We start from the raw sequence: 115,343 nt of genomic DNA, 5'->3' as shown, positions 1-115,343 counted from the left end.
GGCGCGATTTTTTTCATAACCCGCTTCCATAAGATCTTTTTCATAATAACTAAGAGTCCCCTTATCTTTCTTTGCCATCTCAGGATAGGATAAAATCTGATCTCCTGCTTTAAATGTTATCTCGACCTCTGTTCCAAAACGATCTTTGAGCTTTAGCCTTGGAAAAGCTTCCTCATCCCCTTCTTTCTCATTAAAATTCAAACGTACTTTTGGAGCAAATCCCTCATCTTCATTAACTTCATCGATAAGATTTTTGAGCTCCTCTTTATTTTCTAAATAAAGCTCCCCTTTTTTAACTTTCTTCACCCATTTTGATTCCAAATCCGTGTGGAATGTTTTTAAAAGCATGCCTTTAATAAACCAATTCGGGTTGCCGGGAAAAATAAAATCACATTCAAGAAGGGGTTGCAGCCCCTCTTCCTTTCCATAAAAAGGGATAATAAAGTATTTTCCTTCTTTTTCTTGTATTTGGAAAAATAAGTTTACCTCTGAGAAAAAGTCCGGCACTAATTTAATTTTGTTAAAGTAAAGACGGCCAAGGGCAGCTATGGTTTTAAGGCACGCAAAAGTTTTAGAAGCCGAAATAAGAATATAATCAGGCTTTTCCTTGCTATTTTGGGTAATAGAAGCTTTAGATAACTCTTGTATGGCTTGCTTTTCTTTGGATCCGGCTATTCTTAAAGCTTCAGCTTCAGTTAGCCTTTTTTGAAAAACTTCATTTTCAAAAAAAGCCAGGGCCAAAGCTCCTTTTTCTTCAGACTCTTTAGGAAGGATAGCGAAATGAATAGGCATAAACTTTAGTGAATTTAATTAATAATCACACTATTGTACTTTTTTTATCTTTTTTATTCTCCACCTATCCGTTTTCTTTTTAAAAAGGATTTTATGACAAAGAAGAGAGAAACTCCCTACATCATTTACGACGCCATCCATCAAGTCATGGAATTTCCAAGCCACTTTAAGGCACTCCTTGTAGATCTTGTAAATCTTCCCGCTATGCAGAGGCTAAGGCGAATTAAACAGCTTGCCTTATCCGATCTCATCTTTCCAACCGCCTCTCATACAAGATTTTGCCATGCGCTTGGAACGAGTTTTTTAGCCTTTAGAATTGTAAGGGAAATTAAAAGGCAAGGTTTCTTAGAAGAATTTGACGAACTCTCGGAGAAAATCCTTCTTTCGGCAGCTCTTCTGCATGATATAGGCCACGGTCCTTTTTCCCATACTTTTGAATCTTTTTTTAAAACGCTTGGAATCTCTGTCCATCATGAAGACTGGACTTCAAAAATTTTAAATTCCGAGGACTTTGTAGAAGTTTTTAGAAAACATGGTCTTGATAATCACATTTCTTTGATCACAGACCTCATCACTAAAAAAGGAAAAAAAAGACAAGATGCCTTAAAAGCATGGAAGCCCCATTGGCTTTTAACATCAGATATCATCGCCTCGCAACTCGATGCGGATCGTCTCGACTATCTACTAAGAGATAGCCACTTTGCCGGTGTCACCTATGGCACTTTTGATCTTAATTGGTTAATTTCTTGTTTTACAGCGGTTGAGACAAATAGTTCCCACAGGCTTGGCCTTACCTCTCAAGGCCTTGGCTCCATAGAACATTTTCTTATAGCAAGACGTCTTATGTATCAGAATATTTATTGTTATCCAAAAATAGTCGCTTTCGAAGCTATGCTCATAGAATTTTTAAAAGAACTCACAAGTTTAACTGTAAAATACGAGTCTTTATTCCTTCCATTAATCGGGCCTTCCCTTAACCGATTTTTAAAGGAAATCTCCCATCGAAAAGATAACGGCTCCATAATAGATGCAGCCTACTCTTCTTACATATTATTATCAGACGATGATATTTGGATCTCTCTTCGAAACCTCTCCTTGAATCTGCCAAAGGAGCCTCCTTTTGAAAAGCTCCTGCATCTCTCGGAAAAATTAAACCGCCACGAAACGCCTAAAATCTTTAAAGTTCAAGATAAGAATTTTACCCTGATCAAGTTGCCCGCCCTTAGAAAAAAGCTTGGTTTAATTAAGGAGGAGAACTTTTGGAAATGCAATTTAATGGAAGTTTCTTTTAATCTTTACTCTACTTTTGAAGATCCTATCTTGGTTTCAGATAAAGAAGGAAAAGCGACTTTGCTTAACTCATGCTCTAAGCTGATTGAAACCCTCGGCGATAAGATTGAACCCTCCTATTATTTAACATTAGACCCAAGTCTTTTTCATCAGTTCCCTAATGAAATTAATCAAATTATCTCTGAAATCACTAATTCGGATCAAAAATAGATGCGATTATTTCAAAAATTTGTTAAAATATTTAAAAAAATTTTTGAGTTATATTATTATGATTCTATCTTTAGCCTATTACGGTTCCAAATGGCTCCGAACAAGAGCCGACCCTGTCACAGTTTTTGATGATAAGCTTAAAGAGCTTATCGATGATATGATAGAAACGATGCATGTCCATAGAGGCATTGGTCTTGCGGCTACGCAAGTCAAGTTGAATAAAAGAATTTTTATAACTTTTGTTCCAAGAGAGACTGAAGAAGAAGATGAAGAATTAGTGCCGCAAGAGCCGAAAGTTTACATTAACCCTAAAATTCTATCTTTTAGTGATGAATTTATTGAGTGGGAAGAAGCTTGTCTGTCTCTTCCGGGTCTTTCCGCTTTCGTCCCAAGACCGCAAAGCATAGATATTGAAGCGTATGATCAAAATGGGGCGCTCTTCAAAGAAACCTTAACCGATTTTTACGCCTGTAACTTTCTTCATGAAAATGACCACTTAAACGGAGTTCTCTATATTGATAGATTGGCTAATAAAGATAAAGAGCGTCTAAAAAAGCCTCTTCACGATTTAAAAGAAAAGTACAAAAAAAGACACTAAAAGCCCCTACCCCCCAAGGGCTCTTATGAGCCTGACGGTGGCTATAAATCGATCACCTTGAGCTCTTTTAAGCTGTCTTGCGACATCTAAAAGAGTTCTCTCGGCATCGACCACTTCCAAATAATTGACAATCCCTTTCAAATACCTTTCTTGAGCTAGATTTCGACTTGTGGTGGCAGAAGCCACCGCTTTTTCAAGGTAAAATTGTCTTTCGCGTAAAAATTTAAGCGTGGCTAGTGCATCTTCCACTTCCTGAAAAGCTACTAAGACTTGATTCCTATAAGCTGAAAAGACAGCCCCATAGCGGGCTTTGGCAGCTTGAATGTTCGATTGTCTTCTTCCGGCATCAAAGACGCTTTGAAAGATAGCCGCGCCATAAGACCAAAGCCTCGACTCCCAATCAAATAAATTACCTCTATCCGCGCTTGCAAAACCTAGTTGTCCATTGACTGTAAGGGAAGGAAAAAGTTCTGCGTAAGCCACCCCGATTTCATCATGGAAAGCACGAATATTACGCTCCGCTTCTTGCAGATCCGGCCTTCTTAAAAGAACTTGGCATGGCAAAACAGTCGATGCAAGAGGAGGATGTCTCTCAAGCACTTCTCGATTAAAACAAAAAGTTGAAGGAAGCTCGCCGACTAAAACCGCTATGGCATTTTCTCTTGCGGCCTTATCTCTTTTTACCGTTTCAACATCAGCTTTAGCAATCATAAGCTCAGTTTCAGCCTTAGCTTGATCATCAAAACTTACGATGCCGGCTTTAAACCTTGCCGTTACAATATCTAATTGTTTTTGCCTGACTTCAATCGCCTCTAAAAGGACTTTCTCTTCGGCATCAAGGGTTAATAAATCAAAATAAGTTTCCGCAATTTCCTCAGTCAGCATCAAAATAGCCACTTTATAAGCCTCTGAAGCAGCTTGCAGCCTTGCGACAGCCGCAAAATATCCGGATCTATACTTACCCCAAAGGTCTATTTCATAAATAAGGTTAAAGGGAACCTGATACTGAGAAATAAGGAGACGCTCAGGAATATCTTGCGCTGCCGGCTGCTGGGGGTTTGGGATGTTTAAGTTAAAACCAAAATCGGTATTGGATCTAGAGCCTTGTCTAAAAAAATTAGGCTCAAAGGAAATTTGAGGGTAATAATTGGCGTATTGAATCCCCGCAAGAGCCCTTGCTTCTCCTATTCTAAATAACGCCTCGTCTAAAGTCGGATTTTGAATGAGGGCAAGGTCAATTAAATAGTTAAGGTCTTCATCATGAAAAATAAGCCACCAATTTTCGTCCGGAAGATCATTGTCTTGAGGCTCTTCCCATTTCCAATAATTGGGAACCTCAACTACCGGAGGATGGTAATGTTTATTAACACTGCATGAAAAAAGGAAAAGGAATAGAAGAAAAGTTATTTTGGAATTTTGAGAAGAAAGTTTACGCCTCATGATTTTTCTCCTCGCTCTCTTCTTGTATATTTAACCTATTAGCTTTGATAAAAACATCCACCTGCTGGCCCGGGTAGACTTGAAAGTCCTTCGGGATATCAAAGGAATAAATCACTTGAAGAACACGAGTGTCTACTCTTTCATCACTTCTCCCTGTCAAAGACCTCTTCGGGATGATGTAGGGTTCAACTCTTTCAAATGTAAGAGGTATTTTTAATTGGCTATTATTTTTTGGAAACGCGTAAGCCGGCTCATCGGGGCTAAAATATGACGCATTTTGCTCATCGATATCCGCTCTTACCTGAAGCCTTTCGACATCGCCAAGAAGGATGGGAGGGTCTCCTTCTGCAACCGAGACATATTCCCCTTCCCGGATATTGCTTTGCAAGATAACACCATCTTTTGGGGCTCGTATGTATTTTCGATCGATAAGCCGCTTTGTTTCTAAAAGAGAAGCTTGAGCTGCTTTTAGCTCAGCTTCAGCAACCATCACTTCACTTCTTTTGGTTTTAGTTTCCTCAACGCTAACAGCCCTTATATCTTCAACAGACTCAAGCCTTTCAAGCTGATCCTTTAATTTGGCTATGTTTGCTTTTGCAACTAATATGTTTGCTTTTTGAACACCTAATTTAGCGAGAAGGTCGCGATCATCTAACTTAAAAAGAAGATCTCCTTTTTTAACGACATCAGAAACCTTTACATAAAGGGCAATAACAAGGCCTGGGTCCGGGCTTCTTAATGAGATATTGCGATCGGTCGCCTCGATAATGCCGCTTGCCGCAATCGAATCGGGATAGGGGTTTGGAGCCGGTTTTTTGGTGAGAATTAAAGGATCTGGTGTAAATGAGGTGACGTAAATAAAGATAAACGAGATTAAAATGCCTATTGCGCTCAAATAAAATGAGGGTTTCTTTAAGATTGTCATGATTCTATTAAATCTTCGTGGTTAGTCACACAATTAATAATGCGTCCATCGTCCATTTGGTAAATACGATCGGCAAATTTAAATATACGGCTATCATGAGTGACAACAATCACCGTTCGCCCGGGCATCTTAGAAATTTTTTTTAAAATTTCTAAAACAGCGATTCCTGTGGCCGCATCAAGGGCTGAGGTTGGTTCATCGCATATGACAAGTTTTGGCTTATGAACGATCGCTCTTGCTATCGCAAGACGCTGCTGCTGACCGCCTGACAGCTGGCTTGGCAAACTCGATTCTCTACCGCCTAAGCCCACCTTTTCCAAGACATCTAATACATCAAATTCTCCATTACTCCAACTGATTTGATTCAAAAGTAAAGGAATTATTACATTTTCTAAAGCGGTCAGCGTTTTGATCAAATGGTATTGCTGAAAAATAAAGCCTATATTTTCACGGCGAAAACAAGTGAGTTCATCATCTGTTAACCCGTTAAGTGATTGATTAAGAACTACAACTTCACCCTCTTCAAATCGAAGCGTGCCGGCTATGACACTTAATAAGGTAGTTTTTCCACAGCCTGAAGGACCAACTATCATTAGAAGCTCATTTTCAAAGGCCGTCATATAAATATCTTTTAGAGCTTGAATTTGTGAAGCGCCAGCCCCATAAGTTTTGGAGACATGCCTTGCGATAATGGATGGTTTCATTTCCTCGTTAGGCACGGAAAACCTCTGCTGCATCCATTTTACTAATTTTTCTAATGGCTATGAAAGCTGAGAAAAAACAGATTAGCAAAACAACAATAAAGGAAAAAAGAGGCACCTGGTAAGGCATATAATAGGGCGGCTGTCCGGTTTTCAAAGTTGAAAAACCAAAAAGAGAAGCAAGCCCAAGCCCTATTCCATAGCCTATAAAACCGGCTACTAGAGCTTGTAAAATGAGCATACGATAGAGAAGACTATTACTCGCCCCTATAGCTTTCAAAGCGCCTAAATTACTTAAATTTTCCAAAATAAAGGTATAAAAAGTTTGTCCTGAAACGGCAAAACCTACAATAAATCCAAGGAAAATGGTAGTTCCGAAGGATATAGGGATCCCTGTATTATTCACATACCACCAGATAGTGCTCCAAAAAAATTGATTATTGGTTAAAGCTTTAAGTCTTGTGGTTTCGGTAATTTTTCTTGCTAGTGCCTCTTGATCCACCCCTTCCCTTGGCTGAACTAAAATAAATGAAAGATTGCTTCTTGTCGGAGGCACTATTTCAAGCGCTCTCTCATAAGTTGTATATACGTAAGGGTTTCCGGAAAAAGATCTTGCTGCAACACAAATACCTACAACTGTGGCCTGATGATCATTAATTTCAAAAGAATCTCCGACGGCTAGCGGTTTTCTTCCCCCGCTTAATTTATAAACCCCGACTTCATCAATGATGACAGCGTCGGCTTGTCTTAAATCATCGAGATTGCCGGCCACCATGTCTCTTGGAACGCCAATTAAAGTTGTGCTATCCACCCCAAAGAGTTGAATCGATTTAAAACGCCCATCATAGAGCCTTGCTTGCTGAATTGAAAAATAAAAGGGAACTGCCCAAGAAACACCCGGTACAGATCTAACTCTTGATAAATCTGTGTCAACAAGCGGCCTTACTTCATTGACTTGCTCAACATTTGTATCCATCACCCATATAGGGACATTGGTATTTTGCAAGGTCGCGGTTGTCCATAGCATTAAACCTGAAAAAACTGAACTTTGCTGCGCCATTAAGAGAGAAGAAAAAGCGATGGCGCTGACAAGCATTAAATATTTCAGCCGATCACCAAAAAGCATTTTCAAAGCGATAGTGTACATTCAAGCCTTCTCAATTCAAGGGGGCCAATTGGAAAAATAGTCAAAAAGTTATCTTATGGATTCTTGAATTTCAGACATAATTAAAAAAAAGAATTATTTCATGAGCCATAGCGGACTCTTCATCTGCATAGATGACAGTGGCTTTGCATGGGGAATTTTTTTTATGGATAGAACGATTTTGACTTTGCTGATTTAATTTTTTATCGATTTGTAAATCTAGATAGGCAAGATTCATCCCAATTTTTTCCCTTAAAAGAGGTACGTTTTCACCAATACCTCCTGTAAAGCAAATGAGATCTATCCCATTCAATAAACTTGCCAATGCCCCTATCTCTTTAAGGGCGCTTAGGGTAAAACAATCAAATGCGAAGGCAGCCCTAGGATGATCTTTTTTCATATCCTGAAGTAATTTTTCCATATCGTTATGCCCATAAAGAGCAAGAAGACCGGAATTTTTATTTAGGCCTTCGTCCAATTCTTTTAATGAAACGCTTTTAGATTGAAGAAGATAAAGAAGAATTCCTGGATCGATAGAGCCGCATCTTGTGCCCATCATAGCGCCTTCAAGGGGGGTAAATCCCATAGTATTAAAAATGGATTTGCCATCTTTAATGGCTGTAAAAGAAACGCCGGACCCTATGTGGCACGTGATCGCTTTAATAGATTTTGGATTTAATTTGAGAAGCTCCATAGCTTTTTCAAAACACCACTTATGGCTAATTCCATGAAATCCAAAACGTTCAATCCCCTTTTTTCTCCAAGCTAAGGGAATGGGATAGGTCTTTAAGGATTTCGGAATGGTTTGATGAAAAGAGGTATCAAAGCAAGCAAACTGATCGATTTTTTTAAAAACGCGTTTTGAAATTTCATATTCTTCCAAGAAGGGGGTGTTATGAAGCGGGGCAATCTTTTTAAGGGCTTCAACTTCTCTGATTACAGCGTTTGAAATTTTTATAGTCTTTGTAAACTTAAGCCCGCCATGAACCACTCTTTGGCCAATTCCTATCAAAGAAATATCCAAATGACAGACTTCTTCTTTTAGCTTTAAAAGAAACTGCTTTATTTGCTCTTTCTTATTATCCGATTTAAAAAAAAAGCTTCTGCCATTCACAATGGCAGAAGCTTTTTTTGTATTAAATTGAAGCTTCGCTCTAAAAATTGGAGAGAGTTTATGTCCCTCTACACTAAAAAGAGCCGCTTTCAGCGTGCTTGAGCCGGCATTTAATATTAAAAGACCGTTCATTAACGATTGTAGTTGGGGTTATAAGCCTTTGGCAAAGCATTTTCGTAAGTATCTTGAACACCTTCAGTCTTATAAAGCTGATTAAAATCAGGTTTTAAACTTTTAGCATATTCATCAAAAGCCTGATTTATAATTTGGGCGGTCTCCCCAACAGTTTTCGGATTTTGTTTTTTTAGCTTTTGAAGAACCCAAACAAGCAAGCCTTGGCTTTCGCCCAATACTTCCCCAAGTTTCGTTCCTTGAACACCGGATTGAATAGAAAAATGCTGTTTATCAATAATGAATAGGACTTTTACTTTTTGAACGTTTGGAAACTCTTGCGGCTCTTCTTCATAAACCACCACACCTTTTTGCAGTTTTCCATCCTGGCCGATGGCCCACTCTTGAACATCCACCCTTACGTTTTTGGGCTGAACGCTTCTTGAATCATGGGCATCAAAAAATTCTTTTATTTCTTCTTTTGAGGGCGGGTTGTCTATAATTAAATTTCCCGGAAAAGGTAAAGTGCCTTGTCTTGCAGTTTGACTGACATGAAGGACCAAAGGATACCCCTCGAATTCAGAATTAGCTTTGAAATTTTCAGTCGGATTATTGGTGTTATTAAAGAAAAGCGATCCATTTAGAAAATGATTGGCATCTTCAATTTGCGCTTGAAGATCGACCTTGTTTAATTGATCTTTCGCTGTATCGAGAGCATTAAACTGAAAGTTTATTCTTCTATTATCTTTAAAAATGGCGTCAGGAGAAAAATAATCGCTCTCTTGATTGACATTCGGTTCTTGGATCAAGGTTTCATCTGCAAATGAGTGATATGAAAGTATTGAGAAAAAGAAAATGACCCCTATTTTAAGGACATTTTTTTTCATACATTCCTCCAAATTAAAATTTTTACGCTTTAAGCTCATTCTACATAAAATGACTATTTCTCCTAATAAATCTATTCTTTTAAAAATATAATTTATGTGTTAACATATTTTTCTAACAAATAATTAACTAAATAAAAAGGAAAGTTACTATGAATTCACAAATAAACGATTTTCCTGATGAATTATTAATAAATATTTTTTCTCACTTAAATCCTAATGAACTTGCTAACGCCGGCTTAGCTTCAAAAAAATGGCACAATTTATCTTGCGATGATTTTCTTTGGAAAGAACTCTTTAGAGACATTCCTGTAGATTATGACGATAACGGGTTTAGAAACGCTCTTTTTCAAATGAAAAAGATAACTGATTATCAACAGGTTATAGAAGATTTTGAAGCCTTTTCTGACGCTGTCGAAGAAAATCAGAAAGCTGATTATGAGTGCTTATTTTTAAAAAATCCCGGTTGTTTTTTAAATATCAAGTTCGGCGTCGTTAGAAACCCTAACGATAAGACAAGCATCAAAAGGCAAGTCCTATTTATTAAAGAGTTACCGTTTAACGGCTCGATGATTTATGGAATGGGCAGGGAAAAAAGGATTCAAGCAAGGCTACCCTCTTCTCTCTCTGAAAAAATGATTAATAAATCAGGGGATCAAGAGATTATTCGTGTTATGAGTGCTTTATATGGACAAGTCGCTAGAACAGACTATGCCCTGGATATCGGGAGAAGGACACTATCTCAAATCCAAACTATTCAAACAGCGATCTCAACTGGAGTTGTCGTGGCTTTTATTTTTGGTTTGGCATACTACAATATTGCTTTCTAATAAGATAAGGAGCCTATAGCCTGAGCCCCTATATGAAGCGGGTAATGGGTATAGGTATCCCAAACTTCATCAATTTCCTTATCCTTTTTAAAGGCTTTTTTCCTAAGTTTGGAAACTGCAGCTTTTGTCCAAGTTTCTCCCATTACAAGGCGGCAACCCGTTTCCACCTGATCGAAAATCGAAATTTGAATCCCTGACTGCGACCAAATCCACCCCTGAATTTTTTAAATTGTACCTCAGGAGAAAATCACTTTCTCTTTAACCATTTAAATCCTTGAACACCGGCAGCTCTATCGGAAGAGATGCAAAAATAAGCTGAAAAAAAGGAGAAGATTGGGGTGTTTTATAGTCCTTTTGCAAGTAGTTAGCTGAAAGCCATACAATCCCTGGAGAAACACCTCCTATTTCTCGGCGATCAGAGAAAACCTCAATTGGTTTTCATTAATAACATCTTTCTTCTTCTAGGAAAGGGTATTACGCCCTCTCTTTATCATCCTTAATTTTGCCCATGTCGGCCTTAATCTAAAATTCGTGACATAATTGTAGTGATTTGTATCGGGACTAGGGGGTGCTATTGCGACAATAAATCTGTTTTTTTTTTATAAAATTCATTATCTTGTTAAACCACATATTTGATAATAAATTAATTAATTAAAAAGGACTGATATTATTATGAATGTAAGTATAAATACTTTTCCGGAAGAGTTGCTAATAAATATTTTTTCATACCTAGAGCCGAAAGAACTTGCAAATACCGCTTTAGTTTCAAAAAAATGGAATACCCTATCTTGCGACAATAGCCTTTGGAAAATAGTTAGCGAAAGAATTCCGCTTGAACTTGAATATGGTGAAAAAGGAATTAAGCACGCTCTTAGTAAAATAAGACAAATAACCAATTATCATGAGCTGATGGAAGATTTTAAAACTTTTTCAGAGAGTATTGAAGAAAATCAGACCGCTTTCTATGAGTGCTTGTTTGTCAAAAACTCACCTTGTTACTTCAATATCGAATTTGGAGTGATAAAAGACCCGACAAAAGCAACAGAGGTCGTACGTCAAGTTCTATTTGTTAAAAAGCAAGAGTACAACGGATCAATAGTCTATGGAGAAAGGTCCGAGTATTTTAGGGGAAGGATTCCCTCTGCACTCACTTACAAAGAACTCAAGAATTCAATAGATAATGAAATTTATGAACTGATGTCATTCTTGAATAAGCAAATTGAAAGCAAACAAGAGAGTCTTTACATCGGAAAAGACAAAATGTCTAAAATCAAAACTATAGAGAGATTGATCTCAATTGGGTCTGTCGCAGCTATTATTTTGGGTATAGCTATCTATAACTTCGACTTCTATTAGGATAAGCAGCCTATAAATAATTACTCTCGGCATTGGGCGGGCTTGTCAAAACTTGATTAAATCTATACATATCTTACCTGTTGCAGCTAAGATATGTATCTATTTTAGCCACCGATAACAGTATTTGGCAATTGCTTGTTCGTTCATAGATAACTCCTGCTGATTAGGATGGATATAACAAGCACTCACCCCTGAGCTTTAAAACTTGGAGGTGGATTTGATCGCAGTCAGAGGTCTAATCTTTCTCTCTTGACTAAATTTGCTCTTCAGTTAAGGCTTCACTTTTAGCGAGCGTACAATAGCCCTATGTTAAGGACATTTATTCACCCATTCTTGAAGTTTTAACTTTAAAACCTAGTATCATCATCAAGTCTTCATAATTGATTCTAATAATTAATCTGTTATTTTTTTTATTAGGTTCATTATTGTAATAAACATACATTTTTTTATTCTAAAAAATTAAATAACCAAAAATGATTGATATTATGAGCATAAAGTATAAATAATTTTCCGGATGAATTATTAATAAATATTTTTTCACACTTAGAGCCAAAAGAACTTGTCGGCGCCGCCCTAGTTTCAAAAAAATGGAATGCTCTATCTTGCGACAATAGCCTTTGGGAAAGCATTATCAAAAGAATTCCTCTTGAACTTGAATATGATGAAAACGGTATTAAACATAATCTTAGTCGAATAAAAAAAATAACTACTTACCCAGAGCTGATAGAAGATTTTAAAACTTTTTCAGAAAGTATAGATCCAGATCAGAACGCCTACTATAGATGCTTGTTTTTAAGAAACCCATCCTGCTACTTGAATATTAAATTCGGAGTGATACACCATCCGACAAAAGCAACAAAAGTCGTTCGACAAGTTCTTTTTACTAAACAACTAGTTGAAAATGGAGCATTGATCTACGGAACCGGTAAAGAAAAAAATATTGAAGCAAGGCTTCCCTCTAAATATACCTTAAAAGAGATTAATGATCATGGGGATGATACAATTATTAGCGTCATGCGATACTTATATGATCAAATTAGAAAGACAGAGTTTGGCTTACTTGTTTATGAAAGCAGTTTAGAGACTCAGAACAATGCCAGCTACTTTGCAACAGCTTTTACGATAGCCTCGGTCGCAATTTTTATTTTTGGTCTAGCCGCCTACAGAAACCTTTACATCTAGATAGGTAACCTGCCTATAGCTTGAGCCCCGCTCCTAAGATCGAGAGGGTAATGGGTATAGGCATCCCAAACTTCATCAATTTCCTTATCCTTTTTAAAGGCTTTTTTCCTAAGTTTGGAAACTGCAGCTTTTGTCCAAGTTTCTCCCATTACAAGGCGGCAACCCGTTTCCACCTGATCGAAACTTGAGTAGTGGCTGCCAAGATATTCAAGCATTTGTTTTGAAAAAAGCTTTCTGTCTTTTCTCCAAGCTTTCTCCGCTTCATTCGCGATAAAGGATTCTAATTCCTTTGAGAAAAAATAGCCTTTGCCTGCCATCTTCCAAAATCTAAAAATTTTATTATATTTTTCTTCTCCGGAAAAGAGCCAATCATACCATCGGTTAGTTTTGATTCTTAAAATACGCTTTTTCAAGTCAGCAAGGCCAATCTTGGATTCCGGCAAAAAACAAGACTTATTACAGTTATAGTAAATTGTATTTATGGTAAATTCCTCGGATTCATCTTTTCTATCAACAGAGAATGCCTTAGGCAAACCTTCCATAAAAATTCCGTTTCTGTCTCCTATGGTTATTGTCTTACTGCCGGGAAAAAAAGTATACAACCAGCCATTCTTATCGGCAATTTTTTGTATTTCTTCAGGATTTCCACTAAAGGAAAAATCAAGGTCATGAGGTTTGTCAGGATGACTGCCTAAAAGATCGCGTAAGATTCCGCCAGAGATCCAAACATTTTGACCTTCGTCAATTAATATATCTATGACTTGCCTATAAGTGGCGTCCATTCCGGGAACGGAATTTTGGAGAAAGCTTTCGATAGTTATAATTAGATCGCTGTCGCTAATTTCGTATTGGTCGCTAATAACAGATTCTCTTATATAGTCGTGACCACTAAGAGGCTGTATCTGACTAGAAGAAATAAATAGGGCACTGATTGCGGCGATAATAGCAAATGATTTGATCGAAAAATGCTTTTTCATAAAAACCAAACGGGTCTCACTTAGAAATAAAAATAAAAAATATTATATAAAAATTGATTTTTACTCAATAAAAACAATAAATTTTTCTTATTTCCAGAGGGTTTAATTGAAAAATATACATGTAATTTATTAAGAATTCTTGCTAATTAACCAGAGTTTTTTTAAAATATGTTAAATTATATGTAAAGATCTATTAAAAAGTATGCTTACCTCAACATCCTACAACAGCACATATACTGTATCTGAAGTTACAGAACCCATTCTTAATTCCAGGGAAAAGACAGGTATTGGCTTTGGATCTTTGCTTGTCGCCCCTTATTGTCTTGGCTTCGAGCTCATAAAAGAAGGGTTTGCTCCTATAGAAATCTCAGCTCCCCTTTCGAGACGTATTTTCAACGTGGTAAAAGGGATACTCCTACTTATTCCTGTTATCAACTATCTTTTTTTTATGATCTTCGCCAATCAAGTTAAGGAAGAGTGGAAAAAGTCTTTAGAGAAGTATTCAGAAATCAAAGAAGATTTAAAAGAAGCCTTGAATCAAGTAAACACATCTAAACCATACGCAGGTGTTCCGGATTTATTTGTTAAAGAATTAAAAGATAGGGATCTTTCTAGTAGTATGATTTACTCAAGAAAAGTTTCCGAAGATTTTCCACCGATGTCTCAAAGCGTGATTATTTATAGAACCTTGCCTCTTAAAATGAAAGTTTTGACTTATTGTCTTTCTGAAAAAGATCCCGACGAAAAAAACCTTGAAGGCATTGCTAATATGCTTTCGAAAAAAGCGTTGGATATTTTAATTCTGCAAACTCGCAATAGAAAAACTTTGGAAAGCCTTACGTCCCATTTAAGCAATTATTACTATGAGTCTGAACTTGCCTCGTCCGATAGCATCCCAGGACTTGTGACCCTCTTTAGTCGGGCAACTTTTGATAACTCCATTACAACCAGATGCTTACAAAACGAAAAATCCTGTATCGTTATAGCCAAAGCTAAACACAAAACATCGAGAGTTAGCTTTAATGTGCATAACGTATTTATAAACAAAAACTTAAACAACAAATTGCCTTATTTTCTACAAGACCCCGGTTTGATCGATCATTCTTTTGAAGATCCATCTGACATTAGTATAGGAGGGGGAGTTTTCCAATGCGGTGTCGATGACATAAATCCATTGAATTATCATTTTGATAAAGGCACCGGAATTTCAAATCCTAAAGCAAAAATAAGAGATGTTCATTTGTTTGGCTCAAAACATGTCAAATTTTTAAATCCGCATGTGAGCTATTTTGTAAATAATCCATCCGATCAAAATCCTGTTCTTTCCGCAGTAGAAATTGCCATTAATTAAACTTTCGAAATGCCATTTTTATAGCTTTTTTAACAAAGTTGTCATTTTTTTGTTGTCATAAAAATCTCATAACCTTTACCACAAAAATATATAGGCAAGACTTTTTATAGACTCGATCTTTTAGCCATCCTCATTTCAAGCTTTTAAACAGCGTCATTCTCAAAATCGATTTATTAACCAATTAGAGTCTATTGCCATTAATTTTCCGCCAAGGTTATTAAAAAAGGAGAAATTATGACCATCAGAAAGCCAATGAGCCGACAAGAAGCCGGCCGCAAAGGAGCTGAAGCTCGCTGGGGCAAAAAAAGAGCATCTTCTGCTTCAAAGAAGACTTCCTCTAAGAAGAAAACGGCTTCTAGCTCAAAAAGAGCAACAGGCGCAAAAAAAACAACTGCTAAAAAAGCTGTTAAAAAAACAACTGCAAAAAGAGCAGCTGTTAGAAAGACCGCTTCTCACACTAAAGCAAAAAGCGCACATCGTGCCGGAAGCAAAACAGTAAAACGCACAGCAGTTAAGAGAACTACTGCCGTAAAAAGAGCGCCAAAAAGAACTGTTGCAAAAAGAAAGACAGCAGCTCACAGCGTAAGAGCTACTACTGCAAAAAGAAAAGCTTCTTCTGTAAAAAGATCAAGCCCTTTAGCTAAGCATTTAGCTCATGCAAAAAAAAGAGTGACCACAGCAAAAAAAAAACTCTTAAGTAGCCATATACAACCTACTTTTGCAAGTAAAGGGATCAAATCCCATAAAAATGCTGCAAGTAAAAAGCATTCACCCGAATTTAACCGCTATAACACACGTTCTAGCTGGATTTTTGATGAAACTGAAGGTCATTCTAAAAAGAATGCCTCTCACAAAAAACAAAATTCCGGGTCAAAAAGAAGTAAAGTTGGAAACGGATCCAAATTTGGTTTTGAAGAAGACTTAGACTTTGAAGGAAGTTATTCTCGTCCAGCGAGAAGACATCATAGCTCTTCAAGCAGAAAAGCTCAAAGACGCTATTAATTTAAAGTCTTTTGCTGATTTTTAAGCCGCCTTGGTTTAAGTACCAAGGCGGCTTTTTTCTTGGAAAAAATCTCTAGTATATTAAAAAGCCTTTAGGTTAACTAGCTTACTAAAAATGAGCCTATAAAAAACGTATGGAAAATATCGATTTTAATCCACGATTGCATTTTGAAGGGCCTTCGAACGAAGAAACCGGTTTTGAAAGCCCTCTTGCTATACCTGAGATTGCGCTTTATATCTTTTCTTTTCTTGATCCAAAATCTCTTGCAAAAGTTCAGCTTACTTGCCGTTACTGGAAAATGCTTGGCTCTGATGATATCTTGTGGAGGCCTTTATTTTTTGATATATTTCCAAAAAGTTTTAGGGAGTATCCCAATTCCCCTTCTTACTATAAAAGCTTTAAAAATATGCTTTTCATCTGCCAAGGACTTGAAAATAAAGAGTTTGAGCCTCGTGTTAAAACTATTGAATGCGGAAGTACCATTAAAGTGATTCAAAAAAGCAGGGATGTATTTTATACAGGCTCTGAAGAAGGAACTTTAAAAATTTGGGATCCTGAAGGGTCCTTGTTAAACACAATTTCAGCTCACGGACGTACTATTACCTCGCTTTGTCCACTTCCAAATGGCATAGCTTCAGGCTCAAACGATTTTACGGTTCGTCTTTGGAAGAAAGATGAAGATGAATCTCAAAATGCCTTTTCTCTAAAATGTCATAAAGTAATCCAGCATAAAAATTTGGTGACTTCTATAAAATCTCAAGGCGAAACGGTTTTTAGTATAGGTTGGGGTGGTGCTGTTGTTGAAACGGACAATAGCGAATCAAAAGAATATCCTTGTGAAGAAAAAGACAGTTTAAGAACCCTTGTTTACCATGAAAATAAAATCATAACGGGAAGCTGGTCAGGTACTCTTCAAGTGATTGATCGTAGAACTGAAGAAATCCAAACAGTTAAAGCCCACCAATCCCTTATCTCAGGGATTCAAGTTTATGACAATTTCATCATCACCTGTTCTTGGGACCGCACTCTCTTGGTTTGGGATTTAGAAACTCTCGAGAGAAGGTATATTTTCTGGGATTTAGAAAAGTCTGATATCCGATCCAAGCTATCTTTTAAATCTAAAGCAAAAGTTTTATTACTTAGAGGCCATCAAATTATTTGCGGTTTGGAAAGCGGAGACATTTTTCTATATGATTTTAACGAGAAAAAAAAGTATGTTTTAAAAGGGCACAAGCAAACCATTACAGCTCTTCAATCCTACGAGAATGGCTTAATCAGCAGCTCTTTCGATGGCACCTTTCGCATATGGAATCTTGATACGAAACTAGAAATTAATAAAATTGAACTTGACTCTCCCATACTTTATTTTGAAATTGGTTATGGAAACATTATTGCCAGCTGCAAAGATAAAGGACTTAAGATCATCGAGTTCAATAAGAGAAAAAGAAAAGATGCCGATGAGCTGAAACCTAAAAGACCCCATAAAAAACCCCGCTTAAAAGCAAATGATGTAAATGAAACTTTTAAACGAGATTAGACTTCTTTTGGAGCCGCTTTGATTAAAAAAATTCAGCTTGTTTAAGCAAATTTAGCACAAAAGATACCTACAATAGCTATTTTAATAATTTAAAGGAGTTTTGAAAGAAGCTATTACTTTTATTATGATAGGGTACAGCACTTCTTTTTAGGGCTTTTTTCTTCATCAGGCGTCTCATAGGGCTCGCTTCCTTCAATGTCAACGAAAGTGACGCAGTCGTCGTAGTCATGTCTTTTAAATTCATCATAGGTAATCTTTGTAAAGCCATCATCCCCCCAATCAGAACCCCAAGAATTTTCAATCAAGATTTCTGCTCGTTCATCATCATATCCAACAGCTGTTACGGCATGAAGGCCAAGGAATTCGTCATGAGAACTCGGTCTCCAAAAATATTTAGAGTAATTATAAACTTTAAAAGCAAGCAAAGCACCGGCTTTTCTATGGTATATGGAGGCTTTTAAACCGTCGAGACTTGTGATTCTAGCCATGTCGCCCATTTTATGTTTTAAGCCATTATTTAGAATTTTTTTAGGAATCGAGTTTAAACTTTCAATCCTATTACCGTAGGGATAGGCCGCTTCCAAAACAAGTCCGTATTTTTGAATTTGTTCTAAAGCTTCTGTAATATACATTCCCTCATCTGGATAATTATTTCTTAAATTATAAACAAATTGAGGAGAGAGATATTGTGTTAGCTTTGCCGTGTCATAATACTCATAATTTTGTGCAATTTTTGTTATGGTAAATGCAACACAAGCGGATTGATCTTTTTGATCTCTTACAGCAAAGAAGTCGAGTGTAGAATCAAAGCTTTTCGGTAAAGCGCTTGCAGAACTAGATTTTAGATTATAAACCTTCTCAGCTTGCAAGCTGAGCGTGGAAAAATCTTCTTTAAGCAAACCAAGGGAATAAGTTGAAACACTTGAGGACCCCATGCGATCTCCTAAAATTGTCTAATTTAATTTCATATTCCAAAAAAAACAATTATTAATCAAGGTAAGGTTTAAATAACTAAAAATTAAGAATCTATTCTTTTTGGGAAAAGCGTCTTCCATTTTGGATTAACTAAGATTTGATTTTTGATCTCAGCTTTGGTGGCTCCCGACCAATGAAGGATGACCGCTTCCGGATTTTTTCCCCAGTGAAGCACTCTCCAATTGTATTCTCGCGGTAGCTCAATCACTTCGACATTAAGATCATTTATTACCCGGTTTAATATATCTTGATCTCCAAGAAAAGCCCCCTCATATTGACAAGAAGCAAGAGCCCACTTTCTTATGATATCGTTTTTAAAGTGAAAGGGGATAACCCCCGAGTTATAAGCTCTTGAATTGGGATTTAACATTTTATCCCTCTCGATTTTTTGTTTAATTTTATAATCAGGAGAGGAGGAAAGGCTTAGGCTTTGATTTTTTTCTAAATAATCGAAAAAATAACTAATATCTTTTTTAACCTCGCAATCAATATCCAGCCAAACAGAATGATTAAAGGGAGTGGCTAAAAGTGCAAAAGGTTTACTAAACCAAACGATTCTCTTTTTTTGAAAAATAATAAGTTCGGTAAAAGAGAGTTTCTCTGCTTGATAATAATCCGGGACAGAAACTCTATTTTTTAGAATCTCAATAGGCGGCAGAGTTTGTATCACAAGGCCCTTATCTTCACACCAAGCCCTTCCCTTTTCGGAAAGTCCAAAATCGCAAAAGCAAATCGGCAGAGAACTCTGTTTTCTGACATGATCGTACCACCAAGGAAGCATCCATTCTAGGGTTTGGTTGCAACCGGTGACGATCCCTTTGTCAAATAGGGGCTCTTTACACCGATAGCGGCAATGCTCTTCAATTAGGTCCATAGAAAAACTTTAAAATTTTCCGTACTCTACGGCTTTTTAAATAGATTTACAACCGGTTTAATGAAGCCCCGACTTATTTCTTAATAAAAGATAAAAAAATTATCACTAAAATTATTAAAATTTTTTTGTTTAATTTTTTAAAAAAAATAATTTAAATCCTGGATTCTATTTAAATTTTAAAAAAATATATTATATTTCTATACTTTTTCAAAAAATACATTATTAATCTTATCTTTAAATACAATTAACATTTCCGTTTTATAATTACTGTAAATAAAAATTATAAAAGAATTATTAAAGGGTAAACATAAAATGCAAATGGATAGAACCGGGGCATTCACCCCATCACAAGTTACTGTTCTGCCGCGAGAATCTGTTGCTGAAAGAGAAGTTCTTCACTTGCGTCTACAGAGCAGAGCTCAAACCGAAAGCGAAGGCGAGAAAGAACTGTTTCAGAGCGCGACTTTTAGTATCGAAGAACTGCAAGAAGCTGAAATTAATGCAACTGAAGAAAAACTCGAAGCAGAATACAGCAAATTAATAAGAATGGCTGAAATTGTCGCCCCTATTGCCGAGCGCCTTGCAGAAAATCCTGTGGATACAACTTTAAGTGTGGCTTCGCTTGCAACCGCAATTTTTGCTCTTTCAGCGGGAACGGCTCTTCCCCTTGCCGGCGCTCTTGTGGCAGGATCTGCCGCCCTCTATAAACTAAAAGAGATTTTATCAAAGCCCAAAGCAACTCCTGTTTTGGAGAGAATTGAAAGCGCTATTGCAAGCGCTGAAGTTCTTAAGCAAATCCAGGATCAAGCGCTTTTTGGAATGAGTGAGGTTGATCAGCAGTTAAAGCACTTAGAAGAGCAGGCAATAAAAGTTGAAGAGCAGCAAAGAGAGCTTGAGGAGTTAATCAGTTCAGGAAAAGTTGAGCTAAACGAGGAAACAAGAGCTCTCCTTGAAAAAAATAAGGCGACGCTTCTTAAGTTTAGAAAAGTACAAAAGCAAATGGCCTACTCCAATAGGATTTTAGGCGAAGGCATGATGCAAATTCAAAGATTGATCGAGAATCAAGATAGACTTGCTAAATTTTTTAACGAAGAATTAAATCCTAAGCAATCTCCTGAAGAAATCGCAGCGGCTTTAAAGAAATTCAGAGCTTCCATCCTGGAAGGTCAGGAGGAATCAAGAGCGGCTTTAAGATCGATTAGAGAAGGTAGAAAACTCTTATCTCAAGCGCAATCTGATTCAAATGAGGTCTTTAATGAAATCCTTGACTTATCAAAAGCCATGGGGGAAGTCTTTGGAAGAGCGATGGCAAAATGGGAAATGGCCGAAAAATTTGCAGCCGAACAAGCTTTAGCACAAGCTGTAATGAGACAAGGCATTCAAAACGCAAGAGTTAATAATGAGGAAAACATAGAACGTCTTAGGAATGCACAAGCTGTAAACCAGGAAATCATTCGTGAGCTTCAAGAAGCAAAAAATAATGCAAGCATGCAGTTTGGATTAAAAACAATGGTGTTTGGGCTGGCTGCGGCCGCCGCAGCAACACCCTTTACAGGGCCTTTGGGAGGCTTTGCAGCAGGTCTTGGCGCAGCAGGTCTTGTTCATAATAGGGATGAAGTGGGTCAACTTGCAAGGCAAGGTGTAAACTTAATTCGTGGAGCGCAAGAGCCTGTTAATCAAGAAGCAGATATCCATGCTCGAGGTTTTTCTTTAACTTGGGGGAATAACACAGGTTATTTTAATAGTTATTACCACAAAAGGGAAAAATCCAGAACTGTTGGAACTCTTGATTTTAGAGTCGGAAATGTTTCTTTCAGCTGTCCTTTTGATCTTAATAAAGAAGAGGCCATCACAAAAGTTGATCAGAAAGCGCTTCTTGACCTCTTAACAAAAGAACTCGAAGAAAACCCAAGCGTTGCAAGTGAAATCCTTAGCTTGATCGATGATCTCAATAACATCACGATTGACCGTAGATATCCGGATGAAATTACAAGAGGCCTTATTATTCCAAGACACCAAAATAAGACCGGCCTTATAGGAACCGGAGTTCTTTTCAAAAATTTACAACTGGACGCCGAGAAAAAGGCAGGTCAGTAAGATTTAAGTCTTGAAAGGGGTGAGAAAATCACCCCTTTTTTATCTTTTCAAAATCCCAAGACTATTTTGAACGATTTTAACGACACTTTTGGGCGGGACAATTTCTTTTCCTAAAGGGAATTTTTTACAGATTTTTTCAATAGTTTTAGCTTCACGTCCGTCAGATCCAATACTTGCCAAATTTAATCTTGTTCTTGTCTTATAAAACCAATCGTAACCTTCAGGCTTAGAAAAAAAGCTGTGTAATATAAAAAGCTGAGAAAGGGAAAAGCTTCTACTGTTTTCTTGTGACGCCGTAAAAAAATCGGCCACCTGTGGCATTTGTGCTTGGGCTTGTTTTTTTAAAACTTCTTCTATATTTTCTTCTGAGGTGGAAACTGCTATTCCAGCCGGTATCAAATCGACCCTTAATATTTTTTCTGCAATCCGAAAGGCCATAAATCGACGGTTTGGCTCACTATCCTGAATATCTTTGGCCATAGATTTAAATTGAGCTTTAACCATTTGTTGGCAAGCCTTTGAGACGAGATTTAGGCTAGAAATTGTTTCAAGATCTGTAAATTTAGCAACGTGAGCCTGTAATTCAACAGGTAAACCCAAAAAATTAAATGAGTGAGCAGCGTCCATTTCTTCTCCAAAAAAGATAAAGGGTTATAATACTATCGACTTAATTTATTATCTATTAATTTCACAGACTTTATTAATAATAAGTAAAGAAAACTAGATTAAAAATATATTCAAATTTCTTTATTTCTAAAAAATATTTATATTTAAAGCTAGAGTGTGGAAAGGAAAAAAGAAAGAGAGGTATACCTCTCTTTCTTAAAATAAATGTTAACGGTCAAGAACGTAGTTGAAAACAAGGGGGGCAACAATCGAAGCATCCGATTCGATAATGTAGCTTGGGGTTTCAATAGAAATTTTTCCCCATGTAATTTTTTCGTTAGGAACCGCTCCGCTATAAGATCCAAAGGAAGTCGTGCTGTCGCTAATTTGGCAAAAATAGCTCCAAAGAGGGTAATCTTCTTGCAAATCCTGACGAATCAGCGGCACAACGCAAATTGGAAAATCCCCTGCGATACCCCCTCCAATTTGGAAGAACCCGATAGGATGGCCTGGAGCCGTTTTTTTATACCAATCGATCATAAGACCCATCTGTTCGGTGCCGGATTTGACAATAGAATAGCGGCTTAAATCTTTAGAAATCACATGCGAGACAAAAATATTTGCTAAAGTAGAATCTTCCCATCCAGGCGTTATGATAGGGAGGTTTTTTTCCATTGCCGCAAGAAGCCATGAGTCTTTAGGGTCGATTTGATACTTGCCTTCCAACTTCCCTGATTTTAAGAGTTTATACATAAACTCATAGGGAAAATAGCTTTTGCCCTCTCTATCCGCTTCCTGCCATAGCTCTAGCATTTCATGCTCCATGGCCCGAATCGCATGATCTTCCGGGATACAAGTATCAGTAACTCTGTTCATTCCCTTTTTTAAGAGAGCCATCTCGTCTTCTTTAGTCAAGCTTCTATAATGTGGAACCCTTTCATAGTGATTGTGAGCGACTAAATTAAAGATATCTTCTTCAAGATTAGCTCCTGTGCAGCTAATCGCATGAACTTTATCATTTCGAATCATTTCAGCAAGAGAAATGCCAAGTTCTGCCGTGCTCATAGCGCCGGCTAGCGTGACCATCATCTTGCCTCCTTCTTCCAAAAGCTTAATCCAGCCTTCTGAAGCATCCACACATACGGCTGCATTAAAATGTTTATAGTTTCGTTGCATAAATTCGCGAATTTTCATGATCCCTCATCTCATCCTTTAAACGACTAAGTAAGTATAGCTATCAAGAGCTTGTTTGAATTTCTTTTGTAATTTGGCAGATTCTTCATTAGTTAATCTTCCGGCTTTCAAGGATTTTTCTATAGCTAAACGAAGCCTTTCATTCAATTCATCCGAGTCATATTCCACATAATCGAGAACTTCCGAGATAGTGTCTCCTTCGACAATATGAGTGACTTCCCATGTGCCATCCTCATCAAGATCTGCGTGGATAATGTTGGTGTCTCCGAAAAGATTGTGCATGCCCCCTAAGATTTCCTGGTAAGCCCCTACTAAAAAGATGCCAAGAAAGTAGCTTTGGGAGTTTGGCTCGTGGAGCCTTAGGAAATAACGCTGACCGATTCGGCTTGAAAAACAGTCTATTTTTCCGTCGCTATCGCAGCTTAAATCGGCTATGATGGCGCGTCTTTTAGGTTCTTCTTTGAGTCTATGGATTGGAATGACAGGAAACACTTGTCCAATGGCCCATGAGTCCGGCAAAGATTGAAAAACTGAGAAGTTGCAAAAATAGACATCCAAAAGGGATCGATCGATCGTATCTAACTCTTCAGGCACATAATCTAAATTTTTCGAGACCTGGCTAATCTTAGCAATAAGAAGCTTATAAACTTGCTCTGCATAGGCTCTTTCTGTTAAAGACATCCCTTCATAAATAAAGGAATTCAAGATAGAGTCTTTCAGATCAAGTGCGTCATGAAGCACTTCTTCGCAGTTCGTGACGTTAACGTCGTTGTAGAGGTTGTAAAGAGTGTCCAAGATCTCGTGATCGGTTGGAGGCTTGTCAAGTTTATCAACGACATCGAGAGTTGGCGCTACATCAATCACTTCTGTAATTAAAACAGAATGGTGAGCTACAAGCGCTCTTCCGGACTCTGAGATAATGACAGGCTGGGGAAGCTCAGATCGATCGCAAGCTTCGCCGATGGCATAGACGACATCTCTTGCGTATTCTTCAATGGAATAGTTCATGGAAGAGTCGTTGCTTGATTTTGACCCGTCATAATCAACTCCAAGGCCGCCCCCGACATCGAAGAAGGTAAGCGAAGGGCACTCTTTCGCAATCTCAACGTACATGCGAGCCGCTTCACTTAAAACTTTTTTTATCGTTGCGATCGTCGGGACCTGGCTTCCCATATGATAATGCAAAAGCTTAAGCCAGTGAGCTTTATTAGCAGCTTTTAATTGATTGATCCCCGAGACGATTTCATGGATACTAAGGCCAAATTTCGCAAGATCGCCCCCGGAGGAGCCCCATCTTCCGCTGCCTTTGTTGTAGGGCTTCATGCGGAAACCGATTTCGGCTTCTACATTAAGCTTTAAAGCTGCGTCCATCACGAGTTTTAATTCATAGAGCTGCTCGATAATAATAATAGACCTACGGCCTAATTTTCTTGCGAGAAGAGCAAGTTCAATATATTCAGCGTCTTTGTAGCCATTGCAAAGAAGAAGACTATCAGGGTGATTATAAGCTAAAACGGAAATAAGTTCGGGCTTACTGCCAACTTCAAGTCCAATTTGATTTTTTCGGCCGGCTTCATAGACAAGATCGACGACATGTTTTTGAGGGTTTACTTTGATAGGATAAGCGATCTGATAGCTGTTTTTGTATCCGTATTCTTCAATTGCGCTATCAAAGGCAGAATAGAGAACTTTCACTCTATCACGAATAATTCCATCAAATCGAATGAGGATCGGGGCTTCTATTTCTCTTTGCCTTAAAGCCTGAACGAGGTCGTAAAGGTCTCCAGAATGTTCGCTTCTTGAAGGCTTGACAATTACATGGCCTTTTTCGTTTATGTCAAAATACCCTTGTCCCCAATTATGGATCCAGAACTGCGTGTGATGTTTGAGTGTTTGTGGTTTCTCCATCTTATAGTTAACTCTCCTGTTCAAAATAAATTTTTTTAGGGGCCAAATTTAATTGTTTTAAACCCAATTTGCTTTAAGTTTTAAGGAAAAATTATCCGTTACCTTTTATTCTTATGCAATCAAATTTTCTATAAAATTTTTCTTTTATTTTTAATTTTTTCTTTGTTTCGTCCCCTCGCATTAATTTAGACAGCTTTTAAAAAAAAATGCTTAACCAACTTTTTTAAAGTGCTTGAGAAAAATAAGAATCCCTAAAACTTTTTTAAAGAATCATGAAATTTTTTTGAAATTATTGCGGGAGAAAGGAGTTTTAACTCAAAAATAAAAAAAGGTTGTAATGCCCTCCGCAAATTTTTGCGAAGGACATAAAATAAGCGCTCTTATTTTTCTTCTTTTAGTTTTAACAATAATTTTTTTAGCCGTTTCTCTTCTTTAAGAAGCTTTTCCTTTCGTGAAGTATCTTTGTAAGAGCATTTTTCAATCGCTCTTCCTATTCTTTCAAGCTTCCGCTTTATTATCTGAAAAGGATTTTTGATGCGAAGCAAGAGATCTTTTTCTAAAAGAATAGGAGCTTCCTCGAGTCTTGTTTGCACATCTCCCTCTTGTTTAGGCATCGGTTGAATTGGGGGAAGAGAGAGAGGCGAATGATTCATCAAAATTTGAAAAGTTATAAAAGGATTGCTCCCTTCGGTCTCTTTAGGATCTTTTACCGGATCCGCTTTTTCAACTGGACTACTGTTATTTTTTGGTAACGGATCCACCTTTACAACTGGACTACCTTTATTTTTTGGTGACGGATCCACTTTTACAACTGGAATAATGTCAGCTGGGATTTCGATAACAGGTCCGGATTTAGCTTTTATTTCATTCATTTTTTCATGAAATTGAACGTTGGTTATCTCACCCTGAGATAAGCCATCTGAGGGGTCTATAATCTTAGGACCTGTCTTACCACAATTTTTATACCACATCCCCCCATCGTTAGAGAGGCTCATCTTACCCTTCTTACCGGTGAAAAACAACTTTCCTCCACTAAAAAGGATTTTTAATGCTTCAAGAACTGTTTTAATAGGTTTGCAGGTTTTTCCATCAAATAGTCTTCCATTTTTTAGTGCATTAACCATCTGATCATGATATTTCCTATAAGTGATTTCATATTGAATTCTCTCTGCATTTTCAATGTGAAGAAATAAGTGATCCATTGCATCTTGGGTTAAGCCTCCATGTTTAGCGAAGTGCTCTCTCAGATAATTCTCACAGTAATCAATTGAAAGTTGTCGGTGTATCGTTAAGCGTTGGATTTCTAATTCCCATAGAGGGGTTCCACTATGTGCCATGAGCCAGGTTTTGGCTTCTTTCACATATACATCTTGACCATTGGCTAAAGCTCTAATGGCATCTTCTAGAGAAATTTGTTTTTTATCTAAATAAAATGCGTACCCTTCTTTCTGAAAATCTTCTAATCTTGCTCTCGCCCTGTCAAGGAGTCGTTTTATTTCTGCCTCAAGTTTGATTAATTCTAATTCAAGTTTAGATAGATTAGCCTCACTTTGAGTAGGGAGATTACCGGATGAATGGTTTTCAACGGAAGCTTTTTGAGTTGGTTGCTCACCGGATAAATGGTTTTCAACGGAAGCTTTTTGAGTTGGTCGATCAGGCAATGCACTTGACTGCGCCTTTCTTCTAGATTCTGCATTATTCTGGTTTAAACGAGCTTGTGACTTCCTGCTTTCATCAGGGCCTTCTACTATAGGATCCCGGGTTCTGTTTTTTATTGTCTCGTCCCATATTCTTTTTTCGCGAACTTGAGTGATCTTTTCACTAATCCCTCCACTCACAAAACCAAGCGTTCCTCCCATCACCATATTTGGAAGAATATCTTCAGTTAAATCTTTGTCATCCATCGAGTTTCTGACGACTGTTGAAGTGGCTGCATGAGCTACCCCTTGCGCTCCACCAGAGAGAGAACTTACAAGAATTTTATGCTGGGACAAAGTTATGGGACCTCCAAGTTTTGGGGTTACCATCTGACCCATGCCTTTAAAGAGCGGCCCTGCAACAGAACTTACCATAGCCCCGCAAGCTCCGATAGCTGCGGCTTTTTTTAAATCGGATTTATTTATTTCTTTTCCGGCAGCTGCTTTTTCAGCAACTTCACTTGCAACACTTCCGGCAGCTTGACTCACAACAAAAACAGCAGGGGATACGGCCGGTGTGACCATCGCAAAAGTTGTTGGAACAAAGCCCGCTAATAAGGGTGCGGCCGCAGCACCCGTCACGGTAACAAGTCCACCGGCGCTTCCGCCAATAAAACCAACCCCCCCTTCTTTGGCATAATCCATTAAGGAGAAATTTTCTTCTTCAGTGCTGAGAACATAGCCTAAACCCTTTAAACCCGCTCCGGCTCCAGCGCATCCAAGAATTCCTAAAGCTGCGACAGTAATTGGTCCCGATGCCAATAAAGCGGCTCCTCCTAAAGCAAGACCGCCAACTGTAATTGCAGTACTCCCAAAAGCAGAAACATATCTAGTTAAGCCCCAGCTCTTTTTTTCATCTTGTAAAAACTTTTCTTTTAAAGCTATCTCTTGCTCCGAGAGTTCTCCAAAACATACTAGAGCACCCTCGTTTAATGAATAAGCTCTCCAATCACTAGTTTCACATTCATTTCGTTTAAACTTTTCAAGCAAGAAATCAGGATAGGTTCTTTCTCCGTTGTAAAAAAAACTGATATTATCTTTAAAAACCTGACCTGTTTTTTCTTTAAGTTTAGATTGATAACCATCCTCAGAAAAAAGAAATTTTAGTTTCCATCCAAATTCATTTGTAAATTTATAAGTATCAGAAGGTGAGACTTGCATTTTTTTGTTACCTTTAAAAAATAAATAAAAATAACAAAAAAGAATAAATAAAAAACAAAAATAACTCTACAGCAATTATTAATTACTGAATTTTATTATCAAACGAAAAAACTTTACAAAGAATGAATTGTTTTAAAAAATTAAACAAGAGCCGGTTCCACCCACTTGCCGTGCGATTTAATTAAATCGACAAGTTTATGAGGCGCAAGTGTCTCTTCAATATTTTTTTCAACGCACTCTTTTCCGATGTAGAGATCTATCATCCCTGTTTTAGAGCCGACATAACCAAAGTCAGCATCGGCCATTTCGCCGGGTCCATTGACGATGCAACCCATAACAGCAATTTTAACGCCGGGCAGATGACCTGTGAGGGAGCGAATTTTCTCGGTCACTTGCTGAAGATTGAAAAGAGTTCGGCCGCAACCGGGACACGAGATAAACTCGGTTTTATGAGACCTAAGCCTTGCAGCTTGTAAAATGCTAAGGGATAATTCTTTAAGGGAATTTGCTTCATAAGGGCCGCTTAAGATAATCCCCTCCCCAATACCATCCATTAGAAGGCTGCCGCACTCGCAAGACGCTTGAATGATCACTTCTTCAAAGGATTTGCAATTCGTGTAATCAAAGTAAAGATAGAGCGGGATAACAAGATTATTTTGAGAAAGCCATTCATAGAAGCGTCTTGTCTTTTGAACGCGCCCCTCTTCATTTGGCTGCCATAAAATAAAAGATGGCGTTTTTGAGGATAATAGCTTTTCCCAATCCTCATCCCCTTTAATCAAAACCCCAAAAGGCTTTATGACTTGAAGAGGATTTTTTTCTTCTTTTAGATCCGATAGCAGTATTAGCTCAATGTCTTGATTTGATACCCATCTAATCCCGGCTTCTTTTAAATTAGGCTCAAAGTTAACTTCTTGGCTCTTCGGCAAGATAAAATCGGGCGAACTTAAAGACTTGGCTTTATTTTTTAGACTCACTAATTCTTGCGTCAGCTCTAAAGGTGAAGCAACTTCAACCCCGATTAAAGCTTCTTTATCAAAAATGGATTTTGTAACCCTTTTTTTAGAAGCAAAAGGGTCTCTTGCGGATTCTTCAAAAAATGCGGCCCCTTTTCCTTGTAGCGATTGAGCTAGGCTTGCCAATCTCCGGCAAGGGTCGATTTCAAACCAAGGATCTTCTGTTAAAGATACTCTAATCGTATCCCCAAGCCCATCTATAAGCAAAGATCCGATGCCCATCGCTGATTTAACCCAGCCATCTTCTCCCTCCCCAGCTTCCGTTACGCCCAAATGTAACGGATAATTCCAGTTTAGACGTTTCATTTCTTTAACAAGGAGCCGATACGCTTGCACCATGACTTTAGGGTTGCTTGCTTTCATCGAAAAAATAAGACTATGAAAGTCATTTTTTACAGCAATTCTAGCGTATTCTAGAGCGGATTCCACCATCCCGTTGGGCGTATCGCCAAAGCGGTTCATAATACGGTCGGATAGCGATCCGTGGTTAGTGCCTATCCTCAGCGCTCTATTTAAACGCTTGCACTTTTCAACAAGCGGGGTAAAAGCTTCTTCTATCTGATCAAGCTCTTCCTGATATTCAGCATCGGTGTATTCAATGACTTGAAAAGAGGCTCTTTTGTCTTTAAAATTCCCGGGGTTGATGCGAACTTTATCTACAAACTCTGCAACAAGCAAAGCCGCCGGGGGATAGAAGTGAATATCGGCAACAAGAGGGATATCGCAGTTAAGTTGAAGGAGACGATTTTTTATTAAGCCTGCAGCTTCAGCTTCCTTTTTACCTTGAACCGTCAACCTGACAATTTCGCAGCCATAATCTCTTAGCTTTAAAATTTGATCGACAGTCGCTTCAACATCGCGTGTGTTAGAAGTTGTCATGGATTGGAGCCGGATGGGGTTATTCCCCCCAACGCCAAGAGAGCCTACTTTTACTTCTCTTGTTGGAAAGCGCTTCGTCTGATAAATAGATTCGCAATAGGACATAAGGTTCATTTTCGCTATTAAAATTCAGAAATTTTTAGGCTTTAGGCTCTTGCTGGCTGAGACAGTGAAAACTGCCAAGCCCCCAAATAATATCCCTGGAATTAAGCCCGACCACCTCTCTATCCTTAAAACAGCCGGATAGGATTTCTAAAGCTTTTTCATCATGCGGATCTTCAAAAATTGGGACGATAACCGTCCTATTGCCAATATAGAAATTGGCATAGCTGCAAGGCAGGTGCTGATCTTCATAGATAAAAGGAAGAGGCATGGGAATCTCAATGACATTAAGGGGCTTGTCATTTAAAAGCTTCATCTTATTTAAAGCTTTGGCATTTTGCTTTAAGATTTCATAGTCAGGGTGGCTTTTATCTTTTTCAATTACAGTGACGACTGTGTCCTCATTTATAAAACGAGTTAAATCATCGATGTGGCCGTCAGTATCATCCCCTTCAATGCCTTCCTCGAGCCATAAAATTTGCTCCACTCCGTAGTAACTTCTCAAGGCATTTTCTATTTCTTCCTGGGAGAACTCGGGATTTCTATTGGGATTTAAAAGACAGGCTTTTGTGGTTAAAAGCGTTCCGGCCCCATTAAACTCAACTGACCCCCCTTCCATAACAAGCGGAACTCTGTAACAGGGAAGATTTAGGGCATTTGCAATTAAAGAAGGGATCTCATCATCTAGATCATAAGGCGGGTATTTTCCACCCCAGGCATTATAGCCCCAATCCACGATAACTTTGGGCATCTTGGGGTCTTTATTAAGCAAAAAACTCGGTCCATGGTCTCTTGCCCAAGCATCATTTGTCGGATGGATGAAAAATTTAACCTTTGAGAGTTCAACACTTGCTTTTTCAAGGCATTTTATTGCAAAACGCTTCATCGCTTCATCATTGACGTTGATGCAGACATTTTCGCCCAAAGTCAGCAAGCGGATAAATTCAGAATAGACAGGGTAAATCGAATGAATTTTACCAGGCCAGGAAGCTTCTTTATGGGGCCATGAAAGCCAAGTCGCTTCATGAGGGTGCCATTCAGCCGGAAAAAAATAGCCCTGTTCTTTCGGGGTCTTTCTCAAATCAACTTTTTTAGGAATCGGAGGCTTAGTCATCAATAAACCGTTTCGTGATAGGTTGATAAGTTTCTATTCTTCGGTCTCTTAAAAAAGGCCAGTGGGTGCGGTAGAATTCTGTAGCGCCGGCGTCGATTTCTTGAATGAGAATCTCTTCTTTATCATGCTTTGCTTGGCAAAGAAGGTTGCCAAAAGGATCGGATACGAAAGAGCCTCCCCAAAAATTCATGTCTTTTTCAAAGCCGACACGGTTTGTTGAAACGACATGAACCCCATTTGCAATAGCATGCGAGCGCTGAATGGTTTGCCAAGCTTGATATTGGGAATTATTTGTTTTCTCATCTTGAGTCTTGGCCCAGCCTATGGCTGTCGGATAGAATAATATTTCAGCCCCTTTTAAGGCGGTGATTCTAGCAGCTTCAGGATACCACTGATCCCAGCATACTAAAATTCCTAATTTGCCAAAGCGCGTATCAAAAACTTTGTATCCCAAATCGCCCGGGGTAAAATAAAATTTTTCATAGTAGCCCGGATCATCGGGGATATGCATCTTTCTATACTTGCCAAGATAAGTTCCGTCTGCGTCAAGAACGGCTGCAGTGTTATGGTAGAGTCCATTTGCTCTTTTTTCAAAAAGGGATGCGATAATCACAACGCCAAGTTCTTTAGCAAGCTCGCTTAATTTATTTGTGGATGGCCCGGGTATTTCTTCACCCAGCTTAAATTGTTCATAATCTTCGACATCACAGAAATAGAGGCTTCTAAAAAGTTCAGGCAAACAAATAATGTTCGCTCCTTTTTTTGCAGCTTCTTTAACTTTGACAAGAGCATTTTCAAAATTGAGAGAAGGGTTATCGGAACAGGATAATTGAATCAAACCCACTTTGACGTTTTTACTCACTTTTTTACTCCTAAAGCTATCCAATTTCAAATCGGAAGAATCCTCATAAACCGGCCCAAATTGATGAACTCGGACAAAAAGCCAGGCCACGAAATTTCATTTCCCTCAGGATTCTCCCCACAAAGATATCGATTCTAAACAAGCGGGTTTAAATTTCCTAGAAAAACTCACCCTTCTTTCGGATTTTTACTTAATTTAGAAAGCCTATTTCGTACATCCTCCGCATCCCGTATTTTTTCGCTATCATAGCTAAAATTAAGAAGACAGACCTCCGCTAAGAGCCTGATTTTTTCCTTATGACTAAGATTTGTGTCCTTTGCGACTTCTACGAGCGCTTCCTCCCATTCATTTCTAGGCGCAAGCCTTGAAAGAAATGAAATGGCATCCCTTTTAGGGGGCTGAAATTGGTTTGATCGGATTGGATCTAATTGCATAAACCTTCCTTGATTTAACAATTGACTTCTGTTTTTTTAGTCGTAAATATAAGATCCTTCGAACACTGACTTTTTTTACGACAGGCATTTACTGATCATGTTATTCTTAAGTTCCCCCCTTACCCGACTATTTCTAATCGCCCTCTTTTTTTGCAATTCTTACCCAATAGATGCAAAAATGTTCCGAATCATCCCCTGGTGGCAGACTTTTTCTGAAGATACGAGTTTTTTTGTGGACCCGGTTGCTTGGCCGCCTGTCGCTTTGCCTCTTAGAAATAACCTTGAAAAACTCGGACACGAAATTACAACCCTTCATTCTCTTGAAGAGCTTGAAAAAACCGACTATTTAATCACCTTTCATTTTCCTTATCTCGAGAGTTCCAAAGGAATTCTCACGCTGGCCGAGAAAAAGAATGTGCTTTACCTATGGGAAACCCCTATTTACACCCCTGAGGCCTTTAAAAAGAAAGCTCATCGCAGCTTTTCAAAGATTTTCACTTGGGATGATTCTTTAGTCGACAATAAACGCTATTTTAAATTTTTCTATCCCTCTTTAAAAACCCCCATGAGAAAAGACCTTAAGCCTTTTAAAGACAGGAAGTTCTGTACCCTTGTTGCCACTTATAGAACCTCGGAACGTAAAAAAGAATTGCACACCATGAGAAATCGTCTTGTGAGTTACTTTGAAAAATTTTTCCCTGATAAATTTGATTTATACGGCAGGTTCTGGCCTTCAGGACCGAACGGCTATAAAACCTTTAAAGGCCAGGCTGGTGATAAGTTTGAACTATTGAATAACTATAAATTTTATATTTGCTACGAAAATAGTGTCTTTGACGGTTATATTACAGAGAAAATCTTTGATTGTTTCTATTCCGGATGCATCCCCATTTATTATGGGGCTCCGGACATTTCAGACTATATTCCGGAAGGGTGCTACATTGATAAAAGGAAGTTCCCGTCTGAGGAAAGCCTTGTAAAATTCCTTAATAACATGGAAGAAGAAACCTATTTAGAGTATCTTAAAAACATAAAAAATTATTTAAATTCGGAAAAAAGCCACCTTTTTTCAGTAAATTACTTTATGCATCAACTTCTTTCAACTCTCCTGCCTAAGTACAATAAGGACCTTATTTTCACAAAAGAGGAACAAACCTTAAATGAGAAGACAGACCGCTTATCTAAAAAATTAACCGCAGCGAAACATGGAAAAAAATGATTTTATTTTTGAAAATCAGGATCTAAGCGATAAAAGTTTTTCTCATTTACTTGAAGGGGCTTTTATCAATTGCAAATTTGGAATAAACTCTTTTCTAAATGCTCGCTTGCAAGATGTGGTTTTTAAAAAATGCGTCTTCGATGAAATTTCTTTTAAAAATTGCAGACTGCAAAATATTACTTTTGAGAACTGCTCTTTTCGGAATGTTAATTTTTCACTTATCGATCCTTCCTTTTTCTCGATTAAAATCTTCAACTCCTCCCTCATTTATTGCAATTTTTCTGATTTAGTGATGAAAAAATCCTCTTTTCGAAGCTCTTGCCTTAAAGAGTGCTTTTTTACCAATACAAAACTTTCCGAATCCGATTTTCGGGGCGCAGATTTAAATGGAACTCTCTTCCATAATTCTGATTTATCAAAATCGGACTTTACAGGGGCTTTAAACTACAGTATTGATTTTAAGACTAATAATATAAAAAAATGTGTCTTTTCTCATCCGGAAGTGTTAAAATTATTAACATTTCTAGATATAATAATTAAATAATAATGGAGATAAAATGACGACTCCTCCCTCTAAAAAACTTCTGACTGATGAGCTAGACAAGCAAACTATAGATACCTTAGAGCCTTTTTTAAAGAACGCCGTCGCTGAAATTGGCACATTTGGAGGTCGCTATTACACGATTCCGGGATTAGAGGGAAAAGCCTCATTAAATGCTTTTTATGCCAAAGCTGAAGAGCTTATAAAAAAAACTCCGGGCACTCCAACTAAAGGCCGAGCGATTTTAAACACCCTTGTAAAATTAGATACGGATGGAAACACAGCTCTTGGTCAAAAAACAAACATTCTTATTATTTTTCTAACCAGCATCAAGCAATTTCTCGGAAATTTCTTTTATAATAAAAAAGATATACTCGCGGCCTTAAATAACACGGTTACTTCCTGGGATAAACCGCCTAAAACAGGCCCTTCAGGAGCCCCCGCTTCCTCAAAACCTGAAGCTCGCGCAAGAAAGGCTCTTGTAGCCTCTCGAATTGAAGACCTTCAAAGAGCTTACATGAATAAAGAAGCCATAGAAAGTGCTCTTGTACCTGAGGAAATCACAAAGGAAGAATTCGATGCTTATTATGAAGAGCGCACCCCAAAAAGAAATCCTCCGGCTTTAGGAACAAGCTCCCCTAAAGCAAGGGCCCCTCAAGAAAAAGAGAAGGAAAAAGAAAAAGAGAAAGAAATAGAAGTCGAACCGACCCTTACTATTCCTAAAGTAATCCCTAACGGGCCCCTATTAATCACTAAAGCCAAGGGCAACCTAAACCAAAGAGAAGTGGGCAAAGAAAATGGATGCACTGAGTATTCGGTTGCTTTCTTAGAAAAGGAGCCTGCCTCTATTTATTCCGCAACCGATATAAAAAACCTTTTAAAACGAGATTTAGGGATTGTGAAGGGGCGGAATGCGGAAGCGCTTGAAGTTTTAACCAATCACCCAAAATTACAAATGACAACTGTTGATGGCGTGCCAACAGACCTTTCCACCAATTTAGTATTAGGAAATGTGGATCCTGCCTTTTTTGAAGGCTTAAATGCCTTAAGGGCCTCTGATTCTTCAAGGCCGCCGCAAGAGCTTTTGCAAAACCACCTCCAGAAGATTTTCGATAAGAAAAAAGTTCACGGCTTTGTTTTAACAACAGGCGCTGAATCTTTTGCCATTAGATTTCCAAAAAACGGGACGGTCGAGTTTTTTGACTCTCATGGGGATGCCGATCAAAGAAGCCCCTCTACTGTTTTTACTTTTGCTAGAGAAAATGCGGCTAAATACATTGCCGAAATGGTTTATAATAGAGCTCAATTTCACATTGAGGAATACCCTGTTCTTGAAATTTTTCCCGTCCTCTTAAAATAGATTCTTGGCTTAGATTTCTTCAGGCATTTTTAAACCCACAAATTTAAAAATGCCTGCCTTCTTTAAAGAATTTATAAACATCTTAATCTTTTCAAAACATAATATTGATTATTCCTAATCATTCTCTTTTTAAAATAAAATTATAAATTATTATTATTGTTATAATAATTGTAGGTATTTTCGTATCAGACTTTTTTATAAATCAAGGAGAGTCTTATGAATAATAGCCCTGTTGGCCCCTCCGAACAAAAACCTCCTGCCACTCCGGAAGATCGATTCGAAAGGTATGTAGAAAGAGTTACTGCGTATGCAGGCAGAGAAATTGAAAATATATCCTCTAAAAATGAACCTAAGCTTGTCCCTTTAGAAAAGGATTCGGCCAAAAAAGTCGCAAAAGACAAAACCGAAAATTTTTCCTCGAACGTCTTTAAAATGCTCGGCAATTACTTCTTATTATCTAATGAGAAAAGGTTAAAACCTGAAACCAAAGAAGCACTAAGTAATGCAGCGGTTGATGTGAAAAATAGCGGCCATACTCTTTTAGGTAGCTTTATCAAAACAGTTCAAGCCGGTATCGACAAATTAAATAGCTGGCGCTTTAAAGAGGAAATAAGCTCGCCTTTAGAAGATGATTGGATCGAAGTTCCGGGTGAGTTAAAAGAACGTAATCCCCCTCCTAAAATTGAAAAACATGTTCGCTTTAAGGATGAAGAAAAAGAAGATACATCGTCTAAGGAAAAAACTGAAGAGTCTGGAAAAGGAATTCAACCGAAACCTGGACCGGTACAAGGGGCTATTACAAGAGGGGGTACCCCCGTAATACCTCAATCTAATAGAGGTTTTGCCGATTTGTCAGGCCTTGGGTCCGTACCGGCTCCTGATTATATTGAAGAGGAAGAAGAAAAAGAAATTCCTCCGCCACTAAAGGATGCAGGCCTTGATGTTAATCCGTATGATAATGAGGAAGATTGGTTAACCGGTAAAGATGAACCCATCAAAGATGAAGGCAAAATTACTGTAAGAGAAGAGGCTATAAATCCAAAAGAGGAGGAGGACTGGTTTTTAGAAAGTGATGAGGAAGAATGGAAAGAAGAAGCCCCTGAGACGAGAGAACAAAGTAAGGATGTAATCAAGCCGAAACCTGGACAGGTAGAGGGAGCTGTTTCAAGAGGTGGAACGGTAATACCTGAAAAGCCGGGAGGCACAGGACTTGCTGAATTGCTAAATATCCCTCTAGACAAGGACGAACCTCCCGTTCAAGATTATGATGTAGAAGAAAAAACGGAAAAGCCTCCATTTACAAGCGGAAATATCATCTCAAAAAGGGTTCCTGAAAAAAAAGAAGGATTAGGGCTTGGTGGTCTTACAGAGACGCAAGAGAATAAAGGCGCCTCAGCTGAGCCTGAAAAACCGGCTAAAGATTCCCCCAATAGACCTGGTTCTATTTTTTCAAGAACAAGGTTTCCAAGAAACCCATCTATTGTAAAGAAAGCTTTCGAACAACCGGAAAAAGTAGAGAAGGAAAAGGAAAACAACGATAAGGAAAAGGGAGAAATAGTTTAAAGGAATTGATTAAAACCAAGGATTGGGAAAGATAGGGAGATTTTTATGACACCTGGTGTCGGCGGTAGTGCTGCAACTCCAACAGATAATACAACAACACCTTTGCATGAGGCTTCGGAGCAAAGAGGGGCAGCTTCCATGTCCGCCTCCAGCAACCCTCAAGGAATTTCAAGAGAAATAGCAAATCCGGAAACCACACAGAAATCAAAGTCTAAAGCGAATGAAACATTTAATATTTTCAACGCCATGAAGGCTAATCTAGAAAAGAACCGAAATATTCAAATTATGAAAAAATTGATGGCTCCTGTTCTTGCCATTATCTCTGTTTTTAAACAAATTTATCCTTTTGCCACCTCAAATTTAAAAAAGGCTTTTCATAGTTCTAATGATGGACTTTCTTTAACTTCAGAAGAGAAAAAACTTAAAAAGTTTATCGACAACCCAAAATCCATGAAGCCTGATGATGCAAAAAACTTAGGCGAGTATTTAAGTAGATCAAAGGAGAGCCCCCTTCTTGACCATCTTTCAAATCTTGGAAATAATGAAGCCACAAGAGAATCCTTTACAGCCTTCGCAGAGGCCATGGGTATTCACTTAACTCCTGCTACTTGTTCAGATCTTATGGAAAAACTTTCAGACAAAGCCGGGATTGAAATTGCAAAGCAGCTTGTTAAAAATGAACTTAATCTTCCGGAGACTAATAAAGCTACTCTATTTCGTTCAAACACCATAGCCGCAAGAATGATCACCGCTTATCAAACTCAAGTTATGATAAAGGAAACCGGCTCTGAACTTAAGGGTATTTTTGATCGTTTACCTACTCAACGCTATCTATTAAGGGAAGTTGATCTACCGGATCAAGACAAAGAAAAAGCTGCTGAAATCATACAAGAAAATCAGAAAAGGTTAATGAATGACTTCTCGATGATTATGAAAGAGGTCGATAGCTTTACCAAAAACGAGAAATTCCCTTCGCAAATTAAAGAGCTAAACCAATTCATAGAAACAGAAGTGAATGAGCGTTTTCCAGGGGAAGGAGCGAAATTTGCTCCCCAATTTTTCTTCTTAAGGTTTTTTAATTCCGCTATCACTCAGGGGGCAGGCTTTAATAAAGCGCTTCCTCAAAAATCCCCTGAACAAATAAGAGTGGGTATTCAACTGACAAAACTTATCCAAAACGTGGTTAATGAAATGAAAACAACCAAAGAAGAACATATGCAGTTCTTTTTTGATGCTGTAAATCAAGAGAATAACCCCGAAGTGGCGCTTTTTAAAGGCATCAGCGAGCGGTTAAGGACTCCTTAATCTTTATCTTACCAAAGAAATTAAAGTGATTGGGAAAAGGGAAATAATCACAATCAGCACAAAGGAAAGCAGGCTTGCCAAAGTTGAAGGCAAGGAGACTTTTAACGAAGTTCCCTCCTCAAAGGATCTTGTAAAAAGCGTGCTCATGATTTTTAAGTAGTAGTAAGCTGATAAAATAGAGGTTAGTAGACCGACCGTTACAAAAATATAATACCCCTTCTGAAAAGCTTCCTTAAACACAAAAAATTTCGCAAAGAACCCCGCAGTCGGGGGTATACCTGCTAACGTTAATAAACAAATGGCAAGAAGGCTTGCAAGAAAAGGAGAACGGTGGAAAAGCCCTTTTAAGTTGTTTAAATTAAAACCCTCCCCCTTTTTTTGAATCATGGCGGCAACCCCAAATACGCCAATAGTCGCTAAGCTATACACCACAAGGTAAAATAGAAGAGTAAGCAACGAATCCGAATCACTTGCAGCTATTGGGATTAAGAGAAAAGCAGCATGCGAAATCCCGGAATAGGCAAAAAAACGTCTAAATTGAAACTGTCTTAACATCACAAAGCTAGCATAGATAAGGGTTGCTATCGCTAAGTAAACGAGCATTTGATTAAAGCGTTCATCTAGGTTTGGAAGGCTTGATAAAAAAATACGTGCAAAAGCTGCGAAAGCGCCCGCTTTAGCACCCACTGCCATAAAGGCTGTCACAGGTATGGAAGCCCCCTCATAAACATCAGGGGCCCAAGCATGAAAAGGAACAATGGCAGCTTTAAAGCAAAGCCCGACCGTTATAAAAATGAGGCCTGTAAGGAAAAGCGTTTTATTAGACGCTACAGTAATTGTATCTAAAGCCTTTTCCATCCCATCAAAAGCCGTATTTCCAATCCCTCCATAAACAAAAGCTATTCCATATAGCAGAATACCTGAAGCAAAAGCCCCCATTATAAAATACTTAAAAGAAGCCTCATGCGACACTTTCCACTTTTTGATATAGGCTGTCAAAACATAGAGAGCTAAAGAAAAAGTTTCAAAGCCAAGAAACAAGGTTAGAAAATCTGCCGATATTGAAATTAAAATAAGACCTGCTATGGCCGATAATAATAAAAAATAATACTCTCCTTGCGTCACATCGCAGTCAGTTTCATTTTCACTAAAAAAGCTTGCAGAAATAAGGGTCACAAAAAAACCGATGCTAAGAAAAAGAAGGGTAAATAAATGCCCCAAACGATCGCTCTTAATCCATGGGGATAAAAACTCCCCTAACGGTTTCTCCGGAGTCATAGAGAAAAAAAGAGCTAAAATAAAGGCTAAGCTTGCGACTAAGAACCCATATTTTTTGGTTTCTTTACTATAAAAGCATTCGAGCAATAAAAGCAGCAATCCAAATCCAAGAAGGATTAGTAAGGGGCTCAATGCTAAAATATCGTTTTTTGTAATCATCTTGATTCTCTTTCAGTAAGAATTCTTGCGGCAACTTCAGCATCCTTTAAGACAGGACTTGGGTAAATGCCGATTAAAAAAATGACAAATAATAGGGATAAGGCAACCGCTTTTTCTTTGAAATCCATGTCGATAGTGAGAGGGTTAAAAAGCTTTTCTTCCCTACCTTCTCCAAAATAAATCTTTTGCATCATTCTAAGCATGTAAAGAGCTGATAGAATAATAGAAAGCGTTAAGAAAACTGCAAACCCAGGTTTTTCCTTAAAAAGGCCAAAAAGAATTATGATTTCCCCAACAAAATTATTGGTACCGGGAAGAGCTACGGATGCTAAAATAAAAGCCATCGTAAACCAGCATAAATAGGGGAAATAGTGAGCTAGTCCCCCAAGGTTTTTTAAAGAAGTGGTTTGCGTTTTTTCCTCAAGCCAACCGGAGATTAGAAAGAGGGCTGCAATCGTAACGCCATGGTTAAGCGATTGCAAAATAGCCCCTGCATGAGCGGTTTCGCTCCAGATAAAAAGGCCTGCCAAAATAAAATTGACGTGAGAGAAGCTTGAATAGGCAATAAGACGTTTATAATCGTTTTGTCTCCATGCAGCAAAGCCCCCATAAAAAACACCGATAATGGCTAGAACTAAAAGCGGAATTTGAAAGGCCTGCATTGCATTTGAAAAAAGCTCGATTCCTATGCGGATAATCCCGTAAATCCCGGCTTTTGAAAGTAGAGCTGACAGTAAAATCGTTCCGGCAGTCGGCGCTTCATAGTAGGCGTCAGGGAGCCAGCCATGGAAGGGAAAAAGAGGTGTCTTAACAGCAAAAGCTAAAAGAAAAATTCCAAAAATCCAGGGCAAGGATTGGCTTTTCAAATTTTGTGCCAAAACATCTAGATCAAACGACTCGGCTGTTCCCAAGAAATAAAGAAAAAGAACGCCTGCTATCATTAAAATGGAGCCTGCAATCATGTAGGTTAAAAATTTAAGCGCAGCTTTTTCCCGATTTTCTTTTCCGCATAAGTTGATGATAAAAAATAAAGGGAGAAGCATAGCTTCCCAAAACACCGTAAATACGACTAAATCCCTCGCTGTAAAAAAGATAAAAAGAAACCCCTGAAGCAGCAAGATCAAACCGTAATAATAAGGATGATGATCGCACTCATTTGGACTGACAGCAAAAATGCTAATCGGGATAATAAAAGCCACAAGATAAAGAAAAAGAAGGGATAAAGAGTCAATCCTAAGATGAAAATTGATATTTAAATGGGAGATCCATGGGATATTTATCTCATCCCCTAGCCAATGATTGTATCTTGCCAGTAATAAGAGAAGAGGAAGAGCACCTAAAACAAAAGCTAAGCCTCTTCCATTAAATTTTGAAACAGCCCCAAGAGTAAAGAACAAGAAAGAGCCAATAAATGGAATCACAAGTAGTAAACTAAAAAATTCGTTCATAGCCCCTTCTTAGAAAATAAAATAAGCGACAAGCAAGCAAGTTCCAAGCACCATCCAAGCAATATAGGATCGTACTTGGCCGCTTTGATATTTTTGTAAAAACTTTCCGACTCCGTTCACCCCTAAAACCGCTCCCTCAATAGAGCCTTCTATCAAATGAGGCTCAATCCCTTTTACAATGACTTTTGATAGTTTTTTTAAAGGCGCAACGAAGACCGCCTCATAAATCTCATTGATATAGAAAGCTTTTTTGATAAATTGGAAAGTCACATTATATTTTTTTACGTAACGTGTGAACATCAAATATGAAACCCCGACGCCAAAAAGCGTCGCCGCTATCGCAAACCAGGTTTCAATGTGGTTAAATAAATTTACCCCCAATTCTTTTTCTCCGGGGGTAATGCCAATGTCGATAAGAAATTTTTCAAGAAGAGGCATCGGGCAAAAACAGAAGCCTAAAAAACCTCCGACAATGGCCAAAATTGCGAGAATGGACACAGGCACCCACATAACAGGGCGCGCTTCTTTTATTAAGTTTTGATGAGAGCCTTTTTCCTCTCCAAGAAAGGTCAAGCAATAGGCTCTTGTTAAATAAAAAGCGGTCAGTAGGGAAATAATAATCCCCACATAAAAATAAAAATTATGCCCGGTGATATGCTCAAGCTCGACGATAATGTCTTTGCTAAAAAAAGCGGAAAGAGGCGGAACCCCGGACAGGGCAAGCACACCGATTAGAAAAAGCCAATGGGTAATAGGGAATTTTTTATAGAGCCCTCCCATTTGATTCATTTCTGTCACCCCATGCATTTGATGGATGACATTTCCGGCAGCTAGGAATAAAAGGGCTTTTACAAAGGCGTGTGTCGTTAAGTGAAACATCGCTGCGTAGTAAGCGCCTACACTTGTCGCCAAAAACATAAGCCCAAGCTGGCTAATTGTTGAATAGGCAAGGACTCTTTTTAAATCGGTTTGACTTGTGGCCCAAATGGCAGCAAGAAGCGAAGTTAGAGCGCCAATAAAGCCAATGACGTTGAGAGTTTCAGGAGCCAAATTAAAAAGGAAATTCATCCGCACCACTAGATAGACCCCGGCTGTCACCATCGTGGCTGCGTGAATAAGGGCCGATACCGGGGTTGGCCCTTCCATAGCGTCCGGAAGCCACGTTTGAAGAGGAATTTGCGCTGATTTTCCAACAGCTCCTGCAAAAAGCAGAAGAGTAATCAGCGTGATTAACTTTGTATTTGAAAAACCCCCTTCTAATTTTTCTGCAAGCTCGCCGATATCTCCTGTTCCAAAAGTATAAAGAATAAGAAGGATTCCAATTAAAAGACCCGCATCCCCTATCCGGTTCATAACAAAGGCTTTAATGGCAGCATCCCCGGCTTCTTTTTTCTGAACCCAAAACCCGATAAGAAGGTAAGAGGCTAAGCCCACCGCTTCCCATCCCGCATAAAGCAAAAGTAAGTGCCTTGCTAAAACAAGAAGAAGCATCGCAAAGACAAAGAAATTTAAAAAAGCAAAGTACCTTATATAGTCGGGATCCTCTTCCATATAGCCTATGGAATAAATATGAATTAGACTGCCGACACCTGTGATGATAAGCCCCATTAAGAGAGAGAGCTCATCTAAATGAAGTTTAAAATCGGCGTTAATTCCCTTAATAGGAATCCACTTAAACAAGAGGAGGGTGGTATCTTCATAGGTCCCGACCATGTAAGTTGTGACAAGGGAAAAAAAGCACAAAAAAGAGAGAAGGACACTTGCGCAAGCGATTAATCCAGTGCTTTTTCGAGAAAGAGAAGCATGAAATAAAGTAAGGATTAAAAATCCCAGCAAAGGTAAAAAAAGACTTAAGACAATAATCTCTGCCATCTATTCTCTCAAAGTATTAAATTGATCAATATCGACCACTTGTTTTGCTCTAAATAAGTTAATCATAATAGCAAGACCGACGGCTGCTTCTGCCGCTGCCACAACTAACACAAAAAATACCCAAACGAGGCCGGTTTGATCCTCCCATTCCCTTGCAAAAGCAACAAACAGAAGATTGGCCGAATTCAATATCAATTCAATGGATAAAAAAGAAATAAGGGTGTTTCTCTTTATAAGGACTCCAATAATGCCGCAAACAAACATCGCAAGGCTAATTAAAACAAAAATTGTGATGCTCATCTCACCTCTCTTTTTTAGCAATAAATAAAGAGCCCACTATGGCAATTAAAAAAAGCAAAATGACCGCTTCAAAAGGAAAAAAATAATCCAGATAAAGGGCTTTGCCAAGGGCTTCAACTGTTCCAAACCAGGGAGGCAAATCCTCTTGAGACGAAAAAATTCCCTTAAGCTTGCTTGCAAGGTAAATATAGGACGCAAGAAGAAGGCCAACCGCTCCACCTATCAAAATAGGGGAGCTTTTAGGGGCATAGAGATTGATCTTTTGATGGGCGTCTTGGAAAAGCACGATGACAAAGATAAAGAGAACTAAGATGGCACCCGCATAAACTAAAACTTGCATCACAGCAATAAATTCGGCAGAAAGCTGTAAGTAAAGGGCGGCAAGCATTAAAAGCGCGACTAGAAAAGAAAGGCTTGAATAAACCGGTTTTCTAGCAAAAATCACACCCATGGAAGAAAGAACTAAGAAAAAGCCTAAAATGGCTTGGACATATAAGGCCACTTCCTAAATCTCCCTATTTGGATCGCGGCCTGAATCACCGGGATTCTTTTCGGTAAGCATATCCTTGGTATAAATCAAAGATTCCCTTGAGTAACCCGAAAGCTCAAAGTCATTGCTTAAAATTATCGCGCCGGTTGGACATGCCTCTTCACAATCGCCGCAATAGATGCACCTAAGCATATTGATTTGAAAGTCGCTGGCATACCGCTCGCCATGAGAATGAGGGTTTTCGGGGTCATTTTCTTTAGCTTTCACATAGATGGCTTGTGAGGGGCAAACAATAGCGCAAAGCTCGCAGCCGACGCAGCGCTCTTTGCCATCATTCCATTTTGTTAAATAATGGCGTCCTCTTGACCTTCTTGGAAGTACTCTTTTCTCTTCCGGATACCTGATGGTAATGGGCTTTTTAAAAGAGTGTCTTAATACAATCCAAAGTCCTTTAAACAGGGTCAAAACATTTAACAGCTTTTGCTTAAGCTTTAATTCCATGCGACCTCAAAATAAGCAGTTATAATTAAATTGATTGTGGCTAAGGGAATGAGGATCTTCCAGCCGAACTGCATGAGCTGGTCAAATCGAAATCTTGGCATGGCGGCTCTCACCCACATAAATAAAAAAACAAGGACAGCAACTTTTAAAAAAAACCAAACGAAGGGAATATTGCCTGGCCCAAGCCAGCCCCCTAAAAAAAGGGTTGTAGCAATAGAGGAAACAGCTAAAATGTTGACATACTCGGCTAAAAAGAAAGCGGCAAAACGAAGCCCCCCATATTCTGTGTGATAGCCGGCGGTTAATTCTTGTTCAGCTTCCGGTAAATCGAAAGGTGCGCGGTTGGTTTCGGCGAAAGCTGTGATTAAGTAGACCATAAATCCAATCGGGTTTGTCCAAAGAAACCAGTGGTCCCTTTGTTTTTCGACAATTTCAGGAAGGCTTAAAGTACCGGCCGCTAAAATTACAGTTAGCAGTGAAATCCCCATCGGAATTTCATAGCTGATCATTTGGGCTGTCCCTCTTAAGCCGCCAAGAAGAGAGTAGCGGTTATTGGAGGACCAGCCGGCCAAAACAACTCCATAAACTGCAAGCGAGGATAAAGCCAAAATAAGGACAATACCGGCATTAACATCTGCTATCCATAAATTTATTTTTCGTCCCCAAAGCTCTATTGGCTCGCCAAATGGGATTAGAACAAATAAAGACAGCGCGATAAAAACAGAAATCCCGGGGGCGATCCAAAAAATTAACGATTCGGCATTGGCGGGTGTAAAACTCTCTTTAAAAAATAGTTTTATGCCATCAGCTATAGGTTGTAAAAGACCCAAAGGGCCTACTCTATTAGGACCAAGTCTAAGCTGCATTCTTGCCATGACGACTCTTTCACAAAAAGTCATGTATGCGGCTAACCCAAAAAGGATTAAAATAAGAATCAATCCTTTGATCAATGTTTCAATAGCAAGTTCTAACATTTTTTAAATCTTCTTTATCTCAATTGCTAAACCATTCCATAACTCATCGGCAAGCTCTCTTGCCGCAACTTCCGGGAAGTTTAAAGGAAAGAGTGCTGTATTAAGAGCCATCTTTTTATTAAGTGCCACTTTTGCGTTCATGCTATTTTCCAAATGGGTGACTCTAATCGGATCCCCTTCTTTTAGACCTCTTGATTTCGCCTCGTCCGGGTGCAGACTAACAAAAGCTTCTTTAACAAGTTGAAACACATGAGGGTCGTGTTTCATTCGCACCCCATGATCAAATAGTTTCTTCGAAAACGTTGTCTTAAGCTGATGATTGTTTTGCTCGCTAATTGATTCGGAAGATGCGTTAATTCCTTGTCTATTTAAAGGAAGAGTCCCTGGTTTTAAAGACTCTAAAAAGGCGGCATCGGTTGCTAAGGGTTGATTTGCAGCTCTTGCAATTTCAGCAAAAATTCTAGCATCGCTAAAAAGGGTTTCGGGCACTTCTTTCCCGGGAAATAATTTTTGGACTCGGTTTTCAATATTAATAAAGCTTCCCCCTTTTTCGACATAACTTAAGGTTGGCAAAACGACATCGGCTTCTTTTGCAGTCTCTGTTAGGAAAAGATCTTGAACAACTAAAAATTTTAGATTTTTTCGAGCGCTTTCCCATAAACTGCTTTTAAATTTGGCTGCGGGGTTGCATCCGGCCACATAAAGAAAATCCCAGCCATTTTTTGCAGCTTCTTTTAAAACGCTTAGAGCATCAAGCCCAGGATTTTTTAACTTCTCGCCTCTTGGTAAAAGTTCCGGGTGAACTCCAGCATACCGAGCGCCCATGCTATTGCAATTGCCTTCCAAAATATTTAAACTGACATCTTTAAACTCAGAATTTAATTTTAGGATTTGGGAAAGAATAGCCTTCCTATTTTTATTTTGAAGGTATTGACGCCCGACAAAAATAGCCCCTTTCCCCTCAAAATTAGCTAAGGTTTTAACCTGATTTTTTAAAACGTCGATTTCTTCACCCGGTGCATGCAAAATTGTTTCAGTAAAATAAGGGGCGATTTCAGGTGCAAAATGACCTGCAAAAAGGGTTTTGGCGTGTCTATTAATAGCTTGTCTTAAACGAAGCCATAAAACAGGAAACTCTTCCGTCAAGTCAATTCCGAGTAGAATCGCAAAATTTAGTTCCTCTAAACTGCCAATTGAACATTCCATTCCGGGAGACAACCCTTCGTCAGCTAATGAAAAAATAGGGGTTCCGATTCGATGATCAATATTATTTACACCGCCATTTTGACGGATCAATTGCTGAAATAGGTAATTTTCTTCGGTAGTTAACGTGTTGCCGCCAAAAGCTGCTATTCTTGTCTTCCCTTTCACTTCCAGCATTTTTTTTGCGACTAAACCTATGGCTTCCTCGTATTCGGCTTCTCTAAAAACCCCATTTTCTTTAATTAGCGTTTTTTTTAACCGATCCTGGCTTGAGGTGTATTCATAGCCAAACCAGCCCTTATCGCATAGCCATAGGTCATTGACGTCTTTATTCTCGCAAGACCTGGTGCGCATGATTTCACCGTCCCGGGAATCAATAATCATGCTGCAACCGACAGGACATAAAGAACAGGTGGTTTTAGTAGGATGATTATCCCAAGGCCTTGCACGAAATCGATACACTTGGCTTGTAAGAGCACCAACAGGACAGATCATGATCGTATTGCCTATAAACTTTGACTCGATCGGCTCGCCCTTCGGTGTGCCAACTTCGGTTCGATATCCCCTTTCAATAAATTCAAGGGCATGATCTCCCGATAGTTCATCGCAAAACCTTGTGCACCTTGCGCAGATAATGCAACGCTCTCGATCGAGCATTAAAACAGGGCCTAATGGCAAAGGCTTTTTAAAATGTCTTTTTTCTTCAAAGAATCGGCTGACACCCGGGCCATGGGCAAGCGCATTTTCTTGCAAAGGACATTCCCCTCCTCTATCGCATATGGGACAATCAAGGGGATGGTTGATGAGTAAAAGCTCAATTATTTCATTTCTTCCCTGGATGGCTTTTTGGCTTTGGGTTGTGACCACCATGCCGTCTGTTGCAAGAAGGGTGCAAGAAGCTTGCAGCTTACCCATTTTTTCAACTTCAACAAGGCACATTCGGCAAGCGCCAAAAGGAGGCAATCTATCTAAATAGCAAAAAATCGGGATATCAATGCCAAGTTGCTTCGATGCTTGATAAACAGTCGTTCCTTGCGGAACTGAAACCTGATTCCCATCGATGGTTAAAGTAATCAATTTATTTTGAGCCAAAGTCAGCATGTTTCACTTGTAGGGGTAAGCAATACGCATTTTAGGGTATTCATTCGCATTGGGGTTTTTACGGATATAATTTTCAAATTCGCTTCTAAATTCCATCATAGCGCTTAAAATGGGAGGAGCTGCCCCAACTGCCAAGGGACAAAAAGAATTAGTTTCCATATTTTGACAAACTTGCTCGATAACCTTTAAATCTTCAAACGTCCCTTTTCCGTTTTCAATACGAGTGAGTATTTGAACCACCCACCTAGTCCCTTCTCGGCATGGGGTGCATTTGCCGCAGGATTCATTTTGATAGAATTCCATAAGCCTTGTCGCAACTTTTACCATGTCGGCCGTGTCATCTAAAACGATAATGGATGCGGTTCCAAGCGCTGACTTTCTTGCGGCAAGGGACTCAAAATCCATAGGGATATCAAGATCTTTTTCCGTTAATAGGGCGCATGAAGAACCTCCCGGATAGCAAGCTTTAAAGGTCCTGCCGGGCAGCATAAAGCCTGCGGTTTCAAGGACTTCCCTTAAGGAAACCCCGAGAGGAAATTCATAGCAGCCCGGTTTTCTAATTTGTCCGCTGACTTGAAATATTTTAGTTCCGGTATCTTTAGGGGGTTTTCCAATAGATTGGTACCACAGGACACCCTTATTAACGATGTGGGGGAGGTTGCAAAGAGTTTCAACATTATTGATGATGGTAGGCTTGTTATAAAGACCTGAAACAGCCGGAAAAGGAGGCTTAAGCCTTGGTGTCGCTCTATAGCCTTCAAGAGAGTTTAATTGAGCCGTCTCTTCTCCTGCAATGTAAGCTCCGGCGCCCGGATGAACAACAATACTTAAAGAAAAATCAGACCCCAAAATATGGTCGCCTAGATAGCCTGCCTCTTTGGCTTGCCTAACCGCTCTTCTTAAATTTTCAATTCCTTTAAAATATTCTCCGCGGCAGTAAATAAAGCTAAGATTGGCTCCTATGGCATAGCTTGCAAGAATCATCCCTTCAATAATTTGATGAGGGTCATGCTCTATAAGAAGCCTGTCTTTAAAAGTCCCGGGTTCGCTTTCATCGGCATTGCAGACAAGGTATTTTGGCTGATCGGTATTTTTTGGAATAAAACTCCATTTTAACCCTGTTGAAAAGCCGGCTCCGCCTCTTCCTCTAAGCTCTGATTGCTTAACCATTTGGGTTAACATTTCAGGTTCCATTTTTGGAATGACTTTACGAATAGCTTGATAGCCGCCATTAGCTTCATAAGTCTTGATGTCGGACTGGTTGGGATTATCGATATATTCTGTCAGAATGCGCATTTCACCCATGAGAGATAGCCCCTAGATCTACAGGACTTGGGTGACCCGGCCCTTTTTTTGCATCCGCTAATATTTTATCCAAGTCTTCAAGTTTAATAGGCCCTATCACTTCATCATCGACAAGCATCATGGGAGCCTTATCGCAAGCGCCTAAACATTCAGAGGCGAAAACTGTGAATTCCCCATCTTCTGTGACTTCTTTAAGGTCGACCTTTAATTTTTGACAAAGACTTCCTATCACTTCATCTGATCCCCTAAGCATACAGGAAACATTTTTACAAACATGGATGAGATGCTTTCCAACCGGCTTGTCATAAAACATATCATAAAAAGTCACGACCGCATTGACCTCATTTGGCTCAATTCCAAATAGGTCCGCCACTTCGCTTTGAATATCTAGGGGAAGATAGCCGACTTCATTTTGAACAAGGTGTAAAGCCGGTATTAAAGCCGATCTTTTTTTAGGATAGAGCGCTTGTAATTTGAAAATAGCTTCTTTTGTCTTTTCACTTATCATTAGCGATCCACATCTCCAAGTATCGGGTCCATGCTGGCTATGGCCACTACAACGTCTGATAACTTAAGGCCTACCAACACCTTTTTTAATACTTCAACGTGAGTAAAAGAAGGGGATCTCACTCTTAGCCGGTAGGGTTTATTGCTGCCATCAAAAACTAAATAATAGCCAAGCTCTCCTCTTGCCGATTCTACAGCTTCATAAAGCTCGCCGGCTTCCGGGTGAATGCCTTCACTCACAAGTTTAAATTGATGGATGACAGCTTCCATGCTCCTAGCTAATTCTCTTCTTGGAGGGAGCGCCACTTTTCGATCGCTTGTGATGACAGGTCCGGGCTTTAATTTATTAAGACCTTGCTCAACAAGGTGAGCGCTTTCTTTCATTTCATCTCGACGGACAAGATAGCGATCGTAGGAGTCTCCCCTTTTATAAGTCGGGATATCAAATTGGTAGTTTTGATAACCAAGATAGGGATAAATTTTACGGATGTCGTAGGGAACGCCGGCCGCTCTTAACACAGGGCCTGTACACATGTATTGCTTAGCTGTCATTTCATCAATGACAGCCACCCCCTGAAGCCTTTCACACCAGACATAGTTATTGGTTAAAAGAGCGTCTAAATCTTTCCAGGTACTGGGAAAATCTTTTAAAAATTGGCGGACATTCGCTTCAAAGCCAGGCTCTAAATCATAGGCAAGCCCGCCAATTCGCCAGCATGAGGGAAACATCCTTGCGCCGGACATCTCTTCAAAGAGATCTAAAATTTTTTCTCTTTCCGCAAAGCAGTACATGAAGACAGAAGACATGTTAAGCTCAAGCGCGCTTGTTCCAAGCCAAAGCAAATGGCTTGCAATCCTTGATAATTCAAGAAGAATAAGACGGATCGTTTGAGCTCTTTCCGGAACCTCAATCCCCATATTTTTTTCAACGACTTGAGCAAAGGCCTGCTCTTCTGATGGACCCGACAAATAATCCAAGCGATCAACGAGAGTAAACACTTGAAGAAACGTTCTTGACTCGCATTCTTTTTCAACACCTGTATGAAGATAGCCGATAACCGGCTCGGCTGATATTACAACTTCTCCATCAAGACGAAGCTTAAGACGTAAAACACCATGGGTAGACGGGTGCTGCGGCCCTAAATTTAACTCCAGTATTTCCTCTGATCCTATTGGGTCTTCAAGGTCAAATCTTGCTTTTGACATGTGGGATAATTTCCGATGGGTTCTTAGGTTTTACGCCATGTTTGAATTCAACAGATTCTTCAGTTAAAGGATAATCTTTTCTTAAGGGGTGGCCTTTCCAATCGTCTGGCATCAAAATTCTTTTTAACTCGGGATGACCCTTAAAAACGATTCCAAATAGGTCATAGACTTCTCTTTCATACCAATCGGCGCCTTCCCAAAGATGAACGACAGAATCGATGGCATTGTCTCTATTGACAAAACTAATAACGCGAATTCTTTCATAAGTCTTAGGATTATGCAGAAAATAGACCATTTTGGTTTTGATTTCGGGATAGATGTAGTCAACCGCTGTCAAATCCATCAGCACTTCAAAACCATATTCATTTTTTAAAGAGCTAAGAAGCTCAACAATTCTTGAGTTGGCAATTTCAACTGTAATCTGATTATGATAGCGAACCTCTGAAAGAAGGATTTCGGGATCTTTTTCTTTTATCTCGGTAATGATTTCTTCTACTGTCATGTTAACCCCTAAAGTCTCGTCCCGCTTGAATTTTTTTCTGTAGCATAATTAGCCCGTCAATTAAAGCTTCAGGCCTTGGCGGACAGCCTGCCACATAGACATCGACCGGAACTAACTTGTCTACTCCTTGAATAATGGCGTAGTTGTTATAAATCCCGCCGCAAGAAGCGCAATCTCCCATAGCAATGACCCACTTAGGCTCTAGCATCTGTTCATAAATTGTGACTAGAACAGGAGCCATTTTTTGACTGACTCGTCCGGCTACTATCATTACATCGCTTTGTCTTGGGGAAGCTCTAAAAACCTCCATGCCGAATCTTGCCATATCATAGCGGCTTGCGGCAGCAGACATCATTTCAATCGCGCAGCAAGCAAGTCCAAATTGTGCCGGCCAAAGAGAATTTTGTCTTGCCCAGTTAATTAATTTTTCAAGCGGCGCGACTAAAAAAGGAGCCTTTTCTTTATGATTCATTCCCACTGCAATCCCCCTTTTCGCCAAACGTATGTAAAACCAACAACCAAAGCCAACATAAAAAAGAACATTTCATAAAAAGCAAATGAGCCAATTTCTTTCGCAATGACAGCCCATGGATATAAGAAAATGATTTCGATATCAAAAACAAGAAATATGAGCGCTACAAGGTAGTGTCTTAGTAAAAAACGCTCTTCTAAAAGATCAGTCTCTGTTTGAATTCCGGACTCATAGGGCAGGAATTTTACCGGCGATTTATTGATTGAGGGAATGATAGAGGACAGAAAGAGCAGCGTCAAAGTGACAATCAGAGCAAGACCAAGATAAATATAGACGGGAAAAAAATCAGACACCGAAGCCACCTTAATCGTAATCGCGAAAATAAAAATGAAAATTATCTTTACACTTGGCTTCGGTATAGATAGCAATTATTTAAAAAAGCTGTCAACCCTTAACTCTCTTTTAAAAGAAGGTTTTAAAGAAGGAAGGAATATTTTGAAAAATAAAGCCGGTTTAAGGTGAGCCCGGCTTTATGATATTAGACTTTCTTTTGAAATTCCATTCGATGGTTAAATGGGTTCTTTTTGGCAACTTTTTCCGCTAAATTTTTCGACCATAGGTATGCATATGGCCTCAAAATTTATCAAAAAATTTGTCCAACAACAGTCTTCTTTTTCCAATCAAAGCGAATTTCAAAAGAGTTTATTTTAGAGGATGTTTTTGTTCATATAAAAATTATAACCCTCATCATCCTTGCAGCCATCTTTTGTTTTTTGATCAATGCGATCAAAGCACCATCTGTTAAGGTTATGCATTAAATTAGAGGAATTCAAAGGAAATAGAATGGAAGTGATACAAAGAAAGAGAGAACCAAGATTATTGCAAGTTTTATAATAACTCATTTGAGTTTCATAAGAAAATACAGGAAATTTTCCAAAGGTTAAAGCAGTTAGCGCTCCAAATAACGCCATTTTTGCGATTGAAATTATACTCATGATGAGTCTTTCCGGGATCTGGCTTAGCATATAGACTGAAGCGCCTAATCGAGTCCCAGCCCCTACTTCTTTAAAAGAAACATTTAAGTCTAACATAGTATAACCTCTTTACTTATTATTAATTCATCAAAGTTATGTATGTTGACAAAATTTTGTTAAGAAGTTATAAATTTTATATTCAAAAAAAATAAATTGCAATATGAAGAAGAATTCTATTTTAAAAATTTTTTGGGGAAAGTGCCTACAGGGGTTTAGATTAAATACGGCTCGAAAGAATAGCCTTTCTAGCACCCTTTTTGGAATAGCCAGCATATTTCTTTGCTACCTGATCTTCGGCCTTAGTGGAGTTGGCAGCTTAATCGTTTATTTCTGGCTTCGAGCCCTCTTTGAAACCTGGCTAAAAAAGAACTACTTTTTAATAAAGTAAAATTCATAGCTTAGATGCAAGCTTGGAAAAGGGTTTAATTCCACCTTACTGATTCCTAAATCGAAGCCAAGCTTATCTGCCTTCCTAGTTAGATCCTCTATAAAAGGCTCATTTAATTTTTTTGCGTATTCCAGCGCATCTCCGCTTTTCACGTACCAAGTGACTTTTGATAAAGGATTCCCTTTAAAATTTTCGTAAAACACAGGGTCATTAAAATCCCCTGTTAATTCTCCTTCACCGGTTTCTACCGCTAGGGGTTTATTAAATCTAAAAGAAGCAACTTTTCCGGATAAGAACATTACTTCCGCTAAAAACTTCAATCCCTTTTCCATTTCTATTTCATTTTTAAGAAGGGTCGAAATAGGCTCCATTCCATCCCCTTCCAAGGAGATGATAAGAAATTCCGATAAATAGGTGAGTAGATTGCGGGATGGCCAAACTGCAATCAAGCAAGGATTCATTAAGGGATCGATATCGATCGTTGTCTTCCCGACATGTCGATGATAGTCAATTTCTTCAAACTCCCTCTCAGCATAGGTGCAACCCATGGCTGAAGAGAAAACAGGGTTATTTCCACAATAAAGCAAAATGTCCAAAAATTTGTTTTCGGGCTCTCGAAGAGCGATAATTCCATACTTCTTATAAATTTCACGCATCCTTGCAGGAGATACTTCAATATCCAGTTTATCTAAAATGCCGGGATCTTCTTCAATTTTTTTAAAGAAAGCAGAAGTCCAAAACCCGTAAATCACTTTCTCATCGGAAAATTCTGCAGATTTTCGGATTTTTTCTGAAAAATCTTTGAATAACTCTAATAAAGTCTCTTGCGAACCTGCTCTTTTTTCCTTTTCATCAATCTTTTCAAAATAGGCTTCATGCGGATAATAAGGCCCTTTTGGGTACATGTTTAAGAAAACTGACCCTGTTTTAGAATCCGTCATGCTTCCTATAACTTCACTATCTCGTAAAGATTCTTCATGACTTTTGATGTTTAAATGAAAACGGTACCTAAAGTCGTTTTTTTTAATAAAAGGATTGCCTTTACCCACCTCGGATTCTATCAACTCCCTTAAAGTCTCAACCTTTGTATCAGCGGGGACCTGAAAGCTAAGGGGGGGCTTATGGTCTACCCTTCTAATGATTAAGGAAACAAAAGCTTGATCGTTAGCGGTCGCTTGCATGATAATAATTCCTTTTTATTAAAAGGAAATATCGTAAGTAATGCTACTAAATAAAACAACAATTTACTTACTTAATTAAAATAAAAAATTTACTAATTCAGGCGATAGAATCTCCTACGTTAGTAGAATTGAATACCCACTCCCACACCGGCTCTCAACCCCCCGATATCGACACTCGTTTTAAAAACCCCCGGCTGAACGTAATAATCCGCAAAAAAATTGGCAAAATAAGTTCTTTGAATTGGGATATAGAAACCGGATTTTAAAACAAGACCCGGTGAAAAACGACTGACTTTTTCTCTAAAATCATCCCTTCTATTTTTAACATTGATTTCAGAAAGGACACCCCCTAACCCCCAATAAAATTGAGCAAACGGTAGAGGGATCATTTTTTTATACCCCAAGCTCAGGATAGCAAATTTAACTTTGGTATCATTGCCCCCGCATCCGATCGAAGAGCCGCTTTTTGAAAGCCAGTCGAAATTAAGCCAAAACGCTCTTCCTTCATTAAAGAAAGTGTTCACTTCAGCGCCATAAGAGGGCATAACATTTCCATATATTCCTCTAAATCGATGGGATACAGGGACAAAGGCTGAAACTCTAGCTTCAAAAGTGGTTGATTCAAACTCTACTGAAGAAAGTTCAGTGCTAAGAGCTACTAAAACTATTCCAATCCATTTTTTAATCATTGGATCACCTCAATAGGTGTTGGATCGCTTTCAAGCCCCATATTATTTACGGCAGTTATACTGTATCTATAGGCATCCGACTTATTTTTTAACTCTGTAATAAAAGTATGAGGAGCGTTTGCCGGAACTTCCTTAACCAGTTGACCGTTGAAATAAATTCTATAAGCCACAACGTTAGGGCTTGGACTATTAGTCCAAGTCGCTCGAAGGCAATATTCGGTTCTATTTAAGAATTTGTCTTTCCTGAGTTCCCCAATAAAAGTTTCCGGAGGATCCGGGGGCAACGGTTCTATAAACTCCAGAATAATGCCCAGGGCCGGGTCTTGAAAATTTCCGACTAACTTTGATTGAATCTCAAGATATTGCTCAAAAGTAATAAATCCGGACATTAAACCGTCGAAAGAAACAGAAGCTGTGCTTGGCCAAATATTATTCGGGTTATTGATTAACTGTATGTAAAAGTCTTGACCTGTAAAGCTATCGCTATTCATGTTCACTTGAGGGCCTAAAACGCCATTTCCTTCAGCTGCAAGTCCGACGTTGCAATTTAAAAAGGTATTATTCGAAAAATGATAAGGCTGATTGGTTGAACTTAGCAAGTAGACATTATAAGTTGGCGGGTCCAAGAACACCTTTCCTATCGGCATTCCGGTATCGGGATTCAAAACTTCAACATTAGCGGTTGATACAGAACCAACGCAATCAATCGTATTACTCAAAATAGTGGTTAAGCCTGTAGTATCTTGAACATAGACACCAAGTGAAGAATGCCCTGCGATAATATTATTCGCGATATTAAAGTTATTTCCGGCATTAATGCTATAAACGCCAATATTTCCATTGCTAATAGAATTGCTTGTCACCGTCGAATTGGGTGCGGCACCAATTAAAAAGATCCCCACTGAATCCACACCCGGGGTTGCAGAAATAATATCTGCCACCGTGTTATTTATGATGATTGCATGGGCGCCATTTTGGATGACAATGCCATTTAAAGTGGCAAGAGAAGGCGGATCTTCGCCTGTCACCGTGTTTCCTGAAATCACAGCCGTTAAATTGCCTCTCATGGTGATCCCTTGCTTTTGGAATCTATCAACGATATTATCCATCACTTGAATCACATGAGCCCCAAGATCAATCGCTCCCAAAATAGCAAAGCCATGCTGGGCTCCTCCTCCAGGGAAGCTATCTTCTACATTTGTAACCCGATTATTTTGAATAATGCCGCTGGCATTATGGTAGCCGATACCTACAAACCGGAAGCTTAAAAAATTGCTCGCCTGGCTATTGCCATCGACTGTCAAATTCTGGATATTGATATTATTCGCATCTTCTGCCAAAACGATAGGGTGATAGGTCGCCCCATTAATTGTAAAAACAAAGGTGTTATTTAAAGGCGTCATTAAAGTTGGGCAGAGAATGGTCGTGTTATCTCTTCCACTGCCATTTAGGGTAAGGTCTTTATTGATATAAACTTCTTCAACATAAGTTCCCGGAGCAATATTAACAGTCGAACCGGGAGCTGCGGCATCAACCGCGTTTTGAATTGAGCCTGCGGGACCTACATTAACAACTGTAGCAGTACCATTAATCACACCCCCGCTTGGTAAGGAAATAGGCTGATTCAAGTAAAGTGTCGGTGCATCAAAAGTTAAGCTTGTGACAACCCCTGTTGCTGTAATTGGACTTGCCACAGTAATAGAGGTGACAGCTGCAAGCGTCATCGAAACGCCGCCTGTCAAAAGAGAGTTGACGGCTCCTGAAGTAATTATACTATTGACTCCAGGAAACACTAATGGGTTTGAAAGTTCGTTTGCTGTTGTAATATCATTGCCAAGACCAAGACCGTCAATATTGGCTCCCGTTGCTTGAATAGTTATAGTTTCAGGGTCAATGAGTAAAGAGCCGTCAAGACCTGAATCGGAGTGGGCGTCAATAGAACCATCAAAAAATAATTTTTGTGCCGAAGAGACCTCGATATTGCCTCCCTGTTCCATTCCTCTAACATGAATCGTGCCAAGAAAAAGCATTTGATCTTTAGAAAACAGAACGACATCCCCGGCTTTCCCGTTTGTTTTAGCATCGGTAATAATAATAGCCTTTCGATCCATGGACACGATGTCAGAGTTTCGAATCAAAGGGTCTTTACCATGCCATCCCCCTCCTATATAAACATCCCCTCCGAGGCTTTCTCCTGAAGTATCAATTTTGGAATCGTCTTTAAGGAAAATTTCTTTTGCGGTTAAGCAAACCTTTTCGCTTGGGCTAAAGATCCGTCCCTGATGAGATATGGTTTTTTCAGAAGTTATTCTTAACCCATGCACTTCAAGAGAAGACTTTTCCCCTAAGAAAACACTTTCGCTAGAAAGGACTTCTAAAGCTCCATTGGTTATGATTTTCCCATCGATGTGTAAAGGTTTATCTTCTTCATTTAAAAGGAAAACGGTTCCATCTTCTTTTGAGAACTGAATATCTAAGACGTTTTCTTTCTTTAATTCAGAGCATTTAAAAAAAACATGGCTTTCAGCTCTTATTAAAGTTTGATGGTCCCCTTTTGTAATCTCAACTAAAGAGTCCTCTAAAAAAGTTAAAGCATTTAGTGATCGTGCGAAAAGAAAGAAAAGAAACAAAGAAAATCTAAAATAATTCATATATCCTCTGAAATGAAAGAGAGGCTATATAATCCATTTTGAATATTCCCTCAAAACTTTTTAAGTTTTTATCGCAAAGCTTTTAAAGCCATCTTCCTCTTCTTCTTTTTTCTTGGAAGACCCATTACCTGAATAAACTCTAATATCCCTTTGAGGAAAAGGGATCACAATACCGTACTTTGAAAACGCATCATCTAGATGCCATCTGTAACCTGAATAAAGCGAACCATGCGAGCCTTTAGCAGTTAAAAGATTAACCCATACAATCAACTCGAATTCAAGGGCATTGTCACCAAAATTATTCAACACCACCTTTGGATTTTCAAGCCTTGGGTGATTGGAAATAGTACTTGGAACCTCTAGTGCCGCTTCCATGGCGGCTTTTTTTACAAGCTCTTTATCCGTACCATAAGCTACCCCAAACGCAATATGCAATCTTTTATAAGGGTCTTTCATAGTCCAATTCACAAATTTTTGCGCAATGAGTTCAGAATTGGGGACAACCACTTCAATTCCATCAGAGGTTCTAATGATCGTGTTTTGAATGTTGATATCCGTAACTTGACCCCATTCTCCGCTAGATAACTGAATGTAATCGTTTACCTTAATGTTTCTTGAAAAAAGAATAATTAGACTGCTCACAAAGTTATTCACAATCATTTGAAGTCCAAATCCAATCCCGACGCTCAACGCTCCTAAAACAAGCATGAGACTGCTGAAATTTAAGCCAAGGTTAGCTAAGGCAATGGCAATACCGATTAGCATGAGAAGGTAGTGAACTAAACGATCGATGATAAAAAGAGAGGATAAAGAGATCCTATCCTTATGAGTCAAAAATCGCTTTAAAGCTTTTCTTAAAAAGAAGGAGAATAAAGCTGCAAAAGAAACAATTAAAAAACTTTCAATCAAGCTTGAAAGGGTGATCGGGATATCCCCAACTTTAATAATGCTTTGATTTAAGAACTTTTTAGTTTCAATATAAAAGTCGCTAAAGGCATCGCTTAAGGAATAAAAGAAATGAAAGAAAGGCGATTTCTCATAAAGAATCCGCTCCATTTGCCGGGAAAGATGGTAAAGCGCAGCCAACTGTCCTTTAAGTTTATTGATGTTGTTTAAGTTTTCATTCGCGACCTCATATAGCTTAAAAGTTTCATTGGTTTGATCTTCTTCACTTTTCGGGGTATTAAATAAGGTATTGTCAAAATTATGATGTAAAAGTCCTTGAAAAGTCGTTTCAACTTTTAGATTCCAAGCTTTAAGCTCTTGATGAATGTCCTCTAATTCTAGCAACCATTCTGAAAGCTTTTCCTCCAATTGGGCGTCATTTTTGGGAATTTTTTTATCGAGCCATTTTTTAAAAAAAATCTCTGCATGAGACTTTAAAATATCAAGACGTATGAAAGCTTCATGGATGTAGGAGGAAAGAGTTTTTTGGAGAGAGTATTCAACCGCCATTTCATTTTTTAAGCTCTCACCGACTTTGCTTGAGGCGCTCATTTCAGCATGAAGCGAGCCAAGCTCTGCCATGGAGAGGTCTTTTTTTAGGGACTCTAGCTTTTTTTTAAGCTGTTTTTCAGAATCGGTAATAGAAAGATTTGATAACGCGTAAGCAAGCTCAAGCTCTTTTGCTCTTGACTCTTCTAAAAGCGCATTCTTCTTTTCTTTTAAAAGGCGCTCTTTTTGTTTTTCTATAGCATAGCTTGATTGAAGAGAGTATAACTTGAGCCCTTGCAAAAGCCGCTCATTTGTTCTATTAGTAAGTTTTCTATAAGAGGCCATCAAAGCATCTAATTGCTTTTCTGTCTTAGCATTCTTTCTTATTTCTTCGTTTAGCTCTTTTTCTTCTTCATCAATTGCTTTTAAAAGGTTATGATTTTGTGCGGCAATCTCAATATACTCGTCGATGGAATAATTTTTAGAATAAGTCTTAGGTTCCGGCATCTCCACTTTCAAATTTTTAATTTCAGGCAACGCATTCAAATTTACAGCCACTTGATTGACAAATGGTAAAGTCTCTTGCTGCATATCTTCCGGCATTTTATTTTGAAGCTTTTCAAGCTCTTTGACGGCCTCTAAAATTTTGTCATTAAGATCTTTATCCGATTCGAAATAGCCCCACCAATTGGGTTCTAAACAAAATGGAGAAGGACAAGGTTCTTTTTTAACTTCATCTGCCTCTGCATTAAATAATGCCAGAAGGCAAAAAAAACTTATGATTCTTAAGGATCTCATTTACTTTCCCTTAAACCTGAAATTAACGTTTCTTGGGCTTTCCTAGAAAATACCTAACTTCATAAACGAAATTATATTTGTTGACAGTGTAAAATATTTTTTTTATTTTCGCGATTACTCAAAACTTAGCTTTTCAAATAATTTTTTTTAAAATTGGTGCAAGACATGGAACAATCCCTAGAAAGGATCAATACGGCGCTTGTTTCTTTAAGAAAAGGCAAAATGGTCATCTTAGTCGATGAAGAAGCGGCAAATAATGAAGCCCACCTTATTCTTCCGGCAGAAAAGGTGTCCTCAAAAGCCATTAACTTTATGTCAACGGAAGCTAAAGGATTAATCTGTTTAGCTTTAGACCCAAATAAGGTGGAGTCTTTAAAGCTGCCATTAATGTCTAGCTCATCGCATAGTAAAACCGCCTTTACCCTATCCATTGATAAAAAAGAGATTAAAACGGGAAGCTCAGCCCAAGATAGAGCCGAAACCATAAAAACCGCCATCCACCCAAAGGCGTCCCCCCATGATCTTGTCACACCGGGTCATATTTTTCCTTTAAAAGCCTCTCAAAATGGTGTTTTAGAAAAGAGAACGCCCTCTGATGCCGCCGTCGATCTTATGAATATTGCCAAAATGGATCGCTCTTCTGTCATTTGCCAAATATTAAATAATGATGGCGAACTTACCAATCAAGAGGAGCTTAAATTTTTTTCAAGAAAGCACCATATCCCAATTTTAAACATCAAAGACATTATTCATTACCGTCTTTATTACGAAGCGCTTCTTGAAATAAAAAATGAAAAACAACTGGATACGGCTTTTGGCCCTTTCACCTGTTTAACCTATGCGGATAAGATTACAAAAAACGAACATTTTGCGCTTATCAAAGGAAAAATTAAAAACGGCTGCTTGCTCCGTATCCATCAAGGATGCTTAGAAGGGGATGTGTTTTTAAGTAAAAGTTGTCATTGTAAAAAAAATCTTCACGATTCTCTTAATGCCTTATCAAAAGAAAATTCCGGCATACTTTTTTACCACCCCGAGCCCATCACTAAAGACAGATGTCAACATTCTAATTTAAAAATCAGCTACTATGCTCTTGCAAGTCAACTACTTAAGCAATTTGATGTTACGGCTGTCCATGTTCTTATGACCCACCTCCATGAGGTAAACAGCCTTAAATCTTTTGGAATATCGGTTCTTTCTAAAACAAAGCTTGAGCCTTAAACCTCTCCTTTCAATAAACTCTCTTTTTTTGCTTGCGCGATCGAATCCAATCTTGGTAAAACTATAAGCCTTACAAGTTTTTAGAATTGACTTTTTTCGAAAGTCGCTTTTTTTGGAAAATGGGCTGGTTTTGTTCAAATAACAGCTATTTTAACCATTGAATGGAGTTTTGAATGAGCCTAATAAAGCGGAGCAAAAATGAGTTTTGAGGATTCCAAAAACCCTGAATCTAAAATTTCACCTATGATGGCGCAGTGGTATGCCTGCAAAGAAAAGGCGGGAGACGCGCTTTTACTTTTTAGATTGGGCGATTTTTATGAGTCGTTTAACGAAGATGCGGTTTTACTATCTAAAACCTTGGATTTGACTTTAACTAAAAGACAAGAAATTCCCATGGCAGGGATTCCCTCGCATGCTAGCGAATCTTATATAGATAAGTTAATTGCAAAAGGGTTTAGAGTCGCCATTGCGGAGCAAATTGAAGATCCCAAAGAAACAAAAGGGATCGTAAAGCGGGAAGTGGTTCGCTTTGTGTCGCCGGGAGCCTTGGTTCATTCAAGCTTGCTTGAAGAAAAAAATAATAATTATTTTGCGGCAATCACAGAATTTTCTTCTTTTTTTGGATTAAGTTTTATTGACTTAACCACAAGCGCTTTTTACATCGTTGAATTTGATTCAATCTCAAATTTAAGAAATGAACTTTGGAAAATTCTTCCACGTGAAATTATTGTCTCGAAAAAATTTGCTTCACACTATTCTCATTTGCTTCATGACATGGAGCACTCTTTCAACCCGCTTATTCAAAGAGAAGAAAATTGGAAATTTTCATTTGAAAACAGCGTTCATTTTTTACTTAGCCATTTTAAGACGGCTACTCTCGATGGTTTTGGTTTAAAAGAGATGAATCCCGGGATTCAAGCAGGCGGTTGTCTTTTAAAATACTTAAAAGAAAATTTACTTTTGTCCCTTGATCACATTCAATCGGTTAAGACTCTTTCTGAAAATGAGTTCCTATCCATTGATCCTGCGACTCTTCGAAATCTTGAATTGACTCATTCCCTAAAAGATAAAAGCCAAAAAAACACTCTTTTACATATTCTAGATGAGACTTTAACCCCTATGGGCGGAAGGCTTCTAACCGATTGGATACAAAGGCCCCTTCTCTCATTAAAGCACATTCAGGAAAGGCAAAAAGCAGTTGAAGTCTTTGTTAACGGACCTAAATTTTTAGAAACGCTTCGTTATTTTCTTAATTTTGTGAAAGATCTTGAGCGTCTTATGATGCGGATCTCGAGTGCAACGGCCGCCCCAAGAGATGTCGGCGCTCTTTTTCAATCACTGCAATCGCTTCCAAACATTAAAAATTTTTTAAAAGAAAACGCATTTCCAAGCGCCACTTTACAAAAAATTGAAGCAAACATCCATTTGTTTCCTGAAACAGTCGCTCTTCTTAGCAAGGCTTTAAATGACTCTTTGCCTTTAAGATTATCAGACGGTAACATCTTTCGCTTCGGCTATAACAAAGAATTAGACGATCTAAAAACCATAAGAGACAATGGCGATGAGTGGCTTGTTCGCTATCAAGCGGACTTAAGAGAAAAGCTCGGCATTAAAACACTCAAAGTCGGCTTCAATCGCATGTTCGGCTATTATATTGAAGTCAGTAAAGGGCAGGCGCATCAAATGCCCTCTTCTTTTCAAAGAAGACAAACGCTCGTTAACGGAGAGCGTTTTATTTCAGATGAGTTAAAAAGCTTTGAAGAAAAAGTGTTGAGCGCTGAAGAAAAAATTTCATCCCTAGAACAGGGCTTATTTACCGGTTTGCTTATTGAGTTATGTAAAATTTTTAAGCCCGTTATGCAAACAGCGGACGCCCTCGGAAAATTAGACGCTCTGCAATCTCTTGCTCTTACCGCCTCTAATAAAGGTTGGAGATGCCCGATTGTTGAAGATAGCTTTATTATTGAAATTAAAGCCGGACGCCATCCTATCATCGAAGCCTCCGAGTGTTTGGATAGATTTATTCCAAATGACACTTTGCTAGACGATAAAGATCATAGGCTCATTCTCTTAACAGGCCCGAATATGGCCGGGAAATCGACCTACATAAGGCAAGTCGCACTCATTACGATCCTAGCTCAAATGGGAAGCTATGTCCCCGCAGAACATGCAAGAATTGGGATTGTCGATAAAATCTTCACACGTATCGGTGCGCATGATGACCTGGCAAGAGGCCAATCTACTTTCATGGTGGAGATGACAGAATCGGCACATATTCTTCACCATGCCACGGATCGCTCTCTTGTGATTCTAGATGAGATAGGGAGAGGGACAAGCACCTATGATGGCATCTCAATTGCTTGGTCAATAGCTGAGTACTTGCTGCTTCATGAAGGTAAGAGAGCAAGGACTTTATTTGCGACTCATTACTTTGAGTTAACAAAGCTTGAAGAATTAATACCGGGAGCTGTTAATTACACAGTGGCCGTGCATGAAGAGCGCGATCAGATTTTCTTCCTTCATAAGATTATAAAGGGGTCTACCGATAGAAGCTATGGCATCCATGTGGGCCAACTCGCAGGCCTTCCCCTAGAAGTAATTCAGAGAAGTAAAGAAATTTTAGTCGACTTGGAATCGGTCAATTCACGAAAAATAAACTTCACACCGAAAGCACCGAAAAAAATTACGCGGAAAATGATAGAAAATAAGGAGCAAATGAATTTGTTTGCCGAAAGCGGAGTTTCTTAAAAAATAATTTATAATTTTGTAAAGCGCGAAAAAGCATTTATTTTTTCTTAAAGGTTTGATACGCTTAACCTCAAATCCAAGTTGCCCCTGTAATGGTTCAGATTCAATTCTTTTCCCTAAGAACTTGCACCTTGGCTTTCAACATGGAGTAATTGATGCCAAGTACGCTGCCTCTTGAGAAAAGTAAGCTGCAAGCATTTCATAGAAGCGAAGCGCTCCTTTTTCAATTTATCGTCAATGAGTTTATTGTCTCATATAAAGAAAGCCAGGAGCTCCTTCTTCTCACCGAGAAATTCATTGAAAAACCTAATTCCAAAAAGCTTGTCGAGGAATTAAAGAAAAGGATTGAGAAGTTAACCGGCTCCATGAAAGAATCAATGCTCTTTTTTTTCTGGAATCAGCCGGGAGGATGCATAAGCAAGCTCGCCCACTATGCGACCCTTTTTGCAAAATCGACTTTGAAAGACGATGAAAAAATGGCAAGGCGTTATTGCAACCAAGCTTATGCTCACGCACTAAAACTAAATGATATTTTTTTTAGTGAAGAAGAAAAAGAACGTTCCTTGGTGGAAATGGCAAGAGAAATAAAGCCTCTTGCTGAAAAGGTTTTACAAGAGCTCAAGCGTTTAGGTAAAATGATCCCTAAAATTTTCTTGAAAATGACTCAGAATGAAAATGTCGTTTTTTTCCTTTTGAGACATAAAAATGAATTAGAACGTATTTACCCTAAAGGGTTTGTAAAACGCCTTCTAAATAAAAGCTATCCCGAAGGCATAAAGGAAGCAGAGCAGCTTTTGCTAAAAAAATACGAAGAACGCGGTTTCCCTCATTTAATACCCATCATTAAATTGATTATGCAAGACTTATAACATGCCTCATCGGAAAGAATACAAAAAACTTGTTGAAGAGCTGCAGCGTTATGTCCTCGATCAATACCAACCCCATGAAATCCGTTTGGTGGATGAGGCGTCCTATGCTTTTTTTGCAGAAGAAAAAGCTCCTAAAGCGGTAGAGAAAGCTGTTATCCCGTCTTTTAAGGAATCCCCTCTTGCCCAATCCCCTTCTCACCCAAAGCCAAGACCTGCTGAAATAAAGCCTCTTAAACTCCCTGAAAAAGGTGCGGAACCTATTAAATCTGTTTCGCCAAAAAGAGAAGAAAAGATAACAGTTGAGATCCCTTCCACTCCTTTTCGGAAAAATAGCGAAGAGGTTGTCAAAGACTTTTCTTTTGGAGAGATTGAAAAGACTTTAAAGAAAATTGCCCCCAATCTTCAAATTTTAAACGAACCCCTTTTAAGCGAAATCCCGGTAGCTCCGGAAAAACCCAAAGAAAAAAGCATTATTCTCTTATATTCGGAAAACAAAGAAGAAGCTTTTCTCACACGACTCTGTCAAGCCATTAAAACCCAGCTTCATGCCGGGTGTATTATCAGACATTTCAAGACTTTTCAAGATAAAGACTCCTGCCAATCTTTTTTTTCAGAGAATTCATTTCTATTTTTTCTTGGCAATCCGGCGGAAATCGAAACCCTCCCTTTTTTAAACGAGTTTTTTAGACGCACCCAAAAAAATTCTCTTTGCTATCTTGGCGGCGCTCCTTTCATCCCGTTAGAAAAAGAACAAGACTACGAAAGCGAGCCTGCAAAAAAGCGTGAACTTTGGAAGCAGATTAAACTCTTACTGGCAGGAAGTCACAAGCTGTAATGTCTTCAAAAAAGCTTTATGCTTCGGTTATTTTAGATTCTTTAGATAAAAGCTTTGATTATTACATCCCAAAAGATTTGCAAGACTTGCTAACGCCGGGCATGAGAGTTGTAGTTCCCGTTAGAAACACCACAAGAAAAGGGTTTGTCTCTGAAATTAAGGAAACAGCTTCTTTTAAAGACCCTAAACCAATCCTTAGCATCGATGCTGAAAAAAGTCTTATCACAAAGCCTTTATTTGATCTCGCCCTATGGATTTCAAAATATTATATCACCCCTATCGGGAAAGTCTTAACCTCGATTTTGCCAGCAAGCCTAAGAAAGACAAAGAAGCATAAAGAACAGTATTTTGTTAGAAAAAAAATAACCCAAGAAGAGATGCGGCAGCTTATCGTCAATTTACTGTCAAAATCCCCTGAACAAGCAAGGGTGCTTGAGGTGATCTTAAAAAGTGAAAAAGGAATTTTACTAACAGAGCTTCTTGAAAAAGCAGACGTCTCAAAAAGCCCAATCAATACTCTTGTTAAAAATGGGGTTTTAGAAATTGAACGTGTTGTCATTGGCAGATCCCCTTTATCAAATGAAGATTATTTTAAGACTAGGCCCAAGAAATTAAACCCCGATCAAGAAGAGGCTTTTTCTGCTATAAAAAGCGATTTAGAGAAGGAAGCTTTTAAAGTTCATTTAATCCATGGAGTGACAGGAAGCGGAAAAACTGAAGTCTATATGCAGGCCATCGATGTGGCTTTAAAACTGAAAAAAAGAGCCATCATCTTAGTTCCTGAAATTTCTTTAACACCGCAAACGATCGAGCGTTTTAAAAGCCGTTTTGATGTGCCTATTGCGATCTTGCATCATCAAATAAGCGATGGGGAGCGTTTTGATGCTTGGCATGGCATTAAAGAAGGTAAATTTGACATTGTCATTGGAGCGAGATCCGCTGTCTTTAGCCCGGTTCAAAACCTTGGCCTTATTATTGTCGATGAGGAGCATGAAAGTTCTTATAAACAATCGGAAGAGATGCCTTGCTACCATGCGAGGGATGTCGCTTGTATGCGCGGCAAGCTTGAAAAGGCCGTTGTTATTTTAGGAAGTGCGACCCCATCGCTTGAAAGCTATCGAAATTCAGAGCTAAATAAATATCACTTATCCGAGCTTAAGCTAAGAGCTGAGGTCAGCGATTTACCAACAGTTCACGTCATCGATATGAAGCATGAGTATGCCAAGAAAAAGCAATTCACCCTTTTTTCAGAGCTTTTGCTTGATAAAATCGCAAATGGCATAAAAAGAGGCGAGCAGTCTCTCCTATTTTTAAATAGACGCGGCTATCATAGCTTTCAGATGTGTCTCTCGTGCGGAAAATCAACGGAATGCAAGCACTGCGACACGGCCTTAACCTTCCATAAAACGCAAAATGCTTTAGTTTGCCATCTTTGCGGCTATAGAATCGAGCCTCCGCCAAAAGCCTGTCTTTTTTGCGGAAGTCAAGACCCGCTACGTTTTAAGGGCGCCGGAACAGAACTTGTCGAAAAGCAGCTCTACGCCCTCTTTCCCGAGGTTAGAATTATAAGACTTGATGCCGACACAACCAAACATAAAGGGAGCCAAAGAAAACTACTCAAAGAATTTGCGACCGGCAAAGCCGATATCTTGGTGGGAACTCAAATGATAGCTAAGGGCCTTCATTTTCCTGAAGTCACTCTTGTCGGTGTCTTAAATTGCGACGCCAATTTAAATATCCCGGACTTTAGATCTCATGAAACTGCTTTTCAAATTTTAACACAAGTCGCAGGACGTGCAGGTCGAGGCCGGTTTAAAGGTGAAGTTATTTTTCAGACCTGTATTCCCGACCACGAAGTGATTCAATTTGCCAAAAATCAGGATTACAAAAGTTTTTATAATTACGAAAAAGAAGTTCGAAATCTTTTTCAGTTCCCCCCATTTACAACGCTTGCCAAAATCAGGCTTACCGGAACGGATGAAAAAAAGACTGAGGGTCTGCTGCAGCGTTTTCGAGAGGAAATGATCTCTCACCTACCCTCGGATTATGTGCTTTATCCGGTCCTTCCAAGCGGCCATGCGAAAGTAAAAGATAACTTTTATTTCCAATTTTTAGTAAAAGGCCAAAGTCCTGTTCCTATGCAAAAAGCTTTTTTGGCTTGTAAAGAAGCAAAACTGATCCCAAGCGCTTTCCGTCTCCACATCGATATCAACCCTCTAAATACTTTTTTTTAATAATCCTCCCAATATGATAGGATATACGAAAAAGCAGGAGCCAATCATGACTTCTTATATTAGAGATTTTTTTAAATCTGACAATAAAACAAAATATTTCATTTTAACTTTAGCAGTTTATAGTTTAGCCTTAATCCTCACCACTGTATACTGTTACGCACGACTTGACTTTGTTAGAAGCGGCCAATCAAGTCAAAATGAACCAGGCGAAATTATTGGCTATCAATCAAATTAATTTTAAGGAAAACCCTAAATGCATAAGGAATCTTCTGAAGAGCTTTCAGTGAAAAAACCCGAATATCTGGATTATGAGGAATACAATAACCGCCTCCGAAAACTTGAAGAGCTTAAAGCTCTAGGCATCAATCCCTACCCTCATGAATATAAACAAAGCCATACAAGTGAAGACCTTCGCATTAAGTATCAAGACCCATCTTCCTTAGGCCATAGTGAAGAAGCACAAGCCGGAACAACGCCTCTTGCGAAAGTTGCCGGAAGACTCGTGCTGTTCCGTGCCATGGGAAAAAATATTTTTGCCCAGCTTCAAGATGAAGAAGGCAGGATTCAGGTGATGTTTAACAGGGATCTTACCAAAGTTGAAGGGTATGAACCCTCTGATTTAAGCGATGCCCCATCCCACATTAAGATTATCGAGAAAAAATTTGATCTAGGGGATATTATAGGCGTTGAAGGACATCTTTTCTTTACGCAAAAAGGTGAACTTACTATTTTCGCTAAAAAAGTCACTCTTCTTTGCAAAACCCTCCTTCCTTTGCCTGAAAAGCATAGCGGCCTTCATGATAAAGAGCTTCGCTATAGAAAGCGCTGGCTAGATCTTATCAGCAACCCTGAAGTGAAAGAAGCCTTTAAAAAAAGGTCTGAGATCTTACGCATTATTCGAAAATACTGTGAAGACATCGGCTTCATGGAAGTTGAAACACCGATTGTCCAGTCCATTTATGGCGGCGCTGAAGCCAAACCTTTTCGAACTAAATTAAACGCTCTTAACCAAGACATGTTCCTTAGAATTTCTCTTGAAATTCCGCTAAAGAAATTAATTATAGGCGGCTTTCCAAAAGTCTATGAAATCGGAAAATGCTTTAGAAATGAAGGCTTAAGCCGTAAGCATAACCCGGAATTCACACTCCTTGAAGCCTACGCAAGCTACTGGGATTACCATGACATGATGGATTTTGTGGAAAGACTCTATGAAAAAATTGCGCTCACACTGTTTGGATCGACAAGATTTAAAGTGAATCGTTTTGATACTGGCGAAGAAATGGAAATTGATGTCAAAGCGCCTTGGATTCGTCTTTCGATGAAAGACAGCATAAAAAAATATGCTCATATTGATGTCGACTCTAAAACCGATGAAGAGCTAAGAAAAATCCTCTTAGAGAGCGGCCATTTTGAAGAGGCTAAACTTAAAACCTTGTCACGCGGTCTTTTGATTGCAGGCGTCTTTGAAGTGTTTGTTGAGCCAAGCCTTCTTCAACCGCATCACATCATTGATCATCCTGTTGAAACAACCGTGCTTTGCAAGCTGCACCGCGATAAAGAACTTTGCCAAGAAGGGCTCATTGAGCGTTTTGAAAGCTTTCTTTTAGGCGGAGAAATTTGCAATGCTTACTCCGAGTTAAATGACCCTGTGCTTCAAAGAACGCTTCTTGATGGCCAGCAGCAAAGAAGGGATGCGGGCGATGAGGAAGCAGCGCCACTTGATGAAGAGTTTCTTGAAGCGATTGCTCAAGGGATGCCTCCTGCTGCCGGTGTCGGTATCGGAATCGACCGTTTAGTGATGCTTTTCACAAATGCCCATTCCATCCGTGATGTTCTTTTCTTCCCTTGGATGAAACCGCAATAAATCTAATAGTCATGCTTGAGCCAACCCTTGGTTCAAGCGTGACTAATCTTCTGATTCTTTTGTAATAGTTTTGGCGGTTAAATTTTTTCCCAAAAAAATATTTTTTGGAGAAAAATGTGTATTGAAAGCGTTAAAGAAGTCCTAGGCTATGAAATTGCTTTAGCTAGTAGAGAATAAGGATAAAGTCCTAACAAGCATTTTGAGGTTTTGAGCTGATGGGAACGAAAGAATAACCGTGTATAATGAAAAGTTTGAAATTATTTCATAGATAAAAAACTTTTTTAAATCTCATCGATTTGCTCCATTTGTATTATAGATTAAAGAAGAGATTGATAATTTAGTCTTATCAAACATTCTTATTTGATCGACCATGGATTCCCTACGTTTTTATTTTTAATTTCTAATTCCAAAGAAGGTTATACTCTTTTTATATTCGAAGTGATTGGGGCAAAATTACCTTTTTTGAATTATTATTGAATAAGGTTCTGGAACAAATTACAGCTTGCCTTCTTTTCTTGGTTTCGGGTTCTTTGACGGGATAAAAATCGACCGAATAAATGCCGCCTTTCTTAATACTCGTTTCTCTCATCTGGTCCATCCATGCTTAAACTGTCCCATTCCTCAGATTCCAAATCATCATTAAAAAATTCAGTCAATCTTGCACTTGATAAAGCTATTGAGTTTCTCATTGTTCCACTTTCTTAGGCAGTCTTGAAATTGTGTGAACGAGTTTTTTTATTCAAAACCAGTTATGTTATTTAATAAATCATAACCTTAATTTATTTAATTGCTTTTAAAAAAACCGTTAGGTAAATTTTCCCCAAATATATTTTTTCGGAGAAATAATGAGCGCTTCTATTGCCCAAAAAATCGTAGACTTGGAAGTATTAATCCAAGAAAAAAAGAATTTTATTAAAGCAAGTAAACTTAAGCCAACCGATTCAAAAGAATTACAACAATCTAAAAACTTAGTTGATCAAAGTATTACAGATCTTTGGATTCTCTATTCTTTTTTATTTGACGAAGTTTTTAAAAGAAAGGAAACTTATAGAAGAGCTATTAGGGAAGATAGGAAAAACAATAAGGAAAGAAATCTAATCAATAAGCATTTCGATGAATCAGTTGTAAGTAAGCTTTCTGAAAGAGTGTCTTTCATAACTAAAGATTCTAAAAAATTTGAAAGAGAAGTCAAGCGTTTAGAAGGGTACTATCAAGTAAAGAAGGAGCAAATCATTAAAAATGAAGTTGAAAAATTTGAACAGCTTATTCAAGGACTTGTGGATGGGGTTAAAGCGACAAGCAAAGGTTTCATTCAAAAAAATTGGGTAAATTACAATTTTAAAAACTTTGTCCCAAAAGTTAAAGAGCTTTTTTTTGATTATCTTGTAGAAATAAACTCAAGGCAAAGAAATGAACATTGCCTGCGTAAGAAAGAGTTTTTGCTTAGAGCAGAGCTAAACGGTCAATTGGCTCAATATCATCTTAGCACTAAAAAGGAGATCATTTTAAAAAGCTTAGCTGTGAAAAAAAATCTTTTAAAGCTACTTGAAAAGTTTTCCCAAAAAATTAATAAATTAGAAATTAAATATTTTAGATCAGAAATTTTAAGAAAAGAACCTAATCTTCTAATAATTGAGACTGACTACTCCGAAGATGAACTTGAAGACACGCTAAATCAGACTGAAGGCTTATCTAATGAAGAAGAAAATCACTCTTCTTTAGAAGCTAGAGAAGCTCTTCCCGCATTAGAAGACTCCTCTGAAAAAACATCTTCTTTAACAGAAGAAGAAAATCTTTCTCTCATTACAAACGCACCGCCTCCTCCCCCACCCCCTATGATGGCAGCTCCTCTTTCAAAGGAAGAGAAAATGAAGTTAGAAGAAGAGAAGCGTCTAAAAAAACTTGAGGCAAAAGAAAAAAAGATTAGAGATTTAGAAAGTGAAATCACTATTTTAAATCTTCAAATTGAAGAGATGCAAGCAAGCTTTGAACAAGTTACAGAATTAAGAAGAACTCTGCAAAAGAATTTTACATCGCTTGATAAAGAATTTAATTCTCTGGAGAAATTAGCTAAAAACGATGTCTCATTTAAAAATAAACAAAGCCTTCAAAGAGAAATTCAAACGAATAAAGAAAAAGAAGCTGAGTTGAATAATTTGCTTATAAGCATTCAAAAATCAATTGACCATTTAGAAATGGTTCTTGGCGAGAAAGAATGTTCTGAAGTAGAAGTTTTGCAAAAAGGTAATTTAGTCCTTCTTCCAAGAGAAAAAGCAGTTTTACTATTAGCTCAAGGCAATAGTGAACTAGAAGCAAAAAAAATTCTTCTTGAAAATCTTCTTGAGAAAAGGGCTAACTTAGAGGAAGCAAATTTCTTAATAGATCAAAAAAATATTAAAGGCAATTCCTCAAGCATTGGTGAATTTGAAGCCAAGTTTTCTGAAGTAAGACGAGCTCGTGCCGAGGTAGAAATTGAACAAAATAAATCTAGTTCAGTAAAAGACGAGTTAGCAAAAGAACTAAAAAGCTAAAGGCAAAGTTTAGAAGTTAAAAAAAGCCGTTACAATAAACTAACAGGTAATAAAGAAGAAGCAAGCGAAGAAAAAAAACTTCCGCAAAAAGAGATAAAAGCAAATGACACTGCAAGGCAAGCTAAAGAGTTATTCTTAAATAGACTTAAGAATAACCCAAGTTTTGAAGCGCTTCTCGAGTCTTTTTCCTGAATCCGAATCTAACCTTAAAAAGCCTTCGAATATGTCCTTCGAAGGCTTTTTTTATTCCATAGTAAAAGAAATAAAATAAAGCATTGATTTTAATAGAGGTGAAAAACTAAAGTTTTCAAATTAAAATTCAATTTATGTTTTATTATCCACATGCGAACGATTTTTTTAATGATTGCCCGTCTTTTTTCTCATTGCAAAGGAAGCCTTATGGGAAATGCGAAAAATTTCTTAACCTCTAGATTCATCCACGACACCCAAATTATATTGTCAAGGGTACCTCATAGACATATTAGACATTGTTATTGTCTGTTTTTCCCAATCACTATTTTTGTAAAAACAAAAAGCCTGGAATAAAATAAAGAAGTTTTGCTACCCTTTTCGAATTTAATTTTCATGTCTTCTCAAAGGATAGTTAGTATGCTCCCGCTCACATCAATTAAGCCCCACGTTTCAGATACGGATACCGCTCATGAGGATGGGAAGTCTAATAATAAGATTATTAGGTTTTCAGCTATACTTGGCGGCGGCATGCTAATTTTAGGCGGCTTGACAACCGTCAACCGCTATTTAAGCGAATCGTACCGTTGGACTCATTTTAGCTTAGAATTTCCTTTAGGATTTTCCTTAGGATTTGCCGCAACTTGCGCCGGTGTAAATGCATTGGAATATGCGGCTACAACAAAAGTTAATAAGTTCTCTAAACTTGAGCTTATTCAAGGCATAGGAGAAAGCCTTTTTGATGGTTTCGCGGCAGGTTCAGTCTCTTTTTTGAGTGGTTATGCAACACCTGCTTTAACAAAGTTAGTCCCAACTAGCATAGCCCCGTTTATAAAATCCGTCACCCTAGTAACCTCCCAAGTTGCCTTAAATGTTTTAACTAAGATCACTAAACAAATTGCTCTTAGTCAAACAACAAATTTTACAGATATCAATAGAATCGTTTGGATTGGGGCTCTGCAAATGGGAGCCGGCATCGCAATCAGTGAATATTTGAAGGATATCCCGATTCGTAAATTTACTTATGGCATAACCTCAAATGAAGCTGCGCGCGGGGTTTTGACAGGAGCTATGATAGCCCTCGTCCAAGCCATAGCCTTAAAAATAATCCGGAGTGATCAAAAAAATAAAACCTTATTAAAAAATCTAACTTCAAGTTTCATAGCGGGAAGCCTTTTTTTTGCTGTTAGCAATGAAGTTTCAGAAGAGATCACTTTTAGTCAAAAGCCGAGGCATGTTGCAAGTTGGGTACCGCCTTATTTAAATCGTTGAGTCTACCTTCCTCATACCTATCGAGGTCAATCTCAAAAAAGTATGTGTTCTCATCCATGAAGTTTATTAAAGGTCTTTTTATTTGATCCCTATCCATTTGGCTATTTGTACTTTAAGGATTTTCACCCGGGAGAGGCAGTAAGTCTGGTATGGATAGTTTATTCAAAGCTTCATGATATTTACCAAGAAATCTTGCGTGGTGATTTATTATTAAATTGGTATGCCAATACTTAAAAATCCAATACTGATAAGTGGGTTTAGTAGTATAGCTATAGAAACGTTTCCCCTATTGATATTTTCAAAAAAGGTTTCTGAAACCCAAGGACCTTAATTCATTTAAAATTAGGCAAAAAAAGTCTCATACGGTCCTCTGTTTGATAATTAACTAAAATCACCAAATAATGATTTATAAAAAAATCAAAGTGATTTATTTGTGAATTAATAAAAACATCTATCTATATATAGCGTTACTATCTCTTCTAATATTAATATAAAAACTCACATCTATTAATAATAAGTTTTAATAAAATTCTAGTTTAATAGGTTTTTTATGAGCTTATCTCAATTTGAATGGCGTGTTCCAAATGTAGTAGGTCATTCAATTGACCCTTTTTCTAAAAAAATAAAAGTCGATCATACGGAAGGGTTTGGAGCTTTTGACTCCATCTTTACTGGGTATGCTTCCGGAGTTAGAGTTGTCGATATTGGAGGCGGGGAACATGATTACAACAAAGCCTATTGTTTGCACAAATATTTTACGAGCCTCTCTATCTTGGACCCTTTTATGAGAACCGCTGAACATAACAACCTCGTTTTGCAAGAAGCTAAGCTTAAGCCTTTTGATTCCTGCACCTCAATTAGCGTTTTAAATGTTATTAACCTTATAAAATCAAGAATGGAACACATAAAATTGTGTAAGTCAGTAGTAAAAGAATGCGGAAAAGTATTTTTTAAAGTTTGGCCGGGAGACGGGTCCGGAATTGAAAAAGTAAATGCAAATTGCTTTCAAAGCAACAGAACCCTTGAAACCTATCTTGATGAGATAAAAAAAGTTTTTGGAAGCAAAAATGTGAAGTTTGATTCAGAACGTAAAATTATTATAGCAGTTAAAAATTCCCCTTAAAGCAAGGAGTCATAATCGAAATTAAAAAACCTTGGGTCGTTTTAGACCCAAGGTTAGGTTATTTATTGGATAAGCTCAGTAAAAAGCTTCTTAAGCGGGCTTGTTTGGAATTTATCTGCTTTCTGCAAATGCCCAAGAAGCGCAAATCGTGTATAAAAATGATACATTTTTTCAGGGCCTTCTTCTTTAAGCCACTTTTCTAAAAAGCTTATTTCTTCATGATTAAAATAAGATTCCCCATTAAGAAATTTTATTTTTATGACTTTTTCAGCAAGAGATTTCGAAAGAGTATCTTTTCGGTTAACAAAGCCAAACTCGAGGTTATAGAAATTAGGATGGTTTGCCCTTTGTTTCGCTTCATTTACATTAAGCAGACGCAACCTCTCCGTCTTTTCATCCACCATAAGAAATTGAATCCCCTTCCTTCTTGAACCAAATAAAAGGAAATCCTCCGTTTTAAGTTCCTTTATATCGGGGAAAGAAAGCATATTAATAGAGAGGTCAATCCCATCAAAAGCCTTCTTGTAAGGTTTTAGCTCTTCAAAGGCGTTCATATATGTTTCTATAGAAAAAACGGGAACCGGAATAGTTGGCAGTTGTTGAAAAGAGGCGGAAGCATTAAATCCCCTATACCAATTCGGGTAGAGATCACTTGTAAAAACATCCGCTACAAAACTTGTCCAATTTTCATCTTCTCTAAGCTCGCCTGCAGTTTTTACTGAATCTTCGCCTGCTTTATCTACTTCAACTTCAACTTCGTTAAGAGCCTGTGATTCTTGTGTATGCTCAAGCTCAAGGGTTGAAAGATCAGAACTTTCACGGTTAGCGGTTTTTGTCGGGAGAATATTTTGATACTTTCTTGCTATTTCCTCTAAGTCGCCAAGATAGCGGCGCTCAAGATCTGTTGTTAGCATCTCTTTTAATTCCTGGACCTTTAATTTCACATATTCGCTGCTTTCTATGAATATTGGAAGGATGCCATAAAGAGAATCCGGTGAACGGTAGCTATTTTGAACCCAAGATGATCGCCACTTCATCAAAATGCTTTTCTTCTCGGAAATTTTTAAATTTTCATCAGAGATAACCTCTAAAACAATTTTCTGCTTTACTTCATCAAGTTCTTTATGAAAGGCCGTTTGAATTGTTTTAGATTGCATTCTCGCCTGATTTAAAATACAGAAGGCTAAGATATGGCTAAAATCTATATTTCCAATTATGCCAAGGCTTTGTCTTATAACCGATAAGACATCTTCAGAAATTAGGAAATGAACTTTCTGGCCTTTTTGGAGACCCCTTAATCTACAGCAAGATTGCAAAAGATCCCGAAGCTGCATATTTTTTCCAATAGTGACCAATCCAATCGCTTTTTCATGCTGTGGAATATTAGCTCCTGTGTTCCTTGCCTGATCTAGGAAGGTGATGCAGGATTCTTTATCCGGAAACTCACTATATGGAATAATGTTAATCCCATCAAAAACTTGGATTTTTCCATCGTTATCAAAGAAAATAACCGGCTTCCCATACATTTTATGGAGGACTAAAATGTTATCCAAATTTTTGCCGGCTTTAAAATAACCGCCGCCATCAGCCACCATATCAAAGTCAACTTTCAAATCAGCAAGAGTTTCTAGCGATTCTTTAGGGATAATAGAAATGCTATGATAGCTATTTTCAAAGAGTTTTAAAATGGTTGCGGTGTCAGTTCCCTCTCTTGTGCAAGTAAGTAACTTTCGGTGCATGCTGTCTTTATTCCATAAAGTGCCTGTGACACCTATTAAATTCTCAAAAAAGGAGGTTAAAGTTAAAGTCGTTGACGTGAATTTTTCTGTGTAAATCTCCATTTGCGGGAAAATAAACTCTACCGCAATTTCAAGACAAAGCTTGAGGTCTTTATTTACTTCTTCGCTAATGAGGGAAATTTGCTCATCATTCAAATTATATAAAGGCAAATCTAATTTACCTCTTATCTTTTTAAATACCTTCCAAGCTTCCGTATCTATAGTTGTCTTGGTATCAAAAGAGTCTTTGACTTCATCTTGAGCTTCTTTTTGAAGTTTGGAAATATACATTTTTAATAGCTCTAACGAAATTCCCTTTTTGGCTATTGTTTGAAGGGTATAGTTAGCTGTCACATGAGGGCTTGCAAATTGAGAGCCTTCAGTCGGGGTGTTTGCCGCGGAGAAAGGAATAGCAAAACACTCTTGCTTGCCGATGCCATAATCTTCATCTAAAACTCTTCCAAGGGTCACCTTTAACAGACTTGATATTTCCTCCCCGGCTAGGGCTAAGATGTTTCTAATATCAGCATCCAGGGAAAAGTAGGTTTTTTGAGATTCAGCTATTTGTGACTCTGTTCTAAGAAGATAATGTTCAATATTTTGTCTCGTTTCTTCCTCCATGTTACTAAAGAAATGCCTGACTTTTGCTTCGATCAATTTATCTTTATAAGAAAACGTTTTTAAGCTTTCTAAAAAAGCTTTCATTAAAGGTAACTTAAGGCTAGATTCAAAAAGCTCCGGGGTAAAAACAGATCTTTTATCTTCTTTTTGACCTTGTTCAATTTTTTCGCAATCAAGCTTCATCTTACCTTTCAAATCCTCATCCTGCAGTAGAAGGTGATAGATTTGGAAGATAACGGCCCCTTCTAAAGCATCCATTTCCTTTTTCTGACCGCTTGCAAAAGAAATTTCACGTAAGATGTTTAATAAAAAGTCTGCTTCATCAAGAAGCGGCAACCCTTTGGAAGAAAACTCATTTAAAATCTTAATCATAAGAGCCAAATCTTCAGGAATGGAATCTTCATCTTGCGCCACTGAATAAAATTCATACGCTTTTTGCACTGTTCTAAGAAGGAAGCATTGAATGCTCTTGTTTGTCATAATCAAACAATCTTTTTCTTCCTTTATTGTTTTAAGCTCATGGAGGATCGCTTTAAGAGTGTTTACATCGCAATCGCTTGAACCATCAAATTTAAAGCTTCTTAAATTAGTATGGCCCCTTAAACTTCTTTGGGTTTCAGAGGAAACAGAATCATATAAAAACTCTGTAACAATAAGAATTGAAATGTGTTCGCCATCTGCTCTTAAAGCGCCTAAAAGAGGGAGAAGAACTGAAGATTTACCCGCCCCCATAATCAATTCCATAATACGGTTTACTTTAAAATCTTTTAGGAAAAGCTCTAACAGCTCTACTTGCTCATATCTTAAAGAAAGTTCGGAAAAGTATTCAAAAACAAGAAAGGCCGGCCTGCTTTTAGGATCATATGGGGTGCTATACGATAAATCGAGATAAAGTTCTTTTCTTAAGTTAATCTCTTGCTCATTGGAAACGCCTTTTTTAAGAAGTTCAATCCGTTTTAAGCAGCGGATAATTTTTTGATTTTCTAAAGAAATTTTAAGATACTCGGCAATCATGCTATAAAGTTGATGGACATCTTCTTTCATAAGGCCAGGATTTAAAGCCATAAGCTCTTCAGGCCGCTGTTTTGCAAAATTGAATAAAAGATCGTCAAGCTGAATATTCTTTAGGTAATTTCCTAAAAGATGAAGATTTCTTCTTGATTGTTCAAGTGGATCCTCAGATTTCTTATTGGCTAATTTACACAATTGTTTTCTGAACTTAGCCAATTGAATCGGATCTGAAACCTCTTTTCTAAGCTTAATTGAGAGAGAATCAAGATCCATGCTTTCAAAGGGGATCGTTTCAAGAGAAGTTAATTGGATGCCATATTCTTTTATATCCTCTTTTAACCGCCTTAATTCAGAAGTAATGAGAGGATAATCCGGATCTTCTTTTGATTCTTTGCTTTCAAAGTAATTTTGAATGCTGCTTAAAGTCGAAGCTAATCTTGTTAAGGAATGAATTGTTGGACATTCCCCCTTTTTTAGATCTATTGAATCTTCCTTTTCTTTAAGTACCCAAGTTTTTAATGGAGTGTTCCATTTCTTTTTCCATTCCTCTGATTGGAAGGCTGCCCTTTTAAAAGAAGGGCTATAGGACTCTGAAATAATTGATAACGATTTTGTAGCTTCAAACTCCCTTTCAGAAAGACTCATTTCTTGCTCAAGGTTTTTTGCAAGATTCAATACCTTCTCTAACCAAAGATCAAAGGTTTGTCTATTCTCCAGATCTTCCTTGGTTAGGGGAGGAAACATATCCTGCTTCCCTGACCTGGAAATAAAGTAAAGCAAACCCAATTCCTTCTGAATTTCTTGATGCATAAGCTTCTCCCGGTGTCTTTGAAATAACAGTGCTGCTTGAAATTTCTCATTCAAAGGGTCATTTTTCAAATTAATGGCGAGAGTATAGGCCATAGCAAAATCAATGCCGGAACTTTTATCTAAAGCCCTTGAGGCATCTTCATAGTAAAGCTTGGAATAGCAAGCATCATAATCTTCAAAAAGAGACCTATCCGGATTAAAGGTGCTAATTATGAGTTCAGAAACAGTATCTAGCTTTGGGAAAGGGGCGCCAAGGGTGCCTCTCCAGGAAACTTCATTTTCGGTTTTAGAAGTTTTAAAAAATTCCAAACGAGCAGGAAAGCTATCTTTTAAATGTTTTAGGATCTCTTTTTCTTCATTAATGGTGAGACGGGTGGAATTGATATTGGTTATGTGGGATAGGTAAAGAGCATAATTTTTATGTAATAAGATTAAGTACTCATCAGATAGCTTCTTGTCTTGGATTTCAAATTTTGCATTTTTAAAAAGGGTGAATGCAGCTTTCGTTTGCAGTCCAATAGCCTCGCCATGCTCGTTTCCTGTCGAATCGTTTAAGGTTGCGATCTTTTTTAGGATCTCTCTTTCTTCAGTTGAAAATGGAGTTAGTTTTTTTGCCGCATAGTCTAAATACTTTTTGGCTTTACTATAGGATTGATTTAGTAAGTAAACTTCAGCTAAATAAAGATTCGCGATTTTGGACTTGGACTTGAGATTTCTTTTGGCATCGATATCAAATGCAAAATAGGTTTCTTCGCAAGATTGATTGTTCATTTCAATTTTGTAATCAGGATTTAAAGACTCAGGCTTATCCGCTTTAATAAAATGATGGAATGGTAAAATAGCTTTCCTTAACCCTTCCGCATTTTTCAAAATGAGAAGATGCTTATAATCCGGCGCTCCTTTTAAACCTGTTTCTCTTGTAAGATAAAATCCCGGAAATGTCTCTGTATAAAATTTATTGTCACTTCCCTTTATGAACTTTAAATCATAACGAGGGAACTCAAGCTCTTTAAGTTCCCCATTTTTATTTACCCATTCATGAGTATACTCTTGCTTTTCAAAACCTTCAAAAACATCATGCGGTTTGCTTAAAACCAAACCGTCGGAAAGACGCGTGATTAAAACTTCAAATTTATCGCTAACGTCCCTTAAATCCGCTCGATAGACGATTTCTTGTGTTTTTATATTTTTGAAATAAATCTCTTTTTCTCGATCTTCTCTCGTAGATGCAAAATGATAGAACTGTTTTGCTAGATAAACACTTATAAAAAGAGACGTATCTCGAAAGTACCCGAGAAATGTTTGCGATGGCACATAAGCGTAAAGGTGATCCGGCTCTTTAAAAATCTGTTCCACCTGTAATTTTTGGGAATCATCCGCTCTGACATAGGTTTGAATGCCTTTTTTATCGACAAAATGGCAACTGCCATCGGCAAAGACTTCACCGGAATGGATATTTCTAAAGAGCTTTTTATAAAGTTTAGTATTGCGAACTTTAGAAGGTATTTCTTTACTTTTCGAATGGTGCTCGATCGATCCTTCTAATGGCAAGAAAAGACCTTGTCCATCTTCTGTTTGGTAGGCAAGTCTTATATCTTTTTCAATTCTTTTCCAAACAACTTCAAGCTCGGGGTGAATCACTTTTGAAATTCGGAGCACCATCTCATCAAAGCGAGCTTCGTTCTGATAAAATCTTTTAATTTCACCTTCAAATTTGACAAGAACTTCCCCTATATCCTTTTTTATGTAACTATCGATTAGATTTTCAGAAATAGGGTGAACTTTTAGAAAAAATATACCTGTTAATAATTCTTCAAGTTCGTCTTCATTTAAAGTTTCTTTTTCATTATAAGTTGATATCAATTCTGCATAAATTAAACAGCAATTTTCTTTAGATAATCCAATTTGAGATAAATTCTCTTTTATTAGATCTGAAAAATTTAAATTAATTTCCTTAGGGAAATAATGAACCAATCGTCTTAGAAGCCTAAGGCATAATAAATAACCGGTTAATTCATTATCCTTTTTAAACTTGTTTGTTTGGTTTATGAGAAAAGCAAAAAGTTTCTCCTTCATAACCTCATTTAAGGCGATTAAAACACCCGGTTGGAAAAGAAACATTTGGAAAAGAATTAGATAATCGGGGTCTATTAAGCGGTCAGTATGTTTAGCAAAAAAATCAAAGAGGGAAATTATACCGAGATCTCCCCCAAGATTGGCATAAGATAATTTTCTATAATCTTCTATTTCTCTTTTAGAAAAGCCTTTTTTAAACCTATAAGACTTGTCTGCAAATACCCAAGCGCTTTCTATGATAGCTGAATTAGAATTTAAAATTTCTTGAAACATTTTTTCCATTTTTTTATTTAAAAATGGAGGGTAGAGCGACCTAAATTTAGTGGAGTCATTTTTTGGGTTGCCGCTTAAAGAGGATTTAATTTCTATATATTCACTATTGGAATAGTCCTTTTTGTATTCTTTTTCTAAAAAGACATCTAATGTACCTGCTCTATCTAGTTCTTTCGAAGGGCTGATGGAAACATCGGAGAAATAACTAAAATAGAGTGCTGATTGGATGAGGCACTTAAACCACTCAGGAAGTTTATCCGACATAAAAAGTTCCCCGTCTTGCATCCAAGAGGGTCTTCCTTCAATAGCATATTTTTCTTCTTCAATTAAATCCGGAAGAACTTCCTTAAAAAAATCAAGCCAACTTCTTTTCTGATACTTGGAATGACTTTCATTAAATGTAATTTTAAAGGCTCTATTATTGTTATTATTTTCCATTTCAAATTTCAAAGGAAGAAGCGCTTCCTCATTTATCCAAGTAACCAACTTCTTAAGCTCTTCTTCCTTTTTTGAATCAAACATATGAAAGTAATAGTAAATTGGATTTTGAGCTTCTCTATTTAGCCATTTATAAAAGAGATATTGACAAACCGGCTTTACGTCTTTACAAGCGGGCGCAAGAGCCACACTGAAGTGATGTTGCAAATATAAAATCTTTAATAAGTTTAGAAAGTAGATCGGGTAAGGGTAGTTGTCTTTCGAAAAAACAATCAATTTAAAATAAACTTCTAAAAGCTTGTTTAGAGTGATAATTCCTTTCTCTAAACCCTTTCTAGAAAAATCCTCTAACTCCAAATTTTCAATTGAAAATTTTTCAATAATTTTTTCTATAGACATACGGGTTCTTATATCTGAAGAGCCGCTTAAACACTTTTTTTCAAATTCAGGTAAAAAGTGCTCCACTTTTTTCAAAAGAGCCTCTAGCTTTAATCCTTTCAAACCCTCAAGTGAAAGGCTCGAATCGGCATCTAACTGTAAGTCTTTTTTTCCTAAAGAGAAGCTTGAGGTTGGAAAATTAAATCCTATCTCGCTTAAAGGTTGATATCTTAAATTTGAGAACGGGGGTAGTTTTTTAGTTTTAGCAAGATCATTTTTCTTTTTCTTAAGAAAAGAGCCTGTCAATTTTAATCTTGATTCGCCCGCTATTAAGTACTTTTCGTCAACGACACCTTCACGGTATAGTTTATCAAGGGATCGGCATAATTTTTTAAAAGCTGTGTTTAAAAGATGGTACTCTCCTGAAGCTGATAAAGCAGTTGGGTATGACAGAACTTTATTTTCAAGAGAGATTAGCTTTAATTCGAATTTGAATTTCTTATAGTCATCGAGATACATTTCCTCGGAAATAAGGGCCATTAGCGATCTAAAAGAACAAAAACCGGATTTCTGAATATGCATGGGCCGGGTTTCTTCAGGAATTACAAGCTCTTGGGGTTCAAGAAAATCTACAAGGTTTTGATAGATATCTTTTTCGCCATAGTCTGTATTTTTATAGCTCGCGTTTTTAAGAACGAGGTTGTTTTTCACCTGAAACAAAATTTTTGGCAGTTCGTCATCTCTAAATTTTGACGCTAAAATTCCTTTTATTTGAAGAATGGGAATCGCGCTCTCGCTTTCGTTTAAGTGATTTTCTACTCCCCCCCCTAGGTTAAAAATCTCTATCTTGTCTTTATAAATTTTGTAATAGATGGCATGTCCAGGTTTTCCGCACCATCCGCCCGGGAGGATAAAATAAGGATTTTTACCGGTGGACACTTCCCAATATTTAAAGTTGAATTGATTAACGAAAGCTTCTTCATTTGTTGTATCAAAATCTAGAGCTTCTCTAAGCAAATTAAGGAACTTTTCTGAAAAATAAGTTTCTCTCTTTGTTGTTTTAATAAATTTAAGAACATATCGGAGGGTGGCTTCAAAATTTAATCCTTGCAACTGACTTCCTAAACCAAATTCGTCGGCATGGATGTGGGCAAAGAGGTTATCGGAAAGGCTATCGTAATTTCTTTGACAAAGCGGAGTATTTTCCTTTTGAAATCGGATAATGAGAGATTCTTTTCCAAAGTGCGTAGTTTCGAATAACTCTTTTATTTGAGAAAGTAGGGTTTCGCCAGGTTGAAATTTTTTAATTCCTTTGGCGCATACAAGAGATATGGCAGATGAACCGTCTGATTTTTTTTTAATCTCTATGGTTTGAAGATGGTTTAATCCCTTCGTATTTCTTAAGATTTTATCAACGATTGGAATTAAATCTGAATGAGGTGAAATCGGGTCTTTATTTTCATCGCTAAGTTTGATTTCCGAGTTTCTTGAAAGATTGAGATTATAAACAGACGAAAGAGTCATAAAAATCCTCAATAAAAATCATGTAAATTTAAAATTTTAACAAAAAATTATTAAATTTTAATAAAGATTAATTTAAAAAGAAGTAATACTAGCCTTACTTCGCCTAGAAAAGAACAGAAATTTAGGAGAAAACTCATACCCTAATTTAAATAATTGAAGTAAGGTGAGAAATGGATTTCTAAACTTAAGGTTCTTTGTGAATGGTCGAATCTCTCTTTTTTTAATTGGGCTCCCGATTCTTTTGCTTTCGATTGTTACAATAGGAAATAAAGAATTTCGAGCCCAAATCGGAGAAAAACTTATATATTTAGGTCTTTTTTTAGAAAAGCCTTTTCATACTTCATCAGAATGGATCATTAAAGACTTAATGATCACAAATAAACCTAATGTTTATGGTAACAGCGATCATCGAAGTATTGAAAACTTTAAACGAAGCGGCAGTTTGGTTTTAAGCTTTTCGGGGAGTAAACTTGCCACTCTTTTAGCTTTTGCAGGCGGTTTTTTCGAATATTTCGGGGATTATTTTAACCAAAAACCCTATCTTTCGCTTCTAGGAAGTAAGGCTCCCCTTCAAAAACCTAAAGAAGAAATTCGGTTTCTAACCCTTAATGCCTGTATGTTTTTTGGAGGTCTTCCTTTGATCAATGGCGGCATTACCCCGGCAAGTGATAGAATAGAGTCTCTTTCCGCTTTGATTAAAGGGTTGGACATTGATTTTCTCCTTATGCAAGAAGTATCTTTTGAACCAGGGCTTGACTTAGCAAAAGAACTTGAAAAAGAGTTCGCTCATTTTTTTGTGAGGATAGGCCCAAACCCCTGGAAGCTTGAGAGCTGTCTCTTTGCTGCGTCCAAATACCCGATTATCAGTGAACCCAAATTTATCCCCTTCCCCTATCATTCTTTAATGAAGCGCGGGGTATTTTGCATCGAAACACCGGATTTCTGGATTTTAAACACCCATTTGGAAGAAGGTGATAATGAAAGGGCAAAGCAGCTTAGGGAGATGGAAGTTTCTCTTATTATCGACACAATGAATGATTTAAAGGAAACCTCTAAGAAGCCTTGTTTACTTTTTGGCGACCTCAACGTCCCCAAAATCGGCAACGGGAAGGATGAGTACGAAAGACTTAATTTAAATAGGGATTTTGTAGATCCCTACAATATAAAGTACCCGATTTTAAGTGAGCTTTCAGCTACTTGTACAAACTTAATTCAGTATTATGCCTATGGGGAAAACCCGAAGCATGCGACCTTTGAAATCATTGACTACGCCCTTCTTGATAAAGAGTTCGAAGAGGACTTTGTTTTATCTGTTGATCAAGTAAAAGAGACGCTTAATCTTGGTTCTCCCGGAAATTCCCTCTCGGACCATAGAGGCATTCTTCTTAAAGCGGCTATAAAAAAACGCTAGAGTTTTTTGGGGATTAGTTCATTTTCAAAACTTAGTGCCCCTGTAGGACAAGCTGCGATACAGGGAAAACCCTCGCAAGAAATGCAAGGCGCTATTTCCGGATAAATTAGGGGGGTTCTCTTTTCTAAATCGTCTATCATGATTACATTAACAGGGCATGCGATCATGCAAGCATCACAGCCTGTGCAAAGCTCTTTAAACTTTGATTCCTCAATAACCGAGCCGGGAGGCCTTTCTTTGACCTTTTCTTCTTCAGCCGGAAATAGTGTCTCCATTCTTTCAATGGCCTCTAGAATTGGAGCCGTAAAAGACTTTGAGAGTTGCTTTTTTCCCTCCTCAAACAGGGTGCTAAGGAAAGTTTTTCTATCCAAAGATCCTCATATCTATTTTAGGTGGCGGAGCCTCTTAACAAGCTCTTCGCCATGTTGTGCAAGAGAAACAAGCTCTTCATCTACTTTTTTTATAAAATTGGCCTGAACAAGAAGCTTTGAGATAGCGTTGACGGCTCTTTCCTTAATGCCAACGCTTTTTCCGACCTCATACTTGTTGATAGGCTGGTAAATATCACCCGCTTCTTTTGCTAAATCGTATAATGCCACAATGAAGCGAACATCCTTGGTCCCTTTATTCATGGGCAACCTCCATTTTTTTAAGACGCGCTCCCTTTGGGGAGTCTTCAATTTGATAACCTTTGGATTGAATAAAATCACGAATCCTGTCGGACTCTTTCCAATCTTTTCTAGTTCTGGCTTCTGTTCTTTTTTCTAAAGCTGCAATCAGCTCTTCCGGAATTTCTTCATCAAAAGAAAAACGAAGCACCCCTAAAATTTCATCGAACCTTTCAAGGAGGCTTAAAATCGTTTTAGCTTCCTGAGAGCCTATTTCATTAGCATCCATAAGAGTATTAGCTTCTCTTACCATATCAAAGAGAGCCGCTAGGGCAGATGATATATTAAGGTCGTCTGCCATGGCGCTAGCAAAGAGATCAAAGGTCTTTTCGGTAAGCTCTTTTACTTTTTCAGGGTTGCCTTTGCCTTCCATGCGGTTTAGGCGCATCACAAACTCATCCAATCGCTTCAGGGTATGCCTTGCAGCTTCAAGACTTTGGAGCGTGAAATTAAGCTGCGTTTTGTAATGGGTTTGTAAAAGAAGGTAGCGTAGCTGTCTTCCTGTATAATTTTTGTCCGTTAGGTCGCGGAGCGTGTAGAAGTTGCCAAGGCTTTTAGACATTTTTTTGCCATCGACAATCAAGTGCTCGGCATGAAGCCAATATTTGGAAAATGGCTTTCCTGTAACCCCTTCTGATTGGGCAATTTCATTTTCATGGTGAGGAAACATATTGTCTATAGCGCCGCAGTGAATATCCAAACTTTCACCAAGCAAGCTCATTGCCATTGCACTGCATTCGATATGCCAACCCGGTCTTCCAGGTCCAAAAGGGCTATTCCAATAGATATCGCCATCTCTTTCTTTGTCATAAGCCTTCCAAAGCACAAAATCTGCCGCATGGTCTTTTTCATACTCGTCGCTTGCAACTCTAGCTGATGCGCCAACCTCAAGCTCATCAAGCTTTAGGTGTGAAAGACAGCCATAATTTGGAAATTGGTTGATGGCATAATAAACGCTTTTATCACTGCCGACGTAAGCCAGTTTTTTTTCTAAAAGTTTTTCGATAAGCTCAATCATTTGAGGGATGTAATCGGTGGCCTTTGGATAAACTTTAGCTCTTTTAATCCCGAGCGTATCTAAATCTTCAAAGAATGCTTTTGTAAACCTGTCAGTATAGTTATCTAAAGTCGTGTTTTCTCTAAGCGCACCCTTGATCGTTTTATCATCCACATCAGTAATATTCATCACATGGTGAAGATCGTATCCAAAGAAAAGAAGGGTTCTATGCAAGAGGTCTTCAAAAATATAACATCTAAAATTTCCAATATGCGCAAAATTATAAACGGTTGGACCACATGTATATAAGGAGACGGATCCTCTTTTTAAAGGTTCGAACTGCTCTTTTTCCCGAGTCAATGTATTAAAAAAATAAATAGGTTTCTGCTCGAAAAGTGGCATGAAATCACCTGATCCATATAATGAAAATAAGTTAAAATTTATAAAATAGTTTATAGAAATAAAGCTATCTTTGGCAACAAGTTCTTTCTCTAACCTCATTTCTTTTAAGGAATATCATGGAAGCTTTAGAAATCATTCAAAAAGAAGAAGGTTTAGAGGGCGTTACTTTAAATAAATCCCATATATCCCCTCCCAAAGAAGACGATGTGATCGTTCAAATGAAGGCTTGCCCGATCAATGTTGCGGATCTTGCGATCCTATCAGGGCACTATGGCCTTGCCTTAAGCTTCCCAAAAGCTTTGGGGAATGAGGGAGCCGGGACTGTCGTAGCAAAAGGGGCCCTTGTAAAATCACTTGAAATCGGCGATCAGGTTATCATGATCAAAGGGCTTGGTTCTTGGGCCACTTACCTTAAAAAAAAAGAAGAGGCGTTTATAAAAGTTCCGAATTTTTTCCCTGAATCTTTGGCTTGTTTTACAAGGTCAGCCTTAATGACCGCTTTTCGGCTTTTGCAAGATTTCCAAAAAGAAAATTCTTTGAAAACCGTCATTCAAAACGCTTCGAATGGAGCAGTTGGCCTATCGGTTATCGCCCTTGCAAAAGCGAAAGGGATTAAAACCATTAATATCATAAGAAACCCCTCTCAAAAAGAAGAGCTTATTCAACGGGGGGCGGATTACGTGCTTTTAGAGGATGCGATTTTTCAAAATAAATTTGATCTCGGCGAAATCCCTAATGCCGACTTAGCCCTTGATGCTATCGGAGGTCCTTATGCCGACCTATTTGCTGAGAAACTAACCCAAAATGGGGTTATCGTCTCCTATGGTTCCCTTTCTAAAAAACCGATTGAAATAAAAAGCCGCGCCTTGATCTACAAAAATATCACCCTTAAAGGGTTTTGGGTAACGAAATGGCTTGAAAGCCTATCTAAAGATGAAGCCTCTAAATCATTTTCAGAGCTTTTTTCAACCTTAAAAGACTCTTCTTTTGAAATACCAATAGATAGAGCCTACCCCCTCAAAGACTTTAAAGAGGCGTTGGCTCATGCTAAAAGAGGCTCAAGAAAAGGAAAAATTATTTTCAATCCTTAATCAGTTTAATCCTCAGCCGATCCAAGTGATTTTTTTGGTTGTAAGGGCTTTCACGATGGACATTCCCTCTGATGTAACGTTAGATCCGGCTAATTGAAAATTAACTAAGTGTGTCATGCCTTTTAAAGGTGCCAGGGCTGCATCATTTACAAGAGGGGCATCCCAAATGGCTAAGAGAACAAGCTTTTTAAGATGGGTAAGCATAGGCATGGATTCCGGGGCTTCATCAATCTTTGAATTTTCAATAAATAAGGTCTTTAACTCTCCAAGAAATTCCATGAAAGAAAGATTATGGATCTCTTCCCCGCCGCCAAAACTAAGCGACACTAACCCCTTTTGAAGGGATAAGTGGCTTAAGCCGCTATCTGTAATATTAGGACAGCCGTGGAGAGCTAGGTGTGAGAACTGCAAATTTAAGCATAGGATTTTTAAAGCCTCGTCTTTAACATTTTTACAAGAAGAGAGATCAAGCGAAGCAAGAGCTTTAAAACGGGTAAGAGAACTTATGCCTGTATCCGTAAGTTTATTGTGAGAAAGGTTAAGGGCTTGAAGTGAAGATAATTCCAAAGAGGCTAATATTTCATCCGAAAGGGCGCTTTTTTTATTTGCTACAAGACTAAGACTTTCAAGATTAGAGAAGCGGTTAAGGGCTATTCTTGAAGATTTTTCCCTGCAACAGTCTACGGAAAGCGATTTAATTCGAGAAGGCTCATCAATTAACTCTAAACAGTCTAAAGTTTGGGATGAGGATAGATCCAAAGCTGTCAAATTGGGCAAGCTGTTAATTAAATCTGAAAAAGCCTTTTTTGAATGCGAAACCTTCCATTCGTTAACAGTAAGTTTTTTTATTTGTGTTAGATGCGAAAACTGACTCCATGAATTGGGAGACCTTGGCAAACTTAGTGATGTTATGCGCTCACAACTTTTTAAAAACTCTACGATACTTTTAAAAGCAGTTCTATATCGGTCAGAGGCAAATAGCGAAAGAGAAGTGATATTGGGACATAATTTAAGCAATTCTTCATGCTTTGCATCCGGGACTTCATTATCACTAAAGCCTATATCTTGAAGATAAATTAAAGAAGGATTTTCCGAAACAAACCTTCGGACTGATTCCACCGTTTCAAACCTATTTCCTAAAAGCTTCTCAAGCTGATAGCCGACTTCAATAGTTGGACCTTCTAAAATTTGAAGTAGCTCGGCATTGAGATCTGTCTGACTTCTTATCATGGATATAAGCCTCTTGTCCTAGAATCGGTAAGGCAACCATTTTAGGAAATTGACTTTTTTTTTCAATGCTTTATTAAAAAAGGCGGGGCTAAAGCAATTACTTTCTTTAGCCCTAAATTTGATTATTGATTTTGCAAGTATTGACTTTCAAGAAGCCGGTAATAGATTTTACCTGTTCCCATAATCGGAATTTCTTTGATTTTTTTTATTTCAGAGACTTTGGCAATGTTGCTAAATCCTTTCTCCCGAAGAGTCAAGTTGACCTCATCAAGGGTCGTATCGAAATCTGTGAAGAGATAGATTTTGGTTTTGGTGTCTAGTTCTTCTTTCGCGACAATAGCAAGGCTTGGCTTATCTTCAGAAATAGGCCATTTATTTGAAACCGCCGACTCTAGAAGAGCATCTTCAATAGAAGCTAAGCTAATCATCTCGCCGCCTATCTTCACAAAACGCTTCTGCCTTCCTGAAATGATCAATCTTCCTTTCTCATCGATATACCCTAAGTCCCCTGTCTTATACCAGCTTTTGCCGGCAACATTAAGAAAAGGAGGGGCGATATCGGGATTAATATAGCCCTCAAAAATGTTAGGTCCTCGTGCTAGGATATGACCTTGTTCTCCCTTTGGCATGACTGCATTAGTTTCCGGATGAACAATCAATAGCTCAACACTTGGAAGCGGTTCCCCGACACCGGCATGCTCTTTATTTGGCCTATTAGCCGTCAGCACGGGCGCGCATTCTGTAATGCCATAGCCCTCAAGGATAACATCCTTTTTGCCAAATTTATCAGCTAGCCTGAAAAGTTCAGGAGGCGCTTTTTCAGCTCCGGTCACACACAGCCTTAGGGAATTAAAATTCTCACGAATCCCGGCTTTAAAAATGCCTTTAAGAAAAGTTGGGGCGCCGCATAAAAGCGTGATTCCATAATCGTTTGTCTGCTTGGCAAGTTTGCTGCCATCTGTCGGGTCCGGTGAAAAGAAGACTTTAAAGCCTGCAAGCAAGGGAAGTAATCCGCTTACAGTAAAGCCAAACGCATGGAAAGGAGGTAGCATGCTTAAAAAAACATCATCTGAATAGAGATCGACAATTTCTAAAATATCTTTCTGATTGGATAAAATATTTTCATGACTTAATGAAACCCCTTTAGGCAGATTCTCTGTTCCGCTTGTAAAAAGTAAAACAGCGGGACTTTTAGATGTGAAACGGTCGCTATTAAAATGCTTTAAAATAGACTTTGGGCTAAGTAACGATAAATAAAAAGCCTTTAGTTTATCAAATAGTGTGAATTTTCGTCTGACATCTTCAAGCATGACAAGCTGCTTTTCAATCCCGTCTAAATCCACATTTTCAAGACGGTCTAAAAAAGCCCATGAGCTTAAAACCGATTCCACTTTAGATAATTTTACAACAGCTTCCAAGTGTCTTGCCCCGACTGTCCAATTGATTAATAAAGGAATTTTTCCGGCAAGTTGAGTTGCAAAAATAGCGACAATTGCTGGCACGCTTGAAGGAAGTAAAATTCCGATATACTCACCCGGCAAAGTTTTTATATATTCGGCAAGCAGGATGGTTCGAAGCTTGATATCTTTATAAGTTAAAATGCCGGATCTTTCATCTCCTGCAGCGACTCTTTTTTTATAGCGATCGCAAGTCTTAAGCAAAGCTTCCGGCAGCGTCTCCCCTGCCGGCATCTCAAGCTTGTGATGGGGAACTTCTTTAAACCATTTTTCTAAATTAACAATTGAAGTGTCTTTGACGGTTTCTTCACAAACAATTAGACCTGAAGCTATGGCCATAGATTTGCCAACGGTTGTCATTTCAAGGGGCGATACATTTTTTACCTCAAAATAATCCTGGATAAAGGAAATCAAATCAGCGACATCTAAAGAATCCATGCCGAGGTCTTTATCAAGAGACATATCTGGCCTGATATTTTCTTTTTTCATCTGAGTGATGCGGGAGATTTCCTCGACAATCTTATCTTGTACCTCATTTGGAATGGCGATCATGTCAAAATCTTGATTATTGGCATCTTTTATCCAAGGCTCGCTGACTTTTTTACTCCATATAGTGTGAGGGATAAGAACAAGAGAGTCTCCGGGATGCGTGCCTTCTTGCTTGGTTAAACCGTCAGGTTGATTGTACCACTCTTCTAGCCATTTATTGAGCTCAAGCCGGGTGGCTTTATAAGGAAAATCAGCCGGGGCCGGTACAATTTCAATGATCACTTCCCTTCTTGGTGTAAAGAAGATAAAATTCATTAAAACATACTTTATGCCGCGTAAAAGCGTTGGAAAAAAAGGAGGCGGCGTTCCTGTAAAAGCCCTTGAAAACATGCTTCCCCAAAGCCCTTTAGTCCGAATCAAAACGACATTGGCTTCCGGCGCTTCATTGATAATACGGTGAACAGCAGATGCGCCGCCTATGATCTCTTCAGCTGTTTGTTTCGTTCTGCCGGATGGATAAATAAGAAAATTATCCCCTTTTTTCAAATCGTTAATCACAGTTTGCACAACTTCTTCGCTACGCTTTCTTTTAAAGCTATTGCTGCCTACATCAAAATTCGGGACGGGCAGCGCATTTACAAAACGCATAACAGTATGAACAATCGGAGTATAGTAAAAATACTCCACGATCATGGGCCTTACGGGGTATTTTGGCCAAAGAGATAGCGCAACAGACAAGGGATCAATTAAAACAGCGGGGTGATTAGGCAAGAAAAGAACACCGCCCGGTTTACTTAAAGTTTCAGGGTTTAAATTTTCTCTTCCCTTGACTATGACACGATATCTAAACTTTAGTAATAAACTCAAAAATCCAAGAAAGAACCATTCAACGAGTTTTTTCACGCTTTTACTCCGCTAAGGAATGTTTATAAAAAATTATTTTACCTAAAAGCTTTATATCTTTAACAATTAGATCAAAAAGGTTTAGGCTACTAGTTTGAGAAAAAAAGAATTTAACGACAAGAAAATTATAAAAATAAGAATTTTTTTTTGAATCCTGTCCTTTATTTTATTCAAACCAACCCAGCTCTTGGCCCAAATAGTAACAAAATGGATGAACCTCTTCCCCGACTTTAAAATAGAAAATTAGAAATTTGAGATCTCTTTCGACTCTTTTTGGCACTTCGATTTGAAAATTGGACTCATAAACTTGGCCCGGAAAAATAGTGGAGGAATCAAAATAATGGTTTGATAGGCCTGCCACCCATTTTTGAAAAGTGTCTTCAATAGCTAGATTATTATGGTAAGCTTCTATTTCTGCTTCTTTTAGAGCTTGCTGACGAATCGCAGCATTTTGAATCGTTGTCGTTGTCACCGATTCGTTTTGTTCATTTGCATACCCATGAGCCCAGCCTTGAGAGCTGTTTAGGCCAAAGTTGCTATGGTGTTGATCAGTCGTTTTTGAATAGACATGGGTGGTTCCTGCTTTATCGGCTTCTTGTTTTTTATTCGCGGCATCAAGCGCTGCCATAAAACGGTTCCAATCGCGGTCGGATCTTTTGTTGCTAATCAGCTCATTTTTATGAAGAACTTTTACAGGCCTTCCATTTTGATCGGTAACTTTCAAATCTGTAAAATAAAAATTGATAGGGCTTCCCGTTTCATTCAAAATTGAAAAATAAAAATTACCTTTACGGTTTTGCAGCGTGTATGATGTTTGATACATGGCCACCGTATTGACTTTTTTTGACTGCAGCACTACCCCGCCTTGAACTAAGATCTCATTTTGATCTTCGTACTTTAAAGGCTGAATGTATCTGTCGGCAAAGCAAGAATTAATTACAAAAGTGGTTACTAATATTAAAAAGATATTTTTCATAAGACCCGAAATTATTATAAAGATGTTAAGAAATAAAGCATTTTATAATAAATTGGCTTCTTTGAAAACAACTTTTAAAGAACAAAAAAGCGGGCTAATATTCCGGAGAATAACTAGAAAGACGCAAGCTATTTAAAATTACAAGAAGAGTGACCCCGACATCTGCAAAGATCGCAAGAGCTAAATTACTAGCGCCAAGAAGCGCCAAGGCTATAAAAATAATTTTTATTCCTATAGCAAGAAAAGTGTTTACCTTAATGGTTTGAATGGTTTTTCTTCCAAGTTTTATAAGAAAAGGGAGTCGATTTAAGTGATCATGAAGCATGACAATGGAAGCTGCCTCAATTGCTGTATCGCTTCCTAGATCACTCATGGTAATGCCCACATTTGAAAGAGCAAGAGCCGGAGCATCGTTAATGCCATCCCCGATCATGGCCACTTTTTGGTATTTGGATAAAAGCTCTTTTATAGCCCTTGCCTTATCTTCCGGTAGCTGATTGGCTTTAACCTCTTCAATGCCTATTTCTTTGGCTACAGCATTGGCGGCGGCGTAGTTATCCCCTGTAAGCATGATAGGGTAGACTTGTAACGATTTTAGCTTTTGAATGACTTTACCGCTTTCTTCTCTTATTTCATCAAGAAGCCCAATTAGCCCTTCGACCTCTTTATGAGTGCAGATGATAATGACAGTCTTTCCTTGCTCTTGCAGTTCATCAATTTTTTTTAAAACTTCATCGCTTACCTTGTGCTCTTCTAAAATAAATTCCAGCTTTCCGAGGCAATGGTGTTTATCCTGGCATACAAGACAGTCCGCTTTAGCGCCCTTGCCCACCCTGATTTCAAAATTTTCTACAGCATGCGGTTCCATTTGATCTTGTTTTGCTGCTTTGACAATGCTTTTAGCTAAAGGGTGCTCTGACTGAGCTTCAATTCCTGCAGCACAAGCTAAAATGTGCTCTTTACTATGGTTTCCAAAAGCAATGACATCTGTAACAATAGGCGTCCCAAAAGTTAACGTCCTTGTCTTATCTAAAGCTATCGCATTAATAGCGCCAATAGCCTCAAGAGCCCTCCCTCCTTTTACAAGAATGCCTTTATTGGCAGCGTTGCCGATGGCGGAATAAATAGACACAGGCGTTGAGATAACAAGAGCGCAAGGACAAGCAATCACAAGCAAGGTTAGAGCATCTAGAAAATTTTGATGGAAAGAGGCGTTAAAAAAAAGAGGAGGCACAACCGCCCAGATAAGAGCTAGGAGCATCACAAAAGGGGTATAGTAGGAGGAGAAGACTTCAATAAATTTTTGGGTATTAGCCTTTTCTTTTGTCGCCTGCGAGGTAATTTCCTGGATTCTTGAAAGGGTGGAATTTTTAGACAGTTTTGAAACTTTTACTTCGAGATACCCTTGTTTATTTAAGGTGCCGGCAAAAACTTTATCCCCTGCCATCTTATCTTTTGGCAATGGCTCCCCTGTAATTGAGGATTCATCAACCGCCGAAAAGCCGAGTGCCACCTCTCCATCCAAAGGGATCATTTCACCAGGTTTTACAACGACTATCTCCCCTATTTTTACTTGATCGACCGGAACTAAAGAATCCTGTCCTCTAATAAGGGCTGTTTTCGGCATTTTTTCAGCAAGGCTAAGAAGTGCGGACTTGCTTTTTTCGATCCCAAAGTCTTCTAGCTTTTCAGCGAGATTATAAAGAACGATGACAATCGCCGCCTCTTCATATTTTTGAAGATAAAAAGCCCCAAAAACGGCAATCACCATTAAAAGGTTTATGCTTTTAAAATTTAAGTTAACAAGAGCTTTTAAGCCGTCTTTAAGGGTTTGATGGCCTATAAAAAGAATAATAAAAAGAAAAAAAGGGAAGGCTAGAGACCTTTCAAGTTGAAAACCTGAAAAAGATAACAATTCCAAGAACGCCACAAGGATTAAGGAGCCAAGCAGCCATAAAAATTTTATATCTCTAAAAATGCTCATTAAAAAAAACGCTTTCTCTTAAAACCTTTTTAATAACGTTACAAGATTTTAATTGCGATGACAATAAGCATTATTTTAGTTAGAATAACTAGATCTTACGCCTGAAGACGCTTCCAGTCATCAAAGGTGGTAAGAATAGAGTCTTTGACCCTCCCCACAATGCTAGAATGGCCTTCCCCGTGGACTACATTAAAAGTTTCCCCCTTATTCAAAATAGGTAATGAAGAAGAGCATGGGGAAACTTGCGGGTCTTCTGTGGAAGCATGAAAGTGATAGCTAAGAGCGATATTTGAAGTCTTATTAATTTTTTGGACGTTCTCGATCAGTTTTTTGCAAGCTTCGCTCTTGTAGTTAAAGTCTTCAAGGATATTTTTTGAGACTCTCAATACGTTTCTTGCAAACCAGTTGGTAAAGTTAGAACAATTGGCAAGTCTTAACTTCCAGTTTGTCGTTCCGAGTAAAACCCCTGCAATCGCATCCACTTTAACAGCTAAACGAAGATTTTTTTCTTTTAATCGGGTATTTAATTCATCATTGATAAGCCCGTCTAATAGGTTAAGAGTAATTCTTGCCCCATTTGATACTCCATAAAGAGAAATATGGATTACAGTGTTTTCTTTTTTTGAGATTTGTTCATCGAGATAAGATCGAACCATTTCCCTGATCGGCATCGTAGCCTCTTCTAAAGAACAATTTCCCTTTTCAGGAACAAAAGGAACCCTTACATCAGAGTTTGGCTCTTTTTTTTGCAGAGCATCAATATAGGAATTCCATATGGAAGGGTGGCCTAAAAATCCGTGTGTGAGTAGGTGTAAGCCCTCACTATTTCCCTTCCATTTATTCCAAGTAGCCGGGTCCCTCGCCTGGCAATATTCAGAGTAGGGCATAAAATTAAATGCGGTGGCGATTCTACTAGGAAAGGTTTTCCAAACGGCTAAGAGGTTTCGAAAAGTCGCTAAAATGACATCTATTATTTTTTGAAGGGTGGTTCGATTATCCTGGTAGATGAAGCCTTTTGGAAATTCCACTTCGTGAGATTGAGGAAGTTTCTGGATCGACCCAGGATTATAGAGAGGAAAAGTTGCGCTTTCTGAAGACATTTTAATAACCTAATAATTTAATTTTACAATAAATTACAAATATTTCAAAAAATAGTTATTTAATAAAAAAACATTATCTTCATAAAACTAACTTCATCTACTAAGTATCTTTCTGACGAGAACCTCATAGAATCATTAATAAGCGCATTTGTATTAATTAAAAGCTCTTTTTAGAGCCTTTTTAATGTTAGAGTTGGAAAAATGATTCATTTCCCCTATCTCTTTAACTATTCTTTCTTTAATTTCAGCATTAAAAATTGAACCGTTTTTTAAAATAGCCTTACTAATAAAGCGAAAGAACTGTTTCTTTTGCTCTATATGAAGTTTTACTTTTGAATTTTCCTCGAATGCTAGAAAACTAAGAGTAGTCAGTTTAATTAATGTTTCCTCCGAGACTTTAGGCTCTAGCTGAAATCTAGGAATTAAATGTTTCCTTAAATCTTCAGTGCGATCGTCTAAAATAATTTCACGAGCTATTTTTTCGTAGATTTCGGCGGGAAGCCTTAATCTATTTACGAGGGTACTAATGGCTTCTGCTGTAAGATCAAGGGTGGGATTGCTAAATTCAATTTCAGAAAAGACTTCCGGATAGGTTTCTTTAATTAAGCTTAAATAAACATTCCAACATGAAAGGTCTTTTTCGTAAAAATCTGTTAAAGCTGAATGAGCTACTGAAATCCAATCTTCTTCTTTCACAGGAGGTGGATTTTTTTCTTTTTCTAATATATCTGCTATAGCCTTAAAGATTCTTTTCGCTTGGTCTCTCACTCTGTCATCAGGACAACTTAATAGATTTTCCATAAACTTATGCACCAATTTTACTTGATTAGTGTGGACAAGAAAATCTAAAACTCGTTTATGTGGAAGCGACATTTCTTGAAAGAGGTTTATAGAAGCATCATTTTCTAGAATTAAAAGTAAAAGTTTATAAACATCTCCTTTTTCGCTATACCCAAGATTACCTTTGAGGTTACCTTTTATGCCTTCCATCAATAAGGCTAAACTGCTTGAGCAAGGTGAATTTTCTGCATGACTGAGTTTTATATCCGGATTTGCTTTGTAAAACCTCTCGGCCAAATCCCATTCAACCAGGCGAACTAATTGATAAAAAATTCGATCATTGCTTAAGGTATTCTCCCAAAAACCATCACTATCAAAACGTGTCTTATTGTCTAGAAAGTTGGCGATCTCTCGATGTAATGGATCCTGAATAGTGCGGGTCTGACCTCCACAAGTAGGTTTTGAGTTTGTAGTTGGTAAAGGACAAAGCCCTAGACTTCGCGCAATAAAATTACTTGTCGGATTCATAGATAAACTCCCAAATTCTTTATTAAAAAACTATTTTGTATAAAAATATTAAGATTTTATAAATATTAGAACTTATTACACAAGCCTAAAAGTTCATTAGTAATAATATTAATGGGAGTTTTTTTCTTTCACACCCTCTTCTGAAAAGAGAAAAGGGTACTCATTATTTGAATTTTGCAGTTTACAAAATTTTTTCAAAAAAAGGAAGTAAAGTGCTTTTACTTCCTTTTTAGTTAATTTATTTGATAGCTTTTTAATAGCTTTACGAATTTTAGCTTCAGAAAATAGTTCAATTGATCAGCCTCGAATACTATTTTTTTGTTTAATCTCTGCATCGAATGGGAGGCTGTCTTAAAGAAAGCATCCTTGATTAATTTGTAGCATAATTCTTTTGATCCTTATCTAATTGAGGCGTCCTTAAACAAAAATAAATTTATTCATATAAATTGATTTTAATTAAAAGCTCTTTCAAGAGCTTTTTTAATATTTGACTTGGAAAATTGATCCAAACCACCTATTTCTCTAACTATTCTTTCTTTGAGATCTGCATTGAAAATGGAACCATTTTTCAAAATAGCCCCTTCAATCAAGTGAAAGCATTGTTTCTTTTGTTGATTATCTAGCATTACTTTTGAATTTTCTTGAAAGGCTAGAAAACTGAGAGTAGTCAGTTTAATTAATGTTTCTTTGGAGACTTTAGGTTCTAGATTAAATTTAGGACTTAAAAGTTTTCTCAATCCTAAGGGAAACTCCTCTGAAATAGTTTTGCAAGCTATTTTTTCGTAGATTTCGATGGGAAGCCACAGTCTACTTACGAGGGTGTTTATGGCTTCTGCTGATAGATCAAGAGTAGGGTTGCTAAATTCAATTTCAGAAAAGACTTCCGGATAGGCTTCTTTGATTAGGCTTAAAAAGGTATTCCACAATTTTAGACCATTTTCCCTAGCGCTCTTTTCAGGAAATACCCAAACACATAAGCCTTTTTCCTCCATTATGACTGCTTGTTCATCTGGAGGGCGACCATCAAGTTCCTTGTTTTTTTCTATAAGATCCCTTATGGAAATAAAGATTTTTTTGGCGAGAATCCTTTCATCATCACTCCCCTCTCTCATTAGATTTTCAATAAGTTTGTTAATCAATTCTATGTGATTATTATAGAAAAGAAACTCTAAAACTCTCTTATGTGGAAACGACATTTCGAGATACAGGTCTAATGTGGGATCAGTTTCGAAAATGAGGTTTATGAGCTTATGTAGATCGCCTTTCTCACTATACCAAGGATTATCTCTCATTATGCCTATCAAGCCATCCATCAATTTGCTTAAACAGCTAGAGCAAGGTGAATCTTCGGTGTATCTTAAATTAACATAAGGGTTTGCTTTGTAAAATTTCTCGGCTAAATTCCATTCCACAAGACGAATTAATTGATAAAAAATTTTTTCATTACCAAGTGTGTTGTCCCAAAATCTATCAACATCCAAAGGAGTGTGATAATCTAAAAATTCAGCAATCTCTCGGTTTAGAGGATCTTCTCTGTCTCTTGGAACGGAAGAAATTTGAACTAGACTTGGTAGAGGGCAAAGCCCAAAGCTTTGACCAATAAAATTACAAATTGAATTCATAAAACCTCTTTTTTAAAATAATATATTATTAGAAAAAAATTAAGATTTTATAAATATTAGTCCTATTACTACAAGTTTTTGAACCATTAACCCCTTTTCTAAAAGTTGAGGAGTTCCAAACGTTGTTCTCAAAGGAATGACTCGATCTATGATTTGCAATTAATTTAGAATTTTATAAAGAAAGAAGTAAAGTGGTGTTACTTTACTTCTTTTTTAGTCATTTAAATTGATTAATTAAAGGCTCTCTTTAGAGCTTTTTCAATATTAACCTTGGAAAAATGATCCAAACCACCTATTTAGCTAACTATTCTTTCTTTGACTTCGGAATTGAAAATGGAACCGTTTTTCAAAATAGCTCTGTTAATTAAGCGAAAGTATTGTTTCTTTTGCTTGTCATCGAGCACTACTTTAAGATTTTCCTGAAAAGCTAAAAAGCTAAGAGTAGTCAGTTTAATTAATGTTTCTTTTGAGACTTTGGGTGCTAAAATATATTTAAAGGGTAATATTTTTACTAAGCTTTCTTGAGCGTCGATTAGATTCTTTAAAAGTGCGCTTTCATAAGGCGAATTTCCTTGTTCAGAAGAAAGATAAGCTTCCTCTTCATTTATCTAGGCTCACAAGGCGATTTTTTCATAAATTTCAGAAGGTAGTGCGTGCGCGTCTTGCTACAAGGTAATTAATACTTTTTGCTGAAGCCTCAACCGATGGATTATTAAATTCGATTTCAGAAAAGACTTCAAGGTATGTTTCCTTTATTAGCGTTAGATAAACGCCCCACATTTCAAGACCTTCTTCATACACATCGTAATTTAGGCTGTACCAAGCGGCGCGCTCATCTGTATTATTTTCTACTAAATTGTTTATGGAAATAAAGATTTTTTTAGTTTGGTCAATATCGCTCCATTCTCCTCGGCGTATCAGCTTTTCAATAAATCTGTGAACAAATTTTAATTGGTTTGTATGAACAAGAAAATTTAACGCTCGTTTATCAGGCCATGCCATTTTCAGGAAGAGATCTGTATGGTCATCTCTTTCTAAAATTAACTCCAGGAGCTTATAGGGGTCCCCTTTCTGACTATGCCCATCCATTTGCTTTTTCATGCCGGCCATTACTATGCTTAAGCTGCCGCTGCCATTTAAATCTTCTGCATATCTAAAATCAATATGACGATTTTCGTCGTAAAACTCCCTCGCTAAATCCCATTCCCCCAACAGACCAATTGATAAAATACTTTGTCATTCCTAAGAGTTTCTTCCCAAAAAGCTTCAATATTTAAACCCGAATTATAATATAAAAATTCTGCGATTTTTTGATTTAAAGGATAATTTCTATCTCTCCAGGGGGCGCTTTACTTGGAAGGGGGCAAAGCCCAAAGCTTTGACCAATAAAATTACTAATTGAATTCATAAAAACCTTATATTTTTAAAAATTATTATATAAACTTTTCTGTTTAATAAACTAATAATCGGACTTATAAACATTAAAAAAGATTATTATAAATTATAAAAATTAAGACTTTATATTTTTTTTTAATTACAGGTACTAGCTAATTTTTTTAAATAGACTGCTTTATCTGGTGGTATGGGAAGAAATGAATGACGGAGAGGTTAGGAAAAAAGTACTCGGGGCGGGACTCGAACCCGCACGGGCCGAAGCCCAAGGGATTTTAAGTCCCTAGTGTCTACCATTCCACCACCCGAGCGTATTAAAGATAAGTAACTTATCGTTTTAACTATTTTTTAGTCAATATCTATCAGGAAAGACCGAAGAATTTTCCTTGGTCTTTCCTAACTTGTTTATTTTAGTAGGTTTAAAATTTGATATCTAAACCTGCAAATACCCCGTGCATTCCAAAATTTCTGATGTTGGTCTGCGTAGAGATAGCGCTTGATGGTAGAAAAGCTACCTGTCTAGGTACAAACCCTGCGATACCAATTCTTTCCACATTAAATCGTCTCGGATTTGAAAGGTTAAACCAGTTCACAAATTCATAGCCGATTCTTGCAGAAAAATCGCAGCCGCAAGCATAGGTTTCATATCCAAATCCGGCTTGTATATGATAGCCGGGGACAATTTGACAGCAGCTATCATCATGATAGGTGAAAATATCATCTAAGACATTAGATTCGGCTAATTCGAAATGGATGGTTTGCTCTGACTTGTTATCGGAATCCCCTGTGACTATAGAACCTGCAGCAGAAGCAAAAAGAGATAAGCCATCGCAAAGATTGTATCCCCACTCCGTTCCTAATTTTAAACCAACTCCAAAGTAATCCGATTCCCACTCATCTCTAACAACAGTAGTAAAAGGCGAAATTGTTTCTTCATTAATAAAACGAGTTTTCTCTTCTTGCTTCAAGCTAAGACCCGTAACCCCAAAAAATGGTGCAAACTTTTGTCTTGCGGTCAAAATAAGAGGGTACCTTAAAAGCACATCAAAGGCTTGATAGCGACCTTCCACTTTTTCATGGGCAGAGTCAAAAGAACCTGTTCCAAATAGATTAAAAAGAAAACCATTTACGTTTGTTGGAACGACTTGTTCGTTAATTCCGGCTAGTGTGCTATGAGAATCTTTGAATTTTACATAGGTGTAAGACGCTCTTAGATCAAAACCTTTGCAGAGAGCCGGAAAATCAACGAAAGCTCTAACGCCAGCGCTCCAATCGGGACAAATAGCTTTATATTGTAATCCAAAATTGGTAGATGTCTCCGCTGATGTTTGGGTTAGGATAGCGGCATAATCCATGTCATCAACACAAGGTTTCCAGTATAAAAAATCGACTCCCAAACTTGCAGTTGGGCAAAGAGGAATGCAATCTGAACAATCAAAGCTATCCAATTGGTCGGAATAGGCATAGCTCTGAGTTAAGCATAAGCCAAGACAAAGGGTTGTTAATATTTTTTTAAAATTCTTTTTTATCATGATAAACTCTTCGATTGAAAGTATTGTGTTTATTTTAGTTACAGCTATATATGAAGTACAAAGACAAGGCTATTTTTCATTCCCGCTATAAGTATGGCTCAAAAGTTACCCTAAAGCCAGATTCAATAAAAGGAAAAAATTGATGATGAAGAGAAAATACCAACTAAACATTACTTTGAAGACAAAATAATAAGCTAAAAATAGTAATGCTCTTTAAGCAGAGTCATAAAAGAAACAAGACCACTTCTCAACATTCTGAGAGTGGTCTTGTTAGGTAGGCTAATAACAATCAGATTGGATTAAAATTCGAAATCAAATCCAGCAAACAAACCATGGAATCCAAGATTAGATGTGTTTGTTTGTGTTGAGTAAGCCGCGTTAGCATTGTCTTCACTTGCATTAACAAGATCTTCTGTTGAAAAGAAGCGACGGTAGTTGCTTACATTATGCCACTCGAGGAATTCATAACCGATTCTGAAGTTATACTCGCATCCACAGCTATTGCCTTCGTAGTTGAAGCCGGCTTGGATGTGGTATCCTGGCACTATGTGACAGCAATCATCATCGTGGTATTCTAAATCCGTAAATCCAATTAAGGTACCTGCTGTATTCAAGTTATTATAAGCATGGAAGCCTTTTGAATCAGAATCACCTGTTAAAAGAGAAGCTGATCCTCTAGCAAACAAGCTCAAACCATCGCAAATTGTGTAAGTATAGTCTACCCCGGCTTTTAATCCGATACCGAAATAATCAGATTCCCAATCAGCATTTACGATGTCCGTTACAGATAAAACTTCATAACGTGCGTCAAAGTTTTGGTTTAACCAGATACCTTCAATACCAAAAAATGGATTGATGAGGTGGCAAGGGTTGCAACGGAAAGGTGAATGGAACAATACATCAAATGCATTGTATTTCAATTCCCATTTCGCTCTTGCGTTTGTGAAAAATCCACCGTTTGGAACTAAACCTGAGATTCCTGGATGAGCTGCTGTAGCAAGTATGCTTTCTGCAATACCTGGTTCAGTTGAGTTAGAATCTGATGATTTGAGGTAAGTATAAGAAGCAGAAACGTCAAAGCCTCTCCAGCATCCTGGGATGCCAAGTCTTACACGAACGCCTGGTTCCCAATCTGGGCAAACGCTTTTATAGTGTAAATCGAAGCTTGTTGATGTAGGAGCTGTTCCAGTTTCTGTTCTAAAAGCTGCTGCGTAATCAAGATCATCAACACATGGCTTCCAGTATAGGAAATCTACACCTACTGAAAATGATGTGTCTTTGCAAGGATCGCAGGGTGGGCAGGGGCTGCAAGGGCCGCTAGGATATACATCAAAATTGTTATTGGGGAAGTAGTCTGCTTTTGCTACATTTGGCGTAAATGAAGCAAAGCCCAATGACAACATTGCCAGGGCCAACTTTTTATTCCATTTCTTCATGTTCCAATCTCCTTGTCATGATTTGGAGTTAAATCTATGCGTATTCAATAACATGATTGCAAATCTTTTGCAAAATAAAATTTATCGATTTTTTGTTTTTTTTCTAAATTTAATTCTTAGCTAAATAGCTCTTAGCTCGTAAAGGCACTGATTTACAGGGATAAACGTCATTTTCTCTCCTAGAGAAAACCCCTTTATTTTTTTTTATTCTTTATTTCATGGCAAAATGGCAAATTCGCAATACCTGCTCTTTCTTACTGATTTTCAACAGCTTCTTTCCTAAAAATGAATTTCGGCGCCAACAAAAATGCCTTGAAAACCTAGTGTAGAGGTACTAGGAGATGTGCTTAATGGCAAAGCGCCGCCATCTTGGATGTACCTTCTTGAGTTCGGAATATTATGCCATCGCAAAAATTCTTAGCCCAGATGGCAATCCATAGCCCAACTGCAAATTTCAAATTGGTAGGAAAAACCGACCGCTATTCGATAGCCCGGCAGAAACAAACAATCTTCATAGCGAAGAATTAAATCACGATCAGCGCCGCTATCCACATTCACAACCGATCGGTCTTTCATTTCAGCTTCTCCGTGAAGAATGCTTGCCGACACATCTCCAAAAAAACTAATGCAGCGATTGAGTTTATAGGCATAAAATCCTCCGACTTTCATTCCAACCCCAAAAAAATCAGATTCAAATCGAGACCTCATTTCCTCAATGCCGGTTAAAAAATGGCTTGATAGTGTTTGATGCAAGATCATTCCTTCTACCCCAAAATAAGGGGTTAGCAAATGGCATCCATAACAGTCGAAAGGATGGGATAGCAAAACATCAAACGTTTGATAGCGTAAATTCCATTTAGCATCAGCTAATTCTGTTGGAAAATTATCGACCGGAATCAAACCGCCATGAACTAAAGTGGGAATTAAAGTCTGAGATTGGATAGCTTCTTTTTGCTCAAATTTGTCGGCTTTTAAATAAGTATAGCTTCCCGAAAGCCCAAACCCTTTGTAGATTTCATCTTTCCCGATGCGAAGCCTTAAGCCTGCTTGCCAATCCGGACGTATATACAAAAATCGTCCTCTTCCTTGAGGCTCTTCCGATGCAATGAGATCATCTTCTGAAAAAAGAGCCCAATCGAGATTATTGACACACGGCTTCCAATAGATGAGCTCGGCGCCTATGTAAACTTCGGGCATTTCCCCACTGCAAGGGTTGCAACAAGGGTTATAGCTATCGTAAGCTTGAGCTGAGTTTTCTGAAAAACAAAATAGCCCCAAGCAAAGCGCTTGAAAGGCAATCGTTTGCTTCCAAATTTTCATAGTAATAAGTCTCCTAAAAATTTTAAATTAGCAAAAGCACAAAGTTTAACTAGCTTTTTCGAAAACCATGTGCTGCATTATTGTTTTTAAAACTTACCTTTTTTTAAAAACTAAGTGATAATCCGGCTTTAAACCCGTGAAATCCTAAGGTGGTCAGGCTTGATGGTCCGCCCACTCCAAGCAATACAAAACTATCCCAAAACTTTTTAGGATTCGGCGTATTGCTCCATTCAACAAATTCGTAGCCAATTTCAACCTTCATAGGAAATCTAACAAGACATCCATTATAGCCAAGTCCAATTGAAAGCTGGAAGCCGGGTACAAAAATAGATTCGTCGCTATCGAGTCTAAAGTTGGTTTCTTCAGGATCAATGCCGGTAACTCGTCTTCTTTGCCTATAGCTATAATCAGCGTTGCCATTTAAAATGGATGCCGATGCTTTCGCGTTAAGATAAAAGCTTTTTGCTAAATCAAAATGGTAGGAAGCTCCGGCTTTTAAACCTGCCCCAAAAAAGTCGCCATCCCATCTAACACTTCCGTACCCAAGCGATGTGGTTGAGTTATAGTTAAAATGCACATCATGATCGAGCCTTAGAATCTCAACGCCAATAAAAGGAGTAAAGACATGGCAGTCCTCGCTTGTGAAATCAAATGAAAATAAGAAATCAAAATCCTTATACTTTAGATCCCATTTGCCGCTTGCAGTATCCAAATCCACGATAGTATTATAGCCGCCATGTAAAGCAGTCGGCAAAAGCATATCTAAGGCTTCGTCATCGTCAAGAATATCGGTAGAATTTCTAGCCACGGGTCTTAAATAGGTAAATGAAGAAGAAAGACTCCAACACTTCCATAAAAGACTTGGCGCTTTGACAAATATTCTATAACCCGGTTCCCAATCAAAATGAAGGTACTTAAATTTTCCCTCTCCTGTGGCTTCTTCATTGATAAGATCGGTAAGAGGACCATTTGATTTAAAAGCGTAATCCAAATCATCCACAAGCGGCTTCCAATAAATAAAATCGGCCCCAATTTCAAGGCAATAAGGATTGCAAGGAGCGCAAGGCGTCAAACAAAGTTGAGCTTCTTCAACTTTGTTTTCGCAAATGGCATCTTCCATTGGGTAATGATACCGGTTTTCTTCTTCATAAGGGTATTCATTAAACACCGGAAAATTCAAATTATCGACCGGGTATTCCCTTTCTAGATCAGGATAACCCAAGTATTGGGAAGCGCTATTTTCAACCCTGGGATCATTTTCGTTTGCCATCGGATAATAAGGGTAACCATAAGCCGGTAGATCATTTCTTGGAGGGTAGAAACATTCGCAATTCGGGTCATTGTAATCATTAGTAGGAGCGCCATAAACTTCCGGGCACCCTTCCAAATTCTTTGGATTTGGGTTGCATGGGTATTCATTCGGGGCGCTTCTAATATGATAAGGGTATGTAGGACAATTAGCTGGGTAATCATCCTCAGGTCTTCTTGGATCCTCATAATCGAAACCTTGAGGCGGGCAAACTTCATATCCATAGACCGGGCATTCTTCAGCATAAAAAGCATTTAAATAAAACGGGACAGCAAGGGAGCCTCCAAGAATAAGAAAGGCTGATAGAGGCTTCTGAAAATTCCATTTTTTCATATTGAGATTTCTCCTAACAAAAGCATAGTAAATAATAATTCGTGGGCAAACGTGAAATCACTAAAATCGAACATCAAAGCCGGCAAATACGCCATGCAAGCCAAAGGTTCCGCTATTGGAAGAAACAGCTATCGCTGAATTTTCTCCGTCATCTAAAAAGCGCCACTGATTTGGGGCGTTACGCCATTCAATAAACTCATAACCGATTCGTAAAGACATTTTGATATCGCAAAATTCTTCTTCGAACCTAGCTCCTATGGCCAAATGATAGCCCGGCATTAAAAGACTTTCATTAGCCTTAAACCTTAGCTCGCCATCTGCTACCACATCATTTAACGCTACATCCACAACTTCAAGCTCGCTTCTGTAGTGGGACTTAGTTTCCCCGGCAATTAAACTTGCAGATGCCTTAGCAAACAAGCCAAGATTTTCAGTTAACCCAAAATGGTATTCGGCCCCTCCGATCATGCCGGCTCCAAAAAAGTCTGCATGATATTTTGAATAGCCAATTAAAGGGGTTATCACAAGGTCTGTTGCTTGCGAGTATAAGCTTTCATCAAAAGATAAAATTCTAGCCCCAAAAAAAGGCACAAGCCTTCCAAAGCAGCAGCTGTTGATTTCATTAGAGAGTAAAAAATCATAGGTCTGATAATGCATGTTCCAAGAGGCTGAAACATGTGTGCCGGCAAAAGAATGGGCCGGATGAAGAAGTGTTGTCCATGCGATTCCGGGTGGAGATTCTATTTTTGAATCACAAGCTGAGGAAGCAACATAGGTTCCTTCAAAGAAAAAATTGAAACCCCATAAAAAATTATTCTTGCCAAGGCGGCCTCTAATTCCAGGTTCTGCTCTTGGATGCAAATAATGATACCTTCCTTTGCCGTTTGGAAAAAAAGGGTTGGTTATTTCAGAGGATGTGACCGCATAGTCAAGATCATCCATGCAGGGTTTCCAATAAATAAATTCTACACCGCCATCTAATTTTGGAAATGAGGAACACTCCTCTTCGCAATCCCAATCACATTGAGCACATGCTGCTTTTGGCATCAAGCAAAGCATTATTAAAGTTAGGGCCTGTCCCAGTTTGAGCTTTCTCATTTTTCGCTTTCTCCCTTGCTCATTAAAAAAAAAAGAATAACATCTCATAACACAAAAGGAGAGTTAGAGAAAATGCTTTTTATGCTTTTTTTAAAATAATTCTAAAGCGAGCTAAGAAGGAAAGATTTTATTTTTTTAAAAAAATTATTACATTAATCCTCAAGTTTAAATTTGCATTTTTTTTGCCAAAACCAGCTTATTCTTCCAATCAAAGCGAGTTTCGAAAGAAGTCTATTAACGTTTTAATTAGCTTTTTTAGTAAAATGAGCTTCTTTAGAAATTGATTTGTTTCAATCAAACGAGATTTCTAAGAGAGACTAAAGAAGTCTATTAGCAAGGAGATAAGACTTGATTACGCGTTTTTTTATTTTATTCTGTTTTTTAGCGAACCTTTCTTTAGCTGAGACAGACTCAGAGCTTGTCCCGATAATTCGAAGAAATATTACCCAAGCAAAAGAAAATGACTTTGTAGTTGTGGCCTTTGAGCAAACCTATACCCTTTTGCATATCCTTAAGGTTGCAAATGATGAGTTTGTTATGGAGGAAATCACAGTTCCCTCTCAAAAATTATCCAAAAACTTTTTTGGGTGGCGAGATTGGTTTATAAATGGCGCCCTCGGCCATACAGGCTGGATTGCATATACCCTCGATGCATCAAGCGGCAAAATAAAAAATGCCTATTCATATACACGTGGAAGCCCGCTTGAGATGCAGTCCACCGATCTTTTTCTTTCGACTTTGTTTAATCTGAATTTTAAAAAAATCCCCTTATCCGAGAGAAAAAAAATCGGGGCAAAGGTTGCTATCGCTCCATACATGGATCCAAATAGCGTTTGGAATCCACCCTTGATTGTAGACGGTAAAAGAATCAATGGTGTGTTTTTTGAAGCTTGGAAAGCAAAATGGCCGAATGACAATAGCTACTTGTCAGACAAAAATATAGAAATTTACTTACCCGATGAAAGAACTTCTTTTTCCTCCTATTTTCCTTATTGGCTGCAAATTAGCGGACTCATTGGAAAAGCTAAAATTCGCATCATCGATTCCGGCTCTAATTTACCGCCCGTAAAAGAGCTTCCCCTAACTTTGGTGGATTAAGCAAAAATATTTAAGCGTTCTTTTATGTTTGAATTTTTGCTTCACTTGCATACACTTTGGATCAGTTCTTATTTTTTTAAATAAAAGAGTGATCATGTTTTCGAAAACGTATAGCCTTGGAAAATCTCATAGAATCCTAAGAAATAATTATTCCTTGTATAAGCAGAAAGGTAAAAAGTTATCGAAACCTCTTTTAGAAGAATTTGAAAATTTACTCCAAGAGCTCGATAAGGCATGCCTTGAAAAAAATAGGCAAAAAGCAAGCGATCTTGCAAAGCACGTCGAAAAATTTTCAAGCGAACACTTGAAAAAGTCCATTTTCGATTTTACAAAGGAGCTTGTTTTTGCACTTCTATTTGCACTAGCTCTTGCAACCCTTATCCGGCAATCCTGGTTTGAAATCTACGAAATCCCAACCGGTTCCATGCGTCCTACTTTCAAAGAAAAAGATGATGTCACAGCCTCAAAAACAGCTTTTGGCATTAATATCCCTTTGAAAACCGAGCATTTTTATTTCAACCCGGATCTTATTCAAAGGACCGGTATCGTCATTTTTTCGGGCGACGGAGTTGATTTACCAGACACTGATACCAAGTATTTTGGCATTTTCCCTTATAAAAAAAGATACACTAAACGCCTCGTTGGAAAACCGGGTGACTCCATCTATTTTTATGGAGGCAAGCTTTATGGGGTTGATAAAGAAGGGAATAAAATTACGGAACTTCTAGACAGTCCGTGGATGCAAAAGTTAGATCACATTCCTTTCATCCAATTTGAAGGAAAAATCGCAAGCAATAAAACGAGCGAGATCTACTTTCTACATATGAATATCCCGATGGCGAGACTGACATCCAATATGGGGAAAGGAATAAAAGGAGAGGTTTTTGATGGTCAAAAATGGGTTCAGGATACCCCTAAAAGAGAAAAGCATGATAGAATCGAAAGCTATTTCGATATTTTTGGATTAGGAAATTATGCGATGGCAAGGCTTGTCTCAAAAGACGAATTGCCAAAAAATGAAGAAACCTCAAAACTTCAAGACGCTCCCCTCTATTTAGAGTTAAACCATCACCCAAGTCTGACTTTTCCAAGGCTGAACCTGCAAGGAAGAGATGCCGAATACGGAGTACTGCTAAACCCTGAAAAAAGCTTTATTCCTTTAAATCAAGAGCATCTTAAGCGCATTTTAGAAAATATGTATACCGCAAGGTTTGTCATCAAGGATGGCTTTGCAAAGCGCTATAGCGAAGAAGATAGCTCCTTTCGGGAGACAAGCCCAAGATTTCCTAACATGCCGGACGGCACCTATGAATTTTACTATGGGATTGCTTATAAAATTGGAATGGGCGCTATCGCCTCAAAACTTGGAAAAGAATCGCCGCTTTACGACGAATCCCCTCAAAACATTCAAAAGCTCTTCAACCTTGGGATTAACTTTAACCGCGAATTCGACCCGAAAAGAGCGGGACCCAGGCTTTTTCCTCATAGGTACGCTTATTTCAGGGACGGCGATCTTTATTTAATGGGCGCGCCGATTGTTAAAAAAGACGATAAAATTCTCAAAGACTTTATTGCCAAGGAAGAATCCAAAAGTAAATCCTCGTCTTCAGCAAGACCCTATATTCCTTTTGTAGATGCAGGGGCTCCAATTAAAGAAGACGGTCAGCTTGATGTGGAATTTATAAGACGTTTTGGCGTTACCGTCCCGGATAATAAATACCTTCTTCTTGGAGACAACCATGCTATGAGCTCTGACAGCCGCTTTTTTGGGTTTGTCCATGAAAATAATTTGCAGGGGGTGCCTTCTGTTTTAATTTGGCCGACAGGCGAAAGATGGGGCTTTCCTCCGCAAAAACCTTATTACTTTTTTTCTTTACCTCGCTTAATTATATGGGGGATTGCAGCTTTAATAGGACTGCTTTTTTATCTTTGGCATAGAAGCCGGCTTAACAAGCCTTATTTTATAAAAATCAATTTTAAATAAGGAGCTTCTCCCAAGCTTTTTTCTTTAGAGAAAAGGAATAATTTGTTTAAGAGTTATTCCTTTTTTCTTTATACTTTTTACGAATAAGATCTCTGTTTTCTGTTTTTTTTCTTTTCACTCTGTTAAATTAATTTTTTGTAGAGTCTTATTATAAGAAAAATTTTGATTAATAGCACTCCAATCTCTGGCGTCAATATCCTTTGGAGGAACCCTAATGGAACCCTTAAAAAATTCAAAAAATAAAAAGGATCTGGAGATTGAAAGACAAACCACGGCTCCCGAGAGCTTAGATTTTTTTACCACTCGGATGGACGATGCTCTTGAGGAACAAATCGCAAGCGCTCTTCACCATGATACGAAAGAGGTCATTCTTGATAAGGTTGCGAAGATCGCACGCTTTAATGACCCCGTGGATTTAGCCCATATTGCCACAAGGCTTCCCCATCAAGGAAGAATTGTTATATATGACAACTTGCCTGATCTTGATGCTAAAGTCATCTTTATGATCAACACCTCAAATTCGACAAGAACCACCATCTTCCGTCAGATTTCTGATGTCGAAATCAAAGAATTGCTTGAAAAGATGCCCCCTGATGAAGCTGTTTGGATGCTAGATGACATGTCCGACAGGCGCATGAAGAGGGTTCTTGAACTTTTTGACCCCAAAAAAGCCAAGCAAATTCAAGAATTGCAAAAGCATGATCGGGAAAGCGCCGGAAGGCTGATGACCAATGAGTTTTTCTCTTTTCATTTAGATACCACAGTTGGTGAAGTATCAAACGCCATCCGCGATAACCCCGGGATTGAGCTGACTCGAAGAATTTTTGTATTCAACAATAATCAGGAAATCATCGGTTATGTCTCAGCAAGAAGTCTAATTGTCAGCCCACCTTATATGCCGATTAGACAAATCATGCGGCCGCTTCACCATATGGTCCGGGTTGATGCTTCAAGGGATGAGGTCGTCGATATCGTCGAACGCTACAAAATTTCAGCGCTTCCCGTTGTCGATGAAAACGGGCGCATGGTGGGGGTCATCACCTATGAAGATGTCGTTGAGGCTCTAGAGGATATCGCAGATAAGACTATTGCGAATATCGGGGGTACAAGAGAGGATGTCACAGAACACGACCCTCTTTTTCTAAGAATGATCTGGAGAGCGCCTTGGCTTCTTGTTACGCTTTGCGCAGGGCTTATCACCTCCTCTGCCATGATTCACTTTGAAAGAGCCCCCTGGTTTCAATATATGTCTTTTTTCGTCCCCTTGATTGCCGGGATGAGCGGTAATGTGGGACTGCAATGCAGTACCACCCTCGTTAGAAGTATGGCTTTAGGAGAGCTTTCCTATAAGAGCCGAAGAGGAGCGATCGGACGGGAAATCAGTATAGGCCTCTTAACGGGAACAGCTTTCGGAGTCCTTTCAGGCCTTGTGGTTTTCATGCTCTACCACATTGGTTTTCAACCTGCAAATCAAGACGATTTTAGAATCGGGATTACTGTAGCCTGCGGGTTATTCACAGCTTGTGTGAGCGCAACCCTTCTTGGCACCTTCTCACCCTTTATTTTTGATAAATATAACATTGATCCCGCGGTGGCTTCAGGTCCTATTGTGACAGCTTTTAATGACGTTCTATCCTCGCAAATGTTTTTCTTGGTCGCAAGCACGCTCTACATCTTTCTTTCATAAGGGAATCCGCTATGAATTCAAGAGATTCTAAAACTGAAAATGGAAGTTTAATCTTGACACGCCTTCGCTTTTCTTTTTTCCAAAGCATAGAATTCTTTAAAGCTTTTTCTCTCTACACAAACACACAATTTGCAAAAGCCGATCTCTCCTTAAGACTGATGTATCTTTTTAATAACCCCTTTAGCATTAGCAAACGCTTTTTAGAACAAAGGAAGAATGAAGATATTTACGCCTATGGAGAAACCCCTTTAAAGACTTTAGAGCTTATTTTAAGCAAAGTAAAAATCACAAAAGAGGATCATTTTTTTGATCTGGGGTCCGGAAGAGGGCGTGTGGCTTTTTTTATAAATGCTTTTACGGATGCAAAAGTTACTGCTATCGAATTTATCCCTGAATTTGTCGATCGGGCGAAAAGAATTCAGCAAAAGTTAAGGATCCAAAAGCTTTCTTTCATAAATGAAGACTTAATGGAATCCGACTTGAGCTCCGGCACTATTTTTTATTTATACGGATCTAGCTACCCGGATGATTTTCTGAATAAACTTGCTGAGAAGCTTTCCCATTTAAAAGCCGGAGTCCGCGTGATTTCAGTGAGTTTTCCAATCACTGAATACCTAAGGGATAAAAAGCTTTTTGAAGTAATCAATTGCTTTCCCTCTGAATTCCCGTGGGGCGAAAGCACAGTTTATGTAGCAATTAAGAAGAAATAGAATACTTTCGAAAGAAGTCAAATAAAAAGAGCCGTAAAATTTACGGCTCTTTTTATTTAGAATTAATTTTCTTAGAACTAACGGTACAGTGAAGAGGCAGCAGATGCTTCAGCATCTTCCTTAGATTGAATGCCTCTAACAACACCGCTAAGGGTATTATTAGCTTGCTGCTCGGCAGCTTTAGCAGCTTCTCTTTGATTACGGTGATGCTCGTTTCTAGCATTCGCTTCTGCTCTATGGCTTTCGCTATTAGATGTTAGAGGAGTGACAAGAGCCGGAGAAATGCCTTGGGCTACGGTTCCGATTGAACTTCCGATTTGGCCGAGTTGAGTCACTGTTCCGGAAACTTTAGAAGCTCCTTTGACAAGTTCAGCAAACCCTGCAACTCCGCCTGAAATACCGAAAACACCGCCAACGATGCTTAAAAGGCCCGTGCCTATTTGAGCGGCTAGTGTCCATGGAGAATTGTAGGTCTTTCTTAAGTCTTCGATGGCTTTACGCTGACGCTCTACTTCTTCTTGAGAAATCTGAATTTCATCAAAACCAGCTTTTTTAAGGATGATAGCTGTCAATTGACGAAGAAGAGTGTCTACTGTCGTCCAATTTGGATTGGCTTTATTTCTTTCTTCTTCAATGCCTTTTCGAATGGAATCTATCAAGGCAGGGATAGAATAATCATCTTGAGACTCGATGCTAACCGCGTCCTTCATTGCTTGAATTCCGATGTCTGCATCACTTGCGTTAGAAGGCAATTTATCCTTTGCTTGCTGGATAAAATGGCGGTCAATCGTTTGAGTCGCGCTCATATTGGCTACAGGGCTTTTCGAAGCGTTTTGAGCTTCCCCTGCCGCTACGAAAGGGTAACTCGCGCTTATAGGTGAAAATGACATGAGATAAGTCTCCTTATTAAAAAACTATTAACTTTTTACTTAAATAAATGAGGTATATTTTTAATTAACTGGGCCATGCTTGAAACGAAATTGCTCCAGTTTGAATCATATTCTTCAGATTTTTGCATGTTGTCTTGCATCTGATTAGTATTTAAAGTGTGGAAGTGCTTAGCTTCAATGCTCTTAATCTCTGAAGACTCGCTCTGATCTCTAAACACGGACCCGGCAATGTTTGATCCGCCGGAAGCAACACCTGCAAGCCCGGAACCGATGGCTAAAACGGCAGGGAGGGCTACGCCGCCTGAAAATGCGGTGGCAAGAAGGCCGCCGATTGTAAATATTCCGCCTAATAGAGCCGCACCAAAACCTGTCCACCCTAAAATATCTGATTTGGCTTTTAGTTTTGCAGCCTCATCTTTATTTTGCTGATACTCTTTCATTAACGCTTCATTCTCTTCGGCAGTCAAATTAATGTTTTCAGCATAAAGCTGGCTTTGACGCTCAAGAAACCTTGCGTGGGCGGCCATTAAAGTAATAATGGCTTTAAGGTGGTCTGTCGATTCTTCTTGCTTCTTAATGGTATCATTAGCAAGAGGCAGCTTATTCGCCTCATTCTTTTGATTGGCGTGGGATGCGCTCATTTCTAATAAAGCTTTAGACGTTCTAACATTTGGGGAAGCAAGAGAAGGTCTCATGGGAAGCGGGTCGCTTGCTGCCATTTTCAAGGCGTCATTTGCTTTTTTCGCCTCAAGAGTACTCTTTTCAGTCTCAGTTTTATTAACAAGCTTTCTTACTGCTTTTGATAAGAAGCCCAAGCCTTTTCTGACGACTTTATTTTTTACCCCCGAGATCTCTGTATCGAGAGCGTCTAAAGAGGCTATAGAATCTTTGTAGTAAGCTGAATTTGCCGGAGGAAGCGAGGGGTTGGCAGATGTGCCGGCTTTTTTAGCGTTATTTTCTTCAGCGGCTTTCCCTAAGACGGGATTCGCTTGAGGTGAAATAATATTCATCGCTATTTCTCTTTTTTAAATTATATTAAGCTTTTTCCACATTTTCCCTAAAACATCGACTCTTTTATTTAGGGCGTAGTATTTTTCTTTGCCTTTTGTCAAGGCTTTAACACTTTTTAAAGCTTGGATTGCTCTTTTAAACTCATTCATCGAATAAAGACATTCGGCCGCATGGAAGTGAGTATACGGGTCTTGTTCTTTTTCATCCATGAAAGCCGCCATGCTATAGGCATCGACAGCTTCAGGATAGCGTTTTAAAAGTTGAA

88 protein-coding genes, 1 tRNA gene and 1 pseudogene (2 of these 90 cut by a window edge) are annotated in these 115,343 nt (G+C 38.2%); 30 read left to right on the top strand and 60 right to left on the bottom strand.

What is annotated here, in order from left to right:
* Positions 1–792, bottom strand: partial view of a DEAD/DEAH box helicase gene (locus CSEC_RS12565; protein WP_053331725.1) — the start only. It extends 1,854 nt beyond the left edge of the window; only the first 792 of its 2,646 coding nucleotides appear in the window; the start codon lies at positions 790–792; its stop codon lies beyond the left edge, outside the window.
* Between the two features lie 93 nt (positions 793–885).
* On the opposite strand from CSEC_RS12565, the gene CSEC_RS03240 reads away from it, so the two are divergent.
* Together CSEC_RS03240 and def are read left to right on the top strand one after the other, a co-directional pair.
* On the top strand, positions 886–2,292 hold the full coding sequence (locus tag CSEC_RS03240) for an HD domain-containing protein (protein WP_154017610.1): 1,407 nt from the start codon (positions 886–888) through the stop codon (positions 2,290–2,292).
* Between the two features lie 58 nt (positions 2,293–2,350).
* Positions 2,351–2,890: a peptide deformylase gene (def, locus tag CSEC_RS03235; RefSeq protein ID WP_041017251.1), complete on the top strand. Its 540-nt coding sequence runs from the start codon at positions 2,351–2,353 to the stop codon at positions 2,888–2,890.
* Positions 2,891–2,896: 6 nt separating this feature from the next.
* Here the strand turns inward: def and CSEC_RS03230 are convergent, their stop codons facing one another.
* The 6 genes from CSEC_RS03230 to CSEC_RS03205 all read right to left on the bottom strand — a co-directional run bounded on the left by CSEC_RS03230 (position 2,897) and on the right by CSEC_RS03205 (position 9,212).
* Entirely contained in the window at positions 2,897–4,330 is a 1,434-nt protein-coding gene (locus CSEC_RS03230) for an efflux transporter outer membrane subunit (RefSeq protein ID WP_041016960.1), read from the bottom strand.
* Positions 4,320–5,255 carry an efflux RND transporter periplasmic adaptor subunit gene (locus tag CSEC_RS03225; RefSeq protein ID WP_053331724.1) on the bottom strand — a complete coding sequence of 312 codons (936 nt, stop codon included), beginning with the start codon at positions 5,253–5,255 and terminating at the stop codon, positions 4,320–4,322. The genes CSEC_RS03230 and CSEC_RS03225 overlap by 11 nt, the downstream gene beginning before the upstream one ends.
* Positions 5,252–5,959 (bottom strand): ABC transporter ATP-binding protein, encoded by a 708-nt coding sequence (locus tag CSEC_RS03220; protein ID WP_041016959.1) that lies wholly within the window; start codon positions 5,957–5,959, stop codon positions 5,252–5,254. Before CSEC_RS03220 ends, CSEC_RS03225 begins: the two co-directional genes overlap by 4 nt.
* 7 nt (positions 5,960–5,966) lie before the next feature.
* Positions 5,967–7,103, bottom strand: coding sequence for an ABC transporter permease (locus CSEC_RS03215; protein WP_041016958.1), 1,137 nt, complete (start codon positions 7,101–7,103; stop codon positions 5,967–5,969).
* A 70-nt stretch (positions 7,104–7,173) separates the two neighbouring features.
* On the bottom strand, positions 7,174–8,346 hold the full coding sequence (locus tag CSEC_RS03210) for an acetate/propionate family kinase (RefSeq protein ID WP_041016957.1): 1,173 nt from the start codon (positions 8,344–8,346) through the stop codon (positions 7,174–7,176).
* Complete coding sequence (locus tag CSEC_RS03205; RefSeq protein WP_154017609.1) at positions 8,346–9,212, bottom strand: hypothetical protein; 867 nt, start codon at positions 9,210–9,212, stop codon at positions 8,346–8,348. The genes CSEC_RS03210 and CSEC_RS03205 overlap by 1 nt, the downstream gene beginning before the upstream one ends.
* Positions 9,213–9,361: 149 nt before the next feature.
* Between CSEC_RS03205 and CSEC_RS03200 the strand changes: the two genes are divergently transcribed.
* Entirely contained in the window at positions 9,362–10,039 is a 678-nt protein-coding gene (locus tag CSEC_RS03200) for an F-box-like domain-containing protein (RefSeq protein WP_041016955.1), read from the top strand.
* On the opposite strand, the gene CSEC_RS13085 is transcribed toward CSEC_RS03200, so the two are convergent.
* Positions 10,036–10,182 carry a hypothetical protein gene (locus tag CSEC_RS13085; protein ID WP_154017608.1) on the bottom strand — a complete coding sequence of 49 codons (147 nt, stop codon included), beginning with the start codon at positions 10,180–10,182 and terminating at the stop codon, positions 10,036–10,038. The genes CSEC_RS03200 and CSEC_RS13085 overlap by 4 nt on opposite strands.
* Before the next feature lie 529 nt (positions 10,183–10,711).
* Here CSEC_RS13085 and CSEC_RS03195 point away from each other — a divergent pair.
* The 3 genes and pseudogenes from CSEC_RS03195 to CSEC_RS13405 all read left to right on the top strand — a co-directional run bounded on the left by CSEC_RS03195 (position 10,712) and on the right by CSEC_RS13405 (position 12,577).
* A complete protein-coding gene (locus CSEC_RS03195) occupies positions 10,712–11,395 on the top strand; it encodes an F-box protein (RefSeq protein ID WP_041016954.1) in 684 nt (227 codons plus the stop codon).
* A 498-nt stretch (positions 11,396–11,893) separates the two neighbouring features.
* Positions 11,894–12,013, top strand: a pseudogene (locus CSEC_RS13510) (F-box protein); the annotation flags it as partial.
* A 195-nt stretch (positions 12,014–12,208) separates the two neighbouring features.
* Entirely contained in the window at positions 12,209–12,577 is a 369-nt protein-coding gene (locus CSEC_RS13405; RefSeq protein WP_237559201.1) for a hypothetical protein, read from the top strand.
* Here the strand turns inward: CSEC_RS13405 and CSEC_RS03180 are convergent.
* Positions 12,574–13,554 (bottom strand): tRNA nucleotidyltransferase/poly(A) polymerase family protein, encoded by a 981-nt coding sequence (locus tag CSEC_RS03180; protein ID WP_041016951.1) that lies wholly within the window; start codon positions 13,552–13,554, stop codon positions 12,574–12,576. The genes CSEC_RS13405 and CSEC_RS03180 overlap by 4 nt on opposite strands.
* A gap of 202 nt (positions 13,555–13,756) precedes the next feature.
* Here CSEC_RS03180 and CSEC_RS03175 point away from each other — a divergent pair, with 202 nt between their 5' ends.
* The 3 genes from CSEC_RS03175 to CSEC_RS03165 all read left to right on the top strand — a co-directional run bounded on the left by CSEC_RS03175 (position 13,757) and on the right by CSEC_RS03165 (position 17,445).
* Complete coding sequence (locus CSEC_RS03175) at positions 13,757–14,905, top strand: hypothetical protein (protein ID WP_041016950.1); 1,149 nt, start codon at positions 13,757–13,759, stop codon at positions 14,903–14,905.
* A 234-nt stretch (positions 14,906–15,139) separates the two neighbouring features.
* Entirely contained in the window at positions 15,140–15,907 is a 768-nt protein-coding gene (locus tag CSEC_RS12560) for a hypothetical protein (RefSeq protein WP_053331723.1), read from the top strand.
* A 134-nt stretch (positions 15,908–16,041) separates the two neighbouring features.
* Positions 16,042–17,445, top strand: a complete 1,404-nt coding sequence (locus CSEC_RS03165) for an F-box/WD repeat-containing protein (protein ID WP_041016949.1) — start codon at positions 16,042–16,044, stop codon at positions 17,443–17,445.
* A 122-nt stretch (positions 17,446–17,567) separates the two neighbouring features.
* Here CSEC_RS03165 and CSEC_RS03160 read toward each other — a convergent pair whose 3' ends face one another.
* Together CSEC_RS03160 and CSEC_RS03155 are read right to left on the bottom strand one after the other, a co-directional pair.
* A complete protein-coding gene (locus CSEC_RS03160; protein ID WP_041016948.1) occupies positions 17,568–18,380 on the bottom strand; it encodes a C1 family peptidase in 813 nt (270 codons plus the stop codon).
* Between the two features lie 83 nt (positions 18,381–18,463).
* Positions 18,464–19,294: a glycosyltransferase gene (locus CSEC_RS03155; RefSeq protein ID WP_041016947.1), complete on the bottom strand. Its 831-nt coding sequence runs from the start codon at positions 19,292–19,294 to the stop codon at positions 18,464–18,466.
* A 312-nt stretch (positions 19,295–19,606) separates the two neighbouring features.
* Here CSEC_RS03155 and CSEC_RS03150 point away from each other — a divergent pair, with 312 nt between their 5' ends.
* Positions 19,607–21,391 carry an AAA family ATPase gene (locus tag CSEC_RS03150; protein WP_041016946.1) on the top strand — a complete coding sequence of 595 codons (1,785 nt, stop codon included), beginning with the start codon at positions 19,607–19,609 and terminating at the stop codon, positions 21,389–21,391.
* 39 nt (positions 21,392–21,430) lie between these two features.
* Here CSEC_RS03150 and CSEC_RS03145 read toward each other — a convergent pair whose 3' ends face one another.
* The 8 genes from CSEC_RS03145 to CSEC_RS03110 all read right to left on the bottom strand — a co-directional run bounded on the left by CSEC_RS03145 (position 21,431) and on the right by CSEC_RS03110 (position 32,364).
* A complete protein-coding gene (locus CSEC_RS03145) occupies positions 21,431–22,018 on the bottom strand; it encodes a hypothetical protein (protein ID WP_041016945.1) in 588 nt (195 codons plus the stop codon).
* Between the two features lie 207 nt (positions 22,019–22,225).
* Complete coding sequence (locus tag CSEC_RS03140) at positions 22,226–23,191, bottom strand: deoxyhypusine synthase family protein (protein WP_041016944.1); 966 nt, start codon at positions 23,189–23,191, stop codon at positions 22,226–22,228.
* An 18-nt stretch (positions 23,192–23,209) separates the two neighbouring features.
* Complete coding sequence (gene speA / locus CSEC_RS03135) at positions 23,210–25,099, bottom strand: biosynthetic arginine decarboxylase (protein ID WP_053331722.1); 1,890 nt, start codon at positions 25,097–25,099, stop codon at positions 23,210–23,212.
* Between the two features lie 380 nt (positions 25,100–25,479).
* Entirely contained in the window at positions 25,480–27,957 is a 2,478-nt protein-coding gene (locus CSEC_RS03130; protein WP_041016943.1) for a hypothetical protein, read from the bottom strand.
* A gap of 140 nt (positions 27,958–28,097) precedes the next feature.
* On the bottom strand, positions 28,098–29,957 hold the full coding sequence (gene ispG / locus CSEC_RS03125) for a (E)-4-hydroxy-3-methylbut-2-enyl-diphosphate synthase (RefSeq protein WP_079977957.1): 1,860 nt from the start codon (positions 29,955–29,957) through the stop codon (positions 28,098–28,100).
* A gap of 34 nt (positions 29,958–29,991) precedes the next feature.
* Positions 29,992–31,068, bottom strand: coding sequence for an agmatine deiminase family protein (locus tag CSEC_RS03120; RefSeq protein WP_041016941.1), 1,077 nt, complete (start codon positions 31,066–31,068; stop codon positions 29,992–29,994).
* Positions 31,061–31,930, bottom strand: coding sequence for a carbon-nitrogen hydrolase (locus CSEC_RS03115; protein ID WP_079977974.1), 870 nt, complete (start codon positions 31,928–31,930; stop codon positions 31,061–31,063). Before CSEC_RS03115 ends, CSEC_RS03120 begins: the two co-directional genes overlap by 8 nt.
* 167 nt (positions 31,931–32,097) lie before the next feature.
* Positions 32,098–32,364 (bottom strand): hypothetical protein, encoded by a 267-nt coding sequence (locus CSEC_RS03110; RefSeq protein WP_041016940.1) that lies wholly within the window; start codon positions 32,362–32,364, stop codon positions 32,098–32,100.
* Positions 32,365–32,542: 178 nt separating this feature from the next.
* Between CSEC_RS03110 and CSEC_RS12555 the strand changes: the two genes are divergently transcribed.
* The 5 genes from CSEC_RS12555 (at position 32,543) to CSEC_RS03085 (ending at position 38,352) form a co-directional block, all read left to right on the top strand.
* Entirely contained in the window at positions 32,543–33,583 is a 1,041-nt protein-coding gene (locus tag CSEC_RS12555) for a glycosyltransferase family 10 domain-containing protein (RefSeq protein ID WP_161780950.1), read from the top strand.
* Positions 33,570–34,127: a pentapeptide repeat-containing protein gene (locus CSEC_RS12550; RefSeq protein WP_053331720.1), complete on the top strand. Its 558-nt coding sequence runs from the start codon at positions 33,570–33,572 to the stop codon at positions 34,125–34,127. The genes CSEC_RS12555 and CSEC_RS12550 overlap by 14 nt, the downstream gene beginning before the upstream one ends.
* Positions 34,128–34,140: 13 nt before the next feature.
* Positions 34,141–35,484: a hypothetical protein gene (locus tag CSEC_RS03095; RefSeq protein ID WP_041016939.1), complete on the top strand. Its 1,344-nt coding sequence runs from the start codon at positions 34,141–34,143 to the stop codon at positions 35,482–35,484.
* Between the two features lie 216 nt (positions 35,485–35,700).
* Complete coding sequence (locus CSEC_RS03090) at positions 35,701–37,047, top strand: hypothetical protein (RefSeq protein ID WP_041016938.1); 1,347 nt, start codon at positions 35,701–35,703, stop codon at positions 37,045–37,047.
* Between the two features lie 45 nt (positions 37,048–37,092).
* Positions 37,093–38,352, top strand: coding sequence for a RasGAP domain-containing protein (locus CSEC_RS03085; RefSeq protein ID WP_041016937.1), 1,260 nt, complete (start codon positions 37,093–37,095; stop codon positions 38,350–38,352).
* A 3-nt stretch (positions 38,353–38,355) separates the two neighbouring features.
* On the opposite strand, the gene CSEC_RS03080 is transcribed toward CSEC_RS03085, so the two are convergent.
* From CSEC_RS03080 to CSEC_RS12545, 19 genes are all read right to left on the bottom strand, one after another.
* Positions 38,356–39,789 (bottom strand): NADH-quinone oxidoreductase subunit N, encoded by a 1,434-nt coding sequence (locus CSEC_RS03080; RefSeq protein ID WP_041016936.1) that lies wholly within the window; start codon positions 39,787–39,789, stop codon positions 38,356–38,358.
* A complete protein-coding gene (locus CSEC_RS03075) occupies positions 39,786–41,237 on the bottom strand; it encodes a complex I subunit 4 family protein (protein ID WP_041016935.1) in 1,452 nt (483 codons plus the stop codon). Before CSEC_RS03075 ends, CSEC_RS03080 begins: the two co-directional genes overlap by 4 nt.
* Positions 41,238–41,246: 9 nt before the next feature.
* Complete coding sequence (gene nuoL, locus CSEC_RS03070) at positions 41,247–43,109, bottom strand: NADH-quinone oxidoreductase subunit L (RefSeq protein WP_041016934.1); 1,863 nt, start codon at positions 43,107–43,109, stop codon at positions 41,247–41,249.
* Positions 43,110–43,409, bottom strand: a complete 300-nt coding sequence (gene nuoK / locus CSEC_RS03065; RefSeq protein WP_041016933.1) for an NADH-quinone oxidoreductase subunit NuoK — start codon at positions 43,407–43,409, stop codon at positions 43,110–43,112.
* A 1-nt stretch (position 43,410) separates the two neighbouring features.
* The gene (locus CSEC_RS03060; protein WP_041016932.1) at positions 43,411–43,911 is read right to left on the bottom strand and encodes an NADH-quinone oxidoreductase subunit J family protein; all 501 of its coding nucleotides are present in this window, start codon (positions 43,909–43,911) and stop codon (positions 43,411–43,413) included.
* 3 nt (positions 43,912–43,914) lie between these two features.
* Positions 43,915–44,400 carry an NADH-quinone oxidoreductase subunit NuoI gene (gene nuoI / locus CSEC_RS03055; protein WP_041016931.1) on the bottom strand — a complete coding sequence of 162 codons (486 nt, stop codon included), beginning with the start codon at positions 44,398–44,400 and terminating at the stop codon, positions 43,915–43,917.
* The gene (gene nuoH / locus CSEC_RS03050; RefSeq protein WP_041016930.1) at positions 44,391–45,374 is read right to left on the bottom strand and encodes an NADH-quinone oxidoreductase subunit NuoH; all 984 of its coding nucleotides are present in this window, start codon (positions 45,372–45,374) and stop codon (positions 44,391–44,393) included. The genes nuoI and nuoH overlap by 10 nt, the downstream gene beginning before the upstream one ends.
* 3 nt (positions 45,375–45,377) lie before the next feature.
* A complete protein-coding gene (gene nuoG, locus CSEC_RS03045; protein WP_041016929.1) occupies positions 45,378–47,678 on the bottom strand; it encodes an NADH-quinone oxidoreductase subunit NuoG in 2,301 nt (766 codons plus the stop codon).
* A 3-nt stretch (positions 47,679–47,681) separates the two neighbouring features.
* Positions 47,682–48,983 carry an NADH-quinone oxidoreductase subunit NuoF gene (gene nuoF, locus CSEC_RS03040; RefSeq protein WP_041016928.1) on the bottom strand — a complete coding sequence of 434 codons (1,302 nt, stop codon included), beginning with the start codon at positions 48,981–48,983 and terminating at the stop codon, positions 47,682–47,684.
* Positions 48,976–49,491 carry an NADH-quinone oxidoreductase subunit NuoE gene (gene nuoE / locus CSEC_RS03035; protein ID WP_041016927.1) on the bottom strand — a complete coding sequence of 172 codons (516 nt, stop codon included), beginning with the start codon at positions 49,489–49,491 and terminating at the stop codon, positions 48,976–48,978. Before nuoE ends, nuoF begins: the two co-directional genes overlap by 8 nt.
* Entirely contained in the window at positions 49,491–50,696 is a 1,206-nt protein-coding gene (locus CSEC_RS03030; RefSeq protein ID WP_041016926.1) for an NADH-quinone oxidoreductase subunit D, read from the bottom strand. The genes nuoE and CSEC_RS03030 overlap by 1 nt, the downstream gene beginning before the upstream one ends.
* Entirely contained in the window at positions 50,677–51,198 is a 522-nt protein-coding gene (locus tag CSEC_RS03025) for an NADH-quinone oxidoreductase subunit C (RefSeq protein ID WP_041016925.1), read from the bottom strand. The genes CSEC_RS03030 and CSEC_RS03025 overlap by 20 nt, the downstream gene beginning before the upstream one ends.
* A gap of 1 nt (position 51,199) precedes the next feature.
* The gene (locus CSEC_RS03020) at positions 51,200–51,670 is read right to left on the bottom strand and encodes an NADH-quinone oxidoreductase subunit B (protein WP_041016924.1); all 471 of its coding nucleotides are present in this window, start codon (positions 51,668–51,670) and stop codon (positions 51,200–51,202) included.
* On the bottom strand, positions 51,667–52,023 hold the full coding sequence (locus CSEC_RS03015; protein ID WP_041016923.1) for an NADH-quinone oxidoreductase subunit A: 357 nt from the start codon (positions 52,021–52,023) through the stop codon (positions 51,667–51,669). The genes CSEC_RS03020 and CSEC_RS03015 overlap by 4 nt, the downstream gene beginning before the upstream one ends.
* Positions 52,024–52,377: 354 nt before the next feature.
* Positions 52,378–52,761: a hypothetical protein gene (locus CSEC_RS03010; RefSeq protein ID WP_041016922.1), complete on the bottom strand. Its 384-nt coding sequence runs from the start codon at positions 52,759–52,761 to the stop codon at positions 52,378–52,380.
* A 312-nt stretch (positions 52,762–53,073) separates the two neighbouring features.
* Positions 53,074–54,273, bottom strand: a complete 1,200-nt coding sequence (locus CSEC_RS03000; RefSeq protein ID WP_041016920.1) for a hypothetical protein — start codon at positions 54,271–54,273, stop codon at positions 53,074–53,076.
* A 119-nt stretch (positions 54,274–54,392) separates the two neighbouring features.
* On the bottom strand, positions 54,393–54,962 hold the full coding sequence (locus CSEC_RS02995; RefSeq protein ID WP_041016919.1) for a hypothetical protein: 570 nt from the start codon (positions 54,960–54,962) through the stop codon (positions 54,393–54,395).
* Positions 54,959–57,613 (bottom strand): fibronectin type III domain-containing protein, encoded by a 2,655-nt coding sequence (locus CSEC_RS02990; RefSeq protein ID WP_041016918.1) that lies wholly within the window; start codon positions 57,611–57,613, stop codon positions 54,959–54,961. Before CSEC_RS02990 ends, CSEC_RS02995 begins: the two co-directional genes overlap by 4 nt.
* Positions 57,614–57,673: 60 nt before the next feature.
* A complete protein-coding gene (locus tag CSEC_RS12545) occupies positions 57,674–59,845 on the bottom strand; it encodes a mechanosensitive ion channel domain-containing protein (RefSeq protein ID WP_053331719.1) in 2,172 nt (723 codons plus the stop codon).
* A 165-nt stretch (positions 59,846–60,010) separates the two neighbouring features.
* Here CSEC_RS12545 and ribB point away from each other — a divergent pair, with 165 nt between their 5' ends.
* From ribB to lysS, 6 genes are all read left to right on the top strand, one after another.
* Positions 60,011–61,066 carry a 3,4-dihydroxy-2-butanone-4-phosphate synthase gene (ribB, locus tag CSEC_RS02980; protein ID WP_053331718.1) on the top strand — a complete coding sequence of 352 codons (1,056 nt, stop codon included), beginning with the start codon at positions 60,011–60,013 and terminating at the stop codon, positions 61,064–61,066.
* Between the two features lie 198 nt (positions 61,067–61,264).
* On the top strand, positions 61,265–63,814 hold the full coding sequence (gene mutS, locus CSEC_RS02975) for a DNA mismatch repair protein MutS (protein ID WP_041016917.1): 2,550 nt from the start codon (positions 61,265–61,267) through the stop codon (positions 63,812–63,814).
* Positions 63,815–63,969: 155 nt separating this feature from the next.
* On the top strand, positions 63,970–64,683 hold the full coding sequence (locus CSEC_RS02970; protein ID WP_041016916.1) for a hypothetical protein: 714 nt from the start codon (positions 63,970–63,972) through the stop codon (positions 64,681–64,683).
* A gap of 1 nt (position 64,684) precedes the next feature.
* A complete protein-coding gene (locus CSEC_RS02965) occupies positions 64,685–65,518 on the top strand; it encodes a hypothetical protein (protein WP_041016915.1) in 834 nt (277 codons plus the stop codon).
* Positions 65,518–67,752, top strand: coding sequence for a primosomal protein N' (priA, locus tag CSEC_RS02960; protein ID WP_041016914.1), 2,235 nt, complete (start codon positions 65,518–65,520; stop codon positions 67,750–67,752). The genes CSEC_RS02965 and priA overlap by 1 nt, the downstream gene beginning before the upstream one ends.
* A 253-nt stretch (positions 67,753–68,005) precedes the next feature.
* A complete protein-coding gene (gene lysS, locus CSEC_RS02950) occupies positions 68,006–69,616 on the top strand; it encodes a lysine--tRNA ligase (RefSeq protein ID WP_053331717.1) in 1,611 nt (536 codons plus the stop codon).
* A 427-nt stretch (positions 69,617–70,043) separates the two neighbouring features.
* On the opposite strand, the gene CSEC_RS13505 is transcribed toward lysS, so the two are convergent.
* Complete coding sequence (locus tag CSEC_RS13505; protein WP_161780948.1) at positions 70,044–70,205, bottom strand: type II toxin-antitoxin system PemK/MazF family toxin; 162 nt, start codon at positions 70,203–70,205, stop codon at positions 70,044–70,046.
* 256 nt (positions 70,206–70,461) lie between these two features.
* Here CSEC_RS13505 and CSEC_RS02945 point away from each other — a divergent pair, with 256 nt between their 5' ends.
* The 3 genes from CSEC_RS02945 (at position 70,462) to CSEC_RS02935 (ending at position 74,731) form a co-directional block, all read left to right on the top strand.
* Positions 70,462–72,147: a hypothetical protein gene (locus CSEC_RS02945; protein ID WP_041016912.1), complete on the top strand. Its 1,686-nt coding sequence runs from the start codon at positions 70,462–70,464 to the stop codon at positions 72,145–72,147.
* A 609-nt stretch (positions 72,148–72,756) separates the two neighbouring features.
* On the top strand, positions 72,757–73,608 hold the full coding sequence (locus CSEC_RS02940) for a hypothetical protein (RefSeq protein WP_041016911.1): 852 nt from the start codon (positions 72,757–72,759) through the stop codon (positions 73,606–73,608).
* Between the two features lie 550 nt (positions 73,609–74,158).
* Entirely contained in the window at positions 74,159–74,731 is a 573-nt protein-coding gene (locus CSEC_RS02935) for a hypothetical protein (RefSeq protein ID WP_041016910.1), read from the top strand.
* A 62-nt stretch (positions 74,732–74,793) separates the two neighbouring features.
* Here the strand turns inward: CSEC_RS02935 and CSEC_RS02930 are convergent, their stop codons facing one another.
* Positions 74,794–83,640 (bottom strand): DUF3638 domain-containing protein, encoded by an 8,847-nt coding sequence (locus tag CSEC_RS02930; protein WP_041016909.1) that lies wholly within the window; start codon positions 83,638–83,640, stop codon positions 74,794–74,796.
* A 196-nt stretch (positions 83,641–83,836) separates the two neighbouring features.
* Here CSEC_RS02930 and CSEC_RS02925 point away from each other — a divergent pair, with 196 nt between their 5' ends.
* Positions 83,837–85,051 carry an exonuclease/endonuclease/phosphatase family protein gene (locus tag CSEC_RS02925; protein WP_041016908.1) on the top strand — a complete coding sequence of 405 codons (1,215 nt, stop codon included), beginning with the start codon at positions 83,837–83,839 and terminating at the stop codon, positions 85,049–85,051.
* Here CSEC_RS02925 and CSEC_RS02920 read toward each other — a convergent pair.
* Genes CSEC_RS02920 through cysS form a run of 3 tightly spaced genes read right to left on the bottom strand, consistent with a single transcriptional unit; the run spans position 85,048 to position 87,118 of the window.
* On the bottom strand, positions 85,048–85,422 hold the full coding sequence (locus CSEC_RS02920; protein WP_041016907.1) for a 4Fe-4S dicluster domain-containing protein: 375 nt from the start codon (positions 85,420–85,422) through the stop codon (positions 85,048–85,050). The genes CSEC_RS02925 and CSEC_RS02920 overlap by 4 nt on opposite strands.
* A gap of 12 nt (positions 85,423–85,434) precedes the next feature.
* Positions 85,435–85,683, bottom strand: a complete 249-nt coding sequence (locus CSEC_RS02915) for a hypothetical protein (protein ID WP_041016906.1) — start codon at positions 85,681–85,683, stop codon at positions 85,435–85,437.
* On the bottom strand, positions 85,676–87,118 hold the full coding sequence (gene cysS / locus CSEC_RS02910; RefSeq protein ID WP_041017240.1) for a cysteine--tRNA ligase: 1,443 nt from the start codon (positions 87,116–87,118) through the stop codon (positions 85,676–85,678). The genes CSEC_RS02915 and cysS overlap by 8 nt, the downstream gene beginning before the upstream one ends.
* A 116-nt stretch (positions 87,119–87,234) precedes the next feature.
* Between cysS and CSEC_RS02905 the strand changes: the two genes are divergently transcribed.
* Positions 87,235–88,209 carry an MDR family NADPH-dependent oxidoreductase gene (locus CSEC_RS02905; RefSeq protein ID WP_041016905.1) on the top strand — a complete coding sequence of 325 codons (975 nt, stop codon included), beginning with the start codon at positions 87,235–87,237 and terminating at the stop codon, positions 88,207–88,209.
* Between the two features lie 12 nt (positions 88,210–88,221).
* Here the strand turns inward: CSEC_RS02905 and CSEC_RS02900 are convergent, their stop codons facing one another.
* From CSEC_RS02900 to CSEC_RS02835, 14 genes are all read right to left on the bottom strand, one after another.
* Positions 88,222–89,439 (bottom strand): leucine-rich repeat domain-containing protein, encoded by a 1,218-nt coding sequence (locus CSEC_RS02900; protein WP_041016904.1) that lies wholly within the window; start codon positions 89,437–89,439, stop codon positions 88,222–88,224.
* Positions 89,440–89,561: 122 nt separating this feature from the next.
* Positions 89,562–92,288 (bottom strand): AMP-binding protein, encoded by a 2,727-nt coding sequence (locus CSEC_RS02895; protein WP_041016903.1) that lies wholly within the window; start codon positions 92,286–92,288, stop codon positions 89,562–89,564.
* Positions 92,289–92,454: 166 nt separating this feature from the next.
* Entirely contained in the window at positions 92,455–93,264 is an 810-nt protein-coding gene (locus tag CSEC_RS02890; protein ID WP_053331716.1) for a hypothetical protein, read from the bottom strand.
* A gap of 94 nt (positions 93,265–93,358) precedes the next feature.
* Positions 93,359–95,248: a heavy metal translocating P-type ATPase gene (locus CSEC_RS02885; RefSeq protein ID WP_237559200.1), complete on the bottom strand. Its 1,890-nt coding sequence runs from the start codon at positions 95,246–95,248 to the stop codon at positions 93,359–93,361.
* Positions 95,249–95,343: 95 nt separating this feature from the next.
* A complete protein-coding gene (locus CSEC_RS02880) occupies positions 95,344–96,348 on the bottom strand; it encodes a hypothetical protein (protein WP_041016902.1) in 1,005 nt (334 codons plus the stop codon).
* Between the two features lie 153 nt (positions 96,349–96,501).
* Positions 96,502–97,656, bottom strand: coding sequence for a hypothetical protein (locus CSEC_RS02875; protein ID WP_041016901.1), 1,155 nt, complete (start codon positions 97,654–97,656; stop codon positions 96,502–96,504).
* A gap of 452 nt (positions 97,657–98,108) precedes the next feature.
* Positions 98,109–99,278, bottom strand: a complete 1,170-nt coding sequence (locus CSEC_RS02870) for a hypothetical protein (protein WP_041016900.1) — start codon at positions 99,276–99,278, stop codon at positions 98,109–98,111.
* Positions 99,279–99,917: 639 nt separating this feature from the next.
* Positions 99,918–100,490, bottom strand: coding sequence for a hypothetical protein (locus CSEC_RS02865; RefSeq protein ID WP_041016899.1), 573 nt, complete (start codon positions 100,488–100,490; stop codon positions 99,918–99,920).
* Positions 100,491–100,898: 408 nt separating this feature from the next.
* Positions 100,899–100,981 (bottom strand) — tRNA-Leu (locus CSEC_RS02860).
* A gap of 108 nt (positions 100,982–101,089) precedes the next feature.
* Positions 101,090–102,202 carry an Lpg1974 family pore-forming outer membrane protein gene (locus CSEC_RS02855; RefSeq protein WP_041016898.1) on the bottom strand — a complete coding sequence of 371 codons (1,113 nt, stop codon included), beginning with the start codon at positions 102,200–102,202 and terminating at the stop codon, positions 101,090–101,092.
* A gap of 299 nt (positions 102,203–102,501) precedes the next feature.
* The gene (locus CSEC_RS02850; RefSeq protein WP_041016897.1) at positions 102,502–103,638 is read right to left on the bottom strand and encodes an Lpg1974 family pore-forming outer membrane protein; all 1,137 of its coding nucleotides are present in this window, start codon (positions 103,636–103,638) and stop codon (positions 102,502–102,504) included.
* 417 nt (positions 103,639–104,055) lie between these two features.
* Complete coding sequence (locus CSEC_RS02845; protein WP_041016896.1) at positions 104,056–104,958, bottom strand: Lpg1974 family pore-forming outer membrane protein; 903 nt, start codon at positions 104,956–104,958, stop codon at positions 104,056–104,058.
* A gap of 103 nt (positions 104,959–105,061) precedes the next feature.
* Positions 105,062–106,600 carry an Lpg1974 family pore-forming outer membrane protein gene (locus tag CSEC_RS02840; RefSeq protein WP_041016895.1) on the bottom strand — a complete coding sequence of 513 codons (1,539 nt, stop codon included), beginning with the start codon at positions 106,598–106,600 and terminating at the stop codon, positions 105,062–105,064.
* Positions 106,601–106,660: 60 nt separating this feature from the next.
* Positions 106,661–107,698 carry an Lpg1974 family pore-forming outer membrane protein gene (locus tag CSEC_RS02835; RefSeq protein ID WP_154017607.1) on the bottom strand — a complete coding sequence of 346 codons (1,038 nt, stop codon included), beginning with the start codon at positions 107,696–107,698 and terminating at the stop codon, positions 106,661–106,663.
* Positions 107,699–108,046: 348 nt separating this feature from the next.
* Here CSEC_RS02835 and CSEC_RS02830 point away from each other — a divergent pair, with 348 nt between their 5' ends.
* From CSEC_RS02830 to CSEC_RS02815, 4 genes are all read left to right on the top strand, one after another.
* Positions 108,047–108,796, top strand: coding sequence for a hypothetical protein (locus CSEC_RS02830; protein ID WP_053331715.1), 750 nt, complete (start codon positions 108,047–108,049; stop codon positions 108,794–108,796).
* Between the two features lie 94 nt (positions 108,797–108,890).
* Entirely contained in the window at positions 108,891–110,780 is a 1,890-nt protein-coding gene (gene lepB, locus CSEC_RS02825; protein ID WP_053331714.1) for a signal peptidase I, read from the top strand.
* 214 nt (positions 110,781–110,994) lie between these two features.
* On the top strand, positions 110,995–112,467 hold the full coding sequence (gene mgtE / locus CSEC_RS02820) for a magnesium transporter (RefSeq protein ID WP_079977954.1): 1,473 nt from the start codon (positions 110,995–110,997) through the stop codon (positions 112,465–112,467).
* An 11-nt stretch (positions 112,468–112,478) separates the two neighbouring features.
* Complete coding sequence (locus tag CSEC_RS02815; RefSeq protein ID WP_041016893.1) at positions 112,479–113,177, top strand: SAM-dependent methyltransferase; 699 nt, start codon at positions 112,479–112,481, stop codon at positions 113,175–113,177.
* A 77-nt stretch (positions 113,178–113,254) separates the two neighbouring features.
* Here CSEC_RS02815 and CSEC_RS02810 read toward each other — a convergent pair whose 3' ends face one another.
* The 3 genes in view from CSEC_RS02810 to CSEC_RS12540 are tightly spaced (at most 35 nt apart) and all read right to left on the bottom strand, a layout consistent with a single transcriptional unit that may run on beyond the window.
* Positions 113,255–114,067 (bottom strand): hypothetical protein, encoded by an 813-nt coding sequence (locus CSEC_RS02810; RefSeq protein WP_041016892.1) that lies wholly within the window; start codon positions 114,065–114,067, stop codon positions 113,255–113,257.
* Between the two features lie 35 nt (positions 114,068–114,102).
* Positions 114,103–115,077 (bottom strand): hypothetical protein, encoded by a 975-nt coding sequence (locus CSEC_RS02805; RefSeq protein WP_041016891.1) that lies wholly within the window; start codon positions 115,075–115,077, stop codon positions 114,103–114,105.
* A gap of 15 nt (positions 115,078–115,092) precedes the next feature.
* On the bottom strand, positions 115,093–115,343 hold the 3' portion of the coding sequence (locus tag CSEC_RS12540) for a SycD/LcrH family type III secretion system chaperone (protein ID WP_053331713.1). 256 nt of this gene lie beyond the right edge of the window; the window shows 251 of its 507 coding nt (coding positions 257–507); its start codon lies off the right edge, out of view; its stop codon occupies positions 115,093–115,095.

The organism is Criblamydia sequanensis CRIB-18, from assembly GCF_000750955.1.
GTDB classification, from domain to species: Bacteria; Chlamydiota; Chlamydiia; order Chlamydiales; family Criblamydiaceae; genus Criblamydia; species Criblamydia sequanensis.
This window is presented reverse-complemented; position numbering and strand designations above follow the sequence as displayed.

Bases quoted from the DNA above. Each gene is read 5' to 3' on its own strand.
- CSEC_RS03240 (WP_154017610.1), top strand. From the start codon at position 886: ATGACAAAGAAGAGAGAAACTCCCTACATCATTTACGACGCCATCCAT.
- def (WP_041017251.1), top strand. From the start codon at position 2,351: ATGATTCTATCTTTAGCCTATTACGGTTCCAAATGGCTCCGAACAAGA.
- CSEC_RS03230 (WP_041016960.1), bottom strand. From the start codon at position 4,330: ATGAGGCGTAAACTTTCTTCTCAAAATTCCAAAATAACTTTTCTTCTA.
- CSEC_RS03225 (WP_053331724.1), bottom strand. From the start codon at position 5,255: ATGACAATCTTAAAGAAACCCTCATTTTATTTGAGCGCAATAGGCATT.
- CSEC_RS03220 (WP_041016959.1), bottom strand. From the start codon at position 5,959: ATGAAACCATCCATTATCGCAAGGCATGTCTCCAAAACTTATGGGGCT.
- CSEC_RS03215 (WP_041016958.1), bottom strand. From the start codon at position 7,103: ATGTACACTATCGCTTTGAAAATGCTTTTTGGTGATCGGCTGAAATAT.
- CSEC_RS03210 (WP_041016957.1), bottom strand. From the start codon at position 8,346: ATGAACGGTCTTTTAATATTAAATGCCGGCTCAAGCACGCTGAAAGCG.
- CSEC_RS03205 (WP_154017609.1), bottom strand. From the start codon at position 9,212: ATGAAAAAAAATGTCCTTAAAATAGGGGTCATTTTCTTTTTCTCAATA.
- CSEC_RS03200 (WP_041016955.1), top strand. From the start codon at position 9,362: ATGAATTCACAAATAAACGATTTTCCTGATGAATTATTAATAAATATT.
- CSEC_RS13085 (WP_154017608.1), bottom strand. From the start codon at position 10,182: ATGGGAGAAACTTGGACAAAAGCTGCAGTTTCCAAACTTAGGAAAAAA.
- CSEC_RS03195 (WP_041016954.1), top strand. From the start codon at position 10,712: ATGAATGTAAGTATAAATACTTTTCCGGAAGAGTTGCTAATAAATATT.
- CSEC_RS03180 (WP_041016951.1), bottom strand. From the start codon at position 13,554: ATGAAAAAGCATTTTTCGATCAAATCATTTGCTATTATCGCCGCAATC.
- CSEC_RS03175 (WP_041016950.1), top strand. From the start codon at position 13,757: ATGCTTACCTCAACATCCTACAACAGCACATATACTGTATCTGAAGTT.
- CSEC_RS12560 (WP_053331723.1), top strand. From the start codon at position 15,140: ATGACCATCAGAAAGCCAATGAGCCGACAAGAAGCCGGCCGCAAAGGA.
- CSEC_RS03165 (WP_041016949.1), top strand. From the start codon at position 16,042: ATGGAAAATATCGATTTTAATCCACGATTGCATTTTGAAGGGCCTTCG.
- CSEC_RS03160 (WP_041016948.1), bottom strand. From the start codon at position 18,380: ATGGGGTCCTCAAGTGTTTCAACTTATTCCCTTGGTTTGCTTAAAGAA.
- CSEC_RS03155 (WP_041016947.1), bottom strand. From the start codon at position 19,294: ATGGACCTAATTGAAGAGCATTGCCGCTATCGGTGTAAAGAGCCCCTA.
- CSEC_RS03150 (WP_041016946.1), top strand. From the start codon at position 19,607: ATGCAAATGGATAGAACCGGGGCATTCACCCCATCACAAGTTACTGTT.
- CSEC_RS03145 (WP_041016945.1), bottom strand. From the start codon at position 22,018: ATGGACGCTGCTCACTCATTTAATTTTTTGGGTTTACCTGTTGAATTA.
- CSEC_RS03140 (WP_041016944.1), bottom strand. From the start codon at position 23,191: ATGAAAATTCGCGAATTTATGCAACGAAACTATAAACATTTTAATGCA.
- speA (WP_053331722.1), bottom strand. From the start codon at position 25,099: ATGGAGAAACCACAAACACTCAAACATCACACGCAGTTCTGGATCCAT.
- CSEC_RS03130 (WP_041016943.1), bottom strand. From the start codon at position 27,957: ATGCAAGTCTCACCTTCTGATACTTATAAATTTACAAATGAATTTGGA.
- ispG (WP_079977957.1), bottom strand. From the start codon at position 29,957: ATGTCCTATTGCGAATCTATTTATCAGACGAAGCGCTTTCCAACAAGA.
- CSEC_RS03120 (WP_041016941.1), bottom strand. From the start codon at position 31,068: ATGACTAAGCCTCCGATTCCTAAAAAAGTTGATTTGAGAAAGACCCCG.
- CSEC_RS03110 (WP_041016940.1), bottom strand. From the start codon at position 32,364: ATGCAATTAGATCCAATCCGATCAAACCAATTTCAGCCCCCTAAAAGG.
- CSEC_RS12555 (WP_161780950.1), top strand. From the start codon at position 32,543: ATGTTCCGAATCATCCCCTGGTGGCAGACTTTTTCTGAAGATACGAGT.
- CSEC_RS12550 (WP_053331720.1), top strand. From the start codon at position 33,570: ATGGAAAAAAATGATTTTATTTTTGAAAATCAGGATCTAAGCGATAAA.
- CSEC_RS03095 (WP_041016939.1), top strand. From the start codon at position 34,141: ATGACGACTCCTCCCTCTAAAAAACTTCTGACTGATGAGCTAGACAAG.
- CSEC_RS03090 (WP_041016938.1), top strand. From the start codon at position 35,701: ATGAATAATAGCCCTGTTGGCCCCTCCGAACAAAAACCTCCTGCCACT.
- CSEC_RS03085 (WP_041016937.1), top strand. From the start codon at position 37,093: ATGACACCTGGTGTCGGCGGTAGTGCTGCAACTCCAACAGATAATACA.
- CSEC_RS03080 (WP_041016936.1), bottom strand. From the start codon at position 39,789: ATGATTACAAAAAACGATATTTTAGCATTGAGCCCCTTACTAATCCTT.
- CSEC_RS03075 (WP_041016935.1), bottom strand. From the start codon at position 41,237: ATGAACGAATTTTTTAGTTTACTACTTGTGATTCCATTTATTGGCTCT.
- nuoL (WP_041016934.1), bottom strand. From the start codon at position 43,109: ATGGCAGAGATTATTGTCTTAAGTCTTTTTTTACCTTTGCTGGGATTT.
- nuoK (WP_041016933.1), bottom strand. From the start codon at position 43,409: ATGAGCATCACAATTTTTGTTTTAATTAGCCTTGCGATGTTTGTTTGC.
- nuoI (WP_041016931.1), bottom strand. From the start codon at position 44,400: ATGGAATTAAAGCTTAAGCAAAAGCTGTTAAATGTTTTGACCCTGTTT.
- nuoH (WP_041016930.1), bottom strand. From the start codon at position 45,374: ATGTTAGAACTTGCTATTGAAACATTGATCAAAGGATTGATTCTTATT.
- nuoG (WP_041016929.1), bottom strand. From the start codon at position 47,678: ATGCTGACTTTGGCTCAAAATAAATTGATTACTTTAACCATCGATGGG.
- nuoF (WP_041016928.1), bottom strand. From the start codon at position 48,983: ATGGGTGAAATGCGCATTCTGACAGAATATATCGATAATCCCAACCAG.
- nuoE (WP_041016927.1), bottom strand. From the start codon at position 49,491: ATGATAAGTGAAAAGACAAAAGAAGCTATTTTCAAATTACAAGCGCTC.
- CSEC_RS03030 (WP_041016926.1), bottom strand. From the start codon at position 50,696: ATGTCAAAAGCAAGATTTGACCTTGAAGACCCAATAGGATCAGAGGAA.
- CSEC_RS03025 (WP_041016925.1), bottom strand. From the start codon at position 51,198: ATGACAGTAGAAGAAATCATTACCGAGATAAAAGAAAAAGATCCCGAA.
- CSEC_RS03020 (WP_041016924.1), bottom strand. From the start codon at position 51,670: ATGAATCATAAAGAAAAGGCTCCTTTTTTAGTCGCGCCGCTTGAAAAA.
- CSEC_RS03010 (WP_041016922.1), bottom strand. From the start codon at position 52,761: ATGTTAGACTTAAATGTTTCTTTTAAAGAAGTAGGGGCTGGGACTCGA.
- CSEC_RS03000 (WP_041016920.1), bottom strand. From the start codon at position 54,273: ATGCAAGCGACCGCTAACGATCAAGCTTTTGTTTCCTTAATCATTAGA.
- CSEC_RS02995 (WP_041016919.1), bottom strand. From the start codon at position 54,962: ATGATTAAAAAATGGATTGGAATAGTTTTAGTAGCTCTTAGCACTGAA.
- CSEC_RS02990 (WP_041016918.1), bottom strand. From the start codon at position 57,613: ATGAATTATTTTAGATTTTCTTTGTTTCTTTTCTTTCTTTTCGCACGA.
- CSEC_RS12545 (WP_053331719.1), bottom strand. From the start codon at position 59,845: ATGAGATCCTTAAGAATCATAAGTTTTTTTTGCCTTCTGGCATTATTT.
- ribB (WP_053331718.1), top strand. From the start codon at position 60,011: ATGGAACAATCCCTAGAAAGGATCAATACGGCGCTTGTTTCTTTAAGA.
- mutS (WP_041016917.1), top strand. From the start codon at position 61,265: ATGAGTTTTGAGGATTCCAAAAACCCTGAATCTAAAATTTCACCTATG.
- CSEC_RS02970 (WP_041016916.1), top strand. From the start codon at position 63,970: ATGCCAAGTACGCTGCCTCTTGAGAAAAGTAAGCTGCAAGCATTTCAT.
- CSEC_RS02965 (WP_041016915.1), top strand. From the start codon at position 64,685: ATGCCTCATCGGAAAGAATACAAAAAACTTGTTGAAGAGCTGCAGCGT.
- priA (WP_041016914.1), top strand. From the start codon at position 65,518: ATGTCTTCAAAAAAGCTTTATGCTTCGGTTATTTTAGATTCTTTAGAT.
- lysS (WP_053331717.1), top strand. From the start codon at position 68,006: ATGCATAAGGAATCTTCTGAAGAGCTTTCAGTGAAAAAACCCGAATAT.
- CSEC_RS13505 (WP_161780948.1), bottom strand. From the start codon at position 70,205: ATGAGAGAAACGAGTATTAAGAAAGGCGGCATTTATTCGGTCGATTTT.
- CSEC_RS02945 (WP_041016912.1), top strand. From the start codon at position 70,462: ATGAGCGCTTCTATTGCCCAAAAAATCGTAGACTTGGAAGTATTAATC.
- CSEC_RS02940 (WP_041016911.1), top strand. From the start codon at position 72,757: ATGCTCCCGCTCACATCAATTAAGCCCCACGTTTCAGATACGGATACC.
- CSEC_RS02935 (WP_041016910.1), top strand. From the start codon at position 74,159: ATGAGCTTATCTCAATTTGAATGGCGTGTTCCAAATGTAGTAGGTCAT.
- CSEC_RS02930 (WP_041016909.1), bottom strand. From the start codon at position 83,640: ATGACTCTTTCGTCTGTTTATAATCTCAATCTTTCAAGAAACTCGGAA.
- CSEC_RS02915 (WP_041016906.1), bottom strand. From the start codon at position 85,683: ATGAATAAAGGGACCAAGGATGTTCGCTTCATTGTGGCATTATACGAT.
- cysS (WP_041017240.1), bottom strand. From the start codon at position 87,118: ATGCCACTTTTCGAGCAGAAACCTATTTATTTTTTTAATACATTGACT.
- CSEC_RS02905 (WP_041016905.1), top strand. From the start codon at position 87,235: ATGGAAGCTTTAGAAATCATTCAAAAAGAAGAAGGTTTAGAGGGCGTT.
- CSEC_RS02900 (WP_041016904.1), bottom strand. From the start codon at position 89,439: ATGATAAGAAGTCAGACAGATCTCAATGCCGAGCTACTTCAAATTTTA.
- CSEC_RS02890 (WP_053331716.1), bottom strand. From the start codon at position 93,264: ATGAAAAATATCTTTTTAATATTAGTAACCACTTTTGTAATTAATTCT.
- CSEC_RS02885 (WP_237559200.1), bottom strand. From the start codon at position 95,248: ATGAGCATTTTTAGAGATATAAAATTTTTATGGCTGCTTGGCTCCTTA.
- CSEC_RS02880 (WP_041016902.1), bottom strand. From the start codon at position 96,348: ATGTCTTCAGAAAGCGCAACTTTTCCTCTCTATAATCCTGGGTCGATC.
- CSEC_RS02875 (WP_041016901.1), bottom strand. From the start codon at position 97,656: ATGAATCCGACAAGTAATTTTATTGCGCGAAGTCTAGGGCTTTGTCCT.
- CSEC_RS02870 (WP_041016900.1), bottom strand. From the start codon at position 99,278: ATGAATTCAATTTGTAATTTTATTGGTCAAAGCTTTGGGCTTTGCCCT.
- CSEC_RS02855 (WP_041016898.1), bottom strand. From the start codon at position 102,202: ATGATAAAAAAGAATTTTAAAAAAATATTAACAACCCTTTGTCTTGGC.
- CSEC_RS02850 (WP_041016897.1), bottom strand. From the start codon at position 103,638: ATGAAGAAATGGAATAAAAAGTTGGCCCTGGCAATGTTGTCATTGGGC.
- CSEC_RS02845 (WP_041016896.1), bottom strand. From the start codon at position 104,958: ATGAAAATTTGGAAGCAAACGATTGCCTTTCAAGCGCTTTGCTTGGGG.
- CSEC_RS02840 (WP_041016895.1), bottom strand. From the start codon at position 106,600: ATGAAAAAATGGAATTTTCAGAAGCCTCTATCAGCCTTTCTTATTCTT.
- CSEC_RS02835 (WP_154017607.1), bottom strand. From the start codon at position 107,698: ATGAGAAAGCTCAAACTGGGACAGGCCCTAACTTTAATAATGCTTTGC.
- lepB (WP_053331714.1), top strand. From the start codon at position 108,891: ATGTTTTCGAAAACGTATAGCCTTGGAAAATCTCATAGAATCCTAAGA.
- mgtE (WP_079977954.1), top strand. From the start codon at position 110,995: ATGGAACCCTTAAAAAATTCAAAAAATAAAAAGGATCTGGAGATTGAA.
- CSEC_RS02815 (WP_041016893.1), top strand. From the start codon at position 112,479: ATGAATTCAAGAGATTCTAAAACTGAAAATGGAAGTTTAATCTTGACA.
- CSEC_RS02810 (WP_041016892.1), bottom strand. From the start codon at position 114,067: ATGTCATTTTCACCTATAAGCGCGAGTTACCCTTTCGTAGCGGCAGGG.
- CSEC_RS02805 (WP_041016891.1), bottom strand. From the start codon at position 115,077: ATGAATATTATTTCACCTCAAGCGAATCCCGTCTTAGGGAAAGCCGCT.